Genomic DNA, 115,343 nt, shown 5'->3' on the forward strand with positions numbered 1-115,343 from the left:
GAAAGATCTCGAGGGGGGAGAGCGCCATGACCGCCACAGGACCGAAAGCCACCCCCACGGTGCGCGGTGCGGCGTCGGCAACGATCGGCGTGGAAGAGGAATTCGTCCTGGTCGATCCTCACACCGGCCGTCCCCGGTTGCGAAACCTCGACGTGATCGAGGCCGGACGCGAACTCGGCATCGACCTCACCGTCGAGCTCTCCCGATGCCAGATCGAGACCGCCACCGCGGTGTGTACTCATCCGCAGGACCTACGCGAACAGTTGCGCCGCTCCCGTGCTGTCGCAGCCGAAGCCGCAGCGCGCGCCGGATGCCGGCTGGTCGCGGTCGGAACACCGATTTTCGAGCCTCCGGCGGGATCGACCACCGACACACCTCGCTATCAGCGCATGGCACAGCACTTCGGGGGCATCGCCGACGGCGTGATCTGCGGATGCCACGTGCATATCGGTGTCGATGATCGTGACCGCGCAGTAGAGATCATCAACCATCTGCGGCCGTGGCTTCCCACCCTGCTGGCGTTGACCGCGAACTCCCCGATCGCCGACGGCCGGGACACCGGCTATGCCGACTGGAGATATCTGAGGTGGGGGCGCTGGCCGAGCGCGGGGCCGCCGCCACAGTGCGCCTCGGCCGCAGAGTACGACGCGGCGGTCGAATCGCTGCTCGCCACCGGCACGATCCTGGACCCACGCATGGTCTATTGGGATGTGCGGATCTCCGCTCGTCATCCGACCATCGAGATCCGCGTTGCGGACGTACCCGCGACCGTCGAGGAGACCGTCACCCTGGCCACCTTGGTGTATGCGCTGGTCGCCGGGGCGACAGCGTCGATCGAACGCGGTGAGGCGGCGCCGTCGGTCGGTCAGGACCTGCTGCGCGCGGCGTGCTGGAGAGCCGCCCGGGACGGTCTGGCCGGTCGCGGTGTCGATCCTTGCTCTGCGCAGCCGGTTCCGGCCGTGGAATTGATACGCCGACTGCTCGTCCGGGTCGGGCCGGTTCTCGAAGAACTCGACGCCTATCGATCCGTGGACGAGGCTCTGACAGTAGTCCTGGCCCGAGGTAACGGGGCGATCCGGCAACGCCGCATCCTCGACCACGGTGGTTCCCTCACCGATGTGATCGCCGACGCGGCACGGCGCACCGTCGAGGGCTGCACGCCTGATCTGTCGTAGGCGGTCAGGGATCTGGGGAAGTCAGGGATCGCATCGATCGGCTGCACGATGCAGGATCGGAAGTCGGGGGGTGCAGGTGGGGGATTGTTCGCTCAGGAGCGGAATGCGTGCCGCTGGAACCGGCGGACCCACCACACGAGGACGGTGACCGCGGCCGCGCCGAGTACGGCGCTCTGTGCGCTGGCGGTGACGACGAGGACCACGAGCAGGGTGAGGATGCCCGTCGCAAGTGCTTCGAGCTTGTACAGGGGCCAGATCGTCCCGGCGATGTCCACACCGTCGGTGCGCTCACGGGATACCCGGGTATCGAGCACGGACATCTCGGTGCACCTCCTGAAGGCCGAACGGAAATCTTTCTTCAGGATAGACGCAGGGAAGAGTTCGGGCCACCGAACTCGGCGATCGAGCGGCGACCGTCACCACGACCGTGTTGACTGACGGACATGCCACTGCACGGAGAGTACGAACCGAGTCCCGTCGAATGGAGCGCGAAGCAGGTCGAGGAGTACGAGTCGTCGGGCGGTACCCGCGGCACGACCCTCCAGGGTCGGCCGGTGATCATCTTGACCACGGTCGGCGCGAAGTCCGGCAAGCTCCGCAAGATCCCTCTCATGCGCGTCGAGCACGAGGGTGCCTATGCCGCCGTTGCTTCGCTGGGCGGCGCTCCCGAGCATCCGGTCTGGTACCACAACGTCCTGGCGAATCCGCACGTCGAGTTGCGGGACGGCACCGAGGTATGGGACATGATCGCCCGCGAGGTCCACGGCGACGAGAAAGCGCAGTGGTGGGAACGTGCCGTCGAGGCGTTCCCGCCGTACGCGGAGTATCAGGAGAAGACCGACCGTGAGATACCGGTCTTCGTGCTCGAGGTCGCGGAAGACTCGGAATCGATCGCCGAGGGTGCTGCGGGCGCGTAGTCGATCGCGGCGAAGACTCCGAAGAATCCGGAGGTGCTGCCACCGCTGTGAGACGGGTCCCGCCGTGGTGGGCGATTCCGGCAAGTGGCAGCATTGACGGGTGACCTCCACTTCGCGAACCGCAGAACCGACGACCGCGACTGCCGTGCCCGGCGCGGCCGACATCGATGCGGCTGCCGAGCGAATTTCGGAGGCGGTCGCCCCGACGCCGCTCGAACCGAGCCCCCGGCTCTCGGCCCTCGTGGGCGCGAACGTCTACCTCAAGCGTGAGGATCTCACCCGGGTGCGGTCTTTCAAGCTCCGCGGCGCGTACAACGCCATGGCCCAGCTCGACGCGGCCGAGCGCACCGCAGGCGTGGTCACGGCGAGTGCAGGAAACCACGCCCAGGGTGTGGCCTACGCGTGCCGGGTGATGGGAATCCAGGGCCGCATCTACGTGCCCACCCGCACCCCGAAGCAGAAGCGCGACCGGATCCGTGTGCACGGCGGGGACAGCGTCGAACTCATCGGCGTCGGCGACACCTTCGACGCCGCGGCCGCAGCGGCCGCGGACGATGCGCTCCGCACCGGAGCGACGATGATCCCGCCCTTCGACGACGCCCGCACGGCCGCCGGGCAGGGCACGATCGCGCGCGAGATCCTCGAACAACTCGACGGTGATCTCGACGTCGTGCTCGTCCCCGTGGGCGGGGGCGGTCTCATCGCCGGCGTCGCCGCATATCTGCGCGAACGATCCCCGCGCACGTCGATCGTCGGGGTCGAGCCCGCCGGAGCAGCATCGATGACCGCCGCTCTGGTCGCGGGCGGCCCGGTGACGCTGCCGGAGGTCGAGCCGTTCGTCGACGGCGCCGCGGTCAAGCGGATCGGCGACGTCCCCTACGCGGTCGTGTCCGAACTCGGTGCGGAGGTCGTGTCCCATTCGAGCCTGCCGCTCGTGGCCACGCTGCGCCGGGAAGGGCTCGGCCGCGCGCCGTTCGGGATGACCCAGGTCGACGAGGGTGCACTGTGCACCACGATGCTCGATCTGTACCAGAACGAGGGCATCATCGCCGAGCCCGCCGGCGCTCTGTCCGTCGCTGCCCTCGGCGCGGTCTCGGTGCAGCCCGGAGCGAACGTGGTGTGCCTGGTGTCGGGCGGCAACAACGACGTCTCACGCTACGGCGAGATCGTCGAGCGGTCGCTCGTCCACCGCGGACTCAAACACTATTTCCTCGTGGACTTCCCCCAGGAGCCCGGCGCGTTGCGCCGGTTCCTGGACGAGGTCCTCGGACCGGACGACGACATCACCCTGTTCGAGTACGTCAAGCGCAACAACCGGGAGACCGGTGCTGCCCTCGTCGGTATCGAACTGGGTGCTGCAGAAGATCTTTCGGCCCTTCTCCATCGCATGGACGCATCGCCCATCGACGCGCAGCGACTCGAGCCGGGGTCGCCGGCCTACCGTTATCTGACGTAACCGGGCAGCCCGGTCACGTCAGGGTGGTGTGCAGTCACCAGCGATTGCACACCAACCACGGGCCCCACCAGTAGCAGTCGGGCCGCCAGTAGTTGTGCCGGTGATGGTCGCGGTCGTACTTCTTGTCGTGATGGTTGTAGTTCTTGTCGTGATCGTGGTGGTCGTATCTTCCGTGGTCGTCGTGGCCTCCGCTGACATACACGATCCCGGGCGCGGTGTCCACGGTGGGGGACGCCGATGCCACTCCGGCGGGAGCGAGGACGAGGGCGGTGCTGAGGAATACGCTCGCCAGAATCTTCTTGGGTTTCATGGTGATTCACCTCGAGAATTCGACGGTACTTGAGACGGTACTCGCCCACTCGTGGCATAATCAACGACTTTTTCGCTTGCCGAACGTTATCGCTGGGGTGTCGCCGGTGCCTCCAGGACGGCGAAGGACCAGCCCGGGACGAGTACCGCGGATTCGGTACGATTCACCACCGGTTCGTCCCACCACAGCAGCGGTTTCCCGCCGACCGGCACGGTGACGGGATCGGGTCCGAGATTGCAGGCCACGCGCAGCGCTCCGCGGTGCACGACGAGCCACTTCTCCTCCTCGTCGTATGTCACGTGCACGTTCTCGAGCCAGGGATCGGTGAGCTCGGCGCGCGCACGCCGGAGCGCGATGAGGGCCCGGTAGCACTCGAGCAGCCGGGCGTGCCCGTCCTCGTCGCGTTCGTCCCAGCGCAGCTTCGACCCGACGAATGTCTCCGGATCCTGCGGGTCGGGTACGTCGGCGGCGTCCCAGCCGTGTTCGGCGAACTCGCGTCGGCGACCCTCGACGACGGCCGCGGCGAGCTCCGGTTCGGGATGCGACGTGAAGTACCGGAAGGGTGTGCTCGCACCCCACTCCTCGCCCATGAACAACATCGGGGTGAACGGTGAGGTGAGCACGAGCGCGGCCTTCAGGGCGAGCTGTCCGGGCTCGAGATAGGCTCCCGGCCGGTCGCCGAGCGCCCGGTTGCCGACCTGGTCGTGCGTGCAGGTGTAGGCGACGAGACCGCTCGCCGGGGTCCGCCGGGTGTCGAGCGGGCGTCCGTGGATGCGTCCGCGGAAGGTCGAATACGTCCCGGCGTGGAAGAAGCCGTGCCCGAGCGTGTACGCGAGGCAGTCCAGGGAGCCGAAGTCGCCGTAGTAGCCCTGTCGTTCGCCGGACACGGCCGCGTGGATCGCGTGATGGACGTCGTCGGCCCACTGCGCGTGCAGCCCGTATCCGCCACCGGGCCGTGGGGTGATCAGCCGCGGATCGTTCAGGTCCGATTCCGCGATCAGCGACAGGGGGCGACCGAGATGTGCGGACAGGCGGAACGTCTCGACGGCCAGTTCCTCGAGGATGTGCGTCGCGGTGTGGTCGACCAGCGCGTGCACGGCATCCAGGCGGAGTGCGTCGATGTGGAAGTCGCGGAACCAGCGCAGCGCGTTGTCGAGGATGTACCTGCGCACCTCACCGGAACCCGGGCCGTCGAGGTTGATGTTGTCGCCCCAGATGCCCGGTGCTGCGGAGAGATAGGGACCGAAGCGGCCCAGGTAGTTCCCGGACGGGCCGAGATGGTTGTACACGACGTCGAGCACGACTCCGAGACCTCGCGTATGGGCGGCGTCGACGAAGCGCTGCAGGGCGTCGGGGCCGCCGTAGGGCTCGTGCACCGCGTACCAGAGCACCCCGTCGTAACCCCATCCGTGGGTGCCGTTGAAGGCGTTGAGCGGCATGAGTTCGACGAATTCGACGCCCAGATCCACGAGTTCGTCGAGTCGGTCGATCGCGGAGTCGAGGGTGCCCTCGGGGGTGAAGGTCCCCACGTGCATCTCGTAGACGATGCTTCCCGTCAGTTGCCGACCGGTCCAGTCGCGATCGGTCCATTTCGTCCCGTCGACCACGTGCACCTGTGACGGCTCGTGCACGCCCTCCGGCTGCCGCGGCGACCGCGGATCCGGAAGCACCGTCCCGGTGTCGTCGTCGAGCACGAAGCCGTATCGGGTGTCGGGGGCGACGTCGACGGTGGTGCGCCACCAGCCGTCGTCGTCGCGTTGCATGTCGTGGAGCGTTCCGTCGGCGAACAATCGGACGGACGACGGGATGGGAGCCCAGACCTCGAAGGTATGCACCCGACCAGCATGCCGTGTCGGCGGTGCCGGTGCAGGGATTGACGCCGTCGAGCAGTCGGCCTGTCGCGCGTCAATTTTGTTGCAGCTGCAATGCACTCGATACTGGGGGAGTGAACCCGAATCCCGAGCGAGCCCGCCGGCGGTATACCTCACCGTTGCGGGAGGAGGCGGCGCGTCGTACCCGCGAGACGATCCGCGACGCCGCGGCGCGTCTGTTCGTTCGCGACGGTTACGTCAGCACCACCGTCAAGAACATCGCGGACGAAGCAGGAGTCGCCGTGCGGACCGTGTTCACCGCCTTTCCCGGTGGCAAGGCGGAGATCTTCCGCGAGGCACTCGACCACGCGGTGGCGGGCGACGGCGACCCGCGTGCGGTCACGGCGGACCCGGAGCCGAAGGGAGGCGGCAGCCGGGTCTCACACGTGGATCTGGTGGTGGAACAGCTTGTCCGCTACGGCACCGCGATGCTCGAACGTGCGGGTGGACTGCTCATGACCTCCGTGGAATCGTCCGGGGCCGACCCCGACATGCGTCGATTCGCCGCGGACGACGCGAAGGCGACGGCCGAGAACGCCCGCACCCTCGCCGAAGGACTCGAACACGCCGGCTGGCTACGTGAGGACGTCACCGTCGAACACGCCGCCGACGTCCTGTTCACTCTGAGCTCCCCGCAGGTGCACGCCCTGCTCCGACGCGAGTGCGGATGGGACGTCGATCAGTACCGGCAGTGGCTCTCCGGCACCCTCCGTGCGACGTTGCTGCGCAGGACCGCGCCGTGACGACGGCGCCCTGCCCGACCGCGCCGTGACGGGTTCGGTTCAGGCGTCGCCGCGATCGTCGAGGTAGAGCCACTCGCCGTTCTCCCGCACGAACCGGCTGTGTTCGCGCATGGAATCGGGCACCCCGGTGGCCGTCCAGTGAGCGCGGAAGTCCACCGTGCCGGTGGTGTGCAGAAATCCGCCGCCGGTGGTGTGCAGTACTTCGAGACCGGTCCAACGCTGGTCGGGGTCGAACTCGATCGAGTGTGGGCGCGTGGTCGGATGCCAGGTCCGCAGCAGGTGCGCCGCGTCGCCCACCGTGAATGCCGTGTACCGCGAACGCATCAGCCGTTCGGCGGTCGGAGCGCCCGCACCGGCCAGCAGTGACCCGCAGCATTCGGACAGGGGTACCCCACGACCGCACGGGCAAGGGGAGTCCGGGCGGATATCGGCTCGGCGGTCGGCTCTGCTCATGGCCCCAGTGTCCCCCGGGCAGGTCGCTCGGCCCACCTCGGGGCGGTGACCGCGGAGAATCCACATCGCCGCGTCGGCGCGTGCGGCGCTATGGGGAGCGGTCGATCCCCGATCGCGAATGATGTTCTCGGACCGCGCGCTCCGAAGCGTTCCATGATGCACAATGCCGAACATGAACGCGCAGCGCTATGTCGGGGTGGTGGGTCCGGGTGAAGCCACGCCCGAACAGCGACGTATCGCCCGCCAGGTCGGGGGACTCCTCGCCGGCCGCCGGGCCGTCGTGGTCACCGGCGGACTGGGTGGGGTGATGGCGGCGGCCTGCCGCGGCGCTGTGGAAGCAGGCGGGACGACCCTCGGTTTGCTGCCCGGGGACGACCGTGCCGAGGGCAATCCCTATCTGACGGTGGCTGTTCCCACCGGTCTCGGAGAGATGCGGAACGCGCTGCTCGTGCGCAGCAGCGACGCGTTGATCGCGGTGGGCGGCAGCTGGGGCACGATGAGCGAGATCGCGCTCGCGGTCCGGATCGGCGTTCCGGTCATCGCCCTCGGGGGCTGGAAGATGCCCGCTGCGGGAGTACTCGACGTCGAGTCGCCCGCCGAGGCCGTCGAGTGCCTGCACGCACTGTTGTGGCGCAAGGATCCGGTGTGATCCGACCGTGAAGACGACGGGCCCCATCGATCCGGACTGCTCTCCGGATCGATGGGGCCCGCTCTCCGTGTGCCCTGGGGCGCGAACCTACGAGTTGGTGTTGGCGAGTTCGTACCGTCGGCGGTACTCCTCCTTGGAGGTCTCGCTGATGTCCACGTCGGCCGCGCGGGCGCGCAGGGCGCCGACGGTGGCCTTCTCACGCGGGATGTGTGCGAACGGATCCCAGTCGAAGAAACGCGCGGCGTTCGCGAAGGTGATCTTGTCGATCTCCTCGTCGGTGCACTCGCACGCGTCGAGTTCCTCCTTGAGCATCTCGGGGGAGTTCGGCCAGGTGGAGTCGGAGTGCGGGTAGTCGCATTCCCACGCGATGGTGTCGATGCCGAGCCGATCACGGTTGTTCAGGCCGCTCGGTTCGGTGATGTAGCAGGCGAGGAAGTTCTTGCGCCACACGTCCGTCGGGCTCATCCCGGCCGGCAGGAAGCTCGTGCCGGTCCAGGACTGGTTGACGATGTGCCGGTCGAGACGGTCGAGCCACGGGGCGACCCAGCCGACACCGCCCTCGCTCATCGCGACCTTCAGGTCGGGGAACTTCTGGAACGCGCCGCTGAGCATGATGTCGGTGGCTGCGATGGTCGAGATGAGCGGCGTGAGGATCATCATGTCGTCGATGTTGAAACCTGCCGGCCGCTTGACCAGGTTGATGCCACCGCCGATGTGCAGGGACAGCACGATGTTGTGCTCGACGCAGGCCTTGAAGATCGGGTCCCAGTAACCGGACTTGAAGTCGGGATAGCCCTCGCCGACGCCGTAGGGCGTCTCCGGGATGCTGATGGAACGGCATCCCATGGCGGCGATGCGCTCGATCTCCTTCACGGACTCCTCGGGGTCGTAGAACGGAACGATGCCGATGGGGATGAATCGGCCCGGGTGGGCGTCCGGGACCTCGCCGACGACCCAGTCGTTGAAGGCCTTCAGTGCGGCGAGGGAGAGTTTCTTGTCGGGCAGACTCGCGAGGTGGGTGCCGGCGAAGCCGGGGAAGGTGGCGAACAGTGTCGCGGCGAGGGTGCCGTTGGCGTCCATGTCGCGTACGCGCAGGTCCATGTCGTAGACCCCGGGTCGCATCTCGGCGTAGCCGGTGGGGTCCATGCCCCACTCGTGCTTGGGCCACGACACCACGGCGTTGAGGCCGGAACTGCCGACGACGGTGCCCTGGAACTGCCAGGCCTGCACGTTGGGGTTGCGGGGGTGGGCGGTGAGTTTGGGAGCCTGGTCCATCAGGCTCTTGGGGAAGTGCTTCTCGAAGATGTCCGCGGGTTCGACGACGTGGTCGTCGATGCTGATCATCACCATGTCTTCGGTCTTCATCGAATCCTCTCCCTGGGCTGCGCAAAGGTCCTGCCGGCGTCGGCGCTCGCGATGAGAACTAGATTTCCGTATTCGAGAACATAAATCAAGGAGTCCTGCATATCGCGTGGATTCGGGGAGCCTGATTCGTCGTCCTCACCGCTGATCAGTATCGAATTCTGTCCGGAAATCAGCGCATTGTCCCACGATTCGTCGTCTCCCGACGCAATCTCACCACCCCGGGCATGCAGAATTAGATTCTGGTTTTCGAGAGTGTGGCTGACTCGAAGGGTTCGATACTTGCTCCGGGTTGTCGAGGAGAAGTTGCGGGATGTCAGGAAAAGACAAGAATTCTTGACATGAAATGACAAGCAGAGTTTACTTTTGACGTGACCGACACACCGAGGAGCAACAGGGTCCGAGAATTCCGCAAACGGGCGGGACTCACCCAGGCTGCGCTCGGCGAGGCGGTCGGCGTCAGCAGACAGAGCATCGTCTCGACCGAGAAGGGCGACTACGCGCCCAGTGTGTACCTCGCCTTGCGTCTCGCCACCAGACTCGACACCACGGTCGAGGAACTGTTCCCGCTCACCACCAAGGAGTCCTCATGACGGTCTTCCTCAAAGCCGCGCGCGTCATCGGCGACCTCGACGACGAGTTCTACCGCGACGAGCGGCAACGCGACGTATGGAACGAGGCCTCGGCGGTGGGATTCCAGTTGACGCAGTGGGTCGCACTGGCGGCGGCGGCACTGCTCCCGTGGCTCGCCGGCCGCCCCGGGGCGTGGACGGCGATCGGAATCCTGGTCGCCTGGTTCATCGTCTCGATCGTGACCCAGCTGTACGCGCGACAACGCGACGTCGACCTGTACGCCACGGCGAAGCTGTGGCGACCCCGCAGTGCCGCCGCCGCTGCGCTCTACCTCGTCGGCGTGGTCGGGATCTTCCTCCGCCTGCATTACGACAGTGAACCGTTCGAGAACGACCTCGCGACCTGGGCGGGGCGGATCACCGGCGCGGCCGTGGCACTCGCTCTCCTCGGCGGTGGGTTCGCCTGGAACCGGCGGCGGACCCGCCGGCGCCGGGCCGAAGAAGATGCGCGCGACGCTCTCGAACCCTGAGCAGCACCTCTATCCGGAATTCCGATCCCGTACGAGCGCCGCGACCGGCAGGGAATCGAGCAGATCGACGATCCGGACCCGCCCGGTGAAGGTGCGCCCGGTCAGGGCGTCCGCCCACTCGCCGTCCGGCAGGTGGAGTGCCGTGTCCTTCCAGCCGGAGCGCGACAGCGCCGCGGTGTGGCGGGAGGACACGGCGAGCACGTCGAGATCGTCCGGTGCCGGACCACGACCGAACGCGAGGAGATGCTCGGCGGCCGGGCCGGTAGCGAGTATCGGCACGTAGGCCCCGCCGACGAAGCTCTCCGGACGTTCGCGGCGCAACCGGAGTGCCGTGCGCACGATGGTGAACTTCGCCGGGGCCGCATCGTCGCCGACGAGCAGTCTCCGGCGGACGTCGAAGTCCACCGGCCGTCGATTGTCCGGGTCGACGAGCGAGTCGTCCCACAGTTCGGTGCCCTGATAGACGTCGGGCACACCCGGACCCAGCAGCTGCAGCAACTTCTGGCCGCACGAGACGGCCGCGACGTGCGGTTCGACCTCCGCGACGAACGCGCTCAGCTCGCCCGCGACCGGTCCGTCGAAGATCGCGTCCAGCCAGCGGTCCACGGCGGCCTCGAACTCCTCGTCGACCTCGGTCCAGGTGGAGCGGGTCCCGTTCTCCCGCAGCGCTTTCTGCGTGTAGGCGTGAACCCGGTCGCGCAATTCTGCGGTCACCACTCCGTCGAGCGGCCACACCCCGAACAGGGTCTGCCACAGGAACAGGCCGATCGCCGGATCCGGTGCGGGCGCACGGTCGTTCCACGGCCCGAGCCGGCGCGACCACTCGTCGGCAACCTGCGAGAGCACGCCGATCCGTGCCCGGACGTCCTCGCTGCGCTTGGTGTCGTGGGTCGACAGGGTGGTCATCGCCCGCGGCCAGTGCCGAGCCCGCTGGGTCCATGCGAGATGGAACTCGGCAGGGGAGACGGAGAAGCGGCCGGGTTGCCCGCCCACCTCCTGCAGCGAGATCAGCCGCGCCGCACGGTAGAACAAGCAGTCCTCGACCGCCTTGGCGGTCGCGGCCCCGCACACCTGGCCGAAGCGTGTCGCGGACTCGCCTCCGAGTGCCATCGCCCGGGCGAATACCGCGAGCGCGGTACCGAGCGAGGGATGCGAACGGGCGAGATCGCCAACGAGGCGCGGCACCAGGGTCGCGAGCGGCGCGTAGTCGGCGCGGTAGACGGGAAGCTGTGCGGCGACGGCGATCACGGCCTCGTGCAGCGCCGCGTCCTCGCACTCGGTGTCGCCGGTCTCACGCCGGATCGCCCGCACGAGTCGGCGCACCTCGGGTGCGAGCCCGTTCCCGAGCACCGACCGCTTGAGCTCGTGTTCGCGTGCGTGCAGCCACGACGCGTCGCCCTCGGTGCCGGTGAACCTGCGCGACAAGGCGTTCAGTTCCGGTTCGCCGGACGGATCGACGAACACCGCCGACAGTTCCCCGAGCGCGTCGTAGCCGGTGGTGCCGTCCACCGGCAGGGTGGCGTCCAGCGGCTCGGCGTCGCCGAGGATCTTCTCGATCACGAGCCACCGCTCGGGGCCGATCACCTCGCGCAGGCGCGCGAGATAACCGGACGGGTCGGCGAGACCATCCGGATGGTCGACGCGGATCCCGTCGACGAGATCGTCGGCGATCCACGACGCGACCTGCTCGTGCGTCGCGTCGAACACCTCCGGATCTTCCACCCGCACGGCGGCGAGATCGTCGACGGTGAAGAAGCGGCGATATCCGATCAGCCCCGAGTTCCATGCCACGAGACGGTAGGACTGTCGCGCGTGGATCTCCTCGCCGGTGCCGTCGCCGGTTCCGGGAGCGATGGGAAATCTCTTGTCGTAGTAGGCGAGCAGAGGTTCGTCGCCGGAGTGGTCGACGGTCAGTTCACGGACGTCGTCGTCGGACCCGAGCACCGGCAGGGCGATCCGTCCGTCCGCGCCGTTGTCGTCGGTGAGGTCGAGATCGAAGAAGGACGCGTACCGGGACCCGGACCCGTGTTTCAGGACGTCCCACCACCAGGCGTTCTGGCGCGGGTCGCTCACACCGACATGGTTCGGGACGATGTCGACGACCAGTCCCATGCCCCGCGCGCGTGCCTCCCGCGACAATCGTTCGAGCCCCTCGCGGCCCCCGAGCGACTCGGAGACGGTGCGGGGATCGACCACGTCGTATCCGTGGGTGGATCCGATGGTCGCGCTGAGGACGGGGGAGAGGTAGACGTGGGAGACACCCAGGGCGTCGAGGTAGTCGAGCAGGGCGACGGCGTCGGCGAAGGTGCACTCGTCGCCGCGCATCTGGAGTCGGTAGGTGGACAACACCGGCGCAGGTTTCCCCGCACCGCCGCTGTTCACACCTGCCGGCTCCGGAGCGCCTGGCGTCACCGGGTTCTCCGGAGCACCAGCACCGCGCGCGCCTGCACCCGGACCGGTTTACCGGCGACGACCGTCTCCTCCCGCAGACCGTCGGGGACGTCGGTGTCGAGCGCGACCGTCCACTCCTCGGCGTGCGGGCCGTCGGGGGTGACGAACTCGATCGGTTCGTGATGGGCGTTGAAGCACATCAGGAACGAGTCGTCGACGACGCGCTGTCCCCGCTGATCGGGCTCGGGGATGCCTTCGCCGTTGAGGAAGACCGCGAGGGACTTGCCGAAACCGCTGTCCCAGTCCTCCGGCATCATCTCGTCGCCGGCCGGGGTGCGCCACGCGATGTCGCGGGACTGATCGCCGCTGCGGATGGGCCGGCCCTCGAAGAAGCGGCGGCGCCGGAACACCGGGTGCTCGGTGCGCAGCGCGATCACGTTGCGGGTGAACGCGAGCAGTTCGGCGTTGGACTCGGCGAGCGACCAGTCCACCCAGGACAGTTCGTTGTCCTGGCAGTACACGTTGTTGTTGCCCTGCTGGGTGCGACCGAACTCGTCGCCGTGGGCGAGCATCGGCGTGCCCTGCGACAGGATCAGCGTCGCGAGCATGTTGCGCTGCTGGCGCCCGCGCAGCGCGAGGACGTCGGGATCGTCCGTGGGGCCTTCCACCCCGCAGTTCCACGACCGGTTGTGCGACTCGCCGTCGCGATTGTCCTCGCCGTTGGCGTCGTTGTGCTTCTCGTTGTACGACACCAGATCCGCGAGGGTGAAACCGTCGTGGGCGGTGACGAAGTTGATCGACGCGCCGGGACGCCGGCCGGTGTCCTCGTACAGATCCGACGAGCCGGTCAGGCGCGACGCGAACTCGCCGAGGGTGGCAGGTTCGCCGCGCCAGTAGTCGCGGACCGTGTCGCGGTACTTGCCGTTCCACTCGGTCCACTGACCGGGGAAGTTGCCGACCTGGTAGCCGCCCTCACCGATGTCCCAGGGTTCGGCGATGAGCTTGACCTGCGAGACCACGGGGTCCTGCTGGACGAGATCGAAGAAGGCCGACAGCCGGTCGACGTCGTGCAGCTCGCGAGCCAGGGTCGACGCGAGGTCGAAGCGGAAACCGTCGACGTGCATCTCGGTCACCCAGTAACGCAGCGAATCCATGATCAGTTGCAAGGTGTGCGGGTGACGGGCATTGAGGCTGTTGCCCGTTCCGGTGTAGTCCATGTAGTAGGCCTTGTCGTCGTCGACGAGGCGGTAGTAGGCGGCGTTGTCGATACCGCGGAAGCTGATGGTGGGACCGAGATGGTTCCCTTCGGCAGTGTGGTTGTAGACCACGTCGAGGATCACCTCGATGCCGGCCTCGTGGAAGGCCCGCACCATCGCCTTGAACTCGGCGACCACCGCGCTCGGCTTGTTCGAGGACGAGTACTCGGTGTGCGGCGCGAAGAAGCCGAAGGTGTTGTATCCCCAGTAGTTCCGCAGGCCCTGGTCGAGCAGCACCTGGTCGTGCATGAACTGGTGCACCGGCATCAGCTCGATCGCGGTGACCCCGAGGTCGAGGAGATGGTCGATGATCGCCGGATGCGCGAGTCCGGCGTAGGTGCCCCGCATGTGCTCGGGGACGTCCGGGTGCGTCGCGGTCATGCCCTTGACATGGGCCTCGTAGATGACGGTCTCGTTGTAGGGGCGCCGGGGCTGGCGATCCATCGCCCAGTCGAAGAACGGGTTGATCACCACCGTCGTCATCGTGTGGCCCAGCGAATCCAGTGCGGGCAGCTCCGCGGCGGCATCGGCGGTCTGTCCCGTTGCGATCGCCTCGGGTTCGACCTCGTCGGCGGACGCGGTGTCACCGCTGTCGGTGTCCTCCGGACCGTCGTCCGTGGCCGGGTCGGTCTCGGGTTCGGCGCCGGGCAGCGGGTAGGAGAACAGAGACGGATCGCCGTCGAACGAGCCGTCGAACGCCTTTCCGTACGGATCGAGGAGCAGTTTGCTCGGATCGCACCGGTGTCCGTTCTCGGGGTCGAACGGGCCGTGCACGCGATAGCCGTAGCGCTGGCCGGGGGAGATCGTGGGAAGGTATGCGTGCCAGACGTATCCGTCCACCTCTTCGAGCGGGATACGGGTCTCCGTCCCGTCGCGTGAGATGAGGCACAGTTCGACCTTCTCGGCGATTTCGGAGAACAGCGCGAAATTCGTGCCTGCCCCGTCGTAGGTCGCGCCGAGGGGGTACGGGGATCCCGGCCACACTTCCAGTGTCTCGGGCATCTCGTCGGTAGCGCTCGCGTCGGTGGACTCCATGCCCGCCAACAGTAGTCTTCCGGCGGTCCGGGCACCGGGTGAGCGCGTTACCACCAGCCGGTGGCGGGACCGAGTTGTCTGCCGAGCTCGGGCGTCAGGGTGCGGACGTAGGTCGTGGTGAGGTGGTTCTCGTCGCGGTAGATGAGGATGTTGCCCTCCACCGCCCGGCACAGGTCCGGTCGGCAGAACTTGTCGGACAGGTCGAGCAGCGACACGGTGGGCAGATGCGCGGAGGCGGCGACGGCCGGGTCGACCGGGTCCAGCGCCTCGTCACGGGGCACCCCGCACGTCTCGGCGTTGCCGCCCCTCGCGAGGCAGTCGGCGGCCCGGTACGCGACGTCCTCCCGGAAGAGCCACGGGTTGTCGCGGATCGCGACCACTGGGATGCCGTAGTCGGCGAGTGTCTGCCACAGGTCGACGTACCAGAACGGAACGAAGTCGCCCGGCCCCTCGCCCTGGTCCTTGGTGCGCGTCGATGTGGTGAACACGTAGTCGGGCGGATCCGCGCGCAGTTCCGCGAGCACGGCGGTCGACCACGTGTCGCACTCGACCGTCGGGGACTCCTCCACGAGCGGGGCGCGCGGATCGGACAGTGGGCAGCCCACCTTGAGATAGGTGTCGAGGCGGAAACCGTGTTCGATGCCGAGCGCGTCGAGCGCAGCGAGCCAGTGCTCCGAATGCGACCCGCCGACCAGCACCATGCGGCGCGTCGCGAGCGGATCACCGTAGGTGCAGGTCAACGGTGTGCGATTGGTGTGCTGGGCGATGCAGTTGTCGAGCGTCGCGGGAGGCAGGTCGCGGTGGGCGACCAGCAGCGGCGGTTGCACCGGCTGCGGCTCGGAGGAGACGGCGGGATCGAAGACGGCGGCGCCCGGATACAACTCCGCCGGCAACGCCGAGGTGCGCTCGACCGTCTCCGCCGAGCGGTCGACGTGGGTGTGCCAGAGATTGCCGGCCCCGGCGAGCGCGACGGCCGCGACCGTCACGAGACCGACCACGGCCGTCCTGGACGGCCGAGGAGGTTCGACGCGGCGGAGGGGCTCCTCGAACCACCGGGTCGACGCCTCGGCGAGCAGCAACGACAGGACGATCACGCCGAGCCCGCCCACGAGACCGACCGACGGGTGCCCGCTCACGATCAGGTAGCCGATGAGGAGCGGCCAATGCCACAGGTACAGCGAGTAGGCGATCGCCCCGAGACGCACCATCGGTGCGGACGCCAGCAGTCGCGCCGACGGTGTGTCGGGCTCGGCACCGGAGCCGACCCCCGCCACGACGAGTGCCATCGCCGCGCCGACGGGCACGAGCGCCCACGGGCCGGGGAACAGGGCGTTGCCGTCGAGGACGAAACCGCACGCGAGCAGCACGACGAGCGCGAGCCCACCGAGCACGATCCGCAGCACACGCGGAACCCGCAGCCACGGCGACAGGCACACGAGCAGTCCGCCGAGGGTCAGCTCCCACGCGCGGGCGGCACTGTCGTAGTACAGCCACGACTGCGCCCGGTCGGAGAGCACCGCGTACGCCAGCGACGACGCGGTGAGTACCGCGAGCAGCACCGTCAGCGGGACACGCACCGGAACCGACATCCGGCGCAACAGCCACGCGCAGCCGAACACCACCGCGAGCGCCGCGATGTAGAACTGGCCCTGCACCGCGATCGACCACAGGTGCTGGAGTGGACTGACCATCGGATCCGCAGCGAGATAGTCGCTGGCGGTGAGGGCGAGGTACCAGTTCTGCACGAAGAGCAGCGACGCCCCGGTCTGGTCGGCCACCCCGAGCCACTGTGTGAACGGCTGCAACACGACCGTGGCCACGGCGACGGCGGTGAGCACCAGGACGAGCGGGGGCAGCAGGCGCCGGCCGATCCGCCGCAGGACGGGCCGCGGGTCGAGCGGCGCAGAGGATTCGGCGGTCCGGAGGAGCGAGCCCACGAAGAAGTAGCCGGACAGTGCCAGGAAGACGTCGACACCGCCGGAGACACGACCGAACCAGACGTGGAAGATCACCACGAGCGCGATCGCGAGACCACGTAATCCGTCGATGTCGGCACGGCGCACGGAGCGCCTGCCCGCTGTCCGCGCGGCACTCCCGAGTTCCTGTCCCGAGGTGTGGACGGACATGTGACGGATACCCCCGGTGTCTTACGTGTTCGGCTGTAACTGCGACGCGGCCGGCGAGCGCACCGGACGATTGCCGTGAGCGTCGTTCACGGTAACTGGGGCAGACTACGCGGCTGCAGTCCGTGACTGCCAACCGCCTACAGTCTGGGCGTGGGCAACTCTCCTTTCTCGGTCGAGCGGATCCGCACCCTCGACGGTCGGCACCTCTGGCACCCCTACGGCGCGTTTCCGGCGACCACCGAACCCTTGGTGGTCGACCGTGCTCACGGTACCCGGATCGTCCTCGCCGACGATCGCGAGCTGGTGGACGGCATGAGTTCGTGGTGGGCCGCGGTCCACGGCTACAGGCATCCCGTCCTCGACGCCGCGGTCCGCGACCAGCTCGACAGGATGAGCCACGTGATGTTCGGCGGCCTCACCCACGAGCCCGCCGCGCGGCTCGCCGAACTGCTCGTCGGCATCACCCCGGAGGGTCTCGACACGGTCTTCCTCGCCGATTCGGGTTCGGTGTCCGTCGAGGTGGCCGTGAAGATGGCGGTGCAGTACCAGCGTGCCGTGGGCAGGCCCGGGCGGCGTCGCCTGCTCACCTGGCGCGGCGGTTACCACGGCGACACCTTCGCCCCGATGAGCGTGTGCGACCCGGAGGGCGGCATGCACGCGCTGTGGACCGACATGCTCGCGCGGCAGGTCTTCGCCCCCGCCCCGCCTGCACACTTCGATCCCGGCTACGTCGCGCAGTTCGAAGCGATCCTGCTCGAGCACGTCGACGAGCTCGCGGCAATCGTCGTCGAACCGGTCGTCCAGGGCGCCGGCGGTATGCGCTTCCACGATCCGCTCTATCTGCGCGAGCTGCGCAGGATGTGCGACGAGCACGGACTGGTTCTGATCTTCGACGAGATCGCGACCGGTTTCGGGCGCACCGGGGAACTCTTCGCGGCCGACCACGCGCACGTGAGCCCGGACGTGATGTGCGTGGGCAAGGCGCTCACCGGCGGGTACATGACACTCGCCGCAACGCTGTGCACCCGGGCCGTCGCGGAGGCGATCAGCGCGGGCGAGGGCGGCGGCGTGATGCACGGCCCGACCTTCATGGGCAACCCGCTCGCGTGCGCCGTCGCGGTCGCGGCGGTCGAGCTGCTGCTCTCCCGCGACTGGCGGTCCGAGGTGACATCGGTGAACGCGGGCCTGACGGAGGGACTCGCCCCGGCACGCGAACTGCCGGGCGTCGTGGACGTACGGGTGCTCGGGGGTATCGGCGTCATCGAACTCACCGACCCGGTGGACATGCGTGCGGCGACCGATGCGGCGGTTGCGGCCGGGGTGTGGTTGCGGCCGTTCCGCAATCTCGTCTACGCGATGCCGCCCTACGTGTGTTCGGCGGAAGACCTCGCAGCGATCACGACGGGGATGATCGCCGCCGCAGGCGCGAATGCCCGGTGAGCTGCCGGTCGAGGAACCGCGGTGAGGAACTCTGCGATCGCCTCGGCCACGGCGGCCGTTGTGGCGACTTGAACGGTGTTCAAGTATGGTCACCGCTCATGACCGCACATCCTGCCCTGGCGTGGCTCGACGACACCGCGGCGGCGCGGCGCGCGGCGGGTCTGCACCGGGAACCCGTCGTCCGGACCCCCGGCTCGACCGTCGTCGACCTCGCGTCCAACGACTACCTCGGCCTGACCCGTCACCCGGAGGTCCTCGCGGGGGCCACCGCCGCACTGCGGCGCTGGGGAGCCGGCGCCACCGGATCGCGGCTGGTCACCGGCACCACGGCCGAACACGAACTCCTCGAACGCGAACTCGCCGACTTCGTCGGGGCCGACAGCGGTCTGGTGTTCTCGAGCGGATACGCCGCGAACCTCGGTGCCGTCGCCGCCCTCGGTGGCAAGGATGCACTGATCGTCTCCGACGCCGGCGGCCACGCCTCGCTCGTCGACGCGTGCCGACTGTCCCGCTCGAGGATCGTTGTCACTCCTCACAATGACGTCGACGCGGTCGCGCGAGCCCTCGCGACCCGCACCGAGGCGCGCGCACTCGTCCTGACCGACTCGGTGTTCAGTACCGACGGAGACCTCGCCCCGTTGCGGCAGTTGCACCGCGCCTGCCGATCGCACGGCGCAGTGCTCCTCGTCGACGAGGCCCACGGTGTGGGGGTCCGCGGCGCAGGGGGCCGCGGACTCGTCCACGAAGTGGGCCTCGCCGGCGAGCCCGACGTGGTCGTCACCGCGACGCTGTCGAAATCCCTTGCATCCCAGGGGGGAGCCGTCCTGGCCGACCGGCGTGTGCGCGAACACCTCGTGGACACCGCCCGCACGTTCATCTTCGACACCGGCCTCGCGCCGGCCGCGGTCGGCGCCGCCCGTGCCGCGTTGAAGGTGCTGCGCGCCGAACCCGCCCGTGCCGCGGCCGTACTCGAACAGGCCGCACACCTCGCCCGCGTCACAGGCGTCGACGCACCGCCGTCCGCCGTGGTGTCGGTGATCCTCGGCGACCCGCACGTCGCCGCCGACGCCGCTGCGCGATGCCGCGAACGCGGCGTGCACGTCGGCTGCTTCCGGCCGCCGTCGGTACCGGCAGGGACCTCGCGACTGCGACTGACCGCACGCGCGAACCTCACCGACGACGAACGCGCACTCGTCGACGAGGTGCTCACCGACGTCCTCGCGGGGGCTCGCGCGTGAGCGTCCTCGTCGTCACCGGTACGTCGACCGATGTGGGAAAGACCGTCGCGACCGCCGCACTGGCCGCGAACGCCGTGGCTGCGGGGCTGCGGGTCGCGGTGTGCAAGCCCGCCCAGACGGGTGTCGCGGACGACGGCCCGGGCGACCTGCAGGAGATCCGCCGGCTGGTCGGGGACTCGGTCCGCCTCGTCGAACTCGCTCGGTACCCCGACCCGCTCGCACCCGATACCGCCGCGCGGCGCAGCGGACGCCGGCTGCTCGAGCTCGACGAGGTCGTCGACGCCGTCCGGGCTCTCGACGCCGGATACGACCTCACCCTCGTCGAAGGCGCCGGAGGTCTGCTCGTCCGCCTCGGCGTCGGCGGCTTCACCCTCGCCGACGTCGCAGCCACGCTCGTCGCACCTGCGGTGGTCGTCGTGGCGGCGGGACTGGGCACGCTCAACCACACCGCGCTCACCGTGGCCGCACTGCACTCGGCGGGGGTCGCCTGCCGGGGAGTGATCATCGGATCCTGGCCTGCCGCACCGACTCTGGCGGAGCGGTGCAATCTCGACGACCTCCCGGCCGTCGCCGGCGTCCCCGTGCTGGGCCGGATCCCGGCCGGCAGCGGCGCACTCGATGCCGCCCGCTTCGCCGTGCGGGTCTCCGAATGGCTGGGGTCGCCGCTCCGGACGAAACGGCTTGCGGGCGACGCTTCCGTTGTACTGTGATGGATGCCACACTGCAACTGGCCTGTCCTATCGTGTCGGCCGGCGCGACATGCCGACCGCTCGGCCCGGAGGTACGGATGTCCACCAGCGAAGTGCAGGAACTTCAGCGCACCGCCGCACACCTGCGCCACTGCCTCGGATCACTACGATCGCGCTACGGGGACGCAGCCCCCGTCCGGAGGCTGGCGAACGACCTCGAGCGTCTCGACATCGACATACGCGACTTCGCCGAACATCCTCCGCGCGAGGTCGTCAACAGTCTCGGTGAACGCATCCCGATCCCCGACACGCCGTACGACGACACGTTGTTCCGCGGAACGGACACGGACGACGAAGGTCTCGGCGGGCTGCACGGCTCGCGGTGAGCACGTCCGAGGCGACGCCGGCGGCTCGCGGCACGCCCGCCACCGGTGTCCGCTCCGAAGGCCGCGCCCGGATCGCCGCACGCACGCTACGCAACGACCGCTGGTGGCAGACACCCGCACTCACCGCGCTCGGCCTCGGTGTGTTCGTGGTGTACGCGACGATCCGCTCGTTCGTGCGCAGCGCCTACTACGTCGAGGACTACCACTATCTGACGCCGTTCTATTCCCCGTGCGTGAGCGCATCCTGCGTGGACGGTGCCCGCCACTTCGGAACCTGGGTCGGCGAACTCCCGATGTGGATCCCGCTCGCGTTCCTGTCGTTGCCGTTCCTGCTCGGCTTCCGCCTGACCTGCTATTACTACCGCAAGGCCTACTACCGCTCGTTCTGGTTGTCGCCGCCCGCGTGCGCGGTGGCCGAACCGCACGCGCGCTACAGCGGCGAGACCAGGCTGCCGCTGATCCTGCAGAACTCGCACCGCTACTTCTTCTACGCCGGCTTCGTGGTGTCGCTGATCAACACCTACGACATGATCGCGGCCTTTCGCAGCCCGAGTGGATTCGGCATCGGACTCGGCAATCTGATCCTGCTGATCAACGTGATCCTGCTCTGGGGATACACGCTCTCGTGCCATTCGTGTCGGCACGTCACCGGTGGTCGGCTGCGCCACTTCTCGAAACATCCGGTGCGGTACCGGATCTGGACGTTCCTCTCGAAGCTCAACACCAGGCATATGCAATTCGCGTGGATCACGCTGGGAACCCTGATCGTCACGGACTTCTACATCATGCTCGTGGCGAGCGACACCATCGCGGATCTGCGGTTCGTCGGCTGACGGACCCGAGCAGTCCCGAGCAGTACGGCGGAAGGGCAGGACACCGGAAGAGGGGAAGCGCAGATGGTGGATGTCGAACGGCACAAGGTCGACGTCGTGGTGATCGGAGCGGGCGGCGCCGGACTCCGAGCGGTCATCGAGGCGCGGCAACGTGGCTTCTCCGTCGCCGTGGTGTGCAAGTCGCTGTTCGGCAAGGCCCACACCGTGATGGCCGAAGGCGGATGCGCCGCCGCGATGGGCAACGCCAATCCCCGGGATTCCTGGCAGGTCCACTTCCAGGACACGATGCGCGGCGGCAAGTTCCTCAACAACTGGCGGATGGCCGAATTGCATGCGCGTGAAGCCCCCGACCGGGTGTGGGAACTGGAAACCTACGGAGCACTGTTCGACCGGACACCCGACGGACGGATCAGCCAGCGCAATTTCGGTGGCCATACCTATCCGCGACTCGCCCACGTCGGCGATCGCACCGGACTCGAACTCATCCGCACCATGCAGCAGAAGATCGTGTCGCTGCAGCAGGAGGACCACGCCGAACACGGGGACTACGAGGCGCGGGTGCGGGTCTTCGCAGAATGCACCATCACCGAACTGCTGAAGGACGCGGAAGGTCGCATCGCGGGCGCCTTCGGATACTGGCGAGAGACCGGGCGATTCGTGTTGTTCGAGGCGCCCGCGGTGGTCGTCGCGACCGGTGGTATCGGTAAGTCGTGGAAGGTCACATCGAACTCGTGGGAGTACACGGGCGACGGGCACGCTCTCGCCCTGCGCGCCGGGGCCGCCCTGATCAACATGGAGTTCGTCCAGTTCCACCCGACGGGGATGATCTGGCCGCCCAGTGTCAAGGGAATCCTCGTCACCGAGGGCGTGCGCGGCGACGGTGGGGTGCTGAAGAACTCCGAGGGGGAGCGGTTCATGTTCTCCTATATCCCTCCGGTGTTCAAAGGCCAGTACGCCGAGACCGAGGAGGAAGCCGACCGCTGGTACGACGACCAGGAGAACAACCGTCGCACCCCTGATCTGCTCCCGCGCGACGAGGTTGCCCGCGCCATCACTTCGGAGGTCAAGGAAGGCCGGGGCACCCCGCACGGCGGGGTCTTCCTCGATATCGCGTCGCGGAAGCCGGCCGCCGAAATCATGCGCCGGTTGCCGTCGATGCACCACCAGTTCAAGGAGCTCGCCGACGTCGACATCACCGCCGAAGCAATGGAGGTCGGCCCGACCTGCCACTACGTGATGGGCGGAATCGAGGTCGACCCCGATACCGGTGCTGCCGCGGTCCCGGGCCTGTTCGCCGCCGGGGAGTGCTCCGGTGGCATGCACGGATCGAATCGCTTGGGTGGGAACTCGCTGTCGGACCTGCTGGTCTTCGGTCGCCGGGCCGGTCTCGGCGCAGCCGACTACGTCCAGGGCCTGACGACGCGACCGGCCGTCGCCGAGGCCGACATCGACGCCGCCGCCCGCGCCGCGCTTGCTCCCTTCGATCCGGCGGAGGCCGACCGCGCCGAGAATCCGTACACCCTGCACACCGATCTGCAGCAGGTCATGCAGGATCTCGTGGGCATCATCCGCCGCGCGGACGAGGTCGAACGCGCGCTCGCCGAACTCGACGGGTTGCGGTCCCGGATCCGGAACGTCGCGGTGGAGGGGCACCGCCAGTTCAACCCGGGCTGGCATCTCGCCCTGGACCTGCGGAACATGCTGCTCGTGTGCGAATGCGTCGCCCGAGCCGCGCTGCAGCGCACCGAGAGTCGCGGGGGACACACCCGCGACGACTACCCGTCGATGGATGCCGAATGGCGTCGCACCCTGCTCACCTGCCGCCTCGCCGGCGGCGACCCGTTCGTCCCGGACGTGTCGGTCACCGCCGAGCGACAGGAACCGATGCGCGCCGACCTGCTCGAACTGTTCGACATCGACGAGCTCGGGAAGTACTACACCGACGAGGAACTCGCGGACCATCCCGGACGGAGGGGTTGAGATGGGATATCGAGCGTCGTTCAGGATCTGGCGGGGCGACGCCGACGGCGGGCAGCTGCGCGACTACACCGTCGAGGTCAACGAAGGCGAGGTCGTCCTCGACATCCTGCACCGCCTGCAGGCCACCCAGGCGCCGGATCTCGCCGTGCGCTGGAACTGCAAGGCGGGCAAGTGCGGATCCTGCTCGGCGGAGGTCGACGGCCGCCCGCGCCTGACATGCATGACCCGAATGTCGCTGTTCGATCCCGACGCGACCGTCACCGTGACGCCGATGCGGACCTTCCCGATCATCAGAGATCTCGTCACCGACGTCTCGTTCAACTACCGAAAGGCGCGGGAGATACCGGCCTTCGCGCCACCCCCGGATCTCGCGCCGGGGGAGTACCGGATGCAGCAGGTCGACGTGCAGCGCTCCCAGGAGTTCCGCAAGTGCATCGAATGCTATCTGTGCCAGAACGTCTGCCACGTCGTGCGCGACCACGAGGAGAACAAGGAGGCGTTCGCCGGGCCGCGCTATCTGATGCGTATCGCGGAACTCGAGATGCATCCGCTCGACGTGGCCGACCGCCGCGACGTCGCCCAGGACGAGCACGGCCTGGGCATGTGCAACATCACCAAGTGCTGCACCGAGGTGTGCCCGGAGAACATCCACATCACCGACAACGCGTTGATCCCGATGAAGGAACGCGTCGCGGGCCGCCGCTACGACCCGATCGTCTGGCTCGGCAACAAACTGTTCCGCCGCTGACCGGGAACGCCGACTGCGTCAGTTCACGCGCTCGGCGACGAGGGGAACGAGCTCGTCGAGCGCGAACGGAACCGACAGCACCGAGTTCGTCGAGAACGCCGCGGAGATGTCGGAATCGCTGTCGAGCACGAGGAACCGGCCGTCGCGCACTGCCGGGATCTGCTGGAAGACCGGATTGTCGGTCACCTCCGCTGCCGGCACGTAGATCGGCAGCACGATGAGCAGATCCGCGTCGAGGAGGTTCAGGTTCTCGTCGGAGACGGTGATGAAGAAATCGTCCGACGCTGCGGCCTGCACCTGCGGATTGTTCACGAAGCCGAGCTCGGTCATGAAGTCCACGCGCGAGTCACCGATGACATAGGCGCCCCAGCCCTCGGAGGTGTACGAGGCGACGGTGACGGTCTTGCCCGCGAACTCCGGGTTGTCGGCGGCGGCCTGCGCGAAATCCGCATCGATCTGCGACAGCAGTTCGGCGCCCTTGTCCGGCACACCGAGAGCCGTTGCCACCGAGGTCACCTGGTCGTCGAGCGAGGTGAGGTAGGCGTCGCTGCCTTCGGGGCCGCTGATCGTCGTGGCGATCCCCGACAGCGACTCGTAGCGGGCCGGCTCGCCGGAACTCTTGGTGTCGAGGATCAGATCGGGGGTCTGGGCCGCGAGCAGTTCGAAGGACGGTTCGATCGTGCCGATGAGCTCCGGCGGCGAGTCGTACAGCCCCTGCGCCCACGGTCCCACGCCGTCGCCGCCGAAGGCGAGCCAGTCGCTCGCGGCCACCGGTTGAACACCGAGTGCCAGTGCGGTTTCGGCGTCGCCCCAGCCGAGTGCCGCGACACGCTCGGGGGCGGAGTCGACGGTGACCTCCCCGAACTTCGTGTCGACGGTGACGGGGAACGCGCCGTCGGCCGCAGCCGAGTCGGCCTCCGTCTCCGTGTCGGACGATCCGCACGCGGTCAGCGCGATCGCGGTGGCCGTGAACAGCGCGGCGGAACGGAGCAGAGCGGCGGATCGGCGTGTCATTGAGGGCCTCGAGTCTGTCGAACGATGAGTGAGGTGATCCTAACCCGGAGGGATGGGCGAAGGTGAAAACCCGTCGGAAACCGAGCAGGACAGCGGTCCCAGCGCGCACTATGTGTCCGTGACCCCACCCGAGGACGGTCGTCCTGCGCGGGCGAGCCTGGTGCTGGCCTCGCTGATCCTCGTCGCCGCAGTGGCGAACCTGAACCTCGCCGTTGCGAACGTGGCGCTACCCGACATCGGGAAGGCATTCGACGCGAGCCAGACCGAACTGAACCTCGTCGCGGTCGGCTATTCCGTCGGCCTCGCCGCGTCGGTGCTCTATCTCGGGGCCGTCGGCGACCGCTACGGGCGAAAGACGATGCTCCTGATCGGCATGGCGTTGTCGGTTCCCGCCTCGGCGGTCGCCGGATTCGCGCCGAACGCCGACGTGTTGTTCGCCGCCCGGGTGCTCGGCGGCGTGTCCGCGGGTCTGGCGTTTCCCACCACCCTGGCGCTGATCACCGCGTTGTGGTCGGGCGCAGCACGGACCCGCGCGATCGCATTGTGGTCGTCGATCGGAGGCGGCCTGACCGCGCTCGGCCCGCTCGTCGCCGGCACCCTGCTCGAGCAGTTCTTCTGGGGATCGGTCTTCCTCGTGACGATCCCGCTGGCGCTGATCGCCCTCGCGTCGACCTGGGTGTTCGTGCCGAGCCACGTCAACGAGTCGACAGAACCGGTCGACCATCTCGGCGGGATCGTCTCGGTGGTGCTCGTCGGCTCGCTCGTCCTCGGCATCAACTTCGTGCCGGTCGACGGGATGGCGACCATCGCGGTCTCCGCGCTGGTGATCGCCCTCGCCGCGGCGATCGTCTTCGTGATGCGTCAGCTACGCGCGCCCAATCCACTGTTCGACCTGCACATCGCCCGGCGCCGCGTGTTCTGGGTCGCGGCCGTGGCGGGCATCATCGTGTTCGGCACCCTGATGGGCACGATGTACATCAGTCAGCAGTACCTGCAGAACGTGCTCGGGTACTCGACGCTCGCGGCGGGATCGGCAGCGCTTCCCGCCGCACTCGTGATGGTCCTGGTGGCACCGCATTCGGCGAAGCTCGTCGGGTCGCGCGGCTCCCGCTTCACCCTGCTGTCGGGTTACGTGGCGATCGTGGCGGGACTCGTCGTCGCACTGACGTTGTGGGACGAGGACGCGCACTACTGGGTGATCGCCCTGGGATTCATGTGCCTGGGAGCGGGCGTGGGTCTCGCCGGCACCCCCGCCTCACACTCGCTCACCGGATCTGTGCCGGTTTCCCGCGCCGGGATGGCCTCCGGCACCGCCGATCTGCAGCGCGACCTCGGTGGAGCGATCGTCCAGTCGATCCTCGGTGCGCTGCTCACGGCCGGATACTCGGCCTCGCTCGCGGCGACGATCGCGGCGAGTCCTCAGGCCGCGTCGGTTGACGAGCAGACCGAGACCGCACTGGAGAAGTCGTTCGCGGGCGCCGTCGGCACCAGCGAGCGCTTTCCGCAGTACGCGCCACAGATCATCGCGGCCGCCCGTACGGCGTTCCTCGACGGGGATACCCGCGCGTACACCGCCGCGATCGCCATCGTGCTCATCGGAGCAGCGCTGGTGGCCTTCGCGTTCCCCTCACGTACGGCCGAGATGGCGCTGCTCGCCCGGTACGCCGAGGAGGACGGCGATGCGGAGGCCGATTCCTCCGGGGAGCCGGCTCGCTGATCGCGGGTCGTCGTGCCGCTGGGGTCGTCCGGCGTTCACCTCGACTGTGACCAGCGTCCGACGTCGCCCCGTTCGAGCGCGACGGCGAGCAACTCGGGGAAGCGGTCGGGCGTGCACGCGAAGGCGGGGACCCCGAGTTCGGCGAGCGCCGCCGCGTTGTCGCGGTCGAAGGACGGTGCGCCGTCGTCGGACAGGGCCAGCAGCACCACGACCTGCACACCCGCCGCGAGCATCTCCCGGATGCGCGAGAGCATCTCGGCCCGGATCCCGCCCTCGTACAGATCGGAGATGAGCACGAACAACGAATCGGCCGGACGCGTGATCAGCGACCTGCTGTACGCGATCGCCCGATTGATGTCGGTGCCGCCGCCGAGCTGGGTGCCGAACAGGACGTCGACCGGGTCGGCGAGCTTGTCGGTCAGATCCACCACGGAGGTGTCGAAGACGACCAGCGAGGTGCGCAGTGCTCGCATCGATGCCAGGACCGCCGCGAACACCGACGCGTACACGACGCTCGACGCCATCGAACCGGACTGGTCCACCGCGAGCACCACGTCGCGTTTCACCGCCTGGGAACGACGCCCGTACCCGACGACCTTCTCGGGCACCACCGTGCGATGCTCCGGCAGGTAGTGGGCGAGGTTCGCGCGGATCGTGCGATCCCAGTCGATGTCGCGCGGTTTCGGATTCGACGTCCGAGACGACCGGTCGAGCGCACCCGTGACCGCGGTACGGGTGTGCTGCGCGATGCGGGCTTCTATCTCGCGCACGACCTTCTCGACGACCGTCCGGGCCGTCGCCTTGGTGGTCTCCGGCATCACGCGGTTCAGGCTCAGCAGCGTGCCCACGAGGTGGACGTCCGGTTCGACGGCCTCGAGCATCTCGGGTTCGAGGAGCAGCCGGGTCAACCCGAGGCGGTCCACCGCGTCGCGCTGCATCACCTGAACCACGGAGGTGGGGAAGTAGGTACGGATGTCGCCGAGCCAGCGCGCCACCCGGGGCGCGGACGCGCCGAGGCCTGCGGTGCGCGGCGCGGTGCCGTCGCCGGGAGCGGTGTCGTACAGCGCGGCGAGCGCGGCGTCCATCGCTGTGTCGTCGGCCGAGGAGAGGGAGCCCGTCGAGCCCTCGGCCGCCTCACCGAGCGCGAGCCGCCACCGGCGCAGGCGTTCGGTATCTCCGGATTCCGTTGTCATGCCGACACTCCCAGGATCGTGGCGGCGGCGGTCAGGGCCATACGGCCGCGCTCCACGACCGGCGGTGCGGCGGTGCGGCGGGTGCGTTCACCCCGGACCGTCTGCCCGAGCAGGCGCCGCTCACCGAACGCGAAGGACCCGAAGGTGCGGCGGAGGACGGGCAGGACGTCGAGGAAGTCCTCGCCGGTGAGGTCGCTGACCCATGCGTCGACGAGGTCGAACAGAGCGCTGTCGTGGACCAGCAGGAGCCCGCCACCGCCGAGGAAACCGTCGATCCAGCGCGCCTTCGCGGGTGCGGGTGACCCCACCGACAATGCCCGCGCGACCCGCACGGCCGCGTCGCGCTCGCCGAGTCGACCGGTATCGCGCAGCATCCGGGTGGTGCGGCCGACGAGCAGACCGTCGACGTCGTCGCGGTCGCTCACCGATCCCAGTGTGTCGAGCCATCGCCCGGTCGCGTCCGGGTCCTCGCGCAGCGCGAGCGCGAGATGCACGTCGTCGATCGCGGTGCGCACCGCATCGGCGGCGTCGTGGTCGAGGCCGGTGACAGCCGCCGGGAGACCGGCGCAGACACGCGCGAGCAGGGCGTCGCAGACGTGATCCAGAGAGGACAGATCGGTGCCGCGCACGTCGCCGTAGCGGACCGTGCGGACGAGCGTCGGCAGCGCGCTCATCAGATGCAGCACATCGTGGTCGAGGGCGGCCGCCGTATCGATCGCCGTCACCAGGGACGGGATCGTCGTCCGCAGGTCGGCGAGCAGCGCCCGTTCGAGGAGTTCGGTGAGGTCGGCGAGTGCGATCCCGGATCGGGCGGCGCGGTCGGCCACCGTGGCGCCCGATGCGGATTCGACGGTCGTGCCCCACCGCGACGCCTCCACGATCGCCACCGACAACTCGGGTTCCCACCGCAGCGTCCAGGTCTCGCGGAACGTTCCGGTCGAGCGCACCTCGCTCTCCGCCGGGGTGCCCCAGTCGATGCCGAGCAGCGCCAGCCGGTGCAGCAGTCGCGACCGCGCGACGTCGATCTCCCTGCGCAGGTCCAGATCGAGGTTCTTGGCTTCGGCAGATCGCTTGAGTCGCAACGATTTCGCCCGCCGCTGCAGATCGGTCTCGAGTGGGACGGTGGGGGTGTCCTCGGAAACGGAACCGAGTGCCTCGCCGACGACGAGCCGCCGCGTGACGAGATCGAGCAGGACGTCGTCGCCGTCGCACAACACCGACCGGGTCGACTCGACGACCTCGTCGAGTCCGGCCCCCGCGCGACCGCGAAGCGCCGCGAGCGTGTCGGCAAGGCGAGTCGCCTCGATGACGTGGGCGCTCGAAACGGGTAGATCCTCCTCGCGCAGGACGCGGGCCACGCGGGTGAACCAGCGCGCGGTCGTGTCGGCGGGCTGCGTGAACAGGTGGTGGTACCAGCCGGGCGAGAGGATGCCGGCCCCGTAGCCCGACGACAGCGACAGGCGCGAGTGACTCCACGGCACCCACGTGAGGGTCGGCTTCACCTTCGGCATGCCCTTGAGCAGGCGCGCGTCGGGAGCGGCCGGCCCGAGTCGGCCGGTCAGGGCAGGTGCGTGCATCGCCCCGCACACCACGGCGATCGCGCGGGCCCCGGCCTTGACCGTCGCGCGCAGCACCTGCCGCATGTGCGCCTCCCGCCGCGCGGTGTGGTCGTCGATCCCGATGTCCTCGCGCAGCGCCCGCATCGCATCGGTGATCTCGTCGAAGGCCTCCGCGGTGCCGTGCTCGACCACCGCGTCCCACCACTGCTCGAAGTCGGCATATCCACCGGCCCGGGCGAGCATGCCGAGCAGGTCGTCGGTCGTGCGGTCGCCGATCTCACGCTCGGCCGCGAGCGACATCGCCGCCGGAAGATCGCAGAACCGCACGTCCGCATCGTGCAGATACGCCCAGCGCAGCGCCTGCCATTCGGGGGAGAAGGCCGCGAACGGCCAGAACGCCGCACGCGCCGGTTCGTCGCGTGCGTAGGCCAGCAATGCGACCGGCGGCACCATGTCGTCGGCCGCGGCGAGGGCGAGCACCGGATCGGCGTCGGACGGACCCTCGATGAGCACGGTGTCGGGTTCGAACTCCGCGAGCGCCTGCAGGACCGCGCGCGCCGAACCGGGCCCGTGGTGCCGAATCCCGAAGACCCGGATCTCGGCGGGGGCATCCGCGCCGTCGAAGAGAGCGTCGGTCACCCGGTGATCTCCCGGCACGCCCGGTAGAAGTCGGTCCAGTCGCCGCGTTCCCGGACGACGGCCTCGAGATATTCGTTCCAGACGACGCGATCGGAGACCGGGTCCTTGACCACCGAGCCCAGGATGCCGGCCGCGACGTCGGAGGGACGCAGAACGCCGTCGCCGAAGTGCGCGGACAGCGCCAGACCGCCCGTCACCACCGAGATCGCCTCGGCGGTGGACAGCGTGCCCGACGGGGACTTGAGCTTGGTCCGGCCGTCGGTGGTGACGCCGCTGCGCAGTTCGCGGAACACGGTGACGACGCGACGGATCTCCTCCGCGGCGGCGGGCACGGGGGGGAGTTCGAGTGCGGCGCCGAGTTGTTCGACGCGGCGGGTGACGATCGCGACCTCGTCCTCCTCGCTCGCCGGCAACGGCAACACCACGGTGTTGAACCGTCGGCGCAGCGCGGACGACAGATCGTTGACCCCGCGGTCGCGATCGTTGGCGGTGGCGATGACGTTGAATCCCTTCGCCGCCTGCACCTCGGTACCGAGTTCGGGGACGGGGAGGGTCTTCTCGGAAAGGATGGTGATCAACGCGTCCTGCACGTCGGCGGGAATGCGGGTGAGTTCCTCAATGCGTGCCACGGCGCCGTCGCGCATCGCCGTCATGACCGGGGAGGCGACCAGCGCGGCGGGGCTCGGCCCCTCGGCGAGCAGACGCGCGTAGTTCCAGCCGTAGCGCACCGACTCCTCGGTCGTGCCGGCCGTTCCCTGCACGAGCCGGGTCGACGAACCGCTGATCGCCGCGGCGAGATGCTCGGACACCCAGGTCTTCGCGGTGCCCGGAACACCGAGCAACAGCAGTGCCCGGTCGGTCGCCAGGGTGGCGACGGCGACCTCCATCAACCGGCGCGGACCGACGTACTTGGGGGCGATCACCGTGCCGTCGGCCAGTTCGCCGCCGAGCAGGTAGGTCACCACCGCCCACGGCGACAACTGCCACGAGGGTGGGCGCGGCCGGTCGTCGAGTCGCACGAGCGCCGCCAGTTCGTGCGCGTACTGCTGCTCGGCGTGCGGACGCAGCAGGTCGGTGCCGGACCCGGCGGTACCGGACCCCTCCGGCTCATCGGTGCCGACAACTGCGGGGGTCGACTCGGCGTCGGTCAACTCAGCTCCTCGTAAATCGTCTTGCGGAGGGTCAGGGTGTCGGCTGCGCTGGCGAACAGGTGCAGGCGACCGAGGTCGTCGGTGCGGTTCGCGGCGTCGGCCAGCAGGTCGGCCAGATCGAAGGGTGCCCGGTGGGCGAGCAGGATCAGGACGTCGCGGACGACGCGGGTGGTCGTCGACTTCGTGTACAGCGCGGTGAGCACCTTCTCGGCGATATCGCGCGGCCACGGCGCCGGGAGGGCTGCGAGCAGCGCGTCGTCGAGGATCGTGGACGCCGGCGCCTCGCGCAGGTGCGTGAGCAGGATGTCGAGGGGGACGACCCGCGCGACGTCCGGGTCGGCGCGTCCGTCGCGTCGCAGCAACGCCGCGGCCCACTCGCCGTTGCGCTGCCGGACCGCCGCGCGGCCCCACGCCTCGGTCAACGCGGTGCGGACGATGTCGTCGACGTCGAACTCGGGCAGCACCGTGTCTGCGGCGTGGTCGCCCCAGACCGACAGCGGGGCCGCCGCGACGGCCGCGACCAGCAGTTCTCGTGCTCCGCGGACCGGGCCGTCGGCGAGACCGTCGCGAAGGGCGCCCTCGTCCGGTTGCTCGGGGACTGCGAGGGTGACGTTCGAACCCTCGACGAGGAGCCACCGCCGCGTCCGCTCGGCCATGCGATGCGCGAAGGCGGAATCCGGCAGGCGCGGAAGAAGATCGAGCGCCACGGCGCGGACCTTGCGGCTGCGGTCGTCCAATGCGCGTTCGAGCAGTGCTTCGTCGTGCGGGCCGAGCGCCACCGCGAGCAGGGCGAGCAGCTCGGCTCGCTGGGCGGCGGTCTGCGCACCCCACGATGCCGCGAGTGTCGCGGTGGCTGCCGCCGGGTCGTGCGTGCGGAGCGTCTCGAACCATCGGCGGCGCCGGGCGGGCGGCCCGGCGTGCCAGGGTGTGTCGTCGAGCGGGTCGGGAGGCAGCAGGTCGGCCCATTCCGGGTTGCGCGCGGCCACCCAGCGTCCCCGTGTGCCGGTGAGCGCGACGAGCCGGTCGCGGTGCACCGCATCGGTGGTCGCGACGGTCAGCAGGTCGATCACGATGTCGTGCGACGCCCGGAATCGGACCGCCACCTCGAACCACTCGTCGAGCAGCGGAGAGCGCACGGTGAGCAGTGCGCGCAGGCGTTCGGCTGCCGCGGCCGGCAGGACGGGACGGTCGTCATCCGGAGCGGGCGACGGCAGTTCGCGGACGGCGGGAACGTGTGCGGCGGTGAGGAAGGTCGATTCCAGTGCGGCGGCAGCGAGCAGCGTCGTCGCCGGGTCGCCACCGAGCCCGGCGGCGGCGTCGGCGGTGTGCAGGGAGCCGAACTCCGGCAGAGTGCGTGCTGTACCGAGGAGTGCTGCGGTGGTGAGGGATTCGGGGAGCGGGCCGGTCACCAGGTCATCACCTGTCCTTCGGTGAACAGGGAGACCGGAGCGAGGGTGCTTCCGTCCCAGTCGCCGCAGACCGTCACCGGATGCCCGCCTGCGACGGCGTGCAATCGCCATCGGCTGTCGTCGTCACCGGCGAGGGGCAGGGCACGTCCGGCGGGGTCGACGACGTACCAGCCGTCCTCGCTGTGGGTGGGGGTGACCGCGTCGAGCAACACGGGCCAGGTGCGCAACCACGGATCGGACCCGCGCATGCGGGCGTACTCGTCCAGCGCGGCGTCGAGTCCGGTGGCGGGCAGTGTCGTGAACGGCTCGGCCTCGCCGTGCTGCCGCCCGAGCATCGCACGCAGTGGGACGGCGCCGGGGTAGAAGTGCAGATCGGCGTCGACGAGCGAACCCGGGAAGGGGGTAGGTGTGCCGAAACGAGCTGTGCCGTGCGCGAAATCGAGCACGATGGCCCACCGGTCGCTCGAGCGCCCACGCAACCACGTCTTGCGGGTGAACATCCGGTTCTCCTCGGTGACGCGGAGCGCGAGGACCTGCCACCGGTCGCGCACGGCCGGTTCGGCTCGCACCTCCTCGCTGCGGGTGCCGAAACCGAGATGGGTCTGCAGCGAACGCAGGAGCGGCCGGGGCAGTTCGTCGCGCTGCCGGTACGCGACGGCCATCAGGTGCAGGCGCGCGTACTCGGTGAGCAGCCTGGCGGGCCAATCCGTGTCGTCGTTCACCACGTCCGCCAGTGCGCGCAGTGCCGACGCCGCACCGGGAGCTTGGGCGTCGACCATGCGGGCGGCCATCGACTCGTAGGTGCCGTGGCCGTGATCCACCGCCCCGAAGCCGTGCCGGATGCGGTCGGTCAGCCAGCGGTCGAGGTCGTCGAGTCCTGCCGCGACCCGCTCGGCGCGACGCTGGGCGGTCGCCGGATCGGGAGCTTTGACCGGCTCGTCGTCCGCCTGGGTGGGAAGTGTGGTGGACGCGGCGCGGGCGGCGAGCCATCCCGTGACGAAGTCGGGTGCCTGCGCGGCGGGCACGGCACCCTCGGACCAGCGCACGAGCAGCGACAGGGCGTGCTTGCAGGGCAGCTTCCGGCTCGGGCACGTGCACGTGTAGGCGGGAGCGCCCGGATCGATCGCCGTGCGGTACGGCGTGGTGCCGCGCCCGCGGCACAGGCCCCACAGAGCCGCGTCGTCGTGACCGGTCTCGAGCCATGCGGAGGCGACGCCGCGCGCAGCCGTCATCGAGGACGGATCGGGTGCGACGGCGTTGATCTGCTGGACGGTCCAGGGGGCGGTCACGAGCGTCGACGGTAGGAGACGGGTCCGACAGGAACGGCAGGCTCAGGATGTCGCACGGGTCTCCAGGCGGGCGCGGATGCCGTCGACGAACAACCGCAGGCCGAACTCGAAGCGGACGGCGGGGTCGCCGTCGAGCAGGTCGTGGTCGGCCGCGGCCGGCTGCTCGGTCGCGACGTCGGGGGAGAGAGGAGCACGTGTGAGCGCACCGAGCTCCTCGAGCTGCGCGCGGGACTGCTCGTCGACCGTGTGACCGAGGACGTAGTGCAGCAGTGCGTAGCCGGTGAGCTCGGCATACGCCCGCGACAGGCCCGCGCGTCCTGCGGTAACCACGAAGGCGTCGCGGGCGCGGGAAGTGGTCAGCCGCGAGGCGTAGCTCGAGGCGACGAGTTCGGCGCCGTCGCGGTGGGCGAGCAGCGCGGCACGGAATCGGTGCGCCAACTCCGAGAGGGCATCGTCCCAGGCATCGCTCGCGGGGGGTTCGTCGACACCGTCGAGGATGCGGTCGGCCATCGCGCCGAGCAGGGTCTGCTTGTTCGGGAAGTGCCAGTACAGCGCGCCGGGCTGGACGCCGAGCGACGACGCGAGCTTGCGCATCGTCAGGTCGCCGAGTCCGTACTCGTCGAGGATCGCCATGGCGCCGTCGAGGACGTCGCCGCGTCGCAACTGCACTGCTTCTCTGCTCCCGCTTCTCCTGCTGCCCGCGTCGGTACCGCGCCGCCGGGGATCCGAACCGAAGGATTCGTGCCTTTGACACTATCGGACGCTTCGCCCTAACCTGAACGCTGTTCAATTGAACGATGTTCAAGTTCTAGCCACCCCAGGAGACGGCAGTGACCCAGGCGCCCGCCCGCACCGACATCCTCGACATCGCTCGCGACCAGGTGCTCCGTCGCGGAATCGGATTCGACCGCGACCAGACCCTCGAGATCCTGCAGCTGCCCGACGACCGCATCGACGACCTCCTGGAGGTCGCCCATGACGTGCGCATGGCGTGGTGCGGACCGGAGGTGGAGGTCGAGGGGATCATCAGCCTCAAGACCGGTGGCTGCCCCGAGGACTGCCATTTCTGCTCGCAGTCCGGCCTGTTCGCCTCCCCGGTGCGCGCCGCCCGGCTCGACATCCCGTCGCTCGTCGAGGCTGCGAAGCAGACCGCGAAGACCGGGGCCACCGAATTCTGCATCGTCGCGGCCGTGCGCGGACCCGACGAACGCCTCCTCGCGCAGGTCGCGGCCGGTATCGAGGCCATCCGCAACGAGGTCGACATCCAGATCGCGTGCTCGCTCGGCATGCTCACCCAGGAACAGGTCGACCGGCTCGTCGCGATGGGCGTGCACCGCTACAACCACAACCTCGAGACCGCCCGTTCGCATTTCCCGAACGTCGTCACCACCCACACCTGGGAGGAGCGCTTCGAGACGCTGCGCATGGTGCGCGAGGCCGGTATGGAGGTGTGCTGCGGAGGCATCCTCGGGATGGGCGAAACCGTCGAGCAGCGAGCCGAATTCGCGGCCGATCTCGCGGCGCTCGAACCCGACGAGGTGCCGCTGAACTTCCTCAACCCGCGTCCCGGCACCCCCTTCGGGGACCTCGAGGTGCTGCCCGCGACCGAGGCGCTCAAGGCCGTGGCGGCCTTCCGGTTGGCATTGCCGCGCACCATTCTCCGGTTCGCGGGTGGCCGCGAGATCACGCTCGGCGACCTCGGCGCGCAGAAGGGGATCCTCGGCGGGATCAACGCCGTCATCGTCGGCAACTACCTCACCACGCTCGGCCGGCCCGCGGAGACGGACCTCGACCTGCTCGGCGAGCTGAAGATGCCGATCAAGGCCCTCGGCGAGACGATCTGATGTTCGATCCGTTCACCGGCGAAGCGATCGTGGACGGTACGGTCCGAACCCATTCCGCCGCAGTGCAGCTCGGTCTCGAACCGCCGCGGTTCTGCGCGCAGTGCGGTCGCCGGATGATCGTCCAGATCGCGCCGGGCGGGTGGTGGGCGCGGTGCTCGCGCCACGGGACCGTCGACTCGGTGATGAGCGAACAGCGCTGAACCCCGGAGATTCACGAATCATGTTCCGAATCAACGGGATAGGTCACGACGCCGTCGGGATCCACCGACGGCGTCGCGCCCCACTGTCCCAGCTCGTGCTGTCGCGGCTTCGCGTTGTTGACGAGATGCACGACGGTCCACCCCCGTGCGGCGAGAGTGTTCGCGATCAACAGCCGGTGGCAGCGCCACGGCATCGGCTCGCCGCACATGATCGCGACGTGCCGGTGCTCGGCCAGTTCGGTGAGGCGCTTCAGTCCGGCCTCGAAATCGTCGGTGAGCGTGTAGTCGGCGTAGTTCTTGAAACTCGCGTTCTTCCAACCCGCGTTGATCGTCGGATCGATGTCCTTCTGTTTCGGCCGCCTGCCGCCGAGTTCGGTGAGGTGCAGGTAGTCGATCCCGGCGCCGGTGAGCCAGGACGGCATCTCGTCGGCGTCGAACTGCGGGCTGCGGCGCGAACCGGGCATCTTCCGCACGTCGACGACGAGTTCGATGTCGGCAGAGGTCAGTGTGTCGAGCAGGACGGACTGCGGACACGTCCAGTGGCCGATGGTCCACAGGACACGGGAGTCGGCACTCATGGCTCCCATCGTCCCATCACGCGTGCGCCATCCGCCGGCGTAGTTCCGCGGCTCCGTCGCCCTCCAATCGGGACAACCCCGCGCGACGGCCCGCGAGCAGCAACAGGATCGCGGAGATCGGTCCCCGCACCTCGGGTCCGGAGCCGGAGGACCACTCGGCATCGGTTGCGGTGAAACGGAATCCGTCGAGCGGGACGTCGGCGAAGACCCGGGCCTTTCCGGTGCCGCGGGTGGACCACAGCCGCGTGGCACCCGCTGCCGCGGCGGCGGGTGGCATCGGAAGGTCGCGCTGCAACGGTACGGCGATGTCCTGGCCGTGCACGAGCAGATCGATCATGGCCTCGAGCGGGGTGATACCCACGTTGTGTCGCCGCGAACCGATCATTCCCCGGATGTCGGTGATCAACTCGCGCGTCGGTCGCTCGGCGCGACGCCGAGCGGACTCGCGGATGATCGTGTTCACCCCGCCGGGACGACGCAGAAACATGCGGACGAGGTCGACGACGGTGAGCTGCTGGAGCGTGAGGTGCGCGGCGACGTCGCGCACGGTCCAGCCTTCGCACAGCGACTTCCGGCGCCACTCGTCGTCGGTCAGTTGTTCCAGCAGGTCGGCGGTTCGTGCGCGCTGCTCGTCGATCGTGTTCCAGATGTCGTCGACGTTCATGGGGTCACCTGACCTGGGGTCCGCCGGACACACGGTCCGCTCATTCTAGATCGCGGATTGCTCCTCACTCACGGATTCGGTGCCGGTACGGCGTCTTCCGCGGCACGGCTCACCGACTCCCATTCGAGCCAAGTGTCGATCTTCTCCCGGGTGGCGGCCACGGCCGCATCCAGGACCGCGTCGCCCAGAACGATGCGTCGCGGAGGTCGGTCGGTATCGACGACCGCGAGGAGTGCCTGCGCGGCCAGGGCGGGGTGGCTGTCGATGCTCGTGGACGCGCTCTGCTTCTCGATCTCGGCTCGCAGCGAGGCGTAGTCCGATCGCGGAGTGCTCACCGTCATGGTGGTGTAGAGATCGGTCCAGTAGCCGCCCGGCTCGACGATCGTGACGTCGATGCCGAAATGCGCGGCCTCGACGGCCAAGGCTTCGCTGAGTCCTTCGAGGGCGAACTTGCTCGCGCTGTACAGCCCTGTGCCGGGTCCGCTCAGTACGCCCCCGATGCTCGAGATCTGCACGAGATGTCCGTGTCCTCGGCTCCGGAAGGCCGCCATGGCGGCTTGGCTGACCCACATCGCTCCGAAGAAGTTCGTCTCGAACTGTGCACGCGCCTGCTCCTCGGTGAACTCCTCGACGAATCCGTAGGTCATGGTGCCCGCGTTGTCGACGACGATGTCGATGCCGCCGAAATGTTCGCGGGCCCGGTCGAAAGTGGCGAATACCGCCGTGCGGTCGGTGACGTCGACCGGGAGTCGGAGGAGACGTTCCGGCTCCGGGGGGAGATCGGCCGACTCGATCGACCGTGAGACGGCCACGACGTTGTCACCTCTCGACAACGCGGCACGGACGAACTCCCTGCCCAGGCCGCGACTCGCGCCGGTGATCAACCAGGTACGGGGACACACGCCGGGGGTGGCGGGGGACGCGATCGTCGGTTGGGTCGTCAATGGATACCTCCCGGTTGAGACGAGACGGTCCGTCTCGTGTTTTCGAGAATGACCGTTCGCGAAGCGTCTGTCAAGACGCAACGTCTCGTCTCGATGAGATATCGTCGTCCCGTGCCCGCACGACCCGAAGCCGGAAACTCCCGGCGGAACCCCGCCTCGCGGAAAGCGATCCTCGATGCCGCTTTCGACCTGGTCGTCGAGGTCGGCTACTCGAAACTCGGTATCGAGGCGATCGCCGCCCGAGCCGGTGTGGGGAAGCAGACGATCTATCGCTGGTGGCCGTCGAAAGGAGCTGTGCTCTTCGACGCGTATCTGGCGCGCACGCAGGGCGACGCCGGGGACGAGGCCGCGCTGCCCGACAGCGGTGATCTCCGCGCGGACCTCATCGCGGTGCTGCAGGCCACCGTGGCGGAGTTGCGTGATCCGGAGTTCGCGGTCCCGCTGCGCGCGTTGACCGTAGCGGTACTCGAAGATCCCGAACTCGCAGCGGAATACGAACACCGCCTCGACGCGCCGATGCGGGAGATGAAGAAAGCCCGACTCCGGGCCGCACAGAGTGCGGGGCAATTGCCGGAGGATCTCGATCTCGACGTCGCCGTGGACATGTTGTTCGCACCTGTCGCCCAAAAGTGGTCGGCCACCGGTGAACCCCCGTCGGACGACTACGTGCGCACTCTGGTCGAGACCGCCCTCTCCGGCCTCACGCGCCCGTCGGACGGAATCCCGTCCGCGACCGTGTAACGCACGAGTCCTCTTGTTCGACGTACCCGTCGGAATCACATGACGATCTGGGGAGGGACAGCATGGGTTCGGTCGACGTTCTGGAATGGATCCGCGAAGGCTATCTGGCGGGCGATCCGCTGCGCTCGGCGCTGTTCGTCGGGTCGGCCTTCCTGACGATGCCGCTGCAGTTGCTCGAGGTCATCATGGGTCGGCCTTTCTGACCTCTTCCGAGAGGTTCACACCGGTGGTCGCAGGGCGGCGAATTCGTCCGTCACGCGCAGCCGGGAGTCGGTGAAACGGTAGAGCGCCGGGGGTCGGCCTCCCGTCTTACCCGAGGGTGCGGTGTTGCCGGTGCGGGTGAGCACGTTCCGACGCGCCAGCACGCGTTGAAGATTGGTGGCATCCACCTCGTAACCGAGTGCAGCACAGTAGATGTCGCGAAGAGTCGACATGGAGAACTCCGCCGGTGCGAGACCGAACGCGATGTTCGTGTACGACAGCTTCGCGGCCAGGCGCGCATGGGCGTTCGCCACCATCACCCCGTGGTCGAAGGACATCTCGGGAAGGTTCGACACCGGGTGCCAGGCCGTGTCGGACGGCAGCTGGGGATCCGAAGTGAGCGGGATCAGGCCGAGATAGGTCGACGCGATGGTGCGTGGGCCCGGCACTCGATTCGGGTCGGAGAAGACCGACAGCTGCTCGAGATGCGCGACCTTGCGGACGTCGACCTTCTCCGCCAACTGGCGTCGGGCCGACGTCGTGAGGTCCTCGTCGTTGCGTAGTTGCCCACCGGGGAGCGACCACGTGCCGACCTGCGGATCGAGCGCCCGCTGCCACAGCAACACCCCGAGTTCGGGCTCGTCGCCGAGGGTTCCCGAGGCGTCCGGGAAGCGACGAACCTGGAACACGGCGATGAGCACTTCGTGACGGGTGTTACCATGTGTCATGTTTTCGATCCTAAGTCGAAAACCTCGAACACGGAAATTCCGGTACAACCCGCCGGGATGACACCCTCGAAGGAGCAAGGCCATGACCACGACCGAGTGGGCGGGAGCCTCCACCATCGTCGACGGCCCCGGCGGCTACACGGGCGTCGAGGCGACGCCGGAGTGGGCCGAGGAGGTCCGTCGGTTGGCCCGTGAGCGCAACGCCACGCTGCTCGCGCACAACTACCAGCTTCCCGCGATCCAGGACGTCGCCGATCACGTCGGCGACTCGCTCGCGCTCTCGCGCATCGCCGCCGAAGCCGAGGAGGACACCATCGTCTTCTGCGGCGTGCACTTCATGGCCGAGACCGCGAAGATCCTCAGCCCGAACAAGACGGTGCTCATCCCCGACGAGCGCGCCGGCTGCTCGCTCGCCGACTCGATCACGGCCGACCAGCTGCGCGAATGGAAGGCCGACCACCCCGACGCCGTGGTGGTCTCGTACGTCAACACCACCGCCGAGGTCAAAGGCCTGACCGACATCTGCTGCACCTCGTCGAACGCCGTCGACGTCGTCGCGTCCATCGACCCCGACCGCGAGGTGCTGTTCCTGCCCGACCAGTTCCTCGGCGCCCACGTCAAGCGCGTCACCGGTCGCGAGAACATGCACATCTGGGCCGGGGAGTGCCACGTGCACGCCGGCATCAACGGTGACGAACTCGCCGCCCAGGCCAAGGCGCACCCCGACGCCGATCTGTTCGTCCACCCCGAGTGCGGCTGCGCCACCTCGGCGCTCTACCTCGCCGGAGAGGGCTTCGTGCCCGACGACAAGGTCAAGATCCTGTCCACCGGCGGCATGATCGACGCCGCCCGCGCGACGGGCGCGAAGCAGGTCCTCGTCGCCACCGAAGTCGGCATGCTGCACCAGCTCCGCAAGGCCGCGCCCGGCATCGACTTCCAGGCCGTCAACGACCGCGCGTCGTGCCCCTACATGAAGATGATCACCCCCGCGGCCCTGCTCCGCTGCCTGCAGGAGGGACGCGACGAGGTCCACGTCGCAGCCGACGTGGCCGAGCGGGCCCGCCTGTCGGTGCAGCGCATGATCGCCATCGGCAACCCGGGCAGCGGCGAGTGACCACCCCCATCACGGTCGCGTGGGAGGACCACGCCGACCTGGTGGTCGTCGGGGGCGGCGTCGCCGGTCTCACGGCCGCGCGCGCCGCCTCCCGGCGCGGCGCCCGTGTGCTCACGGTGAGCAAGGGTGGTCCCACCGACACGGCCACCCAGTACGCCCAGGGGGGTATCGCCGTGGTGGCACCGGTGGGCGACAGCGTCGACGCCCACGTCGCCGACACCCTCGCCGCGGGCGGGGGACTGTGCGACGAGGACGCGGTGCGCTCGATCGTCACTGCCGGTCCCGACGCCGTCACCGCCCTGCGCGATCTCGGCGCGGTGTTCGACACCGCCGGAGACGGCGACATCGCCCGCACCCGCGAGGGCGGGCACAGCACCCGCCGCATCATCCATGCCGGTGGCGACGCGACCGGCGCCGAGGTGCAGCGCGCCTTGGGCGCGGCGGCACAGCGCGCCCTCGGCGCGGCGGGCCTGCCCGTCCTGTTCGGAGCCGCTGCCGCTCGTGTCCTCACCGACGCGCGGGGCGTCACCGGACTGCTCGTCCTCGACGAGCGCGGGTTCGGCGTCGTCCACACCCCGGCCGTGTTGCTCGCCACCGGCGGTGTCGGTCAGCTGTACGCGTGCAGCACGAATCCGCCCGGTGCCACCGCCGACGGCATCGCGCTGGCCCTGACCGCCGGCGCCGGCGTCGCCGACCTCGAGTTCGTCCAGTTCCACCCGACTGTGCTGTTCGCAGAAGGGGGCACCGGACGGCGGCCGCTCATCAGCGAAGCGGTGCGCGGCGAGGGGGCACGCCTGGTCGACTCCCGCGGTCGCTCGATCACCGAGGGCGTGCACCCGCTCGGCGACCTTGCGCCCCGCGACGTCGTCTCGCGGGCCATCGCCGAGCGTCTCACCGCGCTCGGCGAGGACCACGTCTACCTCGACGCTCGTCACCTCGGCGGATTCGTCGGCCGCTTCCCGACGATCACGGCGATGTGCGCCGAGGCCGGCCTCGATCCCGCCCGGGATCTGCTGCCCGTCGCTCCCGCCGCGCACTATTCGTGCGGGGGTGTCGTCACCGACGTGCACGGCCGCACCCGAATCCCAGGCCTGTACGCTGCCGGCGAAGTGGCTCGCACCGGCCTGCACGGCGCGAACCGGCTCGCCTCCAACAGTCTTCTCGAAGGGCTCGTGCTCGGGGAGCGGGCGGGAGCGGCTGCGGCGCTCGAGAGGGCCGGGTTGCGCCCCGAGCCCACCGGGATTCCCGGTGTGGTCTCGGCCGTCTGCGATCGCGCGAGTCTGCACTATCTCATGACCCGGCACGCGCTGGTCGTGCGCGACGCCGACGGGCTGGCCGCTGCCGCAGCCGAACTCGACGACGCGAGCGTCACCACACCGTGTGCCGACGCGGATCGGCTCGAGGACGCCGCGCTCACCGTCACCGCGCGGGCCCTGCTGCTCGCGGCGCAGCGCCGCACCGAATCGCGGGGATGTCACACCCGCAGCGACCATCGGGACACCGACCCTGCGCAGGCCCGCAGCCTCGAACTACGCCTCGACGACGACGGCGAGTTGTCCTTCACCACACCGGAATTGACAGGAGTCAACTGAGATGACCACCGTGCTGCCCGACGGACTCGACCTCGCCGAGACCCGCGAGCTGGTCCGGAAGGCGCTCGACGAGGACCTGCGCTATGGGCCGGACGTCACCACCGACGCCACCGTGCCCGCCGACGCCGTCGCCACCGCCTCGGTGGTCGCGCGGCAGGCCGGCACCGTCGCCGGTCTCGACGTCGGTCTGCTCGTCCTCGACGAGGTCATCGGTGCCGATCACTATCGCGTGCTCGACCGGAGGACCGATGGGGAGCGTGTGCTGCCGGGCGACGCCGTCCTGACCGTCGAGGCGCCGACCCGCGGTCTGCTCACCGCCGAGCGCACGATGCTCAACCTCTTGTGTCACCTGTCGGGGATCGCGACGGCCACCTCGCACTGGGTCGATGCGGTGACGGGCACCGAGGCGAAGATCCGCGACAGCCGCAAGACCCTGCCGGGAATGCGCGCACTGCAAAAGTACGCGGTGCGGATGGGTGGCGGCGTCAACCACCGCATGGGACTCGGCGACGAGGCACTGATCAAGGACAACCACGTCGCCGCGGCGGGCTCGGTGGTCGCCGCACTGCGCGCCGTCCGGGAACACGCCCCCGATATCGCGTGCGAGGTGGAGGTCGACACCCTCGAGCAGTTCGACGAGGTGCTCGCCGAGAACGTCGAGTTGATCCTGCTCGACAACTTCCCGCTGTGGCAGACGCAGATCGCGGTGCAGCGGCGCAACACCCATGCGCCGCAGACGCGACTCGAATCCTCCGGTGGCCTGTCCCTCGACGTCGCCGCCGATTACGCGCGCACGGGCGTCGACTACCTCGCGGTGGGTGCGCTGACCCACTCGGTGACCGTGTTGGACTTCGGCCTCGACATGTGACGTGTCGACTCGATGTCGTCTGTCTCCGTGGCTCCGGTACATCGAAGGCAGGCCGGTCCATCGGCCGTGGAACGAGTAGCGGGCTACTCGAATCACACCTCACGAGACCTGCTCGACAGGTAGGGCGGTAACGGTAGACGCACCTGTCGGAGCAGACGGTCCCCGCACGTGCGATTTCTGGGGTAGAACTGACAGCACATCGACGTGCCGGGACCGGTCACGTAGGGGCGGGGCTCCGGTTGTCGCCGGTGCCGGGTGGGGGAGGAAGTGGGGCACGATGCGGCTACCGATGTCACCGACCGACTCGATGTTCCTGCTGGGCGAGTCACGCGATCATCCGATGCATGTCGGCGGTCTTCTGCTGTTCCAGCCGGCGGAAGGCAAGGATGCGAGCGACCTGCGGTCGATGTTCGCCGAGGCGCTCGCCCGTGAGGAACCCGCCGGGCCGTTGTGGTGCAAGCGACCCACTCGCTCGCTGTTCACCCTCGGTCAGTGGGCGTGGGAGGACGACCCGCGCTTCTCGATCGACTACCACGTGCGGTTCAATGCGCTGCCGTCCCCGGGCACGATGGACGATCTGTGGGAACTCGTCTCCCGCCTGCACGCGTCGCTGCTGGACCGCACCCGCCCACTGTGGGAGATGCACCTGATCGAAGGGCTCGCCGACGGTCGCTACGCCCTCTACGTGAAGATCCACCACGCGCTCGCCGACGGGGTGGGGGCGATGCGGCTGCTGCGCCGCGCGCTCAGCACCGACCCGGACCGCACCGACATGCCGGCGCCGTGGGCGGTCGCCGACGCCCAGGCGACGAGCCGCTCGGCGGTGGGCACCGCGATCGGGTTCCCCGGTGCCGTCGTCCGTGCGGCGACCGGCGTGGTGAACGACGCGGTGAATGTGGTGTCCGAGGCGGTGGCCCTGGTCCCGGCCCTCGTCGGTACCGTCGACCGGGCACTGCACAATCGCGGCGGGTCGCTGTCGCTGGGCGCTCCGAACACCATCCTCAACCGTCAGATCTCCGGATCGCGCAGGTTCGCGGCCCGGTCGTGGCCGCTCGAACGACTGCGCATGGTGGCCAAGGCTGCCGACGCGACACTCAACGACGTCGTCCTCGAACTGTCGGGTGGGGCTCTACGGGCGTTCCTCACCGAACACGATGCGCTGCCGGACGATTCGCTGGTCGCCATGGTTCCGGTGTCGTTGCGTCAGAGCACGAACTCGTCGGGCAACGAGATCGGTATCCTGATGTGCACGCTCGGAACGCAGTGCGCCGATCCGGTGGAACGACTTGCGCGCGTGCGCGGTTCGATGATCGAGGGCAAGCATGCGATGAATTCGATGTCGAAGCTCGGTCGTCTCGCGACGAGCGCGGTGGGCGTGGCACCCCTCGCGGTGGGGGTGCTCACCGGCAACCGGGCGCTCCCGCGGCCGCCGTTCAACGTGATCGTCTCGAACGTGCCGGGTCCCGATGCACCGCTGTACTGGAACGGTGCGCGCGTCGACGCGTTGTATCCGCTGTCGGTGCCTGTCGACGGGCAGGCGCTGAACATCACGTGCACGAGTACCGACGACGAGATCGCCTTCGGGCTCACGGCGTGCGGCCGTACGGTGCCGGACCTCACTCGGCTGCTCGATCGTTTCGACGACGAACTCGGGGCTCTGGAATCCGCTCTCGGGGTCCGAGTGGAGGTCGACGACGAGGTGAGTGGGGAGACCGACGCCGGACACGGCTGACCTGTTCCACGACACGACGAAGGGCCGGCCGGGACGAGCGTCCCGGCCGGCCCTGCTCCGGGCGGACGACTACGAGTCGACCGGTTCGAGCGCCGGCCGGTCGTCGAGGCGACGCACCAGCGGTGCCAGCACGATCGCGACAAGGGCGATGCATCCGCCCACGACGAAGGCCGTCTGCACGCCGGAGGCCAGCGCACCGGCCTCACTCGTGGCGTTCGCCTTCTCGGCGCCGATGGTCATCGCGGCGACGAGCACTGCGATGCCCGCGGCTCCGGCGAGCTGCTGCAGCGTGTTCATGATGGCGCTGCCGTGGCCGTACAGACGCGGGGGCAGCGAACCGAGCGAGGCCGTCATGAGCGGGGTCATCAGCATCGCCATGCCGATGCAGAAGACGATGTGCATCGCGACGACGACGCCGAGTGCGGTGTCGGTGCTCAGCTGCGCCAGCCACCACTGTCCGCCGGCGAGCAGGAATGCACCCGGGATCACGAGCGGCCGCGGACCCATCTTGTCGTAGAGGCTGCCGATGATCGGGGAGATCACGCCCTGCACGAGACCGCCCGGCAGGAGCAGCAGGCCGGTGGTGAGGATGGAGACACCGAGGACCGACTGGAAGTAGATCGGCAGCACGATCACGGTGCCGAGCATCGTTGCCATGCAGACCACCACGATGCCCACGGAGATCCGGAATGTGGGGACGGTGAACGGCTTCAGGTCGAGCAGTGCCGAGCCTTCCTGTACCAGCTTCTGCTGACGCGTGACGAACAGTGCGAGCGCGAGTACGCCGACTACGAGGGAGACCACCGGGGTGAGCGCGCCGTCGGAGACGAGCGTGCTGATGTTCGCGAGACCGTAGACCAGGCCGCCGAACGCGAAGACCGAGATCACGATGGACACCACGTCCAGCGGCGCCGCGCGGGTGAGGCTGCGGATCCGGACGAAGAAGAATCCTGCGGCGAGCACGACCACGCCCAGCGCGAGCATGATTCCGAAGAGCCACCGCCAGTTGAGCGCGTCGACGACGATTCCGGCGAGGGTCGGTCCGACGGCGGGCGCCACCGAGATGACGACGGAATTGAGGCCCATGACGGTGCCCCGGTGCTGCACGGGCACCTCGGAGATCGTGGTGGTCATGAGCAGCGGCAGGATGATGGCGGTGCCGGCGGCCTGGACGACGCGTGCGAGCAGCATGATCGCGAAGGTCGGGGCGACGACGGCGAGTGCGGTACCCAGGAGGAACAACACGGTCGCGACGAGGAAGAGGATGCGGGTCGTGCATCGCTGGAGCATGAAGCCGGTGGTCGGGATGACCACGGCCATGGTGAGCATGAAGCCGGTGGTCAGCCACTGGGCGGTGGACGCCGTGATCGAGAAGTCCTGCATCAGTTGTGGCAGCGCGACACTGAGCACGGTCTCGTTGAGGATCATGAGCAATGCGGCGAGGACCAGCACGCCGATCACCTTGGTGAGCGTGCGGGTCGAGGGCGTGCCCTCGCCCGCTGTATCACCGGCCGGGAGGTTGTCCCGATGTTGGACGTCAGTCATGAAAACCTTCTCTTGGAATGAACAACCACGAGATGGTGTCACAATGTGACAACTTGACATAAGCTGACAATCGACCGATGTGTGCGAGATCGCACCGAACGGAGGGGTTCCATGACAGCGACCGACGACGACGTGCCCAGCGACCTCCGGGCCCGGCGACGCCTCGACACCCGCAACGAGATTCACAGTGCCGCACTCGATCTGTTCGAGAAGCGCGGAGTGCGGGAAACGACCGTCGCGCAGATCGCCGACCGTGCAGGAGTGTCCTCCCGTACCTTCTTCCGCTACTTCACCTCGAAGGAGCAGGCCGCGCTCCCAGGGCAGTGGCGATTACTGTCGATGATCGAGTCACTCGACATATCCGGCTCGGAACCCGCCGCGATCCTGTGCGCGATCGAGCACGCCACGGAGAAGGTGGTCGGCCGCGACAGTGACCCGGGGCTCGGGGAGCATCGGCGCGTCGCCCGCCTGCTCGCCGCCCACCCGGAACTGCAGGCACTGGCCGCGGCCCAGGAGAAGTCACTTGTCGACCGGTTGCGCGAACGGATCGCGGAGCAGACCGGGGATACGGATCCGACGACGATCCGACTGCTCGCCGAACTGGCCGTGACGGTGTGGCGCACGAGCTGGGACAGATGGGGCGAACTCGCGCTCTCCGGCGACGACCGTGACCCGGTCGACGTGTATCGCGAGTGCCGGGAATCGTTGCGCCGCATCGTCGAATGAATCGATGCGGGTGGTGGCCGGGACCGACACGCCCGTCGACCGCCCCGATTGGTTACGCTGAGCGCCCGTGACCGACTTCGACAGCCAGGTGGTGGCGGCTGTGACCGCCCACATGAACGACGACCACGCAGCCGACAGCCTGCTCATCGTGCGCGCTTTCGCCGAGCCCGGTGCGACCGAGGCGCGGATGACCGGCGTCGACCGTGAGGCGGGGGAGTGGGTCGTCGCCATCGGCGGTCGCGATCACACCGTGCGCATCCCGTGGCTCGAGCCGGTGACCGACCGGGCCGGGCTCCGCATGGCCGTCGTCGATCTCTACCAGGCCGCGTGTACCCGGCTCGGGGTCGACACCTCGTCCTGATCGCTGCCCCGACCACACTGCCGCCGGGACAGCGCGGTCAGGAAGACGCCGCCACGCGACGGGCGTGCGGCGTCCACACCTCGGTGAGGGTGCGGCGGCCGATGAACACCCCGATGTGGCCGGCATCGGCGACGGTGGTGGTGATCTTCTCCGGCGGGGTCGATACGTACTCTGCGAGCGCGGTGACCTGCCGGGGAGTCGCGATCAGGTCTGCGGAGCCGGCGATCAGATGAACCGGGCAGTCGATGGCCGCGAGGTCGACGACGCGCCCCTCGGCCCTCAGTGTGCCGGCGACGAGTTCGTTGCCCACGAACAGGTGGCGCATGATCCACTCGCGGAATGCCGTAGGGATCTCCTGTTTCCAGGTGAACCAGTGCCGTTCGGCTTCCCAGCGTGCGACCTCGTCGGGATCGTGGAGGAGGCCGAGCAGCGTCATCGCACGCTCGATCTCGCCGATCGGGTCGGTGGTCGGCATTCCCACGGCTCGCGCCGCCCCGTACCAGAAGTCGATCGTCGAGGCCGCGGCCGCATGGGGCGCATGAGCCAGCACCGACAGCGCGGGTTGGTCGACGTGGAAGTCGATCGGTGCCCCCGCCACGGTCAACGAGTGCACGGTCTCGGGATGCAGCGCCGCGTAGATGGTGCCGAGCCACCCACCCTGGCTGTCGCCGATCAGGTTCACCCTGCCGCCGAGATGGGCGACGGCGTCGGCGACGACGGCCAGGTGCTCGTCGATCGAGCAGTCGTCCGTCGCGGTGGTCGCCGGTGCCCAGTCGAGGCAGTGCAGGCGGGTGAGACCGCCGGCTCTGAGTGCTTCGACCTGGCTGCGGTCGACGGAATGGTCGACGATGCACGAGTGCGTGCCGGCCTGCGGCGGCAGCAGCAGGGTGGGAATCTCGTCACGGTCTGCGTCGGGTGCGCCACAGTCGCGAAGACCGCCGAGGGGCCATCGGCGCACCACCGGCCAGTTCGTGGTCCAGCATGGAAGCGTGGCCGAGGCAAGAGCCCGGCTGTACCGGTTCGCGTCGGAGACCACTGTGTACGGTGTGGCGCCGCGTCGCACGAGGCCGGCGAGATAGGCGCTCCAACCGGCGATCGCCGCGGTCCCGAGACGAATCGGGGCCGCGGCGATCCTGGCGGGTGTCAGTGACAGCATGCACTGCACCGGAGAACGTCCGCTGATGCGGTGTTCGGATTCGACAACTGCATCGAGGGAGTCGTCGATTACTTGAGGAGGTCGCGAGCGGTGCTCGTGACGGTGGTGGTGAGCTCGCGAGCGAAGGAGACCTGAGCCTTGGTGAGCTCGGCGACCCACTCGACGGGGGTGGCCTCGGCGACCTTCTCCTGCAGATCCAGAATGCTCGAGACGGCCTTCTCATAGGTGTCGACGCCGAGGTTGCCGCTCTGCTTCGCAGCGTCGATGAACTTCGCGTTGAATTCCTGGAAGCGCTCGGTGGCCTCGTCGACGGTCTTGGTGAACTCGGTGGCGGCCTTGTCGGCGACCGCGGCGGCCGTCGAGGTCAGCTTCTCGGCGGACTGCTGGGCCGTTGCGGTGGCCTCGGTGGCGGCCTTCGTGGCGGCTTCGGTCGCCTTGGCCGCGGCATCGGTGGCCTTGGTGTTGGCGGTGGTGGTCTTGGTCGGTGCGGTCATGATGTGTACCTTCCGTGGGCGCTCGTGACGGGAGCGGAACTTCCCCTGTGGGGGTGCGCTCGGATCAGCGCTGTTAGCAGGTTAGCAAGATGATAGCTAACGCGCAATGTCACTCGAAGACGTAGGTTCCCGGTGCATCGCACAGGGGTGGATGCTGAGCGCTTCCCATCGCCGGCGGGGCGACGAGTTCACCGGCACGCTTCGTCGACCACGCCGTCCAGTCCTCCCACCACGAACCGGGAGTGCGGGTGGTCTTCTCGGCCCAGTCCTTCGGATCCTCGGGCAGCATCGGCAGCTCGTCTGCGTCGGGTGCGCCGACGGCGTCGAACCAGGCCTTCGGGCTCGGGGGATTGACCGCGCCGGCCACATGGCCACCGCTGGTCAGGACGTACCGCACCGATCCGCCGAGCAGCCCCGTGGCCTTGTACGACGAGGTCCACGGCACGATGTGATCGTTGATTGCGCCGACCACGTAGGTGTCGCACGTGATGTCCGACAGGTCGAGGACCTCGCCGTCGAGCTCGTACACGCCGCGCGCGAGCTCGTTGCGGCCGTACAGCGACCGCAGGTAGTGCGAGTGCATCTTCGCCGGCATGCGGGTGCTGTCCTCGTTCCACGCCAGGATGTCGAAGGCGGCGGGCTTCTCGCCCTTCATCCACCGCGACACCCAGTAGTTGAAGATCAGGTCCCGCGCGCGGATCATGTCGAAGCTGCCGGCCATCTCGTTACCCGAGAGGAAGCCCTGCTTGCTCATCCGGAATTCGACGCGGTCGAGCGTCGCCGGGTCGGTGAGCAGTGCCAGCTCGCCGACCTCGCTGTAGTCGAGGAGCGTGTTGAGCATGGTGAAGGCGCTGATCCGCTTGTCGCCGAGCTTGCCCATCCGGGCTGCGGCCATCGCCGCCATCGCTCCACCGAGGCAGATCGAGAGCACCTCGATGCGCGACGACCCGGTGACCTCTTCGACGACATCGAGTGCCGCCGAGACGCCCTGCCGGTAGTAGTCGTCCATCGTGATCTCGTGCATCGACTCGCCCGGATTGCGGTACGAGATCGCGAACACGGTGCGATTGTGCTGCACCGCCCATTCGATGAGGCTGCGCTGCGGGGCGAGATCGAGGATGTAGTACTTGTTGATCCACGGCGGCGCGGCCAGGATCGGGATCTCGTGCACCTCGCCGGTCTGTGGGGCGTACTGGATGACTTCGATCAGATCGTTGCGGAAGACGACCTTGCCGGGGGTCGCAGCCATGTTCTCGCCGAGGGTGAACGCCTCGCGGTCGACCTTGAGCGGCAGTCCCTTTCGGTGCATGACGTCCTCGACGGCGTACTTCGCGCCGCGGAACAGGCTCGCGCCGCCGGTGTCGAGCGCGCGCACGAGCACACCGGGGTTGATGAGGAAGTTCGACGGCGCGAGCGCGTCGAACATCAGGTTCGCGAACTGGCGTGCCTTGCCGTCCTGCACCGGATCGCCCGCGCCGGCCTCGGTGAGATCCTCGACATATTCGCGGGTGGCGAGATAGCTCTGCAGCAGCGCGAAGTAGGCCGGATTCTCCTTCCACGCGGCGTCGGAGAACCGGCGATCCTTCGGATCCAGCGCGACCGGGGCCTGGGGGTCGCGGGCGCTCCACACGCGGGTCGACGCCGCCGGGATGTTCGCCAGGCGATGGGCGTACTCCGTGGTCGCGCCTGCCACGGCACGCGGATTCTTCACTGCACGCCCGGCGACGGATGCGACGGCCGGCCCCCAGCCGATCGGGTCGAGGGAGGAGGTGAGCTTCTTCTGCAGATGGTTGAGCACCGAGCAACTCCAGAACTGGGTGGATGGTCCAGAGCCGAGATTGGCATCGCCCGCGAAGGCGCGCACCTTACCCCCAGGTACGTGCTACCTGCATGTTCGTCGAACAGCCGACGAAATCGGGCTGACCTGGATGGCCGCGTGACGCACAGGTCTCATTGCTGCCGAATGTGAAAATGATCACTCCTCCTCGGCGTTGCGCCCTCCACTACGCCGCCGGCGCGCGACGGTCACCTCCCGGAAGGCCTCGTACATCTCCTCGAGTGAACGCCGCTGGGCGTTGGTGAGGTCGGGATCCTCGCGAATCGCCCGCAGGACTGCGGACTCCGCTCCGTCGTCGGTCTGCGCGTGGGCCGCGAGCGTGTCGGCGGACAGATGCAACTGGTCGGCGATCGCTTGCAGCACACGCTCGCTCGGCGCCCGCAGGTTCCGTTCGATCTGCGACAGGTACGGATTCGAGATGCCCACCATCGACGCGAGCTGACGCATGGGCAGTTCTGCGAGCTCACGCTGGCGGCGGATCAATTCGCCCAGCGTGCTCGGGCGCGACTCGTCCTCGTCCATGCCGACAGCATAAGGGCGGTGATCCGTGCCGAGAGGTTCCTCACGCGGGCGCGACTTCAACCGTCGTCAGGGGATGCGGGATAGTAGAAGGTGATCCCTGTTCGACGAGAGAGGACACCTCATGCTTGCCCGCACCGACCTGCGCGGTCGTACTCCCACCACTGCGGAGCTCAGGGGCGCGTTGCCCCGCGGCGGAGTGGACGTGGACGCGGTGCTCCATCAGGTCCGTCCCGTCGTCGAGGACGTGCGCGACCGCGGCGCCGACGCCGCACTCGACTACTGCGAGAAGTTCGACGGAGTCCGACCCGCCACGGTGCGCGTCCCGGCCACCGAACTCGAACGCGCCCTCGCCGAACTCGAACCCGCGGTCCGCGCCGCCCTCGAGGAAGCCATCGAGCGCACGCGCGTCGTACACGCGGCTCAGCGCCGCACCGACGTCACGACCGAGGTCGTCCCCGGCGGCACCGTCACAGAGCGCTGGGTGCCGGTCGAGCGCGTCGGCCTCTATGTGCCCGGCGGCAACGCCGTCTACCCGTCGTCGGTCGTGATGAACGTCGTTCCGGCGCAGGCAGCCGGCGTCGAATCGCTCGTCATCGCCTCACCGCCGCAGAAGAACTTCGGCGGCCTGCCGCACCCGACCATCCTCGCCGCGGCAGCACTGCTCGGCGTCGACGAGGTGTGGGCCGTCGGCGGCGCCCAGGGCGTGGCACTGCTGTCCTACGGCGGCACCGACACCGACGGCGCGGAACTCGCTCCGGTCGACATGATCACCGGGCCCGGCAACATCTACGTCACCGCCGCCAAGCGGCTGTGTCGCGCCGTCGTCGGCATCGACGCCGAGGCGGGCCCCACCGAGATCGCGATCCTCGCCGATGACACCGCCGACGCCGTGCACGTCGCCGCCGATCTCATCAGCCAGGCCGAGCACGACGTCATGGCCGCTTCGGTGCTCGTCACCACCAGCACCGATCTCGCCGACGCCGTCGACTCCGCGCTCGCCGCGCAACTCGAGCTCACCAAGCACCGCGAACGTGTCACCACCGCGCTGTCCGGAAGCCAGTCCGGCATCGTCCTCGTCGACGACATCGAGCAGGGCCTGAAGGTCGTCAACGCCTACGCCGCCGAGCACCTCGAGATCCAGACCGAGAACGCCTCCGCGGTCGCCGCACGCGTCCGCTCGGCCGGGGCGATCTTCGTCGGGCCGTGGGCACCGGTCTCCCTCGGCGACTACTGCGCCGGATCGAACCACGTGCTGCCCACCGCCGGCTGCGCCCGGCACTCCTCGGGTCTGAGCGTGCAGACCTTCCTGCGCGGCATCCACGTCGTCGAATACACCGAGGCGGCCCTGAAGGACGTCTCCGGTCACGTGATCACTCTCGCGAACGCCGAGGATCTGCCCGCCCACGGTGAAGCCGTCCGTCTGCGATTCGAGGCGCTCAAGTGACCCAGATCCCCGGCTCCCGCATCACCCTCGCCGACCTGCCGCTGCGCGAGAACCTGCGCGGCAAGTCGCCCTACGGTGCGCCGCAGCTGACGGTGCCCGTCCAGCTCAACACCAACGAGAATCCGCATCCGCCCACGCAGGCGCTCGTCGACGACGTCGCCGAGGCCGTGCGCGAGGCGGCCACGCAGCTGCACCGCTACCCCGACCGCGACGCGGTCGCACTGCGCACCGATCTCGCCGCCTACCTCACGCAAGCGTCCGGTGTCCCGCTCGGAGTCGAGAATGTCTGGGCAGCAAACGGTTCCAACGAGATCCTGCAGCAACTCCTGCAGGCCTTCGGTGGTCCCGGACGCACCTCGATGGGCTTCGTGCCGTCGTACTCGATGCACCCGATCATCGCCGACGGCACGCAGACCGAATGGCTGCCCACCTACCGGCGCGAGGACTTCACCCTCGACGTCGAGGCATCCGTGGCGGCCATCCGTGAGCGGCGGCCCGACGTCGTCTTCGTCACCAGCCCCAACAACCCGACGGGACACAGCATCCCGCTCGGCGAGTTGCGGGTGATCCTCGACGCCGCACCCGGCATCGTGATCGTCGACGAGGCGTACGTCGAGTTCTCCTCGCAGCCGAGCGCGCTGAGCCTCATCGACGAGTACCCGGCGAAGATCGTCGTCTCGCGGACGATGAGCAAGGCGTTCGCGTTCGCCGGCGGACGGCTCGGCTATCTCGCCGCAGCTCCCGCGGTGATCGAGGCCTTGCTGCTCGTGCGCCTGCCCTACCACCTGTCGGTCGTCACCCAGGCCGCTGCGCGGGCCGCTCTGCGGCACGCCGACGAAACCCTCGGGTCGGTCGCGGAACTGGCCGCCGAGCGCGATCGTGTCGCCGCCGAACTCGCCCGGTTCGGCTACGACGTGATCCCCTCCGACGCCAACTTCATCCTGTTCGGCCGCTTCGCCGACGCCGCCGCCACGTGGCAGCGGTACCTCGACGAAGGGGTGCTCATCCGGGACGTCGGTATCCCGGGACACCTGCGCACCACGATCGGCCTGACACACGAGAACGACGAGTTGCTGCGCGTGAGCGAAAAGCTGGCGGCGACGGAAATCGAGGCATCCCGATGAACGACAGCCCCACGACCGGCCGCACCGCACGGGTCGAACGCACCACGCGCGAATCGAGCATCGTCGTCGAGATCGACCTCGACGGCACCGGTCGCACCGAGATCTCCACGGGCGTCCCGTTCTACGACCACATGCTCACCGCGCTCGGTCAGCACGGCAGCTTCGATCTGACCGTCCAGGCGCAGGGTGACGTCGAGATCGACGCGCACCACACCGTCGAGGACACCGCGATCGTGCTCGGTCAGGCCTTCGGTCAGGCTCTCGGCGACAAGCGGGGCATCCGCCGGTTCGGCGACTGCTTCATCCCCATGGACGAGACGCTCGCGCACGCCTCCGTCGACGTGTCCGGCCGTCCCTACTGCGTGTTCACCGGCGAACCCGACTACATGGTGCACTCGGTGATCGGGGGATATCCCGGCGTGCCCTACTCGACGGTGATCAACCGGCACGTGTTCGAGTCGTTCGCCTTCCACGCCCGCATCGCACTGCACGTGCGGGTGCTCTACGGCCGCGACCCGCACCACATCACCGAGGCCGAGTTCAAGGCGGTCGCCCGCGCGTTGCGCGAGGCGGTCGAACCCGACCCGCGTGTGTCCGGCATCCCGTCGACGAAGGGCAGTCTCTGACAGATGGATGTCGTCCTCACCTATCTGTGCTTCATCGTGGCAGGGTTCGCCGCCGGCGGAACGTGGTCGATGTGGAAGGCGCGCAACACGTTGTTCGCGGGTGTGCTGCTGGCTCTGACCGTGCTGGCGGCCGCCGCAGGCGTCTTCCGGTTGCTCTGACGTGGCGGAACCGCAAGGACTGTTCACCGTTCGTGGTCTGATCCCGGCATGGTCGACGTCGGCGGCGGCCTTCGGTGGATTCTCTCTGCTGCTGCCGGTCGTGCCGTGGGCGATCGCCGAAGCGGGCGGCAGCGACACGCTCGCCGGGTCGGTGACGGCGGTGTTCATGCTCACCACCGTCCTCACGCAACTCGCGATGCCGCGGTTGCTGCGCGCGTTCGGTCACCGCGCGACACTCGCGGCCGGCTGCCTGTTCCTCGGGCCGCCCTCGCTGCTGTTCCTCGTGTCGATGGCCCCGGCTGCGGTGCTCGGGATCTCCGGGCTCCGCGGCATCGGATTCGGCATGATCACCGTGGCGGCGGCCGCCCTCGTCGGTGAGCTGTCGCCGCCCCGGTTGCTCGGCCGAGCAACCGGCATGCTCGGCATCGCGATCGCCGCCTCCCAGACGATCGGCCTGCCCGCCGGGCTGGCGATCGCCGAGCAGTTCTCCACCACGCCGGTGTTCGTGCTGGGTGCAGTCATCTCCTCCGCAGGTCTGCTCGCGGCGATCCGACTGCCGCGCCTGACCGCGAAGCAGTCTCGGACGGCTCGACGGGTGCCTCCGCTCGTGCTGCTGTTCCCGCTGGTCGCCGTCGGCGCGGGAGCGATCGCCTACGGCGGACTCACCTCACTGTTGCGCATCGCGGTCGCCGGCCTGCCCGTGGCCGCCGCGCTGGCGGTGCTCAGCGCGTCATCGCTGATCGGGCGGTACGCCGCCGGTTCCGTCGCCGACCGGATAGGTGCGGGCAAGATGCTGCCTGTCGGCCTCGGCCTGGCAGCCCTGGCGATGATTCCTTTCGCCCTCGTCGCCGACGACCGAGGGGGAGCGGTCCTGCTGATCGTCGCCGCGATCGCGTTCGGTCTCGGATTCGGCGTCGTCCAGAACGAAGCATTGCTCGTCGCGTTCCGCCGGGCCGGCGCGGGCAACACCGGCTCCGCGAGCGCCGCCTGGAACATCGGTTTCGACGCCGGCACGGGCGCGGGGTCGTTCGCGCTCGGCGCGCTGGCCGCGGCGGCGGGATATCCGGCCGCGTTCACGGTCGCGGCGGTGCTGGTCCCGACGCTGCCGCTGCTCGCCCGACTGGCCGGGCCGTCGGAACGCCCCCGTCCCACCGCATAGAATCGACGTCATGAGCGCAACCACGGTCGCCGTCCTCGACTACGGCTCGGGCAATCTCCACTCCGCCACGCGGGCAGTCGCCCGTACCGGCGTCGATGTGGAGGTCACCGCCGACCCGAAGATCGCGCTCGCCGCCGACGGACTCGTCGTCCCCGGCGTCGGCGCCTTCGACGCGTGCATGAAGGGTCTGCGCAGCGTCGGCGGCGACAAGATCATCGGCACTCGTCTGGCTGGTGGCCGTCCGGTGCTCGGTATCTGCGTCGGCATGCAGATCCTGTTCGAGCGCGGCGTCGAGCACGGCATCGAGACGGAGGGCTGCGGAGAGTGGCCGGGCACCGTCGAGCGTCTGGACGCCCCGGTGCTGCCGCACATGGGGTGGAACACCGTCGAGGCGCCTGCCGACTCGGTGCTCTTCGCCGGCATGGACGCCGACACTCGCTTCTACTTCGTCCACACCTACGCCGCCCGCACGTGGGAACTCGACGCCCCCGAGCGTCTCGCCCCGCCGAAGGTGACCTGGGCCGAGCACGGCAGCCGGTTCGTCGCCGCCGTGGAGAACGGTCCGCTGTCGGCCACCCAGTTCCACCCGGAGAAGTCCGGCGACGCCGGCGCGCAGCTGCTGCAGAACTGGGTCGGCTCGTTGTGACCGACCCGCGGCGCGGCCGGTCGACCGGAGACTTCTCCTTCGGCCGTCACGCCCTGATGTCGGTCGGTACGGCCACCGTCGTGCTGCTCGTCACCGCGATCGCCGTCGTGACGGTTCGGCCCACGCCGGTCGTCGGGTTGGTCATCGCACTCGTCGGCATCGTGGCGGCCGTCGTGGCGATGGGTGTCGTGTCGACGCGGTCGACCCGCCGTGCCTTCGGCACCGACAAGGACGACCGTCCCGGAACCTGACGCGCCGAAGCGGGGTTTGCCTCGCGTGTGGCGGTAGCGAACCCCGGTCGGGCGCGCGAAGTACGCCGGCCCTGGCGCGGCCACCCCCGCGTTTGGCGTCGTCACCGGTCCTGGCACTAATGTGTACGCAGTGAGCCTGGTCCTTTTGCCCGCAGTCGATGTCGTCAACGGTGAAGCAGTTCGCCTCGTTCAGGGAGAGGCGGGCAGCGAGACCGGCTACGGTTCGCCCCGCGACGCCGCCCTCGAATGGCAGAACGCCGGAGCCGAATGGGTGCACATGGTCGATCTCGACGCGGCGTTCGGTCGTGGCGACAACCGTGCACTCCTCGCCGACGTCGTCGGCGAACTCGACGTGAAGGTCGAACTGTCGGGCGGCATCCGCGACGACGAGACCCTCGCTGCGGCCCTCGCGACCGGCTGCGCCCGCGTGAACCTCGGCACCGCCGCGATCGAGAACCCCGAGTGGTGCTCCCGCGTCATCGGCGAGTTCGGCGACCGGATCGCCGTGGGCCTCGACGTCAAGCTCCTGGACGGGCAGTGGCGGCTGCGCGGTCGCGGCTGGGTCTCCGACGGCGGCGACCTGTGGGAAGTGCTCGAGCGTCTCGAGCGCGACGGCTGCTCGCGCTACGTCGTCACCGACGTGACCAAGGACGGCACGCTCAGCGGCCCGAATCTCGATCTGCTCCGCGAGGTCTGCGCGGCCACCGATTCTCCGGTCGTCGCGTCCGGCGGCGTCTCGACCGTCGACGACCTGCGTGCCATCGCGACGCTCGTCGAGCAGGGCGTCGAAGGCGCCATCATCGGAAAGGCGCTCTACGCGGGCCGATTCACCCTGACCGAGGCGCTCGACGCCGTCTCGCGCTGACGATGGCCGATTCCGCCGATCTGAACCGGCTGCTCGCGATCGCGGGCGGTGTGCTCGACGAGGTCTCGGAACGGTTCGTCGCCGGGCACGGTGCGCCGCGCTCCGTCGACAAGGGCCCGAACGATTTCGCGACCGACCTCGATCTCGAACTCGAACGGCGGATCTCCGGCGCCCTGTCCGAGCGCACCGGCATCGCCGTGCACGGTGAGGAGTTCGGCGGACCGTCCGCAGGGGAGGGCACCGTCTGGTTGCTCGACCCGATCGACGGCACGATCAACTACTCCGCAGGGTTGCCGATGGCGGGGATCCTGCTCGCGCTCGTCGAGAACGGCGAACCGATCCTCGGGCTCACCTGGCTGCCGCTCACGAATCAGCGTTTCGCGGGGATCGCCGACGGGCCGCTGTTCGTCAACGGGAAGCCTACCGAGCCGCTGCAGCCGGCGCGGCTCGAGGACGTGATGATCGCGGTCGGCAGTTTCGACATCGACAGTCGCGGGCGCGTTCCCGGCACTCGCCGCCTTGCCGTGATCACCGAGCTGAGCCGGCGGGTCGCACGGTTGCGGATGCACGGCTCCACCGGCGCCGACCTCGCGTTCACCGCGGGAGGCGCGATCGGTGGTTCCGTCGTGTTCGGCCATCACCCGTGGGACAACGCGGCCGGTGTCGCGCTGGTGCGGGCGGCCGGTGGGATCGCCACCGACTTCGCGGGCAAGCCGTGGCGGATCGGCTCCGGATCGGTGGTCGCTGCAGCACCCGGAGTACACGGCGAGATACTGGAGATTGTGCAGTCGGCGACGGAACAGTCCGTGGCCGAACAGTTGGGTTCCGAAGGAGATCGAACATGACACTGGCCGTGCGGGTCATCCCGTGCCTCGACGTGGATGCGGGGCGGGTGGTCAAGGGTGTCAACTTCGAGAACTTGCGCGACGCGGGTGATCCGGTCGAGCTCGCCGCGCTCTACAACGAGCAGGGTGCCGACGAGCTGACCTTCCTCGACGTCACAGCGTCGAGTGGCGACCGCGGCACCATGCTCGACGTCGTCACACGCACCGCCGAGCAGGTGTTCATCCCGCTCACCGTCGGAGGCGGCGTCCGCACCGTCGAGGACGTCGACCGCCTGTTGCGTGCCGGCGCCGACAAGGTCTCGGTCAACACCGCGGCGATCGCGCGACCCGAGGTGCTGCGCGAGATGTCCGAGCGATTCGGCTCGCAGTGCATCGTGCTGTCGGTCGACGCGCGCACCGTGCCCGCCGGTCAGGAACCGACACCGAGCGGCTGGGAGGTCACCACACACGGCGGTCGCCGCGGTACAGGAATCGATGCCGTCGAGTGGGCCCGGCGCGGCGAGGAACTCGGCGTCGGCGAGATCCTGCTCAACTCCATGGACGCCGATGGCACGAAGAACGGGTTCGACCTGAAGATGATCGAGGCCGTGCGCGAGGCCGTGCACGTGCCCGTCATCGCCTCCGGTGGTGCCGGAGCCGTCGAGCATTTCGCGCCCGCCGTGCAGGCCGGTGCCGACGCAGTGCTCGCCGCGAGCGTCTTCCACTTCCGGGAGCTGACCATCGGGGAGGTCAAGGACGCGATGCGTGCGGAAGGGATCACCGTTCGATGAGCAGCGACATTCTGAATCCGGCCATCGCCGCCCGGCTCAAGCGCAACGACGACGGTTTGTTCGCCGCCGTCGTGCAGGAGCGGGCCACCGGCGCCGTGCTGATGATGGCGTGGATGGACGACGAAGCGCTCGCCCGCACCCTGGCGACCCGCAAGGCCACCTACTACTCGCGGTCGCGCCGGCAGTACTGGGTCAAGGGCGAGACATCCGGCCACACCCAGTACGTGCACGAGGTGCGCCTCGACTGCGACGGCGACACGGTGCTGCTCGTCGTCGACCAGGTCGGTGCCGCCTGCCACACCGGTACGCACACCTGCTTCGACACCGACGTCCTGCTCGAGGCGCCGCAGATCGCCGAGTAGCCGGGTCGTCGTCCGTTCGCACGACATCGTGGAGCGGACGGCAGGACCGATCGTGGAGCCGTGGGGCGGGCTGCGACAATGCCCGCATGCCTCTCATCCAGATCAGTCAGACGCCGGGCCTGTCCGACGAGCAGAAGGCCGAGGTGATCTCCGCGGTGACCCGCGCGTATGCCGAGGCTTCGGGCAAGAATCCGTCGTCGGTGTGGGTGACGATCACCGAGGTGCCCCGCGAGAACTGGGGTGTGGGCGGAACTCCGCTCGGCTGAACCTTGCCCGCTGCGATGCCGCAACCCTTCCGAATCTGGCGAGAATAGTGTTCTCTGTATTGAGAGGATCATGTTCTCACGACGGAGCGAAGGGGCACGCATGTTGCTGGATCCGAGTCCGGATCAGGAGTTCTTCCGCGAGACCACCGCACGATTCCTTGCGGAGAAGGTGCCACCGGACGAGGTCCGCCGGCTCCGCGACGATCCGAACGGTTTCGCACCGGACTACTGGCGCGCCGGAGCCGAACTCGGGTGGACGGGCCTGCTCGTCGACGAGGACCTCGGTGGAGGTTCGCTGAGCGGCCTCGGCCTCGTCGACCTCACGCTGACGGCCCACGAGTTCGGACGTCGCGCCGCCCCCGGCCCCCTGTGTCCCACGAACGTCGTCGCGGAGATGCTCGGCCGGTACGGGCACGACCATAGGGAGACGCTGTCGTCGCTGGTCGCCGGTCGCGCCACGGCCGCCTGGTGCGTGGACGAACCGCGCACCGGGAGCCGGACGGCCGCTGCGCCCGTCGACATCCGGATCGACGGCGACGAGGTGGTCGTCAACGGCACGAAACGCCCCGTCGAAGCCGGCGGCACCGCCGACGTCCTCCTCGTGACCGGGCGAACCGGGCAGGGTGCGACGAACGCGCTCGTCCCCCGCCAGGCAGGCGGGGTGACGGTCACACCGCTGCGCTCGATCGACGTGACCCGACGCTATGCCGCGATCGATTTCGACGAGGTGCGCCTACCGCTGACGTCCCTCGTCGGTGAAGCCGGCGGGGGAGCGGACGACGCCACCCGTGCGCGGCGGACCGCGATCGTCGTCTCCTGCGCCGAATCGGTCGGGGCGCTGCAGGCAGTCTTCGATCTCACCGTCGCATGGGCGTTCGACCGCTACTCCTTCGGTCGTCCGCTCGCGTCGTATCAGGAACTCAAGCACCGGTTCGCCGACATGAAGACCTCGCTCGAGGGAAGTCACGCCATCGCCGACCGCGCAGCCGGAGCCGTCGCGACGGCGAGCTCCGACGCGGACGAACTCGTCTGCGCCGCAAAGGCATACATTGGCCAGTACGGCAGCGAGCTGGTTCAGGACTGCATTCAGATCCACGGTGGGATCGGCGTGACATACGAACACGACCTGCACCTCTACGCGCGACGCGCGGCCGCGAACCGATCCGGCTTCGGCACCCCGGCCGAACATCGTGCCCGCCTCGCCGACATCGTCGAACTCCGGGAGGCATCCTGATGACCCTCGAGACCTCGGACAGGGCCCACGTGACCGAAACGCTCGACGAATTTCGGGCGCGGGCGCGGGCGTGGATCGAATCGAATCTGGAACGCTCCGATTCGTCGGCCTACGTCGGCGTGTTGCGCCCCGAAGCATCCGATGAGGAGGAACTCGCTCTCGTCCAGCGCGAGCGCGACATCCAGCGTGCGATGTTCGACGCGGGCTTCGCCGGCATCTGCTTTCCGCGCGAATACGGCGGCCAGGAGCTGCCCCGCGCCTACCAGCGGGTCTTCGACGAGGAACTCGCCGGATACGAGTATCCCTCCCGGCTACAGGTGCCCACCTTCGTGCCGTGCGCCGCGGTGCTGCTCGAGTTCGGGACCGAGGAGCAGAAGCGCCGGCACATCCCCGCCATCCTGAAGGGCGAGGAATTGTGGATGCAGATGCTGTCCGAACCCAGCGGCGGTTCCGACGTCGCTGCCGCCGTCACCACCGCGGTCCGCGACGGCGACGACTGGATCCTCAACGGATCGAAGATCTGGACCACCGGAGCATGGTGGTCGGACTGGGCGCTGTGCCTCACCCGCACCAACTGGGACGTCCCGAAGAACCGGGGTCTGACCGTCTTCATGGTCCCGCTGAAACAGCCGTCGGTGGAGGTGCATCGCATCGAGATGCTCAGCGGCTCCAGGGAGTTCTGTCAGGAATTCCTGACCGACGTGCGCGTCCCCGACGGAGACCGGCTCGGCGAGGTCGACGACGGCTGGACCGTGGGCACGCGCTGGATGTTCCACGAGCGCATGTACCGCAACTCGCCGTATGCCACCATCCCGGCGGGGACCTCGCGCGGTGCCTCGCGGATGCCCGAGCTGTTCGCGGTGGCCCGCGACGCCGGACGGCTCGACGACCCGCTCGCACGCGACCTGCTCGGGGAGGCCCGGATGCTCGAACTGGTCAAGCAGTCCCTCGAGCAGCGGGTGTCCACGGGTGTGGCCACGCGGACCATGTCGGATCAGGCGGCGAGCATCGCCCGGCTGATGTCCGGTGTCGTGGAGAGCCGCCTCGTCACGATCGGTTACGAGTTCACCGACGCGAACGGTGCGGCCTGGGACGAGGCCGACGGAGCGGTCGCGCAGCGCGGCGTCGACCATCTGATGCGTCAGGTGTGGTGCATCGCGGGCGGGACGACGGAAATGGCGCGCAACGCGATCAGCGAACGTGTGCTCGGCATGCCCCGTGAGCGCAGCCACGACCCGAACATCCCGTTCCGGGACGTACCGCGGAGCCGCCCCGCGACGTGACGGACGCGGGAGGGTCCCGGGGCGGGTGGGGCGGCCGCTCAGGCCTTGCCGATGCCGCCGGCGATCCCCTCGTCGATCTGCTCGACCAGGGCGGAACCGAGGCGCGCGAGCGTACGCACCTGCTCGTCGTCGAGACCGTCGAACACGAGTCTGCGCACCGCTTCGACGTGGGTCGGGGCCGCCTCGACGACGGTGTCGTAGCCGTGGTCGGTGAGCACGGCGTACGAACCACGACTGCCCGGAACCGGTTCGCGTCGCACCCAGCCGCGCTTCTCCAGGCGGGTGACGACGTGGGACAGCCGCGACAGCGACGCGTTGGCCTCGGCGGCGAGGGCGTTGAGGCGGAGCTTGCGTTCGCGGGCTTCGGAGAGCAGTGCGAGGACGAAGTACTCGAAGTGGGTCATGTCGGAGTCGCGCTGCATCTGGGTGTCGAGCGCGGCCGGCAAGCGCGTGATGACGGAGACGAGTGCGCGCCAGGCGTTCTGCTGCGTCGGATCGAGCCATCGGGGGTCCTCGTTGCTCATGCGTTCTCCTCGCTCGTTCGGGCTCGCCGCCGCACCCGGGGAACAGAATGGCCTCGGGGCAGGTTCTCCTCTATGATACTTGAAGCTTCAACTTGAGGGGATGTCATGAGCACCGATTCTGCGACCACGCCCGCCCTGTTCCTCAGTCACGGCGCCCCACCACTCGTCGACAGCGCGTTGTGGGTCTCGCAGCTGCAGCGCTGGGCGGCCGACCTTCCGCGGCCCACGGCGATCCTCGTCGTCTCGGCGCACTGGGAGTCCGCTCCGCTGACCATCGGGTCGACCACCACGGGCACCCCGCTCGTCTACGACTTCGGGGGATTCCCGCGGCGCTTCTACGAGGTGACCTACACCAGCCCCGGAGCGCCCGATCTCGCCCGCCAGGTCGCGGCACTGATGCCCGACGACGAACCGGTGGTGCAGCAGCCGAACCGAGGACTCGACCACGGTGCCTACGTGCCGCTGACCGTCATGTACCCGGACGCCGACATCCCGGTGCTGCAGATCTCCCTGCCCACCCTCGACCCGGAACGGCTGTTGCACCTCGGCGCCCGGCTGCGGCCGCTGCGCGAGCAGGGCGTACTCATCATCGGGTCCGGGTTCACCACGCACGGCCTGCCCTTCCTGCGCGACCCGCGGCCCGAGGCCGCCGCGCCGGGCTGGTCGTCGGAGTTCGACCACTGGACCGCCGAGCAACTTGCCCGCGGCGACGTCGACGCTCTGCTGGACTTCCGGAACCGCGCACCGGGCATGCCCTACGCGCACCCGACCGTCGAACACTTCGCGCCGCTGTTCGTGACCCTCGGTGCTTCGGAGACTCCGGATCGCGGCATCGACCAGGTCGTCGACGGCTTCTGGATGGGTCTGGCCAAGCGGTCGTTCCAGGTCGCCTGACCGCGGCTGCATCGCCGGACACGGCCCCTGGGATGATGGGGCGCATGTCCGGCGAGCCCACCACCATTCCCGCAGCCACCACCGACTCCTCCGGCGGCGGCCGGTCCGATTCGACGACCACCCGCGAGCAGTTCCGTCAGCTGGCCGCCGAGCACCGCGTGGTCCCGGTGACCCGCAAGGTGCTCGCGGACGCGGAGACCCCGCTGTCGGCCTACCGCAAGCTCGCGGCCGACCGCCCCGGGACCTTCCTGCTCGAATCGGCGGAGAACGGCCGGTCGTGGTCGCGGTGGTCGTTCATCGGGGCCGGAAGTCCGGCGGCGCTGACCGTCGTCGACGGCGACGCGGCCTGGTACGGGCACGTCCCCGCCGGCGCGCCGACGGGCGGCAACCCCGTCGACGTCCTCGGTGAGACCCTGCAGCTGCTCCACACCGACCGCATCCACGGACTTCCCCCCCTCACCAGTGGCATGGTGGGTTACCTCGGCTACGACGTCGTCCGCTATCTCGAGAAGCTGCCGACGCTCGCCGAAGACGACCTGCAGATCCCCGAAATGGTGATGTTGCTGGCCACCGACCTTGCGGCCGTCGACCACCACGAGGGGGTGATCTGGCTCATCGCCAACGCGGTGAACTGGGACGGCTCGGACGAGCGCGTCGACGAAGCCTACGACGACGCCGTGGCCCGTCTCGACCGGATGACCGAGGCGCTCGCCGCGCCCGCTCCCGCCACCGTCGCGACCTACTCGCGGCCCGAGCCCGACTACCGCCGCCAGCGCACCACCGAGTCGTTCTGCACGGACGTCCGCAAGCTGATCGGCGACATCGAGGCCGGTGAGGCCTTCCAGGTGGTGCTCTCGCAGCGATTCGAGATCGACTGCGAGGCAGCACCGATCGACGTGTACCGGATGCTCCGCGCGTCCAATCCCAGCCCGTACATGTTCCTGCTCCACATCCCCGGCCCGGACGGCGAGACGGCCTTCTCGATCGTCGGATCGAGCCCCGAAGCGCTCGTGACGGTCTCGGACGGGGTGGCCACCACGCATCCCATCGCCGGGACCCGGTGGCGCGGCGCGGACGAGGAGGAAGACCTCCTGCTCGAGAAGGATCTCGTCCACGACGAGAAGGAGAACGCCGAGCACCTCATGCTCGTCGACCTCGGCCGCAACGATCTCGGCCGGGTGTGCGCACCGGGCACCGTCGAGGTGCACGATTACCGGCATATCGAGCGGTACAGCCACGTGATGCACCTCGTCTCCACAGTCACCGGACGACTCGCGGAGGGCAAACATGCGCTCGACGCCGTCACCGCGTGTTTCCCCGCCGGGACCCTGTCGGGCGCGCCGAAGGTACGTGCGATGGAACTGATCGAGGAACTCGAATCCACCCGGCGTGGTATCTACGGCGGCATCGTCGGCTACCTCGATTTCGCGGGCGACGCCGATACCGCGATCGCGATCCGTTCCGCGCTCGTCAAGGACGGCGTCGCCTACGTGCAGGCAGGTGCCGGCATCGTCGCCGACTCCGATCCGGAGGCTGAGGACACCGAAGCCCGGAACAAGGCCATGTCCGCACTCGCCGCCGTGGCCGCCGCGTCCACACTGACCACCTACGGCAAGGACGCGCGGTGACCGACGAGACGCCGGACACCGGCACCGCCACCGGACGCCGGCGCCGGCCGACCGTGATCGCCGCCCTGCTGCTCGGTCTCGGTGCCGCCCTGCTGTGGGCCTCGAGCCGGATGACATGGGTCACCGCGATCTCGTCCGACGGTCTCGGCATCGACCGCGTCGACGATCTCGAAGGAGGTCGCTGGGCGGCGGCACTGACCCCTCTCGCTCTCGTCCTGCTCGCCTCGGTCGCCGCGGTCTTCGCCGTGCGCGGCGTGGCGCTGCGTCTCGTGGCGCTCGTGGTGGCAGCCGTTGCCGTGGCTGCCGCGGTCCCCGCGGTGCGATTGCTGACCGGGGACCCCGACCCCGGCACGGCAGCCGGGGTGGCCGCGCTGCCGGACCGCGCGACGGTCACCGGCATGGAGACGTATCCGCTGCCGTCGATCCTCGTGATCATCGGTGCCGTCGCCGTCCTCGCTGCCGCGGTGACCCTCTGGCGCACCCCGCGAGAGTCGGCCGGACTGTCGTCGAAGTACGACGCCCCGGCGGCGCGTCGCGAGGCGGCGGCCCGGCGCGCGGAGAACGACGAGCCGCTGTCCGAACGCGGTCTGTGGGACGCGCTGGACGCTGGTGAGGATCCCACGGACGAGGGTGGCGAGGGTGATACGGGCACCCGCCGGTGACTGCTGTAAACCAGTTCACTACTCTTCTATACAGATCCGATGAGCTTGATCACATCGGGATTGAGCAGGGTGGGAAAGGACTCGAGCCACGATGACAGTTCTCGATTCGATTCTCGAAGGAGTGCGAGCCGACGTCGCCGCCCGTGAGGCGGCCCTCGACCTCGCCTCCGTGAAGGCTGCTGCTGCGAGTGCGCCCCCGCCGATCGACGCCAAGGCCGCGCTGCGCGAGCCCGGCATCGCGGTCATCGCGGAAGTGAAGCGTGCCAGCCCCTCGAAGGGTGCTCTCGCCGACATCGCCGATCCGGCCGAGCTCGCCGCGGCCTACGAGTCCGGAGGGGCTCGTGCCATCAGCGTCCTCACCGAGGAACGCCGATTCCACGGCAGCCTGGCCGACCTCGACGCCGTGCGTCGTGCCGTTCGTATTCCGGTGCTGCGCAAGGATTTCGTGGTCGGTCCCTACCAGATCCACGAGGCGCGTGCGCACGGCGCCGACATCGTGCTCCTCATCGTCGCCGCGCTCGAACAGACCGTGCTGACGGCACTGATCGACCGGGTCGAGTCGCTCGGGATGACGGCGCTGGTCGAGGCGCACACCGAGGAGGAGGCCGACCGAGCCCTCGAAGCCGGCGCGACCGTCATCGGGATCAACGCCCGCAACCTCAAGACGCTCGAGGTCGACAAGACGACGTTCTCGCGCATCGCGCCGGGCCTGCCCAGCAACGTGCTCAAGATCGCCGAGTCCGGTGTCCGCGGACCGGCCGATCTGCTCGCGTACGCGGGCGCGGGCGCCGACGCGGTGCTCGTCGGGGAAGGTCTGGTGACCAGTGGGGATCCGCGTCAGGCGGTCGCCGAACTGGTGACGGTGGGCACGCATCCGTCGTGCCCCAAGCCCGCACGCTGACCGTCCCTGCCGGTCCGGACCCGCACGTGATCCGCGTCGCGTGGTGGGGCAGACTGGACGCGTGACTGCAGACGATTCCGCACTTTCCGCCAAGGGCCGAGGGCTTCCCTCGATGAGCGAAGCCCTCGCCACTCCGACCGCGCACGAACCCGACGTCCGCGGCCACTTCGGAGTCTTCGGTGGCCGCTATGTGCCCGAGGCGCTCATGGCGGTGATCGAGGAGGTCACCGCCGCCTACGAGAAGGAACGCGTCGACCCCGGCTTTCTCGCCGAACTCGATCGGCTGCAGCGCGAGTACACCGGTCGTCCGTCCCCGGTCTACGAGGCCGCTCGTCTCAGCGAACACGCCGGCGGCGCGCGCATCTTCCTCAAGCGCGAGGATCTCAACCACACCGGCTCGCACAAGATCAACAACGTGCTCGGGCAGGTGCTGCTCGCCAAGCGCATGGGAAAGACCCGCGTGATCGCCGAGACCGGAGCCGGCCAGCACGGTGTCGCCACCGCGACCGCGTGCGCCCTGTTCGGTCTCGAATGCCGCGTCTACATGGGCGAGGTCGACACCGAGCGGCAGGCGCTCAACGTCGCGCGTATGCGTCTGCTCGGCTCCGAGGTGATCGCCGCCAAGACCGGCTCGCGCACCCTCAAGGACGCGATCAACGAAGCAATGCGCGACTGGGTCACCAACGCCGACAACACCTACTACTGCTTCGGCACCGCCGCCGGTCCGCATCCCTTCCCGGCGATGGTCCGCGACTTCCAGCGCATCATAGGCCTCGAGGCACGCGCCCAGATCCGCGAGCTCACCGGTCGTCTGCCCGACGCCGTCGTCGCCTGCGTCGGCGGAGGGTCGAACGCGATCGGCATCTTCCATCCGTTCATCGACGACCCGTCCGTCAAGCTCGTCGGCTGCGAGGCCGGGGGAGACGGGGTCGAGACCGGACGGCACGCCGCCACCATCGGCGGCGGCACCCACGGTGCCCTGCACGGCGCGTACTCGTATCTGTTGCAGAACGAGGACGGCCAGACCATCGAATCTCATTCGATCTCCGCCGGGCTCGACTATCCCGGCGTCGGCCCCGAACACGCCTGGCTCGCCGACACCGGCCGGGCCGAGTACCGCGCCGTCACCGACAGCGAGGCCATGGACGCCTTCGCGTTGCTGTGCCGCACCGAGGGCATCATTCCCGCGATCGAGTCGGCCCACGCCGTCGCCGGTGCCGTGAAACTCGGCCCCGAACTCGGCAAGGGCGCCATCGTCCTCGTCAACCTCTCCGGTCGCGGAGACAAGGACGTCGACACCGCCGCCAAGTGGTTCGGTTACCTGCCGACCGACGAGTCCGCCGACAAGACCGGCCCCGAAGGAGCAGCCCAGTGAGCGCCCCACACGAACGCCTGACCGAGATCTTCGCGACCTGCCGTGCCGAGAACCGCGCCGCGCTGGTCGGCTACCTCCCGGTCGGCTATCCGACGGTCGAGCGTTCCGTCGAGGCGATGAAGACCCTCGTCGAGGGCGGCTGCGATCTCATCGAGGTCGGCATCCCGTACAGCGACCCCGTCATGGACGGCACCACCATCCAGAACGCTGCGTTCGAGGCGATCGCCAACGGCGTCCGGGTCCGCGACGTCTTCCCCGCAGTCGAAGCGATCACCGCCGCCGGCGGTGCCGCAGTCGTGATGACCTACTGGAATCTCGTGATCAAGTACGGCGTCGAGAACTTCGCGCGCGACCTCGCCGCGGCGGGCGGACTCGGCATCATCACGCCGGATCTCGTGCCGGACGAGGCCGAGGAGTGGATCGCCGCGGCCGACAAGTACGGGCTCGGCCGGATCTTCCTGGTCGCGCCGTCGTCGACCAACGAACGCCTCGCGACCACCCTCGACAAGTGCCGCGGCTTCGTCTACGCCACGTCGACGATGGGTGTCACCGGTGCCCGCGACAGCGTCGACAACCGCGCGCCGGAGATCGTCGCCCGGGTACGCACGCACTCCGACATCCCGGTCGGCGTCGGCCTCGGTGTGCGCAACGGTGCACAGGCCGCGGAGATCGCGGGCTACGCCGACGGCGTGATCGTGGGTTCGGCGCTGGTCTCCGCCGTGGCCGAGGGACACGACGCGCTGCTCGCCCTCACACAGGATCTCGCGAAGGGCGTTCGCTCCGCTAACGTGCACTCGTGACATCCACTGCGTCTGTTCTGGCATATCTGCCGAGTCCGCCGCAGGGCGTCTGGTACCTCGGGCCCTTCGCCCTCCGTGCCTACGCCCTGTGCATCATCGTCGGGATCGTCGTGGCGATCTGGTGGGGTGACCGCCGGTGGGTCGCCCGCGGCGGGCAGGCGGGCACCGTCCTCGACATCGCCGTGTGGGCGGTGCCCTTCGGTCTGATCGGCGGGCGGCTCTACCACGTAGCCACCGATTGGCAGAAGTACTTCGGAGCCGGGGCGGAGCCGGTCGACGCCCTGAAGATCTGGGAGGGCGGCCTCGGTATCTGGGGCGCCGTCGCGTTCGGAGCGCTGGGGGCGTGGATCGGGTGCCGCCGGCGCGGGATCCCGCTGCCCGCCTTCGGGGACGCGCTGGCCCCGGCGATCCTGCTGGCGCAGGCCATCGGGCGCCTCGGCAACTGGTTCAACCAGGAACTCTACGGCCGCGAGACCACGGTCCCGTGGGGACTCGAGATCTACGAGCGGCGCAACGAGGCGGGGCAGGTCGCTCCCGGGCTGGTCGACGGTGTGTCCACCGGCGAGGTGGCCTTCGTGGTGCACCCGACCTTCCTCTACGAACTGCTGTGGAACCTCGCCGTCGTGCTGCTGCTGGTGCTCGTCGACCGGAAGTTCACGATCGGCCACGGACGATTGTTCGCCCTCTACGTCGCCGGGTACTGCGCGGGCCGGTTCTGGATCGAACTCATGCGCACGGACGCCGCCACCGAGATCGCGGGCATCCGGATCAACACGTTCACCTCGGGCATCGTGTTCGTGCTCGCGGTCGCGTACTTCGTCCTTGCGCGCAAGGGCCGCGAGGAGCCCTCGACACTGAATCCGGCGGCGACAGCGAACACAGCCGCGGCCGCCCCGGCGGGCGAGCAGGAGACGGCCGGCCGCTCGCCTGCCGCCGGTAGAGTCGACGAGGCGACGTCCGGAGACAACAAGGGGGATCACTCGTGACCACACAGGACCCGGGAGCTGCGGGAGCACCCGATTCGGAGCCTGCCAAGCCGGACCTGACGAAGCGGACCGGGTCCGGATCCGGCGCGGACACCCCGGATCGGTCGTCGGAGAGCGACCAGACCCCGCCGCCCGATCTCGGACGGGCCTTCGACTACGACGCCACCGCGCAGGCCTCGCTGTCCGCGCAACCGCCCACCCTCGACTCTCTCGGTGGTGCCACCGGCACTCCGGGGCCCGGATGGGACACCTATTCCGGCGTCGGCAACGGCCCGGGTTGGGGGAACACACCCAGCTACCCGCCGCCGGCCGAGCACCAGTCCGATTACCCGCCGCCGGGCGACTACCCCTACGGCGAGCACGCGGGTCGGCCGGGAAGCGGCGCCGGACCGGTCTACGGGACACCCGATCCGCACTATCCCATCGGATCGTCGCCGCAGGGTTCACCATCGGCGCCGGGCTCCTCGTACTCCCACGTTCCGCCCGGTCCTGCGCCGTACGGACAGCCGCCCCAGGGCGGCCAGGGATACGGACAGCCGCCGCAGGGCGGCCAGTACGGCTCGCCCGGCTACGGGGTGTCGCCGGCCTACGGCTACACCGACCCGGCGAACCCGTACGGACGCGACCTCGCTGCCCCCTACGGCCGCGATCCCTATACCGGCGAGCCCTACTCCGACAAGAGCAAGGTCACCGCGGGCGTGCTGGGGATCCTGCTCGGCGGTTTCGGTGCCGGGCGCTTCTATCTCGACCAGCCGGGCGTGGCGGTCGCGCAGATCGCCGTCACCTGGCTCACCTGTGGTATCGGGGGCATCTGGCCGTTGATCGACGGCATCCTCATGCTCACAGGCAAGGTCCGCGACAAGAACGGACGTCAACTCCGTCCGTGACGCCCGGGTGCCGCCGTCTCTCGGGCGCCCCGGCGACACGCGCCGGGGTGCTGAGATGGAGGCTCCGAGCGTCGAAGGCTAGGCTCGAACCGTGACCCGACGCACCAAGATCGTTTGCACTATGGGGCCGGCCACCGCCGACCCCGATGTCCTGCGGAATCTCGTCGACGCCGGAATGGACGTCGCCCGCCTGAACTTCAGCCACGGCGAACACGCCGACCACGAGGGCCACTACAACCGGGTCCGCGCTGCGTCGGAGGCCTCCGGGCACGCCGTCGGCATCCTCGCCGATCTCCAGGGGCCGAAGATCCGGCTCGGACGATTCGCCGAGGACCGCACTGTGTGGGAACACGGTGAAGTAGTCCGCATCACCGTCGACGACGTGGTCGGCGACCACGACCGCGTCTCGACCACCTACAAGGAACTCGCTCAGGACGCCGTCGCCGGCGACCGGCTGCTCGTCGACGACGGCAAGGTCGGACTGGTGGTCGAGGCGGTGGAAGGCAACGACGTCGTCTGCCGGGTCATCGAGGGCGGACCGGTCAGCAACAACAAGGGTGTCTCCCTGCCGGGGATGAACGTCTCCGTTCCGGCCATGTCCGAGAAGGACATCGAGGATCTCGAGTTCGCCCTGCGCCTCGGTGTCGACTTCATCGCCTTGTCGTTCGTGCGGTCGCCGGCCGACGTCGAACTCGTCCACGAGGTCATGGACCGCGTCGGGCGGCACGTGCCGGTGATCGCCAAGCTCGAGAAGCCCGAGGCCGTCGAGAATCTCGAGGCCGTGGTCCTCGCCTTCGACGCGGTCATGGTGGCGCGCGGCGACCTCGGCGTCGAGCTGCCGCTCGAGGAGGTCCCGCTCGTGCAGAAGCGCGCGATCCAGATCGCGCGCGAGAACGCCAAGCCCGTCATCGTCGCGACGCAGATGCTCGAGTCGATGATCGAGAACTCGCGTCCCACCCGCGCCGAGGCGTCCGACGTCGCTAACGCGGTGCTCGACGGCGCCGACGCCGTGATGCTCTCGGGTGAGACCTCCGTCGGGAAATTCCCGGTCGAAACGGTTCGCACGATGGCGCGCATCATCGCCGCCGTCGAATCCGATTCGACGGAAGTTCCTGCGCTGACGCACGTTCCGCGCACCAAGCGCGGTGTCATCTCGTACGCCGCCCGCGACATCGGTGAGCGTCTCGACGCCAAGGCGCTCGTTGCCTTCACCCAGTCCGGCGACACCGTGCGCCGGCTCGCGCGTCTGCACACGCCGCTGCCGCTGCTCGCCTTCACGCCCGTCCCGCACATCCGTAACCAGCTGGCGCTGACGTGGGGTACCGAGACCTTCTCGGTCGAACCGGTCGACACCACCGATCAGATGGTCGAACAGGTCGACGCGGCATTGCTGTCGCTGGGCCGGTACCAGCGTGGCGATCTCGTGGTGATCGTCGCCGGTGCCCCTCCGGGACGTTCGGGTTCGACCAACCTCATCCACGTGCACCGGCTCGGTGAGAAAGACACCCGGTGACACGTTCGGACACAACGGATCTCGATGTTCTCCTCGGCCTGCTCGATCTGGAGCAGACCGAGGAGAACGTCTTCCGGGGCGGGCATCCGACGCAGGTCGGCAGCCGCACCTTCGGCGGACAACTCGTCGCGCAGGCACTTGTCGCGGCCGGGCGCACCGTGGGTGATCGTCCGGTGCACGCGGTCAATGCCCACTTCATCCGGGGCGGCGACGTCAAGCGACCCATCGACTACCACGTCGTCACCCACCGGGACGGCCGGGATTTCGCCAACCGGATGGTCACCGCCTATCAGGACGAGCAGGAACTGTTCGTCATGCTCGCCGCCTTCCAGCGGTGGGGTAAGGGCCTCGAGCATTCGGTGACCGTTCCCGAAGTTCCACTGCCCGAAGCTCTTCCGCCGATCGGCGAACGTCTGCGCGGCTTCGAGGACCAGCTGCCGCACTTCGTCGGTGCACTCAAACCGATCGACATGCGTTACGCGAACGACCCTGCCTGGGTGCTGCGGGGAACGGGGGAGAAGCTCGGTCACAACCGCGTGTGGATGCGCGCCGACGGGCAGTTGCCCGACGATCCGCTGCTTCACGTCGCCACACTGGCCTACGCGTCCGACACGACCGTCCTCGACTCGATCCTCACCACCCACGGTCTGTCGTGGGGACTGGACCGGATCGTGGCCGCGACCGTCAACCATTCGATCTGGTTCCACCGTCCGCTCCGCTTCGACGAATGGCACCTGTACGCCACGGAATCGCCGGTGGCCGCAGGTTCCCGCGGGATGGCGACCGGCCGCTATTTCACGATCGAGGGTGAACTCGTAGCGACCGTCGTGCAGGAAGGGCTGATCCGTCACTTTCCGCCGCGTCGTCCGTCGGGGAGCTGACCGGCCGATCGGTCGAGGGCGGCGGACAGTGCGCGCATGCCCTCCACGATTGTCGTCAGTTCCTCGACGCCGGTCTCCTCGCACAATGCGCGCGTGGCGTCGGCGTGGGCCGGACCGATCGCCCGGATCGCGTCGCGGCCCGCGGGCGTCATCGCGACGAGCTTGGCGCGCCGGTGCGCCGGATTGGACCGGTATTCCGCCAGGCCCTTGTCGACGAGAAGGTCGGCGATGCGCTGCACGCTCTGCCGGGTGACGCCCATCTCGCGTGCGATCGCGGAAACCGAGAGCGGAGCGGGGGAGACCGCGCCGAGGACCTGCCACCAGGCGGCGGTGAGCCCGACGGGACGCGCCAGGGTCTCGGCCAGCGCGAGGAACTGCCCGTTGAGACGGAAGGCGGTCAGTGCGGCCGCGCTGAGCAGGTCCGTCTCGTGGTGCTCCGTCACGACCCGGATGCCATGAGCTGGTAATAGCCGCGCGGGTCGCGTTCGCCGTAGAGGGCGTACCAGGCGTCGAGGACGCGCGGTTCGTACACGTCGAGCCGGGCGAAGATCGCGCGGGCGAAGTGGACCGGGGCGATGCCGCTCGCGGTGATGAGATCGCCGTCGGTGACTGCAGGCTCGTCCCGGTACAGACTTGCGCCGCCGTATCCGACGCCCTGCAGGAATTCGAGGGCGTTGCTCGTGTGGGGCCGCTCGTCGAGTAGTCCGGCGGCGGCGAAAGCCCCGGTCGCGCCGCAAGCCGCCGCCACCGGTACGCCGGCGTCGAGGAACTGCCGGGCCTTGTCGACGAAGGGAGCGAAGGCGTCGGTCGGCCAGATGTCGTTGCCCGCGAGGATCAGCATGGCGCTGTCCTCGGGCGTCACGTCCGCGAGCACGGTGTCCGGGACGATCCTGAGTCCGCCCTTCGTCGTGACCGGCTCGGCGGAGATGCCGACCGTGCGGACGCGATACCGCCCGGGATTCCGCTGCCACTCGGGATCTGCGATGTGCGCCGAGACGTATCCGATCTCCCAGTCCGCCAGGGTGTCGTACACGGCGACGTGAACTGTGTCCACCATGACAGTATGCTGACAAAAACGCAGTGTGCTGTCAATGGCGTGCCGTCGCTGATCGATGGTGATTTGCCCGGTGGTCGCGGAGGCGATTAGCCTTGATCAGGACCACGTCGTGGCGCCACTGTCGTCGAAGGTCGCGCGCGGCCTCATCGGAGGAGAACATGGGCAACACTCACACGCAGACTGTGAGCACACGCGCTCGGGGCGCCGTGGCTCCTGCGTGTTGTCGTTGCCGCTGATCACCCCTGTCCGGGCAGCTCGTCCTGCCCTCACGATTCCCTGAGTCCGCTGCGGCCGACCATCCGGCAAGCGACCGGGAATCCTCGCATCCGATGCGGCTCGAAAGGCATATCATGTCCGATTCGACGGTATTACCCGTCATCGATCTGTCCCATCTCGACGGAGACGACGCAGCCCGTACTGCTCTGCTCGACAGTCTCCGGGTGGCCACTCACGAGATCGGGTTCTTCCACCTCGCCGGTCACGGGATCGATACCGCGCTCGCGGACGACCTCGTCGCCGCGGCTCGCGAGTTCTTCGCCCTTCCCGAGGTAGACAAGCTCGCCATCGAGAACCTCCACTCGCCCCATTTCCGCGGCTACACCCGCGTCGGTGGTGAACGCACCCAGGGCTACGTGGACTGGCGCGAACAACTCGACATCGGTCCGGAGCGCGACGCTGTCGCCGAGATCGACCCCGACCGTCCCTGGGAGGTCCTGCACGGCCCCAATCTGTGGCCGGAGCGAATCCCGCGACTGCGCGAACTGGCGTTGCGCTGGATCGACGAGGCCGGCGGCGTCGGACGCCGACTGCTCGGTGCCTGGGCCGAATCGCTCGGCGCCCCGGCCGATCACTTCGAGGAGGCTTTCGCCGATCCCGATCCGCTGCTCAAGATCGCGCGCTATCCCGGGCACGACCGGTCGGTCACCGACCAGGGGGTAGGCAGTCACAAGGACGTCGGCGCGTTGACACTGCTGTATCCCGAGCCCGGCAGCACCGGATTCCAGGTCGAACTCGACGGTCGCTGGGTCGAAATCGACCCGCTCCCAGGTCATTTCATCGTCAACATCGGTGAACTCCTCGAGGTCGCCACCGGAGGTTACCTCCAGGCGACGGTCCATCGGGTGCTGCCCCCGCCCGCGGGCACCGACCGCGTGTCGTTGCCGTTCTTCCTCAATCCCGGTCTCGACCGGGCCCTCCCACCGGTGGAGTTGCCCGCGGATCTCGCAGCAGTTGCCCGCGGTGTCGGTCCCGACGCGCACGGCGGTACCCTGCACGCCGTCTACGGCCTCAACGCACTCAAGTCCCGGCTACGAGCACACCCGAACGTGGCGGAGCGTTTTCACGCGGATCTCCTCGCCCGCTTCGCCGCACCCCGATAATCGATTCTGTCCGTCCCGCATTCCCTACGGAAGGTATCCACCCGATGTCACTGCGTCGTATCGTCGTCGCCTCCGCCGCGCTCACCCTCGCTGTGGGGCTGGCGGCCTGCTCGTCGTCCGAAGGGGACGACACCACCCTCCGGATCTCTGCATCGTCCACTCCGCACGTCGAGATCCTCGACCAGATCGTGAGCACCGGGGCGCTGGGCGACTACACGCTCGACATCGTCGAGATCACCGGCGAGGTCGATCCCAACGAACTGCTCGAGGCCGGCGACGTCGACGCGAACTTCTTCCAGCACGAGCCCTACCTGACCGACTGGCAGAAGCAGAAGGGGGTCGACGATCTCGTCGCGGTCGCCGATGTGCACCTCGAACCGATCGGTCTCTACTCGAACAAGATCGCGTCGCTCGACGAGCTGAAGGACGGCGACACCGTCGCCGTGCCGCGCGACACCACCAATTACGCCCGCGCGCTGTACCTGCTCGAATCGGCCGGTCTGCTCGAGATGGACGTGCCCTTCGAGGAGGCCGACCTGTCGGTGGTCACCGAATCGAACATCACCGCCAATCCTAAGAACCTGAACCTCGTCGGCATCGAGCGTCCGCAGCTCGCCCGTCAGCTCGACGACGCGCAGATCACCGCCGCCGTGATCAACTCCAACTACGCCCTCGAAGCCGGACTGAACCCGGCCGACGACGCCATCCTCACCGAAGAAGTCGAGGGCAACCCCTTCTCCAACCTGCTCGTCGTGCGGGCCGAGAACGAGAACGACCCGGCCGTCACCGCTCTCGCCGAGGCCCTCGAATCGCCCGAGACGGCTGCCTGGATCGAGGAGACCTACTCCGGCGCCGTACTGCCGGTCCACCCGACGAACTGATGATCGTCGTCGATAACCTCGTCAAGACCTTTCCCGGAGCGGGGCGCTCCGGGGAGGTCGCGGCACTACGAGGGGTGTCGCTCGAGATCCCGGACGGTGAGATCTACGGCATCGTGGGCCCGTCCGGATCGGGCAAGTCCACCCTGTTGCGCTGCCTGAACCTGCTCGAGCGGCCTACCTCGGGACGGATCCTGCTCGGCAAGGACGATCTGTCGACGCTGTCCGGCGCCGATCTGCGCGCGGCCCGTCGCCGGATCGGGACGGTCTTCCAGCAGTTCAATCTGCTGCATTCGCGCACCGTGATCCGGAACGTGGAGTTCCCGCTCGAGGTGGCCGGGGTGGGCAAGGAGCAGCGCCGGAAGCGAGCCCTGGAGCTGCTCGATCTCGTCGGGCTGGCGGGCAAGGGGGAGAGTTTCCCGTCCCAGCTGTCCGGCGGTCAGCAGCAGCGCGTGGGTATCGCCCGTGCCCTCGCGGCCGAGCCGGAGGTGCTGCTGTGCGACGAGGCCACAAGCGCCCTGGATCCGAACACCACCGATCAGGTTCTCGATCTCGTCGCCGAGGTCAACAGGCGACTGGGTGTGACGGTCGTGGTGATCACCCACGAACTCGGGGTGCTGCGCCGGATCTGCACCTCGGCCGCGCGTCTCGCCGCAGGGCAGGTCGTCGAGACCGGCCGGATCGTCGATCTCGTCGCCGATCCCGAGTCGGCACTCGGGCACGCACTCGTCCCGGTCGGCACCGACCCGTCGGCGGGCTCGGGCGCGGACACGGCTCTGGTCACCGCGATCGGCGATGCCGCACACGGACCGTGGCTCGCGGAGATGATCCGTGCGCTCGACGCTGACATCGCCGTGGTCGGCGGCAGGGTCGAACAGGTCGGCAGCGTCACCGTGGGCCGGATGCGCCTGCGCTTCACTGCGGGCACCGACCGGGCACGCGTCGAAGGATTCGTGGCCGAACGCCCGTACCTGAGCCTGGCGTGGGGGACGGAAGGCGAACTGGAGGGACTCACGGAATGACGGTGCAGGCGCGATGAACAAGCTGCAGTGGTACGACGCCTTCCCGGAGGTGTGGGAAGCCACCCTCGAGACGCTCTACATGGTTGCGGTGTCGTTCCTGCTCACCATCGTCGGTGGTGTGCTGGTCGGGATCGTATTGCAGTTGACGTCACCGTCCGGGCTGTGGCCCCGCAGGACGCTCAACACCGTCCTCGGTGTGATCGTCAACCTGTTCCGGTCGCTGCCCTTCCTCATCCTGCTGATCGCACTGATCGGGTTCACCCGCTTCGTCGTGGGCACCGCGATCGGGCCCACCGCGGCGATCGTGCCGCTCACCATCGGCGCGATCCCGTTCTTCGGCCGGATCGTCGAATCCGCGTTGCGGGAGGTGCCGCGCGGCCGGGTCGAGGCGGCCCAGGCGATGGGGGCCACGAACATCCAGATCGTGCGCAAGGTGCTGCTGCCGGAGGCGTTGTCGCCGCTGATCGCCGGAGCCACCCTCACGTTGGTGCTGCTGGTGGGCTACTCGGCGATGGCCGGCGTCATCGGTGGCGGCGGTCTCGGCGACTTCGCGATCGTCTACGGCTATCAGCGGTTCAACACGCCGGTGCTGCTCCTCGCGGTGGTCGTGCTCATCGTGATGGTGCAGATCATGCAGTCCATCGGTGATCTGATGATCCGCAGGCTCGCGCACCGGCGGTGACGCCCGGGAGCCGGGCGCACCACCGGTGCGTCCGGCTCAGCGGTCGAGTTTCGCGATCGCCTCGTCGATGAGCGGGATGTAGCGGTCGATCGCCCACGGCACGGTGAGCGGATTGATGATCGACGAGCCGGTGACGAAGGGCTGCTCCTTCGGCGCGACGAGCGACCCGCGGGACACCGCCGGGATCTGCTGGTAGACCGGCTGGGCTTCGATCTCGGCGCGGTTCGCGGGGTCGGAGTAGAAGGTGAAGATCAGATCCGATTCGGACAGCAGGCCGGCGTTCTCGAGACCGATGACCGCGGAGTCGGTGCCCTCGGTCTCCTCGAGCGTCTCCGCGACCGGGTCGACGGTCAATCCGAGTCCGCGGACCATCGCCACCCGTTGCTCATCGGGCATGAACACCCCGAGCGTGCCGGGGCCGGTGTTGTAGATGTAGGAGAACGTCACGTCGGCGTACTCGGGATGGGCGGCCGCGGCGGACTCGAAGGTGTCCTCGATCTCGGTGATCAGACCGAGGGACTCCTGGTGCCGGCCGAGTGCGGTGCCGATGGTCTCGATCTGGTCCTGCCAGGTGATCGTCCACGGCAGTTCCGGATAGGCGACGGTCGGGGCGATCGCGGACAACAGGTCGTACTGCTCCTGCGTGATGCCGGACCACGGCGCGAGGATGACGTCCGGCGCGAGTCGGGCGATCGCCTCGACGTCCACCTCGGTTCCGCCGGTGAACTGTTCGGGCAGCGGCTCGCCACGTTCGGTCAGTTCCTCGTGGATCCAGGGCAGGTAGCCCGTTTCGTCGCTGCCCCAAGGATATTCCTCCACGCCGACCGGGGTGACACCCAGTGCGATCGCCGTCTCGGCCGAGCCCATCCCGAGCGTGACGACCCGTTCGGGCCGCGCGTCGATCTCTGCCGTTCCCAGCGCGTGTTCGATCGCGACAGGCTCGAAATCGCCGGTGGGTGAAGCATCCGACTCGTCGCCACCTCCGGACGAGCAGGCCGTGAGGACGACGGCGGCGGCGGTGACCAGCACGGCGGTCGCGCGCGGACCGCGGCCCAGCAGGGCCGCCACGCGCGGCCCGCGGCCGGGGCGCAGGGATCGGAGTGTCATGAGTACCTCTCGCTGATCGGGGGCATGTCGAGAGGTGAGCCTAACCTTCCAACCGACTCGTCGGTTACCGGCAGATTTCCGGGCGACCGCCAAGTTCGTGATGTCCCACAAATAGATCACGAGACGGATGTCACATTTGATAGTATTCTGTTATCGAAACCGCTCACGGCCCGAGCGGAGGAGGGGACGGCTGCACTCGGCTCCCGCGGGGGTTCGCTCATCACCGACGATTCGTCGACACGGATGACGAGTGGATGCGGGGGTGCGGGAGGGGTCGTTCCGGGGAGGAACGGAGATGCTCATGGTCGCATCCACAGACAAGAGGTCCGATTCGACGCCACGTTCGAGTCGGCGAATTCTCGCGATCATCGCGCTCACGGGAATGCTCACGATCGGTTTCCTGGCGGCGGTGTTCACCGGGTCCTATCTGATCGGCGGCGCATTCGCCATGCTGACCGGCGCGTGCATCGTCCTGGCGCACCTGATGATCGCGCCCGCCTCGATCATCCACGACGACGGCGCGGAGGCGGCCGCCCGTTCCGACGTCCGTGAGCGGTGGCATCCCCTCGGAAGCGGATCCTGAATCCGGACTCCGTCTCCGCACCGCCCCGCGACACGCAGGTTCCCCGGGCGAGCGACCGGTCTCGGTTAGCATCGTGCCCGTGACCGACTCGCTGCGCATCCTCGTCTACAGCGACGATGCGACCGTGCGGCAACAGGTTCGTGATGCCCTCGGTACCCGTCTGCACCCGGATCTGCCTCCGCTCGATTATGTGGAGGTCGCAACACCACCGGTCGTCGTCGAACGCATGCATGCCGGCGACATCGATCTCGCCGTGCTCGACGGTGAATCCGCTCCGGCCGGCGGCATGGGGATCGCGAAGCAACTCGAGGACGAACTCGACTCGTGTCCGCCGATCGTCGTCCTGATCGCTCGCGCCGACGACGAGTGGTTGGCCCGCTGGTCGGGCGCCGAGGTGGCGCTGCGGCATCCGGTCGACCCGATCCGACTCGGCCGGCAGGTCCTCGCTCTGCTCACCTCTCGCTCCCGCCACTCCTGACCCTTCGGCGCGGCCGGCGGGTCGCGAACTCGTATGCGGGCGCGGAGAATCTACCCTCCTTCCGGCTGGGAGGCAGCCCGACACGCCGCCCCGAATCGGGGGTGTGAAATCGCGACAAGTCCGACGCGAACACCACTAGTGTGTGTGCCGTAACTCACATCCCGGCCCTGGGGCGAGGCCCCCGGTGCACGGCGGGGTGGGTTCGCGGGCAACGAGAAGGCCCGCGGCCGGATTCGCGCGAGGAACCGGAGGTGGCATGAACGCTTACGTACCGATCCTGGTACTCGGTGGCATCGCGCTGGCCTTCGCGATCTTTTCCGTCGCGGTGGCGAGCCTCGCGGGCCCGAGTCGGTACAACCGCGCCAAGCTCGACGCCTACGAGTGCGGCATCGACCCGACGCCCCAACCGGTGGGTGGTGGCCGCTTCCCGGTGAAGTACTACCTCACCGCGATGCTGTTCATCATCTTCGACATCGAGATCGTCTTCCTGTACCCGTGGGCGGTCCACTTCGGCGCGCTCGGCGTCTTCGGTCTGGCAGCGATGGCGCTGTTCATGTTCAACGTCTTCGTCGCCTACGCCTACGAGTGGAAACGAGGAGGCCTGACATGGGACTGACGACCCGCATGCACGCCCGGAGATATTGTGCCCGAACCGATTACGCGACACGACCGGCGGTCGGCCGGTCCGTTCGACTCCGGGGGCGGTGACAGGCCATGGGCATCGAGGAGAAGGTTCCCGGCGGTTTTTTGCTCAGCACCGTCGAGACGCTCGCCGGGTTCGCACGCAAGGGCTCACTGTGGCCCGCCTCCTTCGGGCTCGCGTGCTGCGCCATCGAGATGATGGCCACCGCGGGTGGCCGCTACGACATCGCCCGATTCGGCATGGAGGCCTTCCGGGCCTCGCCGCGACAGGCCGACGTGATGATCGTCGCCGGCCGCGTCAGCCAGAAGATGGCCCCCGCGCTGCGCCGCGTCTACGACCAGATGGTCGAACCGAAGTGGGTGCTCGCAATGGGCGTGTGCGCCTCGTCCGGGGGGATGTTCAACAACTACGCGATCGTCCAGGGAGTCGACCACGTCGTCCCCGTCGACATCTATCTCCCGGGCTGTCCGCCCCGGCCCGAGATGCTCCTCCACGCGATCCTGGCGCTGCACGAGAAGATCGCGCAGATGCCCCTGGGCGTGAACCGGGCCGAGGCGATCCGCGCCGCGGAGGAAGCCGCCCTGGCCCAGCGTCCGCTCATCGAACTGACGGTACCGCCGCGATGACCGATCTCGAACGGACAGGATCCGACCACGACGACCGCACCGACGAGGTGATCGCGGTCCGCCGCGGCATGTTCGGGGTTCGCGGATCCGGCGACACCAGTGGATACGGGCGCCTCGTGCGCCGGGTGACGCTGCCCGGTAGCACCGACCGTCCCTACGGCGGTTACCTCGACGACCTCGTCGACACCCTCGAGGACGTACTCGACGAACGCTCCGGCGACACTGCGGTGGGCTACGCCGACGCGGTGGAGAAGGTCGTCGTGCACCGCCACCAGGTGACCGTCTTCGTCCGCCGCGAGCATCTGCCCCTGGTGGCCCGCACCCTGCGCGACCATCCGGATCTGCGATTCGAGCTGTGCCTCGGGGTGGGCGGCGTGCACTACCCGCAGGAGACGGGCCGAGAACTGCACGCTGTGTATCCGCTCGTCTCCATCACCCACAACCGCCGGATGCGTCTCGAGGTCGCGATCCCCGACAGCGACCCGCACATCCCGTCGCTGTACCGCATCTACCCGACGAACGACTGGCACGAACGCGAGACCTACGACTTCTTCGGGATCGTCTTCGACGGTCATCCCGCGCTCACCCGCATCGAGATGCCCGACGACTGGCGCGGACATCCGCAACGCAAGGACTACCCTCTCGGCGGAATCCCGGTGGAATACAAAGGCGCCCGGATCCCGCCCCCCGACGAACGGAGGGCGTACACGTGACGAGCGAACCCGCCGGCGAGACCGTCTTCGACGCCGTCGGACGCGACTGGGACGACATCGCCGCTGCCGTACGCGACAGCGGTGAGGACCACATCGTCGTCAACATGGGACCTCAGCACCCGTCCACCCACGGTGTCCTGCGCCTGATCCTCGAGATCGACGGCGAGACGGTCACCGAGGCGCGCTGCGGAATCGGGTACCTCCACACCGGAATCGAGAAGAACCTCGAATACCGCAACTGGACCCAGGGCGTCACCTTCGTCACGCGCATGGACTACCTCGCGCCGTTCCACAACGAGACCGCCTACTGCCTCGGTGTCGAGAAACTCCTCGGAATCGAGGATCTCGTCCCCGCACGCGCGCAGGTCGTGCGGGTGATGCTGATGGAACTCAACCGCATCTCCTCGCATCTGGTGGCACTGGCCACCGGCGGCATGGAACTCGGTGCGACCACACCCATGCTGTTCGGATTCCGCGAACGCGAATTGATCCTCGACGTCTTCGAGACGATCACCGGACTGCGGATGAACCACTCCTACATCCGTCCCGGCGGGCTCTCCCAGGACCTGCCCGACGAGGCCGTGCCGATGATCCGTGACCTGCTCGCCGTGCTGCCCGGCCGGCTCGCCGACCTCGAAGCGCTGTTCACCGACAATCCGATCTTCATCTCGCGCACCCGCGACATCGGCTGCCTCGATCTCACCGGATGTATGGCCCTCGGCGTCACCGGCCCGATCCTCCGTTCGACCGGACTGCCCTACGACCTGCGCCGCGCCGAACCCTATTGCGGTTACGAGACCTTCGAGTTCGACGTCGTCACCGCCGAGGGATCCGACTGCTACGCGCGCTATCTCGTTCGGATCGGGGAGATGCGCGAGTCGCTGAAGATCGTCGAGCAGTGCCTCGACCGGCTCCGCCCCGGCCCGGTGATGGTGCAGGACGGCAAGATCGCCTGGCCGTCGAAACTCCGGCTCGGACCGGACGGACTCGGCAACTCACCCGATCACATCCGCCACATCATGGGCGAGTCGATGGAGGGCCTGATCCACCATTTCAAGCTCGTCACCGAAGGCATCCGCGTCCCGGCGGGACAGGTCTACATCGGTGTCGAATCGCCGCGCGGTGAACTCGGCGTCCACATGGTCAGCGACGGCGGCACACGGCCCTACCGCGTGCACTACCGCGACCCGTCGTTCACGAATCTGCAGGCCGTCGCGGCGATGTGTGAAGGCGGCATGGTCTCCGACGTCATCGCTGCCGTCGCCAGCATCGACCCGGTGATGGGGGGAGTGGACCGATGAGCACCGAATTCGTGCGGGCCCCGGGCGCCGAAACCACCGGCCCGGCGGGCACGAGCGAGACCACCACCGCCGTGCCGATGACCGAACCCGCCGGGCGCGAACCCGTCCTCGTTCCGCTCGGGCCGCGCCCGGACGAAGACACCTATCTCGTCCCGCCCGGCGCGCCGCGCCACTATCCCGACGACGTGCGCGCGCGTCTCGTCGCCGACGCCGACCGGATCGTCGCGCGCTATCCGCAGCCACGGTCGGCGCTGCTGCCGCTCCTGCATCTCGTGCAGGCCGAGGACGGCTACATCACGCCCGCCGGGATCGAGTTCTGCGCCCGACGCCTCGGGCTCACCGGCGCCGAGGTCGCCGCCGTCTCGACCTTCTACACCATGTACCGCCGTTCGCCGACGGGCCGGCACCACGTGGGGGTGTGCACGAACGCGCTGTGCGCGACGATGGGCGGCGACGAGATCTTCTCCGCGCTGTGCACCCGGCTCGGCATCGGACACGACGAGACCACCGCCGACGGCGCGATCACCCTCGAACACATCGAGTGCAACGCGGCCTGCGACTACGCCCCGGTGATGACCGTCGACTGGGAGTTGTTCGACAACCGCACCGTCGACTCCGCGGTCGAGCTCGTCGACGAGCTGCTCGCCGGCAATACACCCACACCGACGCGCGGCGCACCGCTGCGCAGCTTCCGCGACACCTCGCGCCTGCTGGCCGGTTTCCCCGACGACCGGCCCGGTGCACTCGACGCAGCCGGCACCGCCGGACCGGCCTCCCTGGCCGGACTCGAGGTCGCCCGCGAACACGACATGCGGGCACCGGAACCACCGGAGAACGGCGAGGCCGGCGTCACCCTCGGGAAATCCCCGACGGGCCTGACTCCTGTGCTCACCCGTTACTGGGACGCGGAGCAGGCGTGGACGCTCGACGCCTACCGACGGCACGGTGGTTACGAGGCCCTACCCCTCGCGCTCGGTACGGATCCGGACGCCGTCATCACCGCGGTGAAGGACTCCGGGATCCGCGGCCGCGGCGGTGCCGGATTCTCCACCGGCACCAAGTGGTCGTTCATCCCGCAGGGCGACGACAAACCGCACTATCTCGTTGTCAATGCCGACGAATCCGAACCGGGTACCTGCAAGGACATCCCGTTCATGCTGGCCACCCCGCACGCCCTCGTCGAGGGCGTGATCATCGCCGCCTACGCGATCCGCGCCCGGCACGCGTTCATCTATCTGCGCGGGGAGGCCGTCCCGGTCCTTCGGCGTCTGCACGCGGCCGTCGCGGAAGCCTACGAGGCCGGTTATCTCGGACGCGACATCCTCGGCTCCGGATACGACCTCGAACTCGTCGTCCACGCGGGTGCGGGCGCGTACATCTGCGGCGAGGAGACGGCCCTGCTCGACTCTCTCGAGGGTCGCCGTGGCCAGCCACGCCTGCGCCCGCCATTCCCCGCCGTCGCAGGCCTGTACGCGTGCCCCACCGTCGTCAACAACGTCGAATCCATCGCGAACGTCCCGCTCGTCATCCGCAACGGTGTGGACTGGTACCGCTCGATGGGCACCGAGAAATCCCCGGGTTTCGCGATGTTCTCCCTCTCCGGGCACGTCACCACCCCCGGCCAGTACGAGGCCCCGCTCGGCATCACCCTGCGGGAGCTGCTCGGCTACGCCGGCGGCGTGCGCGCCGGGCACCGACTGAAATTCTGGACACCCGGCGGCTCGTCGACTCCGATCTTCACCGACGAACATCTCGACGTCCCCCTGGACTACGAGAACGTCGCCGCCGCCGGGTCGATGCTCGGAACCCGGGCGCTGCAGATCTTCGACGAGACGACCTGCGTCGTCCGCACCGTGCTGCGCTGGACCGAGTTCTACGCCCACGAATCGTGCGGCAAGTGCACTCCCTGCCGCGAGGGCACCTGGTGGCTCGTGCAGATCCTCGACCGGCTCGAACACGGCCGGGGCACCGAGGCCGACCTGGAGAAACTGCTCGACATTTCCGACAACATCCTCGGCCGGGCGTTCTGCGCGCTCGGTGACGGTGCGACCAGCCCGATCACCTCGTCGCTGAAGTACTTTCGCGACGAGTACCTCGCGCACTTCGAGCACGGAGGTTGCCCGTTCGACCCGCACCTGTCGACGCTCGCCGCCGACCCAGCCGCGGAAGGAGGTGAGCGATGACCGCCGTGTCCGGTGCCGGTGCGGAGAAGTCCGACACCACCGACCTGGTGAACGTCACCATCGACGACACCGAGATCGCCGTGCCCAAGGGCACTCTCGTGATCCGCGCCGCCGAACTGATCGGGGTGCAGATCCCGCGGTTCTGCGACCACCCGCTGCTCGACCCGGTCGGCGCGTGCCGGCAGTGTCTCGTGGAGGTCGAGGGCCAGCGCAAACCGCTCGCCTCGTGCACGTCGGTGGTGAGCGACGGCATGGTCGTCCGCACCCAGTTCACGTCGCCGGTGGCCGACAAGGCCCAGCGCGGCGTGATGGAACTGCTGCTCATCAACCATCCGCTCGACTGCCCGGTGTGCGACAAGGGCGGTGAATGCCCGCTGCAGAACCAGGCGATGTCCAACGGCCGCGCCGAGTCCCGCTTCGAGGACACCAAACGCACCTATCCGAAACCCATCGCGATCTCCTCTCAGGTGCTCCTCGACCGCGAACGGTGCGTGCTCTGCGCCCGGTGCACGCGCTTCGCCGATCAGGTCGCGGGCGACAGGTTCGTCGACATGCTCGACCGCGGGGCGCTGCAGCAGGTCGGCATCTACACCGAGGAACCGTTCGAGTCGTATTTCTCCGGCAACACCGTCCAGATCTGCCCGGTCGGTGCTCTCACGGGCGCGGCGTACCGGTTCCGCGCCCGCCCGTTCGATCTGGTCTCCACACCGAGCGTGTGCGAACACTGCGCGAGCGGCTGCGCCCAACGCACGGACCACCGTCGCGGCGCCGTGCTGCGCCGCCTCGCCGGGGACGACCCCGAGGTCAACGAGGAATGGAACTGCGACAAGGGGCGCTGGGCGTTCACCTACGCCACCGCCGACGACCGGTTCACCACGCCCCTCGTCCGCGACGAGACCGGAATGCTCGTCCCTGCCTCGTGGATCGAGGCGCTCGGCGTCGCCGCACGGGGGCTGGCGGCGGCACGCGGCAGGACCGCGGTCCTGACCGGCGGTCGACTCACCGTCGAGGACGCCTACGCCTACGCGAAGTTCGCGCGCACGGCGCTCGGCACCAACGACATCGACTTCCGCAGCCGTGCGCTGTCGGACGAGGAGACAGCCTTCCTCGCCGCGCGGGTCGCCGGACGGCACCTCGAGGTCACCTACCGCGACCTCGACCGCGCGCCTGCGGTGCTCCTCGTCGGATTCGAACCCGAGGAGGAGTCGCCGATCGTCTTCCTGAGGCTGCGCAAGGCGGTCCGGCGGAGCAGGTTGCAGGTCTTCACGATCGCTCCGTTCGCCTCGCGCGGTGTGCTGAAGCTCTCGGCGCGACTCGAACCGTGTGTACCGGGCGACGAGGCGCGAGCACTCGACGCGATCCGCACCGGATCGTCCTCCGACGCGGCCGCTGCGCTGCGAACTCCCGGCGCGATCGTGCTGGTGGGGGAGCGCGCTGCGGTATCGCCCGGTGCGCTGTCCGCCGCTGCTGCCCTCGCCGATGAGACCGGAGCTCGCCTGGCGTGGATCCCGCGCCGCGCCGGCGATCGCGGCGCCCTCGAAGCGGGTGTGTTCCCGACCCTGCTGCCCGGTGGCCGCCCGGTCGACGACCCGCAGGCGCGTCGCGACATCGAGTCGGCCTGGGGTCTTGCGGCCGACACCCTGCCGTCCCGGCCGGGGCGCGACACCGCCGCGATCCTGGCCGCAGCCGCCGACGGTGCGCTGGGCGCGCTCGTGATCGCCGGTATCGACCCCGCCGACCTGCCCGATCCCGAGGCCGCACATGCCGGCATCGACGGAGCCGAGTTCGTCGTGAGTCTGGAAGTGCGACGCAGCGCGGTGACCGACCGCGCCGACGTGGTCTTCCCCGTCGCACCCGTGGCCGAGAAGACCGGGAGCTTCCTCGACTGGGAAGGACGCGAGCGGGTGTTCCCGATCGCGCTCCGTGACACCGGGGCACTGCCCGACCACCGAGTGCTCGCGGCGATCGCCGACGCGATGGATCTCGATGCAGGCCTCGACGATCCCGGCCCCCACGCTGTCGACACCCTGCGCCACGAACTCGCGGCCCTCGGGCGATGGAGGGGCACCGTCCCCGAGACGCCGACGACGTCCCCGCGACCGGAGCGACGTCCCGTTCTCGGGGAGGCGGTCCTCGCCACCTGGCGGATGCTCCTCGACGCGGGCCGGTTGCAGGACGACGAACCCCACCTCGCCGGGACAGCGCACGAGCCCGTCACCCGCCTGTCGGCCGCGACAGCGGCGGAGATCGGGGCGGCCGAACACCCTTCGCTCACCGTCTCCACCGAACGCGGGTCGATCACGCTTCCACTGGTGATCGACGACCTGCCCGACCGTGTCGTCTGGTTGCCCACCGCCTCCCCGGGGTCGATGGTGCACGTCGATCTCGGCGTCACCGCCGGTGATGTCGTGCGGATCCGGGCCACCTCGACGACGAGCACCGGATCGGCCGAGGAGGATCCGCGATGATCGTCACCGCCCAGCAGCCCGTGGACCTGTCGATGTTCGGTATCGACCCATGGTGGCTCGTCGTCGTGAAGGCCCTCGCGATCTTCGCGTTCCTCGTCCTGACCACACTCGTGATGATCCTCGCCGAACGCAAGATCATGGCCTGGATGCAGATGCGGGTCGGACCCGACCGGGTCGGCCCGAAAGGACTGTTCCAGACCGTCGCCGACGGCCTGAAACTCGCGCTCAAGGAAGGCATCATCCCGACCGGGGTGGACAAGCCGATCTACCTGCTCGCCCCGATCATCGCGACGGCCCCGGCGTTCATGGCGTTCGCGGTCGTCCCGTTCGGACCGGAGGTGTCGATCTTCGGAACCCGAACGCCGCTGCAGCTCACGGATCTTCCCGTCGCGGTGCTCTACGTCCTGGCGATCACCTCCGTCGGCGTCTACGGCATCGTGCTCGCCGGCTGGGCCTCCGGCTCGACCTACCCGCTGCTCGGTGGCCTCCGCTCCACCGCGCAGGTCATCTCCTACGAGATCGCGATGGGACTCGCGTTCGCCGCCGTCTTCTTGCAGGCGGGCACGATGTCGACCTCGGGGATCGTCGCCGCGCAGAACGACCTGTGGTTCGTCGTGCTGCTGCTCCCGTCGTTCCTGGTGTACTCGGTGTCGATGGTGGGGGAGACCAACCGCGCTCCCTTCGACCTTCCCGAAGCCGAAGGCGAACTCGTGGGCGGCTTCCACACCGAGTACTCGTCGTTGCGGTTCGCGATGTTCATGCTCGCGGAGTACGTCAACATGGTCACCGTCTCCGCGCTCGCGACCACCCTGTTCCTCGGGGGCTGGCACGCGCCGTGGCCGCTGACGCTGTGGAGCGGCGCGAACTCGGGCTGGTGGCCGCTGCTGTGGTTCGTCATCAAGGTGTGGGTCGTGCTGTTCGTGTTCGTGTGGTTGCGCAGCACCCTGCCGAGGCTTCGATACGACCAGTTCATGTCCCTGGGCTGGAAACTGCTCATCCCCGTCTCGGTCGTGTGGGTGATGGTCGTGGCCGTGCTGCGCCTCCTCGACGGCAACGACGTACTCCCCGGCACCGTGAGCCTCATCGTCGCCGGTGTGCTGTCCACGGCGCTGCTGTTCGGCTACCTCGCCCTGCGCGCACGGCGGACCAGGCGTACCGCGCAGGCGATCGAACTGCCCGGACCCGACGAGGAATTCGACGCCATGGCCGGTGGATTCCCCGTGCCGCCACTCCCTGCTCGGTCGGGCACCCGATCGACTCCGCCCGCCTCGGCGGGTCGTCTCCCAGGAGGATCGTGATGGTCGAATTCCGCGGCCCGCTGGCCGGTTTCGGTGTGACGCTCACGACGATGTTCAAGAAGCCCAACACCGAGCAGTACCCGGAGCAGAAGAGACCCACCGCACCCCGCTATCACGGACGCCACCAGCTGAACCGGTATCCGGACGGGCTCGAGAAATGCATCGGCTGCGAACTGTGCGCGTGGGCGTGCCCGGCCGACGCCATCCACGTCGAGGGCGCCGACAACACCGATCAGCAGCGGTACTCGCCCGGCGAACGGTACGGGCGTGTCTACCAGATCAACTACCTGCGGTGCATCGGCTGCGGACTGTGCATCGAGGCGTGCCCGACCCGCGCGCTCACCATGACCAACGAGTACGAGATGGCTGCCGACAACCGCACCGACATGATCTACGAGAAGGACCGGTTGCTCGCACCCCTCGAGCCCGGGATGCAACCACCTCCGCATCCCATGGCTCCCGGCGCCACCGACGAGGACTACTACCGGGGCACGATCCCGGTGTCCGAAGACATGTCCTCCGCGGCCGACGGGGAGGAACGCCGGTGACCACCGCCCAGCTCGCCGCCGAACTCGCCACGACCTCCACCGGAGAGGCCGTGCAGTTCTGGATCCTCGGTGCCGTCGCGGTGCTCGGGGCGCTCGGCGTCGTCGTCGCCCCGAAAGCCGTGTACTCGGCGCTGTTCCTCGCCATGACGATGATCGTGCTCGCCGTCTTCTACATCGCGCAGGACGCCGTGTTCCTCGGTGTGGTGCAGGTCGTGGTCTACACCGGCGCAGTCATGATGCTGTTCCTGTTCGTGCTCATGCTCGTCGGCATCGACTCGTCCGATTCGCTCGTCGAAACCATCAAGGGCCAGCGTGTTCTCGGGATCGTCGTGGCGATCGGGTTCGCGGTGATGCTCATCGGCGGCATCGGGAACACGGCGGTGTCCGGGTTCGCGGGACTCGACGCCGCCAACGCCGGTGGCAACGTCGAGGGCTTGGCGGTGTTGCTGTTCATCGACTACGTCTGGGCGTTCGAACTCACCGGGGCGCTGCTCATCACCGCCACCGTGGGCGCGATGGTGCTCGCCCACCGGGAACGATCGGAACCCAGGAAGACCCAACGCGAACTCGCCGCACGCCGGTTCCGCGAAGGGGAACGGGTCACGCCGCTGCCGGCCGCGGGTGTCTACGCCCGTCACAACGCCGCCGACGTCCCTGCCCTGCTCCCGGACGGCTCGTTCTCCGAGCTGTCGGTCGGAGATCTGCTCGGCCGCATCGGCCGCGACTGGGACCACACCGATCTCGGCCTGAGCGAACCCGGCGGCGACGACGCGAGGAAGGATCGGCGATGAACCCCGAGAACTACCTCTACCTGTCGGCACTGCTGTTCACCATCGGTGCAGTGGGAGTTCTCGTCCGCCGCAATGCCATCGTCGTGTTCATGTGCGTCGAGTTGATGCTCAACGCCGCCAACCTGGCCTTCGTCACCTTCGCGCGGATGCACGGCAACCTCCACGGCCAAGTGTTCGCCTTCTTCACGATGGTCGTCGCGGCCGCCGAGGTCGTCGTCGGTCTCGCCATCATCGTGACGATCTTCCGGACGAGGCGATCCGCCTCCGTCGACAACGCCGACCTGCTCAAGTACTGACGACCCCCCGAGGACGGTGAGTGTGAGAGCCCACGACGAACCGAGAGGACACGCGGCATGACTTCGTTCCTGAACTCGGCGCTGTGGACGATACCGGCACTGCCCTCGGCCGGCGCGTTCGTACTGTTGATCCTCGGACGGCGCAGCAACAGCTGGGGACATCTGCTAGGATGTGCCACCGCGATCGCCGCGTTCGTCGTCGGCGCCGTCATGTTCGCCGGACTGCTCGGACTCGACGCGAACGAACGGCTCGCGCAGCAGACCGTGTTCACCTGGGTGCCGGTCGGCGAGCTGCAGGTCGATCTCGGACTCCGGCTCGATGCGCTGTCGATCTGTTTCGTGCTGCTCATCACCGGGGTGGGATCGCTGATCCATCTCTACTCGATCGGGTACATGGCGCACGATCCGGAGCGCCGGAAGTTCTTCGCCTATCTGAACCTGTTCCTCGCCGCGATGCTGGTGCTCGTCCTCGCCGACAACTTCCTCGTCCTGTATCTCGGGTGGGAAGGAGTCGGTCTCGCCTCGTACCTGCTCATCGGCTTCTGGCAGTACAAGCCGACCGCCGCGACCGCCGCGAAGAAGGCGTTCGTCGTCAACCGCGTCGGCGACATGGGGCTGCTCGTCGCCCTCATGATCATGTTCGCGACCTTCGGCAGCCTCGACTACGACACGGTTTTCGCCGCGGTCCCCGCAGCGACCGAAGGCACGGTGACGGCGATCGGCCTGTGCCTGCTCCTGGCCGCGTGCGCGAAATCCGCTCAGCTGCCTCTGCAGTCGTGGCTCGGCGACGCGATGGAGGGCCCGACCCCGGTCTCGGCGCTCATCCACGCCGCGACCATGGTCACCGCCGGCGTCTATCTCATCGTCCGGGCGAACGCGATCTTCGACGCCGCACCGGCCGCGCGACTGGCGGTGGTGATCGTCGGCGCCGCGACCCTGCTCTTCGGCGCGATCATCGGGTGCGCGAAGGACGACATCAAGAAGGCGCTCGCGGCCTCGACGATGAGCCAGATCGGCTACATGGTGCTCGCCGCCGGACTCGGCCCGGCTGGTTACGCCTTCGCGATCCTGCATCTGCTCACCCACGGATTCTTCAAGGCGGGATTGTTCCTCGGCGCCGGTTCGGTGATGCACGCGATGAACGACGAGACCGATATGCGCCGCTTCGGCGGGCTCCGCGCGGTCATGCCGATCACCTTCGCCACCTTCGGGCTGGGCTATCTCGCGATCATCGGGATCCCGCCGTTCGCCGGCTTCTTCTCCAAGGACAAGATCATCGAGGTCGCCTTCGCCGCCGGCGGGGTCGAAGGCGTCGTGCTCGGTGTCGTCGCGCTGCTCGGCGCGGGGCTGACCGCCTTCTACATGACCCGCGTGATGGTCCTGACCTTCTTCGGCGACCGGCGCTGGGCGTCCGGCGCCACCCCGCACGAATCGCCGGCCTCGATGACCTGGCCGATGGTCGCCCTCGCCGTGGGCTCCGTCGGGGCCGGTGGGCTGCTGGTGCTCGGCGGGGCGCTGCAGCACTGGCTCGAGCCGGTCGTCGGATACGACCATCACGAGGGCGGCCTGCCCGTCTGGCTCGTCACCACCCTCACCCTGGCGGTCGTGCTCGCGGGTGTCGCTGTCGCCTACCGGCAGTATGTGCGCGAACCGGTCCCGGAGACGGCACCGGAGGCGGTGTCGGCGCTGACCGTTGCCGCGCGCCGCGACCTCTACGGCGACGCGGTGAACGAAGCGGTGTTCATGCGTCCCGGCCAGGGCATGGTGCGCGCCCTGGACGCCGTCGAGTCCACCGGGATCGACGGTTCCGTCACCGGTGCGGCCACCGGGATCGGTGCGCTCTCGCGCGGACTGCGCCGGTTGCAGACAGGCTTCGTCCGTTCGTACGCGTTGTACATGTTCGCCGGCGCGACCGTCGTGGTCGGCGCGCTCGTCCTGGTGACGCTGTGATGGGGGTGTACTGGTGACCACCGTTCCCTGGTTGACGATCCTGTGGGTGCTACCCCTGCTCGGCGCTGCCGTGATCGCGACCCTACCCGCACGACTGAGCTCCGCCGTCAGGGTGTTCGCCCTCGCGGTGTCGATCGCCGTCCTGGTGGTCGCGGTGATCGTCGCCGTCGGATTCGACCGTGCGGGTGAACGTTTCCAGTTCGTCGAATCGCACGACTGGATCCCGTCGTTCGGTGCCGGCTACCGCCTCGGAGTCGACGGGATCGCCCTGGTGCTCGTCCTGCTCACCGCCGCACTCGTGCCGTTGCTCCTGGCCGCCGGGTGGCACGACCATCGCGCCGCCGACGAGGAGGCCGGCGCGGCGCGCCCCCGATCCGCCCACACCTATGTGGCCCTGATCCTGCTCGTCGAGTCGATGGTGCTCGTGTCCTTCACCGCCCTGGACATCCTGCTGTTCTACGTCTTCTTCGAAGCGATGCTCGTCCCGATGTACTTCCTCATCGGCGGATTCGGCTCCCCGAGAACACCGCGAGCCGATCGGGCGCGCGCCGCCGTGAAGTTCCTGCTGTACAACCTGCTCGGCGGACTGGTGATGCTCGCCGCGTTGATCGGCTTGTACGTGGTCACCGCCCGGTCGGGGCTGGGAGAGACCGCAGGCGTGGGCACCTTCGACGTCCGGACCGTCACCGCTGCTGCCGTCGCCGGCGACCTCGACGCGACCCCCGCCGTGCTCGGCGCGCTGTGCTTCGGTTTCCTCGTCGCGTTCGCGGTGAAGGCCCCGCTGTGGCCGTTGCACGGATGGCTGCCCGACGCGGCGGTCCGGACCACCCCGGTCGCCGCGGTGCTCATGATGGCCGTGGTCGACAAGGTCGGTACGTTCGGGATGCTGCGCTATTGCCTGCAGTTGTTCCCCGACGCCTCGGTGACCTTCGCGCCGGTCGTGGTGACGCTCGCCGTCATCGGCGTCGTCTACGGGGCCATGCTCGCGATCGGCCAGACCGACGTCATGCGCCTGATCGCCTACACGTCCATCTCGCACTTCGGGTTCATCGTCCTCGGTATCTTCGCGCTGACGGCGCAGGGGCAGGCCGGCTCCACCCTGTACATGGTCAATCACGGAATCTCCACGGCCGCACTGTTCCTCCTCGCCGGTTTCCTCGTCTCGCGGCAGGGTGACCGCACGATCGCGGCGTACGGCGGCGTACAGAAGATCGCGCCGGTCCTCGCGGGGACCTTCCTCGTCGCCGGACTGGCGACCCTGTCGCTGCCCGGACTCGCCCCGTTCGTCAGCGAATTCCTCGTCTTCGTCGGCACCTATCCCCGCTATCAGGTGGCGGCGGTGATCGCGACGCTCGCGCTCGTGCTGTCCGCGTTGTACGTGCTGTGGCTCTACCAGCGCATGATGGGCGGTCCCGTGCGTCTGCCCGGCGGGGACGACGGCGCCGAGCACACACGCAGGATCTCCGATCTCGTGCCTCGGGAGGTCGCGGTGGTCGCGCCGTTGATCGCGTTGCTGCTCGTGCTGGGGATCTATCCGAAACCTGCGCTCGACGTCATCACCCCCGCGGTCGACGACACGCTCGTCTCGATCGACATCTCCAGACCGGAACCGGTGGTGCCCGCCGAACGTCCGGTCGCCGAGAGTGGCGTTCCCGCACACGGTTCCGAGGAAGGTGAAGCCGAATGAACCCCTCCGAGGACATCGTCGTTCTTGCCGCGTCCCTTCCCGCCCCGCCGATCGACTACGGTCTGATCGCGCCGATCCTGATCGTGTTCGCCGCGGCCGTCGTCGGCGTGCTCGTCGAATCCTTCGTGCCGGCCCCGGCGCGCTATCTCGCCCACGTGGTCCTGACGACGGTCGCGCTCGTCGCGGCGTTCGTCGCCGTCGTGATGCTCGCCGGAACCCGCGCGACCACCCTGTCGGGGGCGGTCGTGATCGACGGTCCGGCGCTGTTCCTGCAGGGATCGGTCCTGATCGTGTCGTTGCTGTCGGTCGCGCTGGTCGCGGAACGCAGCATCGAACCGGTTCGCGCGCAATCCGTTTCCCGTGCGGCGGCCAGTGCACATCTCGACGCGTTCGCACCTCAGGCATCGGCGATCCCGGGTACCGCCGCCGAACGGCAGGCACTCGCGGCGGGCGGCGCACGGACCGAGGTCTTCCCGCTCCTGCTGTTCGCGGTGGGCGGGATGCTCGTGTTCCCTGCCTCGAACGACCTGCTGACGATGTTCGTCGCACTCGAGGTGCTGTCGCTGCCGCTGTACCTGCTGTGCGGGCTCGCGCGGCGCCGACGGTTGCTCTCGCAGGAAGCCGCGTTGAAGTACTTCCTGCTGGGGGCGTTCTCGTCGGCGTTCTTCCTGTACGGGGTGGCGATGCTCTACGGCTACGCCGGCACCGTTCACCTCGGCGGGATCGCCGCAGCGATCGACACGGGGGCGGGCAACGAGACCACAGCGCTCGTCGGGGTGGGTCTGCTGACCGTCGGACTACTGTTCAAGATCGGAGCGGTGCCCTTCCACTCGTGGACACCGGACGTCTACCAGGGGGCGCCGACCCCCGTCACCGCGTTCATGGCCGCCGCGACGAAGATCGCCGCGTTCGGCGCACTGTTGCGCGTGCTCTACGTCGCGGTCCCCGGTTCCGCCGACCAGTGGCGGCCGATCCTGTGGGCCGTCGCGATCGCGACGATGGTCGTCGGTGCGGTCCTGGCGGTGACGCAGAACGACATCAAGCGCATGCTCGCGTACTCGGCGATCAGCCACACCGGATTCGTGCTCACCGGCGTCGTCGCCGGCACTGCGTCCGGAGTGTCGTCGACACTGTTCTACCTGTTGGTCTACGGCATCGGAACGGTCGGTGTGTTCGCCGTCGTGACCCTCGTCCGCGACCCGGACGGTGAGGCCTGGGAGTTGTCGCGGTGGGCCGGCGTCGGACGGCGCTCACCGCTGCTCGGAGGGGCGTTCGCGCTGTTCCTGTTGTCGCTGGCGGGCATTCCGCTCACCAGCGGGTTCATCGCCAAGTTCGCGGTCTTCGGCGCGGCGATCGCGGGAGGTGCGGCTCCGCTCGTGATCGTCGGTGTGCTCGTCAGCGCGGTCGCCGCGTACTTCTACGTGCGGGTGATCGTGCTGATGTTCTTCACCGAACCGATCGCCGACGCCCCGCAGCTCGCGACCTCCACCGTGGCGACGAGCGCCGCGATCGCCTTCGCAGCGGTGGCGACGGTGCTGCTCGGAATCCTGCCGCAACCCGTCCTCGACCTCGCCGAGCAGGCAGCGGTGTTCGTACTCTGACCAGGAACGGGGTGCGCGGTGGGAATGCCGGGGCTCCCGTATCGGTTCCACCACCCGAGGAGGCGTAATGACCGATACACGCACGGCGATTCTGGCAGGCGGATGCTTCTGGGGCATGGAGGAGCTGATCCGGCGGCAGCCCGGGGTGGTGTCGACACGGGTCGGCTACACCGGTGGGCAGAACGATCACCCCACCTACCGCAACCATCCGGGGCACGCGGAGTCTGTCGAGATCGTCTACGACCCCGCACGCACCGACTACCGGGCACTGCTCGAGTTCTTCTTCCAGATCCACGATCCGACCACCGTGAACCGGCAGGGCAACGACGTCGGAGCGTCCTACCGTTCGGCCGTCTTCTACCTCGACGACGAGCAGAAGCAGGTCGCGGTGGACACCATCGCCGACGTCGAGGCGTCCGGTCTGTGGCCCGGCAAGGTGGTCACCGAGGTGACTCCCGCGAGCACCTTCTGGGAAGCCGAACCCGAGCACCAGGACTATCTCCAGCGCTACCCGAACGGGTACACCTGCCACTTCCCGCGGCCGGGCTGGAAGCTGCCGAACAGTCGCATCGCCGACGCGGCGAACTGAATCGCGCGCACGGGCCGTTCGACGGGAACTGCCCGTGCGGCCGGCAGTCGCTGTTCGTCGGCGTTTCCGCGGGTCCGTATCGTGGTGGTACCGGTTGTGACGACACTACGGAGGAGTACTCGATGGGAATGTTCGGCAAGGCTATGAAGAGCGCCGCCGCGGTCAAGGCGATCCAGATCGTCCGACGTGAGGCGGCCAAGCCGGAGAACCAGCGCAAGGCCAAGGAGATGCTCGCGAAGCTGCAGCAGAAGCGTCGCGGTTCCCACTAGCTGCCGCTCGACATATGAGACCCGCCGGACAGGCGGAGAGAAGGTGAACCGTGCTGCGGTTCTTCCTCGTCGGTTTTCTGGGCCTGACTCTGGTGCTGGTCGGTGTGATCGCCGCAGTCGGAGGGTGGGGCTGGTGGGTGCTGGTGGCCCTCCTGGCGTTCCTGCTGGTGCTCGGACTCTACGATCTCGTACAGCGGCGACATTCGGTGCTGCGCAACTATCCGGTGCTCGGCCACATGCGATACCTGCTCGAGAGTGTGCGCCCGGAGTTGCAGCAGTACTTCGTCGAGCGGAATTTCGACGGACGACCCTTCGACAGGGACGTACGCACCGTTGTCTACGAGCGTGCCAAGGGCATTCACGGCGAGTTGTCGTTCGGCACCGAACGTGACATCTACGAGGTCGGGTACGAATATCTCGTTCACTCGACAGCGCCGGTGCCCGAACCCGACGAACCGCCGCGGGTGAGCGTCGGCGGGCCCGACTGCACCCGGCCGTACGCGATGTCGCTGCTGAATGTCTCGTCGATGAGTTTCGGCGCACTGTCCGCGAACGCGATCCGGGCGTTGAATGGTGGGGCTGCCGCAGGCGGATTCGCCCACGACACCGGAGAAGGCGGGCTCACGCCGTATCACCTCGAAGGCGGTGGCGATCTGGTCTGGGAGATCGGATCCGGCTACTTCGGGACGCGTGACCGCGACGGCAGATTCGACCCCGCGGAGTTCGCCGACAAGTCGGCTCACGATCACGTCAAGGCGATCTCCCTCAAGCTCAGTCAGGGGGCGAAGCCCGGGGTGGGCGGCGTGCTCCCGGCGGCGAAGGTGAGCGAGGAGATCGCACGCTATCGTGGGGTTCCGGCCCACGAGAAATGTATCAGTCCCGCAGCGCACACGGCCTTCACGACACCGCGCGAGCTGGTCCGCTTCCTCACCGAACTCCGGGAGTTGTCCGGAGGGAAACCGGTGGGTTTCAAGCTCTGTGTCGGCTCCCGTGTCGACGTACTCGCGATCTGCAAGGCCATGCTGGACGAAGGGACGGCACCCGATTTCGTCATCGTCGACGGAGCCGAGGGTGGCACCGCCGCAGCACCCCTCGAATACGAGGACAACGTGGGTCTGCCGCTCACCGACGGGTTGATGACGGTCCACAACGCCCTCGTGGGCACCGGATTGCGGGATCGCATCCGGATCGGCGCGAGCGGCAAGGTCGCGACCGGAAACGACATGGTGAAGCGGCTGATCCAAGGTGCGGATTACACCAACTCGGCCCGGGCGATGATGATGGCGCTCGGATGCATCCAAGCGCAGCGTTGCCACACGAACAGGTGCCCGGTCGGAGTGACGACCCAAGACCCGAAACGGGCGCGAGCCCTCGACGTGGCGGACAAGGCATTACGAGTGCAGCGGTACCACGCGAGCACGGTGCGCCAGGCCGTTCAGCTCATCGCGTCGATGGGCGTCGACGAACCCGGCGGACTCACGACGGACATGCTTCGGAAGAAGGTGTCGCCGACCACCGTTCGCTCCTACACCGAACTCTACGAGTGGCTCGCGCCGGGCGAACTCCTCGCCGATCCACCGTCCACCTGGGCAGCGGATTGGCATGCGGCCACGCCGGATTCGTTCCGCCCCCGGTCTCGCTGGTGACGGGTCCTCACGACAGGTGCTGCTTCACGAGGGTGAATTGCTGGACATCGATGAGGCGACGTCGGAAGTTCGCGGCACAACCGGTCAGATACTTGATGTATCGCTGGTAGACCTCCTCGGAGGCCATCCGGACCGCATCCTCGTGACGCGACTCGAGGGCCTGCGCCCACAGGTCGAGCGTGCGGGCGTAATGGGGTTGCAGGGACTCGATGTTCTGCACCCAGAAACTGTTGCGTTGCGCGCCGGTGATGACCAGGTCCCGGTCGGGGAGCTGCCCGCCAGGGAAGATCTCCCGCATGATGAACCTCAGGAACAGCGCGTCCTCGCGGGTCACCGGCACCTTCATCGCCTCGAGTTGGGCGCGGGAATGACCGACGATGGTGTGCAGCAGCATCCGGCCGTCGTCGGGCAGAATGCGCGTGGCGCGTTCGAAGAAGCTGTCGTACCGCTGCCGGCGGAAATGCTCGAACGCTCCGATGCTGACGATGCGGTCCACAGGCTCGTCGAATTCCTCCCAGCCTTGTAGACGAACCTCGGCGGTACGGCCGCCGGTCGACATGCCCGAGAGCAGACGGGACACGTGCTCGTACTGGTTGCGGCTCAACGTCAAACCGATGACGTGCACGTCGTATCGCTCCGCCGCCCGCATCATCGTCGAGCCCCACCCACAGCCGATGTCCAGCAGAGTCATTCCGGGCCGGAGATCACACTTGCGTAGGGCAAGGTCCACCTTCGCGATCTGAGCTTCCTCGAGGTTCATGTCGTCGCGCTCGAAGTAGGCGCAACTGTACGTGCGGGTGGGGTCGAGGAACAGTTCGAAGAAGTCGTCGGACAGGTCGTAGTGGGTCTGGACCTTCTCGTAGAACGGCGTCAGCTTCTGCATTCGGACCTACTCTCCGCGAGGAGTGGCATGCGAGTTCCGGTGTCGGCGTCGATGCATCCGAGGGACACACCGCTTTCGGTCGATAGTGCTCCGTCAGAGCGCCTCATCACAGAGGAACGGCGATTCCTGGTGCAGTTGTCCGACTCGGGAACACGGGCGCGCTGCCGCTACTCGGTGGCGTCAGCCTGCACGGACGGATGCCTCGTCGACGACCGGCACGATGTCGAACGCGTCCTCCAGTTCTTCGAGGGCCGTATCGAAATGGTCGAGCAGAGGCTGCAGTTGCGGCAGGCTGCGACTGCACGAGGTCAGGCCGAAGGCGATCGCGTCGTCGGTGCTCGTGCACGTGATGTTCAGTGCCTGACCGTCGACGGGCACGGACAGCGGATACACCGCGTCCACGCGAGTGCCGTTCCAGTACAACGGATCCGGTGATCCCGGCACGTTCGAGACGATGACGTTGAAGGGCGGTCGCGGGAGTGCGCGATTGCGGGTGAGAATGCCCACCGCCAGCGGCGCGACACCGAGCGCACTGGTCGCCAACCGGGACAGCGTGGACATGCCCTGCATGGAGGCCTTTCCCGCCGTGGTCGACGCCGAGACCCGGGCCAGCCGGTCGGCGGGATCGGTCAGATCCGTACCCAGATCCGCCATCAGGACGCCGAGTTCGTTTCCTGCGCAGTCTTTGTCGGGTCGCAGGCAGACAGGGACCATCGCCACGAGCGGCCTGTCGGGCAGTGCCTCCTGCTCCGAGAGAAGGGTGCGCAGTGCTCCCGACGACATGGCCAGGACAACGTCGTTGACGGTCACGTCGGCCGCCCTCGCCACGGTACGCAGACGGGCGAGCGGCCACGATCGGGCTGCGAACCGGCGCGTGCCCGAGATGGGCACGTTGATCACCGTGTTCGGTGCGGCGAGCGACAGCGATCCACCCCCGCCGCGCAGTGCCCTGTTCACGGTGCCCGCCAATGCGGGCACGAAGCCCGTGACCTCGGCGGTTGCGGTCCGCACCGCCTGCAACGCGGCTTCGGGGAGATCGAGCGTGGTCCCGGACGAGTGGGGGCGGCCCGGCGTGTCGAAGGGGGCCCACGGCGCCGGCATGTCGGTGCGCTCGGAGTCCGGACTCAGGGCGCGGCGCAGCAATTTCATCGCACCCACGCCGTCGGCGAGTGCGTGGTGGATCTTGGTGTAGACAGCCAGTCGGCCGTCCGCGAGGCCCTCGATGATGTGCATCTGCCACAAGGGCCTGCTCCGGTCGAGCAGGGTGCTGTGTAAACGGGAGACGAGATCCCACAGTTCGTCGAGGCCGCCCGGTTGCGGCAACGCGTTGCGCCGCACGTGGTACTCCAGGTCGAAGTCCGCGTCCTCCTCCCATGCCCATTGGCCGAAGGTGCCCAGGGACCGGGCCGCGCGCTTACGCCACAGCGGGGCGACCTCGCCGCTTTCTGCGGCGGTCGTGAACAGTGCGCCGAGATCCGCGGCGGTTGTACCGTCCTGGGGACTCAGAAGGATCAATCCGCCCACATGCATCGGATGATCACGGGACTCCCCGAGAAGGAACATCGAATCGGTGGGCGACATGGGTAGACGCATATGAACGTTTCCTCCGCTCGGAACACCGAGCAGTTCGTGGCGAGACCCCCTGCTGCCCCGCCGGCATGTACGCCAAACCATGACCCCCGTCACAGGTTTATGACGCGACACAACTAATACGCGATCCCGGCCCATGTCGCCAAGTCCGGGTGTCCGATTTCGTACCAAAACGACGTTTGTTGTCCGATTTGCGAATGTGGGGCCGACTCGATCTCGTCGTCGAACACCCTGTGCCGATCTGCGGGCTGGAAAGGGAGTCATCGCGACTTCTGCAGGTCGGACACCGCCCAGCGGCCTTCGCCGCGAAGTTCGAGGACGCGGTCGTGGAAGGCGTCGAGAGTGCTGCGATGTCCGACGCTGACGATCACGGCATCGGGTAGCGCTTCCCGCATCGTCCGGTACAGCGCGTGCTCGAGGCCCTCGTCGACCGCGGCGGTGGCTTCGTCCAGGAACACGATCGCCGGAGCCGACAGCAGGATCCGTGCGAACCCCAGCCGTTGCTGCTCGCCCGGGGAGAGGGTGCGCGCCCAGTCGGTCTCGGCATCGAGGCGCTCGGCGAGATGTCCGAGCTGGACAGTGTCGAGCGCTGTGCGTATCGCTGTGTCGTCGTGGTCCGCCGCGCGTGGATAGGTGACCGCGTCGCGCAGGGTGCCGAGCGGGAGATAGGGATGCTGGGACAGGAACAAACCGTCGCCGGCCGGGCGGTCGACCTCACCTCGCGCATACGGCCACAGCCCCGCAATCGTGCGGAGCAGGGTGGTCTTTCCGCTGCCCGACGGCCCGCGTACCAGAAGTGCTGCGCCTGCCGCGACACCCAGCGACAACTCCGTGACGAGCGGATCGCCCGCCGGGGTCTCCACGGACAGGTTCGTCAGTTCCAGCCGATCGTCGTGCGCCTCGACCGAGACGGCGGGCAGCGCGGTGGCCTGCCGTGTGGTGTCGAGCAAGCCGTTCAGGCGGATCGTGGTGGCGCGGAACGCCGCGAAGTCGTCGTACGACTCGCGGAAGAACGACAGTGAGTCGTGAACCTGCCCGAAAGCGTTGCTCGTCTGCATCACATCGCCGAGGGTCACCTGACCGGCGAACAGACGCGGTCCCTGTACGAGGAACGGGAAGATCACCGCGGTCTGGTTGACCGCCAAGTTGAAACCGTTGAACTTCAGTGTCCGGAACACGATGCGCCACCAGTTGCGGATCACCGCGGCGAACCGGGCGAGCAGGCCACCGCGTTCGACGCCCTCACCCCGGTAGAACGCGATCGATTCGCCGTACTCGCGTACCCGCACCAGGGCATAGCGGTAGGTCGCGCCGAGCTTCTCGTTCAGGAAGTTGAGCATGATCAGGGGGCGGCCGATCCAGAAGGCGACCGTCGTGGTGACGAGCACGTAGACGATCACGAGAAAGACCATTGCGCGCGGGATCTCGGTGCCGAAAATCGTGACCGGTCCAGACAGATCCCACAGGATGCCGGTGAAACTGACGATGGACAGCACTGCTGTCACCGCCCCCATCGACAGAACGCGTGTGGTCGTGACGAAATCCGTGATGTCGACCTGGATGCGTTGATCGGGGTTGTCGACCGGGGACGACACGAATCGATCCTTGTAGAAGGAGCCCGAGCCCAGCCAGTCGTCCACGAGCCGGTCGTTCAGATGTGTGCGCCACCGGATGTCGAGCGTCTGCCCGAGGAGGTAGTCGACCAGTGCTCGGACCACGTGGATCGCCGCCAGGATCGCGAAGACCCGCATGAAACGCCAGAAGGCCGACTCGTCCAGATTCTGGATCGCCGTGTAGAAATCGTTGTACCAATAGGAGAACAACACGCTCATCCGCACTGCGAACACCGTCAGCAACAGCACGATCGCGGCCAGGGCGGGACCACCCGTACCGTTGCGCGGGTCGAAATAGGAGGCGGCGATGCGCCACCACTGGCGGCCCCAGCGCGTGAATCGCACGATCACGACGATCACGGCGACGAAGACCAGGGCGGTGATTCCGAAGGCTTTCGCCGTCCACAGGATGCTGTCGACGACAACCGATCCCCAATTCAGCATCTCGGACCTCCGACACCTGCCAGTGGACGTCGATCCTTTCAAGGATCACCCCGCGCGGCGGTTGTGGGAATGCCCGGACGCCGAATCGCGTAGGTCGCTCCCGTGATCGGTCACTCCTCGTCCCCGCGATTGCGACGACGCCACTGCACGGCGGCCGTGAGCAATCGGATCCCGAGCGCCAGGAAGATCAGATTTGCGACCATCTGCACCGACACGACGGCTCGCGCGGTCTCGGTTACCGCGGAGATGTCCCCGAATCCCACCGTGGAGAAGACCGTCAGACAGAAGTACAGGGCATCGACGCGGGACAGTGGTTCGGTGAAGTTGTCCGGATGCGCCACGGACATGCGGAGGTAAAGGGTTGCGAAGACCACGAGATAGGCGGACACGATCGTGGTGAGTGCCTCGACGGCCTGGACCGCCGGGTACTCCGACGCGAGAATCCTGCGGATCTGCCACCAGCCGACCATCAGGACCGCAGTGCCGCCACCGACGAGCGTCAGGACCTCGGATGTGCTGCGGACATGCTCGACCGGAAACACGAAGTAGACGCTGACCAGCACGAAGGCGGTGAGCGTCGGACGTGCTATCGCGGTCAGGAGCAACCGTCTCCGCTCCCGCGGGTCCGGTATTCGCGGAGAATCGACCATGACGATGCCCGTTCCGGAATGGTGACTTTCGCCCCTACGGTATCGATCGGGTCGAGGCGACGATGGGAAGACCGGAGTATCCGATCCGGCCCGAAAGGTCGACGCGGAGCGGCGAAGCGTGGGGAGTCATCGATGACCGAACACAACCTGTGGGTTCGACCGATCGGCGAGGTGGGTGCCACCGATGCGCCGACGGTGGGCGGTAAGTCCGCGAACCTGGGCGAACTGACCCGCGCCGGGTTCCCGGTACCCGCCGCGTTCGCCGTCACCACCGACGCGTACCTCGATGCGATGGGGGCTGCCGGGACACGAACCGAACTGGCCGCCGAGGCGGTGCCCGCGCCCGACATCGACGACGCCACGCTCATCCGCACGTCTGCCGCCCTCGCAGCCCTGGTGACCGAGTCGCCCGTCCCGGACGAGATGCGTGCGGCGATCGTCTCCGCCTACGAACGCCTCGGACCCGATGTCCCCGTCGCGGTGCGGTCGTCGGCTCCGGCGGAGGATGCCTCCGACACGTCGTTCGCCGGGATCCACGAGTCCTACACGAACATCATCGGCGCCGATGCGGTGGTCCGCGCGGTGCAGGCGTGCTGGGCGTCGTTGTGGTCCGAACGTGCCCGTACCTATCGCGGGCTGCGCGGAGTCACCGACGAACCGTCCATCGCGGTGGTCGTGCAGGTGATGGTGAAATCCGAGTCCTCCGGTGTGGCATTCACCGCCGACCCCCGCACCGGCGACCTCGACCGTATCGTGATCGAAGCGGCGCTCGGTCTCGGCGAGGTCGTCGTCGGCGGACAGGTCGAGCCCGACACCTACGTCGTCGCCAAGGACGGCTTCGAAGTGCTCGACGTCCACCTCGGTCACCAGGAGTTCCGGATCGCCTCGACCGACACCGGGGACAGCCGCGTCGCGGTCGATCCCACGCGCAGCACCCGGGTGCTCGACGACGATCAGCTCGGGCGCGTCGCACGGCTGGCCGCAGGAGTGGAACAGCACTACGGACGGCCGCAGGATCTGGAATTCGCGTTCGCGAACAACGAGTTGTGGATCGTGCAGACGCGCCCCATCACCACACTCGACCAGCCGGCAGCTGCCGCCTCGTCCGGCAACGGCGAAGCACGACCGTTGCTGACCGGCCTCGGCGCCGGTCCCGGGACGGCGACCGGGCGCGTACGGGTGCTGCACGAGCTCGTCGACGGGAAGCGCCTGAGCGACGGCGAGATCATCGTGGCGCCCATGACCCGGCCGGACTGGCTGCCGATCCTGCGGCGCGCCGGTGGCATCGTCACCGACGGTGGCGGTATCACCTGCCACGCCGCCATCGTCGGACGTGAACTCGGCAAGCCCGTCGTGGTCGGTGCCCGGACCGCCACCACCGAGCTGCGCGACGGGCAGCTGATCACCGTGGACGGCAACGCCGGGGTGGTGTTCGACGGGGCGGTCCACACGGCCGAGCGGCCTGCGGCGACGACATCCGCACCGGCGACATCGACTGGTGCCGCCGAAACGGTCACGGCCACAGCGATATACGTCAATCTTGCCACCCCCGACGCCGCAGAGGCGGTCGCCGCCACCGATGTCGACGGCGTCGGCCTGCTGCGCGCCGAGTTCATGATCACCGAAGCACTCGCAGGGGAGCACCCCTCGCACATGATCGCGCAGGGCCGTCGCGAGGAATACGTGGAGAAGATGGCGGGAGGCGTCGCGATGATCGCGGCAGCGTTCGCGCCACGCCCGGTGGTCTATCGCGCGATCGATCTGCGCAGCAACGAGTTCGCCGACCTCGAAGGCGGCGAGATCGAACCCCACGAAGAGAACCCGATGATCGGATACCGTGGGTGTTTCCGGTACGTGCGGGATCCGGAACTGTTCGCCCTGGATCTCGATGTGCTACATCGTGTTCGGAGCACGCACCCCAACGTGCACCTGATGATTCCGTTCGTGCGCACCCGCTGGGAACTTCGGGACTGCCTTGCCCAACTCGACCGGCATCCACTCGGATCCGACCAGCGAATGCTGCGCTGGATCATGGCCGAGGTCCCTTCCGTCGTCTACTGGCTGCCGGAGTACGCGAAGCTCGGAATCGACGGCGTGTCGATCGGCAGCAACGACCTCACGCAGTTGATGCTCGGTGTCGATCGGGACTCGGAGGTGTGCAAGGACCTGTTCGACACCCTCGACCCGGCCGTGCTCGACGCGATCGACCACATCATCGAACGGGCCTCGGCCGCGGGACTGACGACGTCGTTGTGCGGGCAGGCCGTGTCGACCAGCACCGATCTGGCCGAGCATCTCGTGCGGCGCGGTATCACCTCGGTGTCGGTCACGCCCGACGCTGCAGCGCAGACGAGACGGACCGTGGCGCGAGCGGAGCAGCGTATCCTGCTCGACCGCGCCCGCAGCGCGGAGGCGTGAATATCGGCGCCCGCTACCCGGTGGGCCTCTCGGCAGGGCGTTGATAGGTCAGATCCCATATCTCGGATCCGAGAGCGATCTGTTTCCAGCCGTCGCTTTCGATCCTCCGAACCAAGCGTCGGACTCGTGTACGGCGGCGGAAAGAGGCAAAAGGCCCCTGTTGTCGTCTGCCGCCCGGTGCTCGGTGTCCGCGCAGCGGCGAAAGCCGGGCGGTACGGGACGTATTCGACTCGGAATGCTCTGTCTGCGCGTCGGAATGCGCGTAACCTCTGCACCGTGTCCACGGCGGTGGCAGTGCATCAGCTCGTCAAGACCTTCGGGAGCACCCATGCGCTCGACGGTCTGGATCTCGAGGTCCGTCCCGGTGAAGTACACGGTTTTCTGGGCCCCAACGGGTCCGGCAAGTCGACGACCATCCGTATTCTCCTCGGATTGCTCCGCGCCGATTCCGGAGACGTGACGGTGCTCGGCGGTGACCCGTGGCGTGAGGCGGTGTCGCTGCACCGCCGGCTCGCCTACGTGCCGGGGGAGGTCAACCTCTGGCCCAATCTGACCGGTGGGGAGGCGATCGATCTCCTGGCCGGACTTCGGGGAGGGCTGGACGAGCTCCGTCGCGCCGAGCTCGTCGAACGATTCGAACTGGATCCGACGAAGAAGGTGCGGACGTATTCACGAGGCAACCGGCAGAAGGTTGCCATCATCGCAGCCCTGGCTTCGAACGTAGAGCTTTTTCTGTTCGACGAACCCACCTCGGGCCTCGACCCGCTCAAGGAGGAGGTCTTCCGGGACTGCGTGCGCGACGCGGTTGCTCTCGGCTGCTCGGTGCTGCTGTCGAGTCACATTCTGGCGGAGGTGGAGGCCCTGTGCGATCGAGTCACCATCATCCGGCGTGGCCGCACCGTCGAGTCCGGCACACTCGGTGAGCTGCGCCATCTGACCCGCACGTCGGTGACCGCCGAAACCGTTCGCCCGGCGGTGGGTCTCGAGACGATCGACGGAGTGCACGATCTGGACGTCCACGGACACACTGTGCGCTTCGAAGTCGATACCAAGAATCTCGAAGCGGTCCTCCGCGAACTCCTCGGGTTCGGTCTTACTTCGCTGACGAGTACGCCGCCCACCCTCGAAGAACTGTTCCTGCGGCATTACGGCGACGAATTGCCGGGGGAGCACAGTCACGCACCCGGCACACGCACCGCACCGCGGTAGAGGAGCCGGAACTGCGATGAGCGCCGCATTCGTCGGAACCGGACACCTGATACGACTTGCCGTGCGCCGCGACCGGGTGCAGCTGCCGATATGGTTGGCAGCGATCACGGTGGTCTACGCCGTCTCGGTCTCGAGCCTCGAAGGTTTGTATCCGACACAGCAGGACCTGCGCGTGCTCGCGGTGAGTTCCGCGGTCTCGCCGGTGGTGCTCGCCACCAACGGTCTGGTCTCGGGGGACAATCTGGGTGCGGTCGTCGCCGCCCAGACGCTGTTGTTCCTGGCACTGGCCGCCGGATTGATGAGCACGCTGGCGGTGGTGCGGCACACACGGCAGAACGAGGAGACCGGTCGCGCGGAACTGGTGGGTGCCAACGTCGTCGGCCGGCGGGCGATGCTCACGGCGGCTCTGACCGTCGCCGCCGGCGCGAACCTGGTACTGGTGGTGCTGCTGACCGTCGTGTCCCTCGCGTTCGGCCTGCCCTCGGACGGATCCGCCGTGCTCGGTGTCGCGACCGGTGCCGCCGGTCTCGCCTTCGCGGCTGTCGCCGCTGTGACCGCCCAGATCGCCGAGGGAGCTCGGGCAGCGAACGGGCTTGCCGGTGCCGCCCTCGGTGCGGCTTTTCTGCTGCGCGCGATCGGTGACAGTGCGGGCACGGTGGATCCGTCCGGTGTTCGCGTCACGAGCATGTGGTTGTCGTGGCTGTCGCCGATCGGGTGGTCCCAGCAGATCCGGCCGTTCGACGCGAACGCGTGGTGGATCCTGCAACTGTTCGCGGTGTTCGCGGTCGTGATGGTCGGACTCGCGTACGTCCTGACGGAACGACGGGATTTCGGTGCCGGGCTGATGCAGTCGCGTCCCGGCCCTGCCCGTGCGGGCGAACGGCTGCCGACGGCCTTCGGTCTCGCTTGGCGGCTGCAACGCACCACGCTGCTGTGGTGGGCCGTCGGTCTCGTGATCCTGGCCGCCACCTACGGCAGCGTCGCCGACGAGATGAACGACTTCCTCGACGAGGGGGGTGGGGTCGCCGACCTGATGAAGCAACTGGGGGGCGGCGCGGAAGCGCTCACCGACGCGTACTTCGCCATGACCTTCCTGATGATGGCCTTGTTGACGAGCGGCTATGCGGTGCAGTCGATTCTGCGGTTGCACGGTGAGGAGACCTCCGGCCGTGTCGAATCGGTGCTCACCACCGCACTGGGGCGGGTGCCGTGGGTGCTCACCCATCTCGTGGTCGTAGTGATCGGTGTGCTGATACTGCAGCTACTCGTGGGGATCGTGCTGGCACTGACCTACGGTGCGGCGATCGGCGACATCACCGGTCCGTCGGCCGATCTGCTTCCGGCGGCACTGGTGTACGTGCCGGCGATCGCGCTGGTCGCAGCCACGGCCGTGCTGTGCGTCGGGGCGATACCGCGTCACGGTGCGGCCGTCGCATGGGGAGTCTTCGCGGTCTGGCTGCTCATCGGGCAGCTCGGCGTACTGCTCGATCTCCCGCAATTCGTGCTCGACCTGTCGCCCTTCACCCACGTACCGGCGCTCCCGGCGGCGCCGTTGCGGATCCTGCCGCTCGCTGTCCTGACGGTGCTTGCGGCAGCCATTGCCGCGGCGGGGGTGTTCGCGATGCGCCGCCGCGATCTCGTCCTCCACTGACGTCTAGGGGACGACCATCACCGGGCAGGTCACCGTGTGCAGCAGCGCCCAGGTGGTCGAACCCAACAGCAGATTCGGGAATCCTCCTCGTCCGCGGCGGCCGAGAACCAGCAACTGCGCGTCGGCCGCGTGCGACGCCAGATAATGGGAAGGCTGGTCCAGCACGACCACCGGGTGCACCGTGACGTCGGGGAACTCCTCACCGTGCCCGGAGAGGCTCTCCGACAACAACGCCCGCTCACGGTTCTCGACACTGTCCCAGTCGATCCTGAAACGGAAGGGCGCCCGTACGTCGAGATCGGACCAGGCGTGAACGGCCACGAGCTCGGTGTCGCGCAACGCTGCCTCCTCGAACGCCGCGGTGATGGCGCGGGAGCTGTGCTCCGAACCGTCGACGCCGACCACGACCGGCCCGGAGATGTCGTTGATCTCGACGTGCGGCAGGTCGCGCACGACCACCGCAGGAGCATGCGTGTGCGTCACCAGTGCCGTGCTGACCGACCCGAATCGCTCCCATCCGAACCGGTTGTAGCCGGCACCGACGACCACCATCGACGCCGACTTCGAGCGGTCGATCAACTCGAGGGACGGAGAACCGGTGCACAGACGGGTTTCGATGTCGAGCTCACGATCGGGCACCGCGCGGCGCGCATACTCGGCGGCGTCGAGAAGTAGCTCACGTCCTTCGGACTCTTCCTGTTCGAAGAAGCCGGCGGGCATACCGATGGGAACACCGAAGGTGTTGCGGACCGACACCGTGGTGACCAGTGCCAGCGAAAGGCGGCGGCGGTCGGCTTCGCGTGCCGCCCAGGCCACGGCCTGGAGGGACGCTTTCGACCCGTCGACTCCGACGACGACGGAGCGATGTGCGGACATGGCGATCACCTCGGGTATGTCCGGGCTACTGGGCAATGTCAGTACACGCTCGTATCCCTCGGTCGCACTAGAGTCGACGGTCCCGAGTCGATCGGAGCGGGTGACCAAAGGCCCTCGTGTGCCGCCGGGTCGATGTTCACACTGAGAACTGCGAAGGCATCGACTGCCACCACGTCCGAAAGGCCTGTCATGTCCGTCTTGGTCGGCTACGCGACCGCCGGAGGATCGACGCGCGGGATCGCCGAGCGCATCGCTGCGGGGTTGGAGCGTGGCGGTGCGGTGGAGCTTCGAACGTTGACCGAGGTCGACTCGGTTCGGAAGTACGAGGTGCTGATCCTCGGCAGCGCGATCCACAACGGCCAATGGCTGCCCGAGGCCACCGCAGCCGTCGACCGGTTTCGTGGGGAACTCGGTGGGCGGGCTCTGTGGGTCTTCTCGGTCTCGTCGGTCGGGGCGACGAGCACGACCCTGTCGCCCCGGCTCGCGAGACGTCTGCGCCGGATGACTCCCGAACCACGGGCGGTGCAGGCTCTCCGCTCGTCCGCGGACGTGCGCGACCACCGGTTCTTCGCAGGCGCCATCGCCCCCGGAGATTGGCCGGGGATGGGACGGATCGTCTTCCGGCTGATGGGCGGACACTACGGTGACGCCCGCGACTGGGACGACATCGATGCGTGGACGGGACGGATCCGGGCAGGACTCGTCGAGAACACGCCGTGATCAGGCTGGGCCGGTGCCGGCCGGGCCTGTCGACGATGTGACGGTGCTCGGTTCGACGGGTTCGCGTGGGCCCTGGTCGAACCGGAACGGCGGGTACTCGTCGCGCATCAGCGCGGCATACGCCCAGACCCGGAACAGCCACCGGTCGATGCCCATCACGAAATCGAACAACCCCCGCGGGTAGGTGCCGGTGAACAGCACCGCCACCGCGGCGAAGAACACAAGGACGCCCAGCAGCGAGCCGAAGGCCCAGCTGCCGTTGCCGGCCGGATTGTCGTTCCCGTCGCCGGTCGCGACGCCGACGCTCCACCCGCCGACCAGCACCGCCAGCACGATGTAGTGAGGGATCGCAAGCAGCCACCACTTGATCAACACCAACCCCCGGGAGAGCCGCTCGGGATACTCGACGTCGAAGTCCGCCGGATAGTCCGTGCGGTGGAGACCGAACGGCGGGTACCTGTCGGTGCCCAGCGCCGAGTAGGTGTAGAAGGCGACCCGCCAGGTCCACCGCAGCACACCGACGCCGAAATCGAACAGTGCGCGTGGATAACGACCGGTGAACAGGATCGCGAATCCGGCCGCGATCGTCGTCACGAGAAAGGCTGTGTGCAGGAAGAACAGCACGATGAAATGAGGTATCGCAGCGGCCCACTTGACCAGCCACAGCCACCGCGAGATCGGTTCGTCCAGGTCGCCGCGCAGATGTACCGGATACGGCGCTGCAGGTGTGGGCGACGGCGAGGTGGCTGCGACGGTTGTTCCGATCCCCGGCGCGGACACCGGACCCGGTGGAGGAGGCCCGTGCCGACCGAGCCCGACGGCACCGACGAGCACCAACGGCACGCCGACGACGAGGAGTACCAGACCGAGAATGAGCAGCGCGAGCACGGCCGGTCCGAGCAGATCGATGTGGATTCCGGCCTGTACATCCACGCCGATCCCCGCGGACCCGTCGGCGTTCATGACCACGACCGTCCACGTGCCGTCGCGTAGATCCCACTCCAGTTGCCGTGTTCCTGTCCCTTCCGCGGATGCGACCCAGAACTGCTGTGCCGCCGGTGCAGTCGGGACGTTGCCACCGGGAACGTCTTGGTACGTGACATCGAACGGTTCGAACCGCAGGTCGGTCACCACGGTATGGGCGACACCCGACAGATAGGACTCGACGTCCTCGACCGGAGCTATGCCGACGAACACTGCCTGTGTGGGATCGGTTGCGGTGGCACGCACCAGCAGTCGGCCGATGTCCTCGCCGCGCAGGCCCGACGGAGTCTGGTCGTCGGTGACCAGGTCGAGTCGTTCGGAGACCAGCGCGTGTGTCTGTGTCCGGAAGGTCTCCGTGGGCCCGGTGAGGAATCCGCCGTCGCGCTGGAGGACGACGAACCATCCCAGCACGAGCGCTCCGACTGCAGCAGCGGCGCCGAGGAGCGCGAGGAGAGTTCCGACGATCAGCATGATCACTCTGCCGACGTTCATCGATCCGTCCTCCGGACAATCGTGGCGGCCCTCGACGTGCGATTCGTACACGATAGCTGTCGTTCGGGACCGATTTCCAGCGTCGCTCGGTCGCCGCGTCCCAGGTGGACGTGCCTGTCCGGCTTCTCGCCCGGTGTACGAGAAGCCGGACAGGGTCAGAGCGCGAGTTCCGCGCGGGCGCGGCTCAGCCAATCCATCGCGGCCCGCGGGTCGTCCACTGTTCCTCCGCCGAAGCCGAGCACGAGACCGCGTCGCAACTCCTCGAACGTGCGGACCGGCCAACCACCCATCTCGTATCCGGAGTCCTGGATCCGGGTGACGAGGTCGTCGGTCAGCCCGTTCCAGCCGCAGTAGAACGCATCCGCGTCGATGTCGGCGAGGACCTGTTCGATGCCGGTGGGGTGGCGTTCGGCGTCGGGACAGCCGTGCGTGATCAGCCCCCGGGAGATGTGCGGCGCGAGCGTGAGCATCCGGCGCAGGGCCTCCGGCGAGAAGCTCGTGAAGCGGATTCGTGAGGCGTCCTCCGGGCGGTCCTCGACCACCGCGGCGATCGCCTCGCACGCCTCGACAGCCTTGATCTCGACCTGCAGGAACACATTTGTGGCGTCGAGGACCTCGGTCAGGGTGGGCACGTGGCGGCCCTCGCCGACGTCGACGGCCCGGATGCGCTCGTAGGGAAGTTCCGCGACAGGACCGAGCCCGTGGCCCGACGGGTCGGCGGCGGTGCGATCGAGGGTCGCATCATGCACCACGATCGGTACACCGTCCGAGGACAGTCGCACGTCGAACTCGAGTTCGTGGACACCGATCTCCTCGGCGAGCAGGAACGATTCGATCGTGTTCTCGGGGGACAGGTCCTTGGCGCCGCGGTGCCCGACGACGTGGTAGGTGCCGCGGCGGGGGGTCGATTCGGTGGTGGCCATCAGGCGACGAGCTCCTCGTACTGCTTGCGGATGTCTTCTGTGTCGCGCCGGATCACCGTCGCGGCCGCGGCGAGCGCGGCGGCCGGATCGGCGTTCTCGGTGTAGAGCTTCTGGATCACGGTGCGCATCTCGAGGATGGTCGAGGACACGTAGCGGCGGACGGCATCGGGCTGGCGGGCGCGGTCGAGTTGTTCCACGGCGAGACCGTAGTTCGGATTCTCGGCGATGCGGCTCGTGACGATCGGGGACGTCGTGGCCCCCTTCGTCGCCGGCAGGTATCCGGTGCCGACCGCCCATTCTGCTGCCTCGTCGTCGCCGGCGAGGAATTCGATCACCTTGGCCGCGGCGGCCTTCCGTTCCGGGTCGGCCTGCTTGAGAATGCCGAGTCCGGCACCGCCGGTGGGTACACCGGTGTCCTGTGCGACGGGAAGGAAACCGGCTCCGAGCTCGAACCCGGCCGCGTCGGCGCCCTTCGTCAGACCGGTCAGCGAACCCGTCGAGTTGCAGACGGTGGCCACGAGCCCGTTCGTGAAGTCGGTGTTCATCTCCTGCGCGAGATAACCGATCCGGTCGTCGTTGACACAGGCGCGGTCGAACTCGGCGGCGGCGATCGACGCGGCGGCGTCCACGGTGACATCGAGCCCGTCGGAGATCGAGCCGCCGAAATTCCACAGCAGCCCTTGCATGTACCAGTCGTCGGCGCCGGTATAGGCGCGCATCATCAGTTTGTTTCCGCGGTAGTCGCGGCCGGTGATGCGGTTGCCCCACTCGCGGAACTCGTCCCAGGTCTCGGGCGCACGGTCGGGCAGACCCGCATCCGCGAAGATCTCCTTGTTGTAGTAGAACAACGGAGTCGACCGGCCGAACGGGACCCAGAACGCTTCGCCGCGTACAACGCCTTCCTGGAAGAGGCGGTCGTGGTAGGTGTCGGCGTTCCACGTATCGGTGAAATAGCCGTCCATCGGTTCGAGATGCCCGGACAGGAAGAATTTGTTCCACGACACGTCCGAGAAGATCGCCAGGTCGGGGATC

111 protein-coding genes (1 of these 111 only partly in view) are annotated in these 115,343 nt (G+C 68.4%); 75 read left to right on the forward strand and 36 right to left on the reverse strand.

The genetic code is table 11. The features are described from left to right. Positions 1-26 precede the first annotated feature (26 nt). On the forward strand, positions 27-1,175 hold the full coding sequence (locus GON09_RS03275) for a carboxylate-amine ligase (RefSeq protein ID WP_213930577.1): 1,149 nt from the start codon (positions 27-29) through the stop codon (positions 1,173-1,175). 92 nt (positions 1,176-1,267) lie between these two features. Here GON09_RS03275 and GON09_RS03280 read toward each other — a convergent pair whose 3' ends face one another. After that, complete coding sequence (locus tag GON09_RS03280) at positions 1,268-1,495, reverse strand: hypothetical protein (protein WP_213930578.1); 228 nt, start codon at positions 1,493-1,495, stop codon at positions 1,268-1,270. 123 nt (positions 1,496-1,618) lie between these two features. Here GON09_RS03280 and GON09_RS03285 point away from each other — a divergent pair, with 123 nt between their 5' ends. Both GON09_RS03285 and ilvA read left to right on the forward strand, forming a co-directional pair. After that, positions 1,619-2,092, forward strand: coding sequence for a nitroreductase family deazaflavin-dependent oxidoreductase (locus GON09_RS03285; RefSeq protein ID WP_213930579.1), 474 nt, complete (start codon positions 1,619-1,621; stop codon positions 2,090-2,092). Between the two features lie 100 nt (positions 2,093-2,192). Then, positions 2,193-3,548 (forward strand): threonine ammonia-lyase IlvA, encoded by a 1,356-nt coding sequence (gene ilvA / locus GON09_RS03290; RefSeq protein ID WP_213930580.1) that lies wholly within the window; start codon positions 2,193-2,195, stop codon positions 3,546-3,548. Positions 3,549-3,582: 34 nt separating this feature from the next. On the opposite strand, the gene GON09_RS03295 is transcribed toward ilvA, so the two are convergent. Together GON09_RS03295 and treZ are read right to left on the reverse strand one after the other, a co-directional pair. Beyond that, positions 3,583-3,858, reverse strand: coding sequence for a hypothetical protein (locus GON09_RS03295; protein WP_213930581.1), 276 nt, complete (start codon positions 3,856-3,858; stop codon positions 3,583-3,585). 86 nt (positions 3,859-3,944) lie between these two features. Continuing rightward, positions 3,945-5,693, reverse strand: a complete 1,749-nt coding sequence (gene treZ / locus GON09_RS03300) for a malto-oligosyltrehalose trehalohydrolase (RefSeq protein WP_213930582.1) — start codon at positions 5,691-5,693, stop codon at positions 3,945-3,947. Between the two features lie 110 nt (positions 5,694-5,803). On the opposite strand from treZ, the gene GON09_RS03305 reads away from it, so the two are divergent. Next, positions 5,804-6,472 (forward strand): TetR/AcrR family transcriptional regulator, encoded by a 669-nt coding sequence (locus GON09_RS03305; protein ID WP_213930583.1) that lies wholly within the window; start codon positions 5,804-5,806, stop codon positions 6,470-6,472. A 39-nt stretch (positions 6,473-6,511) separates the two neighbouring features. Here GON09_RS03305 and GON09_RS03310 read toward each other — a convergent pair whose 3' ends face one another. Continuing rightward, on the reverse strand, positions 6,512-6,925 hold the full coding sequence (locus tag GON09_RS03310; protein WP_213930584.1) for a YchJ family protein: 414 nt from the start codon (positions 6,923-6,925) through the stop codon (positions 6,512-6,514). 163 nt (positions 6,926-7,088) lie between these two features. Here GON09_RS03310 and GON09_RS03315 point away from each other — a divergent pair, with 163 nt between their 5' ends. Then, positions 7,089-7,574 (forward strand): TIGR00725 family protein, encoded by a 486-nt coding sequence (locus GON09_RS03315; protein WP_213930585.1) that lies wholly within the window; start codon positions 7,089-7,091, stop codon positions 7,572-7,574. Positions 7,575-7,661: 87 nt separating this feature from the next. Here the strand turns inward: GON09_RS03315 and GON09_RS03320 are convergent, their stop codons facing one another. Beyond that, a complete protein-coding gene (locus GON09_RS03320) occupies positions 7,662-8,939 on the reverse strand; it encodes an amidohydrolase family protein (protein ID WP_213930586.1) in 1,278 nt (425 codons plus the stop codon). A 368-nt stretch (positions 8,940-9,307) separates the two neighbouring features. Between GON09_RS03320 and GON09_RS03325 the strand changes: the two genes are divergently transcribed. Together GON09_RS03325 and GON09_RS03330 are read left to right on the forward strand one after the other, a co-directional pair. Then, positions 9,308-9,529 (forward strand): helix-turn-helix transcriptional regulator, encoded by a 222-nt coding sequence (locus GON09_RS03325; RefSeq protein ID WP_213930587.1) that lies wholly within the window; start codon positions 9,308-9,310, stop codon positions 9,527-9,529. Next, entirely contained in the window at positions 9,526-10,038 is a 513-nt protein-coding gene (locus GON09_RS03330) for a DUF2029 domain-containing protein (RefSeq protein ID WP_213930588.1), read from the forward strand. The genes GON09_RS03325 and GON09_RS03330 overlap by 4 nt, the downstream gene beginning before the upstream one ends. Positions 10,039-10,047: 9 nt before the next feature. Here the strand turns inward: GON09_RS03330 and treY are convergent, their stop codons facing one another. The 3 genes from treY to GON09_RS03345 are packed head-to-tail and all read right to left on the reverse strand — an operon-like array spanning position 10,048 to position 16,846. Next, on the reverse strand, positions 10,048-12,387 hold the full coding sequence (gene treY, locus GON09_RS03335) for a malto-oligosyltrehalose synthase (protein ID WP_307854299.1): 2,340 nt from the start codon (positions 12,385-12,387) through the stop codon (positions 10,048-10,050). Positions 12,388-12,446: 59 nt separating this feature from the next. Further along, a complete protein-coding gene (glgX, locus tag GON09_RS03340; protein WP_213930590.1) occupies positions 12,447-14,720 on the reverse strand; it encodes a glycogen debranching protein GlgX in 2,274 nt (757 codons plus the stop codon). Between the two features lie 47 nt (positions 14,721-14,767). Then, on the reverse strand, positions 14,768-16,846 hold the full coding sequence (locus tag GON09_RS03345) for an acyltransferase family protein (RefSeq protein ID WP_213930591.1): 2,079 nt from the start codon (positions 16,844-16,846) through the stop codon (positions 14,768-14,770). A 150-nt stretch (positions 16,847-16,996) separates the two neighbouring features. Between GON09_RS03345 and GON09_RS03350 the strand changes: the two genes are divergently transcribed. The 7 genes from GON09_RS03350 to GON09_RS03380 all read left to right on the forward strand — a co-directional run bounded on the left by GON09_RS03350 (position 16,997) and on the right by GON09_RS03380 (position 24,160). Then, on the forward strand, positions 16,997-18,286 hold the full coding sequence (locus GON09_RS03350) for an adenosylmethionine--8-amino-7-oxononanoate transaminase (protein ID WP_213930592.1): 1,290 nt from the start codon (positions 16,997-16,999) through the stop codon (positions 18,284-18,286). Between the two features lie 98 nt (positions 18,287-18,384). After that, positions 18,385-19,524 (forward strand): 8-amino-7-oxononanoate synthase, encoded by a 1,140-nt coding sequence (locus GON09_RS03355; protein WP_213930593.1) that lies wholly within the window; start codon positions 18,385-18,387, stop codon positions 19,522-19,524. After that, positions 19,521-20,234, forward strand: coding sequence for a dethiobiotin synthase (gene bioD / locus GON09_RS03360; RefSeq protein WP_213930594.1), 714 nt, complete (start codon positions 19,521-19,523; stop codon positions 20,232-20,234). Before GON09_RS03355 ends, bioD begins: the two co-directional genes overlap by 4 nt. Before the next feature lie 77 nt (positions 20,235-20,311). Next, positions 20,312-20,599 carry a hypothetical protein gene (locus GON09_RS03365; protein WP_213930595.1) on the forward strand — a complete coding sequence of 96 codons (288 nt, stop codon included), beginning with the start codon at positions 20,312-20,314 and terminating at the stop codon, positions 20,597-20,599. Beyond that, a complete protein-coding gene (locus GON09_RS03370; protein WP_213930596.1) occupies positions 20,596-21,432 on the forward strand; it encodes a hypothetical protein in 837 nt (278 codons plus the stop codon). The genes GON09_RS03365 and GON09_RS03370 overlap by 4 nt, the downstream gene beginning before the upstream one ends. Before the next feature lie 63 nt (positions 21,433-21,495). After that, a complete protein-coding gene (locus tag GON09_RS03375) occupies positions 21,496-23,412 on the forward strand; it encodes a fumarate reductase/succinate dehydrogenase flavoprotein subunit (RefSeq protein WP_213930597.1) in 1,917 nt (638 codons plus the stop codon). 1 nt (position 23,413) lies between these two features. Beyond that, a complete protein-coding gene (locus GON09_RS03380; protein ID WP_213930598.1) occupies positions 23,414-24,160 on the forward strand; it encodes a succinate dehydrogenase/fumarate reductase iron-sulfur subunit in 747 nt (248 codons plus the stop codon). A gap of 18 nt (positions 24,161-24,178) precedes the next feature. Here GON09_RS03380 and GON09_RS03385 read toward each other — a convergent pair whose 3' ends face one another. Beyond that, positions 24,179-25,174, reverse strand: a complete 996-nt coding sequence (locus GON09_RS03385; protein ID WP_213930599.1) for an ABC transporter substrate-binding protein — start codon at positions 25,172-25,174, stop codon at positions 24,179-24,181. Between the two features lie 52 nt (positions 25,175-25,226). Here GON09_RS03385 and GON09_RS03390 point away from each other — a divergent pair, with 52 nt between their 5' ends. Further along, a complete protein-coding gene (locus GON09_RS03390) occupies positions 25,227-26,891 on the forward strand; it encodes an MFS transporter (RefSeq protein WP_244865366.1) in 1,665 nt (554 codons plus the stop codon). 35 nt (positions 26,892-26,926) lie between these two features. On the opposite strand, the gene GON09_RS03395 is transcribed toward GON09_RS03390, so the two are convergent. The 6 genes from GON09_RS03395 to GON09_RS03420 are packed head-to-tail and all read right to left on the reverse strand — an operon-like array spanning position 26,927 to position 34,800. Next, the gene (locus tag GON09_RS03395) at positions 26,927-28,084 is read right to left on the reverse strand and encodes a VWA domain-containing protein (protein WP_213930601.1); all 1,158 of its coding nucleotides are present in this window, start codon (positions 28,082-28,084) and stop codon (positions 26,927-26,929) included. Next, entirely contained in the window at positions 28,081-30,282 is a 2,202-nt protein-coding gene (locus GON09_RS03400; RefSeq protein WP_213930602.1) for a DUF5682 family protein, read from the reverse strand. The genes GON09_RS03395 and GON09_RS03400 overlap by 4 nt, the downstream gene beginning before the upstream one ends. Further along, positions 30,279-31,433 (reverse strand): ATP-binding protein, encoded by a 1,155-nt coding sequence (locus tag GON09_RS03405; protein ID WP_374195271.1) that lies wholly within the window; start codon positions 31,431-31,433, stop codon positions 30,279-30,281. Before GON09_RS03405 ends, GON09_RS03400 begins: the two co-directional genes overlap by 4 nt. Further along, positions 31,430-32,842 carry a DUF5691 domain-containing protein gene (locus tag GON09_RS03410; RefSeq protein ID WP_213930603.1) on the reverse strand — a complete coding sequence of 471 codons (1,413 nt, stop codon included), beginning with the start codon at positions 32,840-32,842 and terminating at the stop codon, positions 31,430-31,432. Before GON09_RS03410 ends, GON09_RS03405 begins: the two co-directional genes overlap by 4 nt. Beyond that, complete coding sequence (locus GON09_RS03415) at positions 32,839-34,131, reverse strand: SWIM zinc finger family protein (RefSeq protein WP_213930604.1); 1,293 nt, start codon at positions 34,129-34,131, stop codon at positions 32,839-32,841. The genes GON09_RS03410 and GON09_RS03415 overlap by 4 nt, the downstream gene beginning before the upstream one ends. A gap of 42 nt (positions 34,132-34,173) precedes the next feature. Further along, positions 34,174-34,800, reverse strand: a complete 627-nt coding sequence (locus GON09_RS03420) for a TetR/AcrR family transcriptional regulator C-terminal domain-containing protein (protein ID WP_213930605.1) — start codon at positions 34,798-34,800, stop codon at positions 34,174-34,176. Positions 34,801-34,961: 161 nt separating this feature from the next. On the opposite strand from GON09_RS03420, the gene bioB reads away from it, so the two are divergent. Together bioB and bsaP are read left to right on the forward strand one after the other, a co-directional pair. Continuing rightward, on the forward strand, positions 34,962-35,975 hold the full coding sequence (bioB, locus tag GON09_RS03425) for a biotin synthase BioB (RefSeq protein ID WP_213930606.1): 1,014 nt from the start codon (positions 34,962-34,964) through the stop codon (positions 35,973-35,975). Beyond that, entirely contained in the window at positions 35,975-36,175 is a 201-nt protein-coding gene (bsaP, locus tag GON09_RS03430) for a biotin synthase auxiliary protein BsaP (protein WP_213930607.1), read from the forward strand. The genes bioB and bsaP overlap by 1 nt, the downstream gene beginning before the upstream one ends. An 11-nt stretch (positions 36,176-36,186) precedes the next feature. Here bsaP and GON09_RS03435 read toward each other — a convergent pair whose 3' ends face one another. The 3 genes from GON09_RS03435 to GON09_RS03445 form a co-directional block, all read right to left on the reverse strand. Further along, on the reverse strand, positions 36,187-36,753 hold the full coding sequence (locus GON09_RS03435; RefSeq protein ID WP_213930608.1) for a DUF488 domain-containing protein: 567 nt from the start codon (positions 36,751-36,753) through the stop codon (positions 36,187-36,189). 16 nt (positions 36,754-36,769) lie between these two features. Continuing rightward, entirely contained in the window at positions 36,770-37,417 is a 648-nt protein-coding gene (locus tag GON09_RS03440) for a maleylpyruvate isomerase family mycothiol-dependent enzyme (RefSeq protein WP_213930609.1), read from the reverse strand. A gap of 68 nt (positions 37,418-37,485) precedes the next feature. Further along, entirely contained in the window at positions 37,486-38,361 is an 876-nt protein-coding gene (locus GON09_RS03445; protein ID WP_213930610.1) for an SDR family NAD(P)-dependent oxidoreductase, read from the reverse strand. 111 nt (positions 38,362-38,472) lie between these two features. Here GON09_RS03445 and GON09_RS03450 point away from each other — a divergent pair, with 111 nt between their 5' ends. Both GON09_RS03450 and GON09_RS03455 read left to right on the forward strand, forming a co-directional pair. Next, positions 38,473-39,102 (forward strand): TetR/AcrR family transcriptional regulator, encoded by a 630-nt coding sequence (locus tag GON09_RS03450; RefSeq protein WP_213930611.1) that lies wholly within the window; start codon positions 38,473-38,475, stop codon positions 39,100-39,102. A 62-nt stretch (positions 39,103-39,164) separates the two neighbouring features. After that, on the forward strand, positions 39,165-39,305 hold the full coding sequence (locus GON09_RS03455; RefSeq protein WP_006554085.1) for a hypothetical protein: 141 nt from the start codon (positions 39,165-39,167) through the stop codon (positions 39,303-39,305). A 15-nt stretch (positions 39,306-39,320) separates the two neighbouring features. On the opposite strand, the gene GON09_RS03460 is transcribed toward GON09_RS03455, so the two are convergent. After that, on the reverse strand, positions 39,321-40,031 hold the full coding sequence (locus tag GON09_RS03460; protein WP_244865367.1) for an NUDIX hydrolase: 711 nt from the start codon (positions 40,029-40,031) through the stop codon (positions 39,321-39,323). Between the two features lie 82 nt (positions 40,032-40,113). On the opposite strand from GON09_RS03460, the gene nadA reads away from it, so the two are divergent. The 4 genes from nadA to GON09_RS03480 all read left to right on the forward strand — a co-directional run bounded on the left by nadA (position 40,114) and on the right by GON09_RS03480 (position 45,337). After that, entirely contained in the window at positions 40,114-41,145 is a 1,032-nt protein-coding gene (gene nadA, locus GON09_RS03465) for a quinolinate synthase NadA (protein WP_213930612.1), read from the forward strand. Further along, entirely contained in the window at positions 41,142-42,737 is a 1,596-nt protein-coding gene (locus tag GON09_RS03470; protein ID WP_213930613.1) for an L-aspartate oxidase, read from the forward strand. The genes nadA and GON09_RS03470 overlap by 4 nt, the downstream gene beginning before the upstream one ends. Before the next feature lies 1 nt (position 42,738). Then, complete coding sequence (gene nadC / locus GON09_RS03475; RefSeq protein ID WP_213930614.1) at positions 42,739-43,605, forward strand: carboxylating nicotinate-nucleotide diphosphorylase; 867 nt, start codon at positions 42,739-42,741, stop codon at positions 43,603-43,605. A gap of 277 nt (positions 43,606-43,882) precedes the next feature. Next, the gene (locus GON09_RS03480) at positions 43,883-45,337 is read left to right on the forward strand and encodes a WS/DGAT/MGAT family O-acyltransferase (protein ID WP_213930615.1); all 1,455 of its coding nucleotides are present in this window, start codon (positions 43,883-43,885) and stop codon (positions 45,335-45,337) included. Positions 45,338-45,406: 69 nt separating this feature from the next. Here the strand turns inward: GON09_RS03480 and GON09_RS03485 are convergent, their stop codons facing one another. Next, a complete protein-coding gene (locus GON09_RS03485; RefSeq protein ID WP_213930616.1) occupies positions 45,407-46,882 on the reverse strand; it encodes an MDR family MFS transporter in 1,476 nt (491 codons plus the stop codon). 111 nt (positions 46,883-46,993) lie between these two features. On the opposite strand from GON09_RS03485, the gene GON09_RS03490 reads away from it, so the two are divergent. Both GON09_RS03490 and GON09_RS03495 read left to right on the forward strand, forming a co-directional pair. Continuing rightward, entirely contained in the window at positions 46,994-47,608 is a 615-nt protein-coding gene (locus GON09_RS03490; RefSeq protein WP_213930617.1) for a TetR family transcriptional regulator, read from the forward strand. Between the two features lie 67 nt (positions 47,609-47,675). Continuing rightward, a complete protein-coding gene (locus tag GON09_RS03495) occupies positions 47,676-47,969 on the forward strand; it encodes a DUF2470 domain-containing protein (RefSeq protein ID WP_213930618.1) in 294 nt (97 codons plus the stop codon). Between the two features lie 37 nt (positions 47,970-48,006). Here GON09_RS03495 and GON09_RS03500 read toward each other — a convergent pair whose 3' ends face one another. The 4 genes from GON09_RS03500 to GON09_RS03515 form a co-directional block, all read right to left on the reverse strand. Then, positions 48,007-49,125 (reverse strand): alpha/beta fold hydrolase, encoded by a 1,119-nt coding sequence (locus GON09_RS03500; protein WP_213930619.1) that lies wholly within the window; start codon positions 49,123-49,125, stop codon positions 48,007-48,009. A 68-nt stretch (positions 49,126-49,193) separates the two neighbouring features. After that, the gene (locus GON09_RS03505) at positions 49,194-49,619 is read right to left on the reverse strand and encodes a hypothetical protein (protein ID WP_213930620.1); all 426 of its coding nucleotides are present in this window, start codon (positions 49,617-49,619) and stop codon (positions 49,194-49,196) included. A 109-nt stretch (positions 49,620-49,728) separates the two neighbouring features. Continuing rightward, positions 49,729-51,417: a PHA/PHB synthase family protein gene (locus GON09_RS03510; RefSeq protein ID WP_213930621.1), complete on the reverse strand. Its 1,689-nt coding sequence runs from the start codon at positions 51,415-51,417 to the stop codon at positions 49,729-49,731. A 177-nt stretch (positions 51,418-51,594) separates the two neighbouring features. Continuing rightward, positions 51,595-51,978, reverse strand: a complete 384-nt coding sequence (locus GON09_RS03515; protein WP_213930622.1) for a helix-turn-helix domain-containing protein — start codon at positions 51,976-51,978, stop codon at positions 51,595-51,597. Positions 51,979-52,099: 121 nt separating this feature from the next. On the opposite strand from GON09_RS03515, the gene hisD reads away from it, so the two are divergent. The 14 genes from hisD (at position 52,100) to GON09_RS03585 (ending at position 63,012) form a co-directional block, all read left to right on the forward strand. Further along, the gene (hisD, locus tag GON09_RS03520) at positions 52,100-53,422 is read left to right on the forward strand and encodes a histidinol dehydrogenase (protein WP_213930623.1); all 1,323 of its coding nucleotides are present in this window, start codon (positions 52,100-52,102) and stop codon (positions 53,420-53,422) included. After that, entirely contained in the window at positions 53,419-54,546 is a 1,128-nt protein-coding gene (locus GON09_RS03525) for a histidinol-phosphate transaminase (RefSeq protein WP_374195272.1), read from the forward strand. The genes hisD and GON09_RS03525 overlap by 4 nt, the downstream gene beginning before the upstream one ends. After that, positions 54,543-55,172: an imidazoleglycerol-phosphate dehydratase HisB gene (gene hisB / locus GON09_RS03530; RefSeq protein WP_213930624.1), complete on the forward strand. Its 630-nt coding sequence runs from the start codon at positions 54,543-54,545 to the stop codon at positions 55,170-55,172. The genes GON09_RS03525 and hisB overlap by 4 nt, the downstream gene beginning before the upstream one ends. A 3-nt stretch (positions 55,173-55,175) precedes the next feature. After that, positions 55,176-55,331, forward strand: coding sequence for a hypothetical protein (locus GON09_RS03535; protein WP_016696019.1), 156 nt, complete (start codon positions 55,176-55,178; stop codon positions 55,329-55,331). A 1-nt stretch (position 55,332) separates the two neighbouring features. Then, positions 55,333-56,490, forward strand: coding sequence for an MFS transporter (locus GON09_RS03540; RefSeq protein WP_213930625.1), 1,158 nt, complete (start codon positions 55,333-55,335; stop codon positions 56,488-56,490). 10 nt (positions 56,491-56,500) lie between these two features. After that, complete coding sequence (gene hisH, locus GON09_RS03545) at positions 56,501-57,136, forward strand: imidazole glycerol phosphate synthase subunit HisH (protein ID WP_213930626.1); 636 nt, start codon at positions 56,501-56,503, stop codon at positions 57,134-57,136. After that, complete coding sequence (locus GON09_RS03550; protein WP_213930627.1) at positions 57,133-57,387, forward strand: hypothetical protein; 255 nt, start codon at positions 57,133-57,135, stop codon at positions 57,385-57,387. The genes hisH and GON09_RS03550 overlap by 4 nt, the downstream gene beginning before the upstream one ends. Before the next feature lie 130 nt (positions 57,388-57,517). Then, entirely contained in the window at positions 57,518-58,252 is a 735-nt protein-coding gene (gene priA / locus GON09_RS03555) for a bifunctional 1-(5-phosphoribosyl)-5-((5-phosphoribosylamino)methylideneamino)imidazole-4-carboxamide isomerase/phosphoribosylanthranilate isomerase PriA (protein ID WP_213930628.1), read from the forward strand. Between the two features lie 2 nt (positions 58,253-58,254). Beyond that, a complete protein-coding gene (locus GON09_RS03560; RefSeq protein ID WP_213930629.1) occupies positions 58,255-59,097 on the forward strand; it encodes an inositol monophosphatase family protein in 843 nt (280 codons plus the stop codon). Then, positions 59,094-59,867 carry an imidazole glycerol phosphate synthase subunit HisF gene (gene hisF / locus GON09_RS03565; RefSeq protein ID WP_213930630.1) on the forward strand — a complete coding sequence of 258 codons (774 nt, stop codon included), beginning with the start codon at positions 59,094-59,096 and terminating at the stop codon, positions 59,865-59,867. Before GON09_RS03560 ends, hisF begins: the two co-directional genes overlap by 4 nt. Further along, positions 59,864-60,229 carry a phosphoribosyl-AMP cyclohydrolase gene (gene hisI, locus GON09_RS03570; RefSeq protein WP_213930631.1) on the forward strand — a complete coding sequence of 122 codons (366 nt, stop codon included), beginning with the start codon at positions 59,864-59,866 and terminating at the stop codon, positions 60,227-60,229. Before hisF ends, hisI begins: the two co-directional genes overlap by 4 nt. A gap of 86 nt (positions 60,230-60,315) precedes the next feature. Beyond that, complete coding sequence (locus tag GON09_RS03575; protein WP_016935788.1) at positions 60,316-60,495, forward strand: tautomerase family protein; 180 nt, start codon at positions 60,316-60,318, stop codon at positions 60,493-60,495. Positions 60,496-60,595: 100 nt separating this feature from the next. Further along, positions 60,596-61,729 (forward strand): acyl-CoA dehydrogenase family protein, encoded by a 1,134-nt coding sequence (locus GON09_RS03580; RefSeq protein WP_213930632.1) that lies wholly within the window; start codon positions 60,596-60,598, stop codon positions 61,727-61,729. Next, complete coding sequence (locus GON09_RS03585; RefSeq protein WP_213930633.1) at positions 61,729-63,012, forward strand: acyl-CoA dehydrogenase family protein; 1,284 nt, start codon at positions 61,729-61,731, stop codon at positions 63,010-63,012. Before GON09_RS03580 ends, GON09_RS03585 begins: the two co-directional genes overlap by 1 nt. A 38-nt stretch (positions 63,013-63,050) precedes the next feature. Here GON09_RS03585 and GON09_RS03590 read toward each other — a convergent pair whose 3' ends face one another. After that, positions 63,051-63,536, reverse strand: coding sequence for a MarR family winged helix-turn-helix transcriptional regulator (locus GON09_RS03590; RefSeq protein ID WP_213930634.1), 486 nt, complete (start codon positions 63,534-63,536; stop codon positions 63,051-63,053). A 105-nt stretch (positions 63,537-63,641) separates the two neighbouring features. On the opposite strand from GON09_RS03590, the gene GON09_RS03595 reads away from it, so the two are divergent. The 10 genes from GON09_RS03595 to GON09_RS03640 all read left to right on the forward strand — a co-directional run bounded on the left by GON09_RS03595 (position 63,642) and on the right by GON09_RS03640 (position 74,063). Then, the gene (locus GON09_RS03595; RefSeq protein WP_213930635.1) at positions 63,642-64,430 is read left to right on the forward strand and encodes a dioxygenase family protein; all 789 of its coding nucleotides are present in this window, start codon (positions 63,642-63,644) and stop codon (positions 64,428-64,430) included. A gap of 44 nt (positions 64,431-64,474) precedes the next feature. Then, a complete protein-coding gene (locus tag GON09_RS03600) occupies positions 64,475-66,058 on the forward strand; it encodes an anthranilate synthase component I (protein ID WP_213930636.1) in 1,584 nt (527 codons plus the stop codon). Further along, a complete protein-coding gene (locus GON09_RS03605; protein WP_213930637.1) occupies positions 66,055-66,720 on the forward strand; it encodes a TIGR02234 family membrane protein in 666 nt (221 codons plus the stop codon). The genes GON09_RS03600 and GON09_RS03605 overlap by 4 nt, the downstream gene beginning before the upstream one ends. A 91-nt stretch (positions 66,721-66,811) precedes the next feature. Then, positions 66,812-67,621 carry an indole-3-glycerol phosphate synthase TrpC gene (gene trpC, locus GON09_RS03610; RefSeq protein ID WP_064062973.1) on the forward strand — a complete coding sequence of 270 codons (810 nt, stop codon included), beginning with the start codon at positions 66,812-66,814 and terminating at the stop codon, positions 67,619-67,621. Positions 67,622-67,733: 112 nt separating this feature from the next. Then, entirely contained in the window at positions 67,734-68,996 is a 1,263-nt protein-coding gene (gene trpB, locus GON09_RS03615; protein ID WP_213934258.1) for a tryptophan synthase subunit beta, read from the forward strand. Next, positions 68,993-69,796, forward strand: a complete 804-nt coding sequence (gene trpA / locus GON09_RS03620) for a tryptophan synthase subunit alpha (protein WP_213930638.1) — start codon at positions 68,993-68,995, stop codon at positions 69,794-69,796. The genes trpB and trpA overlap by 4 nt, the downstream gene beginning before the upstream one ends. After that, the gene (gene lgt, locus GON09_RS03625) at positions 69,793-70,782 is read left to right on the forward strand and encodes a prolipoprotein diacylglyceryl transferase (RefSeq protein WP_213930639.1); all 990 of its coding nucleotides are present in this window, start codon (positions 69,793-69,795) and stop codon (positions 70,780-70,782) included. The genes trpA and lgt overlap by 4 nt, the downstream gene beginning before the upstream one ends. After that, positions 70,779-71,669 carry a TM2 domain-containing protein gene (locus GON09_RS03630; protein ID WP_213930640.1) on the forward strand — a complete coding sequence of 297 codons (891 nt, stop codon included), beginning with the start codon at positions 70,779-70,781 and terminating at the stop codon, positions 71,667-71,669. Before lgt ends, GON09_RS03630 begins: the two co-directional genes overlap by 4 nt. A gap of 91 nt (positions 71,670-71,760) precedes the next feature. Beyond that, positions 71,761-73,182, forward strand: a complete 1,422-nt coding sequence (gene pyk / locus GON09_RS03635; protein ID WP_026061874.1) for a pyruvate kinase — start codon at positions 71,761-71,763, stop codon at positions 73,180-73,182. Then, positions 73,179-74,063 carry an acyl-CoA thioesterase II gene (locus GON09_RS03640; protein WP_213930641.1) on the forward strand — a complete coding sequence of 295 codons (885 nt, stop codon included), beginning with the start codon at positions 73,179-73,181 and terminating at the stop codon, positions 74,061-74,063. The genes pyk and GON09_RS03640 overlap by 4 nt, the downstream gene beginning before the upstream one ends. On the opposite strand, the gene GON09_RS03645 is transcribed toward GON09_RS03640, so the two are convergent. Together GON09_RS03645 and GON09_RS03650 are read right to left on the reverse strand one after the other, a co-directional pair. Then, a complete protein-coding gene (locus GON09_RS03645) occupies positions 74,030-74,506 on the reverse strand; it encodes a MarR family winged helix-turn-helix transcriptional regulator (RefSeq protein ID WP_213930642.1) in 477 nt (158 codons plus the stop codon). The two genes, GON09_RS03640 and GON09_RS03645, sit on opposite strands and share 34 nt — an antisense overlap. Further along, positions 74,503-75,120 (reverse strand): DJ-1/PfpI family protein, encoded by a 618-nt coding sequence (locus GON09_RS03650; RefSeq protein WP_213930643.1) that lies wholly within the window; start codon positions 75,118-75,120, stop codon positions 74,503-74,505. Before GON09_RS03650 ends, GON09_RS03645 begins: the two co-directional genes overlap by 4 nt. A 350-nt stretch (positions 75,121-75,470) precedes the next feature. Here GON09_RS03650 and GON09_RS03655 point away from each other — a divergent pair, with 350 nt between their 5' ends. Genes GON09_RS03655 through GON09_RS03670 form a run of 4 tightly spaced genes read left to right on the forward strand, consistent with a single transcriptional unit; the run spans position 75,471 to position 79,081 of the window. Next, positions 75,471-76,499: an isopenicillin N synthase family dioxygenase gene (locus GON09_RS03655; RefSeq protein WP_244865368.1), complete on the forward strand. Its 1,029-nt coding sequence runs from the start codon at positions 75,471-75,473 to the stop codon at positions 76,497-76,499. Between the two features lie 44 nt (positions 76,500-76,543). Further along, the gene (locus GON09_RS03660; protein ID WP_213930645.1) at positions 76,544-77,380 is read left to right on the forward strand and encodes a MetQ/NlpA family ABC transporter substrate-binding protein; all 837 of its coding nucleotides are present in this window, start codon (positions 76,544-76,546) and stop codon (positions 77,378-77,380) included. Further along, the gene (locus GON09_RS03665; protein WP_213930646.1) at positions 77,380-78,399 is read left to right on the forward strand and encodes a methionine ABC transporter ATP-binding protein; all 1,020 of its coding nucleotides are present in this window, start codon (positions 77,380-77,382) and stop codon (positions 78,397-78,399) included. Before GON09_RS03660 ends, GON09_RS03665 begins: the two co-directional genes overlap by 1 nt. 13 nt (positions 78,400-78,412) lie before the next feature. Then, positions 78,413-79,081, forward strand: coding sequence for a methionine ABC transporter permease (locus GON09_RS03670; RefSeq protein WP_213930647.1), 669 nt, complete (start codon positions 78,413-78,415; stop codon positions 79,079-79,081). 36 nt (positions 79,082-79,117) lie between these two features. Here GON09_RS03670 and GON09_RS03675 read toward each other — a convergent pair whose 3' ends face one another. After that, on the reverse strand, positions 79,118-80,188 hold the full coding sequence (locus tag GON09_RS03675; protein ID WP_244865369.1) for an iron-siderophore ABC transporter substrate-binding protein: 1,071 nt from the start codon (positions 80,186-80,188) through the stop codon (positions 79,118-79,120). Positions 80,189-80,489: 301 nt separating this feature from the next. Between GON09_RS03675 and GON09_RS03680 the strand changes: the two genes are divergently transcribed. From GON09_RS03680 to GON09_RS03765, 18 genes are all read left to right on the forward strand, one after another. Next, positions 80,490-80,771, forward strand: a complete 282-nt coding sequence (locus tag GON09_RS03680) for a hypothetical protein (protein WP_244865370.1) — start codon at positions 80,490-80,492, stop codon at positions 80,769-80,771. Positions 80,772-80,844: 73 nt separating this feature from the next. Further along, positions 80,845-81,249: a response regulator transcription factor gene (locus tag GON09_RS03685; RefSeq protein ID WP_016935087.1), complete on the forward strand. Its 405-nt coding sequence runs from the start codon at positions 80,845-80,847 to the stop codon at positions 81,247-81,249. A gap of 256 nt (positions 81,250-81,505) precedes the next feature. After that, positions 81,506-81,865, forward strand: coding sequence for an NADH-quinone oxidoreductase subunit A (locus GON09_RS03690; protein WP_213930649.1), 360 nt, complete (start codon positions 81,506-81,508; stop codon positions 81,863-81,865). Between the two features lie 98 nt (positions 81,866-81,963). After that, a complete protein-coding gene (locus tag GON09_RS03695) occupies positions 81,964-82,518 on the forward strand; it encodes a NuoB/complex I 20 kDa subunit family protein (protein ID WP_213930650.1) in 555 nt (184 codons plus the stop codon). Continuing rightward, positions 82,515-83,231, forward strand: coding sequence for an NADH-quinone oxidoreductase subunit C (locus GON09_RS03700; RefSeq protein WP_213930651.1), 717 nt, complete (start codon positions 82,515-82,517; stop codon positions 83,229-83,231). The genes GON09_RS03695 and GON09_RS03700 overlap by 4 nt, the downstream gene beginning before the upstream one ends. Then, positions 83,228-84,532, forward strand: a complete 1,305-nt coding sequence (locus GON09_RS03705) for an NADH-quinone oxidoreductase subunit D (RefSeq protein ID WP_213930652.1) — start codon at positions 83,228-83,230, stop codon at positions 84,530-84,532. Before GON09_RS03700 ends, GON09_RS03705 begins: the two co-directional genes overlap by 4 nt. Then, complete coding sequence (gene nuoF, locus GON09_RS03710; RefSeq protein WP_213930653.1) at positions 84,529-86,715, forward strand: NADH-quinone oxidoreductase subunit NuoF; 2,187 nt, start codon at positions 84,529-84,531, stop codon at positions 86,713-86,715. Before GON09_RS03705 ends, nuoF begins: the two co-directional genes overlap by 4 nt. Continuing rightward, entirely contained in the window at positions 86,712-89,183 is a 2,472-nt protein-coding gene (locus GON09_RS03715) for an NADH-quinone oxidoreductase subunit G (RefSeq protein ID WP_213930654.1), read from the forward strand. The genes nuoF and GON09_RS03715 overlap by 4 nt, the downstream gene beginning before the upstream one ends. Next, the gene (gene nuoH / locus GON09_RS03720; protein WP_213930655.1) at positions 89,180-90,481 is read left to right on the forward strand and encodes an NADH-quinone oxidoreductase subunit NuoH; all 1,302 of its coding nucleotides are present in this window, start codon (positions 89,180-89,182) and stop codon (positions 90,479-90,481) included. The genes GON09_RS03715 and nuoH overlap by 4 nt, the downstream gene beginning before the upstream one ends. Then, positions 90,481-91,029, forward strand: a complete 549-nt coding sequence (gene nuoI / locus GON09_RS03725) for an NADH-quinone oxidoreductase subunit NuoI (protein WP_213934260.1) — start codon at positions 90,481-90,483, stop codon at positions 91,027-91,029. The genes nuoH and nuoI overlap by 1 nt, the downstream gene beginning before the upstream one ends. Then, complete coding sequence (locus tag GON09_RS03730) at positions 91,026-91,820, forward strand: NADH-quinone oxidoreductase subunit J (RefSeq protein ID WP_213930656.1); 795 nt, start codon at positions 91,026-91,028, stop codon at positions 91,818-91,820. Before nuoI ends, GON09_RS03730 begins: the two co-directional genes overlap by 4 nt. Next, positions 91,817-92,116, forward strand: a complete 300-nt coding sequence (nuoK, locus tag GON09_RS03735) for an NADH-quinone oxidoreductase subunit NuoK (protein WP_016935375.1) — start codon at positions 91,817-91,819, stop codon at positions 92,114-92,116. The genes GON09_RS03730 and nuoK overlap by 4 nt, the downstream gene beginning before the upstream one ends. A gap of 57 nt (positions 92,117-92,173) precedes the next feature. After that, on the forward strand, positions 92,174-94,066 hold the full coding sequence (gene nuoL / locus GON09_RS03740; protein ID WP_213930657.1) for an NADH-quinone oxidoreductase subunit L: 1,893 nt from the start codon (positions 92,174-92,176) through the stop codon (positions 94,064-94,066). Positions 94,067-94,079: 13 nt separating this feature from the next. Then, the gene (locus tag GON09_RS03745) at positions 94,080-95,753 is read left to right on the forward strand and encodes an NADH-quinone oxidoreductase subunit M (protein WP_213930658.1); all 1,674 of its coding nucleotides are present in this window, start codon (positions 94,080-94,082) and stop codon (positions 95,751-95,753) included. Then, positions 95,750-97,354, forward strand: coding sequence for an NADH-quinone oxidoreductase subunit NuoN (gene nuoN, locus GON09_RS03750; protein ID WP_213930659.1), 1,605 nt, complete (start codon positions 95,750-95,752; stop codon positions 97,352-97,354). Before GON09_RS03745 ends, nuoN begins: the two co-directional genes overlap by 4 nt. A 67-nt stretch (positions 97,355-97,421) precedes the next feature. Beyond that, complete coding sequence (gene msrA / locus GON09_RS03755) at positions 97,422-97,943, forward strand: peptide-methionine (S)-S-oxide reductase MsrA (protein ID WP_213930660.1); 522 nt, start codon at positions 97,422-97,424, stop codon at positions 97,941-97,943. Between the two features lie 122 nt (positions 97,944-98,065). Then, the gene (locus GON09_RS03760) at positions 98,066-98,212 is read left to right on the forward strand and encodes a hypothetical protein (protein ID WP_186455093.1); all 147 of its coding nucleotides are present in this window, start codon (positions 98,066-98,068) and stop codon (positions 98,210-98,212) included. Positions 98,213-98,262: 50 nt separating this feature from the next. Further along, positions 98,263-99,858, forward strand: a complete 1,596-nt coding sequence (locus tag GON09_RS03765) for an FMN-binding glutamate synthase family protein (RefSeq protein WP_213930661.1) — start codon at positions 98,263-98,265, stop codon at positions 99,856-99,858. 7 nt (positions 99,859-99,865) lie between these two features. Here GON09_RS03765 and GON09_RS03770 read toward each other — a convergent pair whose 3' ends face one another. From GON09_RS03770 to GON09_RS03785, 4 genes are all read right to left on the reverse strand, one after another. Beyond that, entirely contained in the window at positions 99,866-100,741 is an 876-nt protein-coding gene (locus GON09_RS03770; protein WP_213930662.1) for a cyclopropane mycolic acid synthase family methyltransferase, read from the reverse strand. 180 nt (positions 100,742-100,921) lie between these two features. Next, complete coding sequence (locus tag GON09_RS03775) at positions 100,922-102,334, reverse strand: WS/DGAT/MGAT family O-acyltransferase (RefSeq protein WP_244865371.1); 1,413 nt, start codon at positions 102,332-102,334, stop codon at positions 100,922-100,924. Between the two features lie 257 nt (positions 102,335-102,591). Further along, positions 102,592-104,385 (reverse strand): ABC transporter ATP-binding protein/permease, encoded by a 1,794-nt coding sequence (locus tag GON09_RS03780; RefSeq protein ID WP_280521654.1) that lies wholly within the window; start codon positions 104,383-104,385, stop codon positions 102,592-102,594. Between the two features lie 113 nt (positions 104,386-104,498). Then, the gene (locus GON09_RS03785) at positions 104,499-104,993 is read right to left on the reverse strand and encodes a potassium channel family protein (protein WP_307854301.1); all 495 of its coding nucleotides are present in this window, start codon (positions 104,991-104,993) and stop codon (positions 104,499-104,501) included. A 177-nt stretch (positions 104,994-105,170) separates the two neighbouring features. Here GON09_RS03785 and ppsA point away from each other — a divergent pair, with 177 nt between their 5' ends. The 3 genes from ppsA to GON09_RS03800 all read left to right on the forward strand — a co-directional run bounded on the left by ppsA (position 105,171) and on the right by GON09_RS03800 (position 110,316). Then, complete coding sequence (ppsA, locus tag GON09_RS03790; RefSeq protein ID WP_213930665.1) at positions 105,171-107,456, forward strand: phosphoenolpyruvate synthase; 2,286 nt, start codon at positions 105,171-105,173, stop codon at positions 107,454-107,456. 276 nt (positions 107,457-107,732) lie between these two features. Then, entirely contained in the window at positions 107,733-108,665 is a 933-nt protein-coding gene (locus GON09_RS03795; protein WP_213930666.1) for an ABC transporter ATP-binding protein, read from the forward strand. 16 nt (positions 108,666-108,681) lie between these two features. Continuing rightward, positions 108,682-110,316 carry an ABC transporter permease gene (locus GON09_RS03800; RefSeq protein ID WP_213930667.1) on the forward strand — a complete coding sequence of 545 codons (1,635 nt, stop codon included), beginning with the start codon at positions 108,682-108,684 and terminating at the stop codon, positions 110,314-110,316. 3 nt (positions 110,317-110,319) lie between these two features. On the opposite strand, the gene GON09_RS03805 is transcribed toward GON09_RS03800, so the two are convergent. Further along, positions 110,320-111,192: a universal stress protein gene (locus GON09_RS03805; protein ID WP_213930668.1), complete on the reverse strand. Its 873-nt coding sequence runs from the start codon at positions 111,190-111,192 to the stop codon at positions 110,320-110,322. 189 nt (positions 111,193-111,381) lie between these two features. Here GON09_RS03805 and GON09_RS03810 point away from each other — a divergent pair, with 189 nt between their 5' ends. Then, positions 111,382-111,912, forward strand: a complete 531-nt coding sequence (locus tag GON09_RS03810; protein WP_213930669.1) for a flavodoxin domain-containing protein — start codon at positions 111,382-111,384, stop codon at positions 111,910-111,912. On the opposite strand, the gene GON09_RS03815 is transcribed toward GON09_RS03810, so the two are convergent. From GON09_RS03815 to GON09_RS03825, 3 genes are all read right to left on the reverse strand, one after another. After that, positions 111,913-113,388, reverse strand: a complete 1,476-nt coding sequence (locus tag GON09_RS03815; protein WP_213930670.1) for a DUF4389 domain-containing protein — start codon at positions 113,386-113,388, stop codon at positions 111,913-111,915. A 155-nt stretch (positions 113,389-113,543) separates the two neighbouring features. Further along, positions 113,544-114,311, reverse strand: a complete 768-nt coding sequence (locus GON09_RS03820) for a glycerophosphodiester phosphodiesterase (protein WP_213930671.1) — start codon at positions 114,309-114,311, stop codon at positions 113,544-113,546. Then, a protein-coding gene (locus GON09_RS03825) for an ABC transporter substrate-binding protein (protein ID WP_244865372.1) crosses the window boundary here: on the reverse strand, positions 114,311-115,343 show its 3' portion. It continues 353 nt past the right edge of the window; 1,033 of the gene's 1,386 nt are visible here — the last part of the coding sequence; its start codon lies beyond the right edge, outside the window — the gene reads right to left on this strand; it ends in the stop codon at positions 114,311-114,313. Before GON09_RS03825 ends, GON09_RS03820 begins: the two co-directional genes overlap by 1 nt.

Origin of the sequence: Rhodococcus sp. B50 (assembly GCF_013602415.1) — a bacterium.
GTDB lineage: Bacteria > Actinomycetota > Actinomycetes > Mycobacteriales > Mycobacteriaceae > Rhodococcus.

Bases quoted from the DNA above. Each gene is read 5' to 3' on its own strand.
- GON09_RS03275 (WP_213930577.1), top strand. From the start codon at position 27: ATGACCGCCACAGGACCGAAAGCCACCCCCACGGTGCGCGGTGCGGCG.
- GON09_RS03280 (WP_213930578.1), bottom strand. From the start codon at position 1,495: ATGTCCGTGCTCGATACCCGGGTATCCCGTGAGCGCACCGACGGTGTG.
- GON09_RS03285 (WP_213930579.1), top strand. From the start codon at position 1,619: ATGCCACTGCACGGAGAGTACGAACCGAGTCCCGTCGAATGGAGCGCG.
- GON09_RS03295 (WP_213930581.1), bottom strand. From the start codon at position 3,858: ATGAAACCCAAGAAGATTCTGGCGAGCGTATTCCTCAGCACCGCCCTC.
- GON09_RS03310 (WP_213930584.1), bottom strand. From the start codon at position 6,925: ATGAGCAGAGCCGACCGCCGAGCCGATATCCGCCCGGACTCCCCTTGC.
- GON09_RS03315 (WP_213930585.1), top strand. From the start codon at position 7,089: ATGCCGAACATGAACGCGCAGCGCTATGTCGGGGTGGTGGGTCCGGGT.
- GON09_RS03320 (WP_213930586.1), bottom strand. From the start codon at position 8,939: ATGAAGACCGAAGACATGGTGATGATCAGCATCGACGACCACGTCGTC.
- GON09_RS03330 (WP_213930588.1), top strand. From the start codon at position 9,526: ATGACGGTCTTCCTCAAAGCCGCGCGCGTCATCGGCGACCTCGACGAC.
- glgX (WP_213930590.1), bottom strand. From the start codon at position 14,720: ATGGAGTCCACCGACGCGAGCGCTACCGACGAGATGCCCGAGACACTG.
- GON09_RS03345 (WP_213930591.1), bottom strand. From the start codon at position 16,846: ATGTCCGTCCACACCTCGGGACAGGAACTCGGGAGTGCCGCGCGGACA.
- GON09_RS03355 (WP_213930593.1), top strand. From the start codon at position 18,385: ATGACCGCACATCCTGCCCTGGCGTGGCTCGACGACACCGCGGCGGCG.
- GON09_RS03365 (WP_213930595.1), top strand. From the start codon at position 20,312: ATGTCCACCAGCGAAGTGCAGGAACTTCAGCGCACCGCCGCACACCTG.
- GON09_RS03375 (WP_213930597.1), top strand. From the start codon at position 21,496: ATGGTGGATGTCGAACGGCACAAGGTCGACGTCGTGGTGATCGGAGCG.
- GON09_RS03380 (WP_213930598.1), top strand. From the start codon at position 23,414: ATGGGATATCGAGCGTCGTTCAGGATCTGGCGGGGCGACGCCGACGGC.
- GON09_RS03385 (WP_213930599.1), bottom strand. From the start codon at position 25,174: ATGACACGCCGATCCGCCGCTCTGCTCCGTTCCGCCGCGCTGTTCACG.
- GON09_RS03390 (WP_244865366.1), top strand. From the start codon at position 25,227: ATGGGCGAAGGTGAAAACCCGTCGGAAACCGAGCAGGACAGCGGTCCC.
- GON09_RS03395 (WP_213930601.1), bottom strand. From the start codon at position 28,084: ATGACAACGGAATCCGGAGATACCGAACGCCTGCGCCGGTGGCGGCTC.
- bsaP (WP_213930607.1), top strand. From the start codon at position 35,975: ATGTTCGATCCGTTCACCGGCGAAGCGATCGTGGACGGTACGGTCCGA.
- GON09_RS03435 (WP_213930608.1), bottom strand. From the start codon at position 36,753: ATGAGTGCCGACTCCCGTGTCCTGTGGACCATCGGCCACTGGACGTGT.
- GON09_RS03440 (WP_213930609.1), bottom strand. From the start codon at position 37,417: ATGAACGTCGACGACATCTGGAACACGATCGACGAGCAGCGCGCACGA.
- GON09_RS03455 (WP_006554085.1), top strand. From the start codon at position 39,165: ATGGGTTCGGTCGACGTTCTGGAATGGATCCGCGAAGGCTATCTGGCG.
- GON09_RS03460 (WP_244865367.1), bottom strand. From the start codon at position 40,031: ATGACACATGGTAACACCCGTCACGAAGTGCTCATCGCCGTGTTCCAG.
- nadA (WP_213930612.1), top strand. From the start codon at position 40,114: ATGACCACGACCGAGTGGGCGGGAGCCTCCACCATCGTCGACGGCCCC.
- nadC (WP_213930614.1), top strand. From the start codon at position 42,739: ATGACCACCGTGCTGCCCGACGGACTCGACCTCGCCGAGACCCGCGAG.
- GON09_RS03480 (WP_213930615.1), top strand. From the start codon at position 43,883: ATGCGGCTACCGATGTCACCGACCGACTCGATGTTCCTGCTGGGCGAG.
- GON09_RS03485 (WP_213930616.1), bottom strand. From the start codon at position 46,882: ATGACTGACGTCCAACATCGGGACAACCTCCCGGCCGGTGATACAGCG.
- GON09_RS03490 (WP_213930617.1), top strand. From the start codon at position 46,994: ATGACAGCGACCGACGACGACGTGCCCAGCGACCTCCGGGCCCGGCGA.
- GON09_RS03500 (WP_213930619.1), bottom strand. From the start codon at position 49,125: ATGCTGTCACTGACACCCGCCAGGATCGCCGCGGCCCCGATTCGTCTC.
- GON09_RS03505 (WP_213930620.1), bottom strand. From the start codon at position 49,619: ATGACCGCACCGACCAAGACCACCACCGCCAACACCAAGGCCACCGAT.
- GON09_RS03515 (WP_213930622.1), bottom strand. From the start codon at position 51,978: ATGGACGAGGACGAGTCGCGCCCGAGCACGCTGGGCGAATTGATCCGC.
- hisD (WP_213930623.1), top strand. From the start codon at position 52,100: ATGCTTGCCCGCACCGACCTGCGCGGTCGTACTCCCACCACTGCGGAG.
- hisB (WP_213930624.1), top strand. From the start codon at position 54,543: ATGAACGACAGCCCCACGACCGGCCGCACCGCACGGGTCGAACGCACC.
- GON09_RS03535 (WP_016696019.1), top strand. From the start codon at position 55,176: ATGGATGTCGTCCTCACCTATCTGTGCTTCATCGTGGCAGGGTTCGCC.
- hisH (WP_213930626.1), top strand. From the start codon at position 56,501: ATGAGCGCAACCACGGTCGCCGTCCTCGACTACGGCTCGGGCAATCTC.
- GON09_RS03560 (WP_213930629.1), top strand. From the start codon at position 58,255: ATGGCCGATTCCGCCGATCTGAACCGGCTGCTCGCGATCGCGGGCGGT.
- hisF (WP_213930630.1), top strand. From the start codon at position 59,094: ATGACACTGGCCGTGCGGGTCATCCCGTGCCTCGACGTGGATGCGGGG.
- hisI (WP_213930631.1), top strand. From the start codon at position 59,864: ATGAGCAGCGACATTCTGAATCCGGCCATCGCCGCCCGGCTCAAGCGC.
- GON09_RS03575 (WP_016935788.1), top strand. From the start codon at position 60,316: ATGCCTCTCATCCAGATCAGTCAGACGCCGGGCCTGTCCGACGAGCAG.
- GON09_RS03580 (WP_213930632.1), top strand. From the start codon at position 60,596: ATGTTGCTGGATCCGAGTCCGGATCAGGAGTTCTTCCGCGAGACCACC.
- GON09_RS03585 (WP_213930633.1), top strand. From the start codon at position 61,729: ATGACCCTCGAGACCTCGGACAGGGCCCACGTGACCGAAACGCTCGAC.
- GON09_RS03590 (WP_213930634.1), bottom strand. From the start codon at position 63,536: ATGAGCAACGAGGACCCCCGATGGCTCGATCCGACGCAGCAGAACGCC.
- GON09_RS03595 (WP_213930635.1), top strand. From the start codon at position 63,642: ATGAGCACCGATTCTGCGACCACGCCCGCCCTGTTCCTCAGTCACGGC.
- GON09_RS03600 (WP_213930636.1), top strand. From the start codon at position 64,475: ATGTCCGGCGAGCCCACCACCATTCCCGCAGCCACCACCGACTCCTCC.
- trpC (WP_064062973.1), top strand. From the start codon at position 66,812: ATGACAGTTCTCGATTCGATTCTCGAAGGAGTGCGAGCCGACGTCGCC.
- trpB (WP_213934258.1), top strand. From the start codon at position 67,734: ATGAGCGAAGCCCTCGCCACTCCGACCGCGCACGAACCCGACGTCCGC.
- GON09_RS03650 (WP_213930643.1), bottom strand. From the start codon at position 75,120: ATGGTGGACACAGTTCACGTCGCCGTGTACGACACCCTGGCGGACTGG.
- GON09_RS03655 (WP_244865368.1), top strand. From the start codon at position 75,471: ATGTCCGATTCGACGGTATTACCCGTCATCGATCTGTCCCATCTCGAC.
- GON09_RS03660 (WP_213930645.1), top strand. From the start codon at position 76,544: ATGTCACTGCGTCGTATCGTCGTCGCCTCCGCCGCGCTCACCCTCGCT.
- GON09_RS03665 (WP_213930646.1), top strand. From the start codon at position 77,380: ATGATCGTCGTCGATAACCTCGTCAAGACCTTTCCCGGAGCGGGGCGC.
- GON09_RS03670 (WP_213930647.1), top strand. From the start codon at position 78,413: ATGAACAAGCTGCAGTGGTACGACGCCTTCCCGGAGGTGTGGGAAGCC.
- GON09_RS03675 (WP_244865369.1), bottom strand. From the start codon at position 80,188: ATGACACTCCGATCCCTGCGCCCCGGCCGCGGGCCGCGCGTGGCGGCC.
- GON09_RS03680 (WP_244865370.1), top strand. From the start codon at position 80,490: ATGGTCGCATCCACAGACAAGAGGTCCGATTCGACGCCACGTTCGAGT.
- GON09_RS03690 (WP_213930649.1), top strand. From the start codon at position 81,506: ATGAACGCTTACGTACCGATCCTGGTACTCGGTGGCATCGCGCTGGCC.
- GON09_RS03695 (WP_213930650.1), top strand. From the start codon at position 81,964: ATGGGCATCGAGGAGAAGGTTCCCGGCGGTTTTTTGCTCAGCACCGTC.
- GON09_RS03700 (WP_213930651.1), top strand. From the start codon at position 82,515: ATGACCGATCTCGAACGGACAGGATCCGACCACGACGACCGCACCGAC.
- nuoF (WP_213930653.1), top strand. From the start codon at position 84,529: ATGAGCACCGAATTCGTGCGGGCCCCGGGCGCCGAAACCACCGGCCCG.
- GON09_RS03715 (WP_213930654.1), top strand. From the start codon at position 86,712: ATGACCGCCGTGTCCGGTGCCGGTGCGGAGAAGTCCGACACCACCGAC.
- nuoH (WP_213930655.1), top strand. From the start codon at position 89,180: ATGATCGTCACCGCCCAGCAGCCCGTGGACCTGTCGATGTTCGGTATC.
- nuoI (WP_213934260.1), top strand. From the start codon at position 90,481: ATGGTCGAATTCCGCGGCCCGCTGGCCGGTTTCGGTGTGACGCTCACG.
- nuoK (WP_016935375.1), top strand. From the start codon at position 91,817: ATGAACCCCGAGAACTACCTCTACCTGTCGGCACTGCTGTTCACCATC.
- nuoL (WP_213930657.1), top strand. From the start codon at position 92,174: ATGACTTCGTTCCTGAACTCGGCGCTGTGGACGATACCGGCACTGCCC.
- nuoN (WP_213930659.1), top strand. From the start codon at position 95,750: ATGAACCCCTCCGAGGACATCGTCGTTCTTGCCGCGTCCCTTCCCGCC.
- msrA (WP_213930660.1), top strand. From the start codon at position 97,422: ATGACCGATACACGCACGGCGATTCTGGCAGGCGGATGCTTCTGGGGC.
- GON09_RS03760 (WP_186455093.1), top strand. From the start codon at position 98,066: ATGGGAATGTTCGGCAAGGCTATGAAGAGCGCCGCCGCGGTCAAGGCG.
- GON09_RS03770 (WP_213930662.1), bottom strand. From the start codon at position 100,741: ATGCAGAAGCTGACGCCGTTCTACGAGAAGGTCCAGACCCACTACGAC.
- GON09_RS03775 (WP_244865371.1), bottom strand. From the start codon at position 102,334: ATGCGTCTACCCATGTCGCCCACCGATTCGATGTTCCTTCTCGGGGAG.
- ppsA (WP_213930665.1), top strand. From the start codon at position 105,171: ATGACCGAACACAACCTGTGGGTTCGACCGATCGGCGAGGTGGGTGCC.
- GON09_RS03800 (WP_213930667.1), top strand. From the start codon at position 108,682: ATGAGCGCCGCATTCGTCGGAACCGGACACCTGATACGACTTGCCGTG.
- GON09_RS03805 (WP_213930668.1), bottom strand. From the start codon at position 111,192: ATGTCCGCACATCGCTCCGTCGTCGTCGGAGTCGACGGGTCGAAAGCG.
- GON09_RS03810 (WP_213930669.1), top strand. From the start codon at position 111,382: ATGTCCGTCTTGGTCGGCTACGCGACCGCCGGAGGATCGACGCGCGGG.
- GON09_RS03815 (WP_213930670.1), bottom strand. From the start codon at position 113,388: ATGAACGTCGGCAGAGTGATCATGCTGATCGTCGGAACTCTCCTCGCG.
- GON09_RS03820 (WP_213930671.1), bottom strand. From the start codon at position 114,311: ATGGCCACCACCGAATCGACCCCCCGCCGCGGCACCTACCACGTCGTC.